The organism is Stenotrophomonas sp. YJH_SMC_17 (assembly GCF_059371655.1).
Map to the genome: position 1 here is coordinate 670515 of NZ_JCAFUU010000001.1, position 112810 is coordinate 783324.

The 112810-nt window shown below is 66.8% G+C and carries 107 protein-coding genes and 1 tRNA gene (2 of these 108 only partly in view); 57 read left to right on the forward strand and 51 right to left on the reverse strand.

Annotated features, from left to right (window positions below; all coding sequences use genetic code 11):
- The 14 genes from AC5P8Z_RS03150 to map all read left to right on the forward strand — a co-directional run.
- A protein-coding gene (locus AC5P8Z_RS03150; protein ID WP_495228056.1) for a metallophosphoesterase crosses the window boundary here: on the forward strand, nt 1-460 show its final stretch. 668 nt of this gene lie to the left of the window's left edge; the window shows 460 of its 1128 coding nt (coding positions 669-1128); the start codon falls outside the window, past its left edge; it ends in the stop codon at nt 458-460.
- 132 nt (nt 461-592) lie between these two features.
- Complete coding sequence (locus AC5P8Z_RS03155) at nt 593-1276, forward strand: response regulator (protein ID WP_005408670.1); 684 nt, start codon at nt 593-595, stop codon at nt 1274-1276.
- Nucleotides 1273-2652: a sensor histidine kinase gene (locus tag AC5P8Z_RS03160; protein WP_495228057.1), complete on the forward strand. Its 1380-nt coding sequence runs from the start codon at nt 1273-1275 to the stop codon at nt 2650-2652. The genes AC5P8Z_RS03155 and AC5P8Z_RS03160 overlap by 4 nt, the downstream gene beginning before the upstream one ends.
- Before the next feature lie 79 nt (nt 2653-2731).
- Nucleotides 2732-3568, forward strand: coding sequence for an alpha/beta hydrolase (locus tag AC5P8Z_RS03165; protein WP_295565614.1), 837 nt, complete (start codon nt 2732-2734; stop codon nt 3566-3568).
- Between the two features lies 1 nt (nt 3569).
- Complete coding sequence (locus AC5P8Z_RS03170; RefSeq protein WP_014646430.1) at nt 3570-3929, forward strand: EamA family transporter; 360 nt, start codon at nt 3570-3572, stop codon at nt 3927-3929.
- Nucleotides 3926-4324 carry a DMT family transporter gene (locus AC5P8Z_RS03175; RefSeq protein ID WP_049429588.1) on the forward strand — a complete coding sequence of 133 codons (399 nt, stop codon included), beginning with the start codon at nt 3926-3928 and terminating at the stop codon, nt 4322-4324. The genes AC5P8Z_RS03170 and AC5P8Z_RS03175 overlap by 4 nt, the downstream gene beginning before the upstream one ends.
- A 10-nt stretch (nt 4325-4334) precedes the next feature.
- Nucleotides 4335-5537 carry a DegT/DnrJ/EryC1/StrS family aminotransferase gene (locus tag AC5P8Z_RS03180; protein WP_495228059.1) on the forward strand — a complete coding sequence of 401 codons (1203 nt, stop codon included), beginning with the start codon at nt 4335-4337 and terminating at the stop codon, nt 5535-5537.
- Between the two features lie 174 nt (nt 5538-5711).
- The gene (locus tag AC5P8Z_RS03185) at nt 5712-6428 is read left to right on the forward strand and encodes an MtnX-like HAD-IB family phosphatase (RefSeq protein ID WP_295565612.1); all 717 of its coding nucleotides are present in this window, start codon (nt 5712-5714) and stop codon (nt 6426-6428) included.
- Nucleotides 6429-6493: 65 nt separating this feature from the next.
- Nucleotides 6494-7894 (forward strand): aspartate aminotransferase family protein, encoded by a 1401-nt coding sequence (locus AC5P8Z_RS03190; protein ID WP_495228061.1) that lies wholly within the window; start codon nt 6494-6496, stop codon nt 7892-7894.
- Between the two features lie 29 nt (nt 7895-7923).
- Nucleotides 7924-8988 (forward strand): GNAT family N-acetyltransferase, encoded by a 1065-nt coding sequence (locus AC5P8Z_RS03195; RefSeq protein WP_495228062.1) that lies wholly within the window; start codon nt 7924-7926, stop codon nt 8986-8988.
- Nucleotides 8989-8991: 3 nt separating this feature from the next.
- On the forward strand, nt 8992-9876 hold the full coding sequence (locus AC5P8Z_RS03200) for an arginase family protein (RefSeq protein WP_495228063.1): 885 nt from the start codon (nt 8992-8994) through the stop codon (nt 9874-9876).
- A 172-nt stretch (nt 9877-10048) separates the two neighbouring features.
- Nucleotides 10049-10408: a bleomycin resistance protein gene (locus AC5P8Z_RS03205; protein ID WP_295565609.1), complete on the forward strand. Its 360-nt coding sequence runs from the start codon at nt 10049-10051 to the stop codon at nt 10406-10408.
- 68 nt (nt 10409-10476) lie between these two features.
- Nucleotides 10477-10689, forward strand: a complete 213-nt coding sequence (locus AC5P8Z_RS03210; protein ID WP_006425741.1) for a ParD-like family protein — start codon at nt 10477-10479, stop codon at nt 10687-10689.
- Between the two features lie 7 nt (nt 10690-10696).
- Nucleotides 10697-11479 (forward strand): type I methionyl aminopeptidase, encoded by a 783-nt coding sequence (gene map / locus AC5P8Z_RS03215; RefSeq protein WP_495228316.1) that lies wholly within the window; start codon nt 10697-10699, stop codon nt 11477-11479.
- Here the strand turns inward: map and AC5P8Z_RS03220 are convergent.
- On the reverse strand, nt 11476-12090 hold the full coding sequence (locus AC5P8Z_RS03220) for a LysE/ArgO family amino acid transporter (protein ID WP_295565608.1): 615 nt from the start codon (nt 12088-12090) through the stop codon (nt 11476-11478). The two genes, map and AC5P8Z_RS03220, sit on opposite strands and share 4 nt — an antisense overlap.
- 104 nt (nt 12091-12194) lie before the next feature.
- On the opposite strand from AC5P8Z_RS03220, the gene AC5P8Z_RS03225 reads away from it, so the two are divergent.
- The 5 genes from AC5P8Z_RS03225 to AC5P8Z_RS03245 all read left to right on the forward strand — a co-directional run bounded on the left by AC5P8Z_RS03225 (nt 12195) and on the right by AC5P8Z_RS03245 (nt 17875).
- Entirely contained in the window at nt 12195-13088 is an 894-nt protein-coding gene (locus AC5P8Z_RS03225) for a LysR family transcriptional regulator ArgP (RefSeq protein WP_495228065.1), read from the forward strand.
- Between the two features lie 78 nt (nt 13089-13166).
- Nucleotides 13167-14573, forward strand: a complete 1407-nt coding sequence (locus AC5P8Z_RS03230) for a TolC family protein (protein ID WP_495228066.1) — start codon at nt 13167-13169, stop codon at nt 14571-14573.
- Nucleotides 14566-15579, forward strand: a complete 1014-nt coding sequence (locus tag AC5P8Z_RS03235; protein ID WP_495228068.1) for an HlyD family secretion protein — start codon at nt 14566-14568, stop codon at nt 15577-15579. The genes AC5P8Z_RS03230 and AC5P8Z_RS03235 overlap by 8 nt, the downstream gene beginning before the upstream one ends.
- On the forward strand, nt 15564-16751 hold the full coding sequence (locus AC5P8Z_RS03240) for an ABC transporter permease (protein ID WP_495228069.1): 1188 nt from the start codon (nt 15564-15566) through the stop codon (nt 16749-16751). Before AC5P8Z_RS03235 ends, AC5P8Z_RS03240 begins: the two co-directional genes overlap by 16 nt.
- Nucleotides 16748-17875, forward strand: coding sequence for an ABC transporter permease (locus AC5P8Z_RS03245; protein ID WP_495228070.1), 1128 nt, complete (start codon nt 16748-16750; stop codon nt 17873-17875). Before AC5P8Z_RS03240 ends, AC5P8Z_RS03245 begins: the two co-directional genes overlap by 4 nt.
- A 44-nt stretch (nt 17876-17919) precedes the next feature.
- On the opposite strand, the gene AC5P8Z_RS03250 is transcribed toward AC5P8Z_RS03245, so the two are convergent.
- The 3 genes from AC5P8Z_RS03250 to AC5P8Z_RS03260 all read right to left on the reverse strand — a co-directional run bounded on the left by AC5P8Z_RS03250 (nt 17920) and on the right by AC5P8Z_RS03260 (nt 22197).
- A complete protein-coding gene (locus AC5P8Z_RS03250; protein ID WP_495228072.1) occupies nt 17920-19296 on the reverse strand; it encodes a hypothetical protein in 1377 nt (458 codons plus the stop codon).
- A gap of 146 nt (nt 19297-19442) precedes the next feature.
- Nucleotides 19443-19811, reverse strand: coding sequence for a glycine zipper 2TM domain-containing protein (locus tag AC5P8Z_RS03255; protein WP_049426710.1), 369 nt, complete (start codon nt 19809-19811; stop codon nt 19443-19445).
- Between the two features lie 163 nt (nt 19812-19974).
- Nucleotides 19975-22197, reverse strand: coding sequence for a methyl-accepting chemotaxis protein (locus AC5P8Z_RS03260; RefSeq protein WP_495228073.1), 2223 nt, complete (start codon nt 22195-22197; stop codon nt 19975-19977).
- Between the two features lie 182 nt (nt 22198-22379).
- Here AC5P8Z_RS03260 and AC5P8Z_RS03265 point away from each other — a divergent pair, with 182 nt between their 5' ends.
- The 4 genes from AC5P8Z_RS03265 to AC5P8Z_RS03280 all read left to right on the forward strand — a co-directional run bounded on the left by AC5P8Z_RS03265 (nt 22380) and on the right by AC5P8Z_RS03280 (nt 28047).
- Complete coding sequence (locus tag AC5P8Z_RS03265; RefSeq protein ID WP_495228074.1) at nt 22380-22772, forward strand: barstar family protein; 393 nt, start codon at nt 22380-22382, stop codon at nt 22770-22772.
- Between the two features lie 135 nt (nt 22773-22907).
- Nucleotides 22908-25499: a DNA mismatch repair protein MutS gene (gene mutS / locus AC5P8Z_RS03270; protein ID WP_295565598.1), complete on the forward strand. Its 2592-nt coding sequence runs from the start codon at nt 22908-22910 to the stop codon at nt 25497-25499.
- Between the two features lie 193 nt (nt 25500-25692).
- Entirely contained in the window at nt 25693-27336 is a 1644-nt protein-coding gene (locus AC5P8Z_RS03275) for a catalase (protein WP_495228075.1), read from the forward strand.
- Nucleotides 27337-27444: 108 nt separating this feature from the next.
- Nucleotides 27445-28047, forward strand: coding sequence for a DUF937 domain-containing protein (locus tag AC5P8Z_RS03280; protein ID WP_049429956.1), 603 nt, complete (start codon nt 27445-27447; stop codon nt 28045-28047).
- 31 nt (nt 28048-28078) lie between these two features.
- Here the strand turns inward: AC5P8Z_RS03280 and AC5P8Z_RS03285 are convergent, their stop codons facing one another.
- From AC5P8Z_RS03285 to AC5P8Z_RS03295, 3 genes are all read right to left on the reverse strand, one after another.
- Complete coding sequence (locus AC5P8Z_RS03285) at nt 28079-29278, reverse strand: glycoside hydrolase family 5 protein (RefSeq protein WP_495228077.1); 1200 nt, start codon at nt 29276-29278, stop codon at nt 28079-28081.
- Between the two features lie 141 nt (nt 29279-29419).
- Nucleotides 29420-29827 (reverse strand): RNA-binding S4 domain-containing protein, encoded by a 408-nt coding sequence (locus AC5P8Z_RS03290; RefSeq protein WP_099552426.1) that lies wholly within the window; start codon nt 29825-29827, stop codon nt 29420-29422.
- A gap of 9 nt (nt 29828-29836) precedes the next feature.
- Nucleotides 29837-30076 carry a hypothetical protein gene (locus tag AC5P8Z_RS03295; RefSeq protein WP_111203361.1) on the reverse strand — a complete coding sequence of 80 codons (240 nt, stop codon included), beginning with the start codon at nt 30074-30076 and terminating at the stop codon, nt 29837-29839.
- A gap of 62 nt (nt 30077-30138) precedes the next feature.
- Here AC5P8Z_RS03295 and AC5P8Z_RS03300 point away from each other — a divergent pair, with 62 nt between their 5' ends.
- A complete protein-coding gene (locus tag AC5P8Z_RS03300) occupies nt 30139-31611 on the forward strand; it encodes an MATE family efflux transporter (protein ID WP_286071303.1) in 1473 nt (490 codons plus the stop codon).
- Between the two features lie 73 nt (nt 31612-31684).
- Here the strand turns inward: AC5P8Z_RS03300 and AC5P8Z_RS03305 are convergent, their stop codons facing one another.
- The 10 genes from AC5P8Z_RS03305 to ffh form a co-directional block, all read right to left on the reverse strand.
- Nucleotides 31685-32092 carry a DUF1801 domain-containing protein gene (locus AC5P8Z_RS03305; RefSeq protein WP_495228078.1) on the reverse strand — a complete coding sequence of 136 codons (408 nt, stop codon included), beginning with the start codon at nt 32090-32092 and terminating at the stop codon, nt 31685-31687.
- 38 nt (nt 32093-32130) lie between these two features.
- Nucleotides 32131-32565 (reverse strand): DUF1801 domain-containing protein, encoded by a 435-nt coding sequence (locus tag AC5P8Z_RS03310; RefSeq protein ID WP_495228080.1) that lies wholly within the window; start codon nt 32563-32565, stop codon nt 32131-32133.
- Nucleotides 32566-32645: 80 nt separating this feature from the next.
- The gene (locus AC5P8Z_RS03315) at nt 32646-33026 is read right to left on the reverse strand and encodes a DUF6404 family protein (protein WP_495228082.1); all 381 of its coding nucleotides are present in this window, start codon (nt 33024-33026) and stop codon (nt 32646-32648) included.
- Between the two features lie 82 nt (nt 33027-33108).
- The gene (rplS, locus tag AC5P8Z_RS03320) at nt 33109-33510 is read right to left on the reverse strand and encodes a 50S ribosomal protein L19 (protein WP_005408597.1); all 402 of its coding nucleotides are present in this window, start codon (nt 33508-33510) and stop codon (nt 33109-33111) included.
- Between the two features lie 154 nt (nt 33511-33664).
- Nucleotides 33665-34423 carry a tRNA (guanosine(37)-N1)-methyltransferase TrmD gene (gene trmD / locus AC5P8Z_RS03325; RefSeq protein ID WP_495228084.1) on the reverse strand — a complete coding sequence of 253 codons (759 nt, stop codon included), beginning with the start codon at nt 34421-34423 and terminating at the stop codon, nt 33665-33667.
- An 8-nt stretch (nt 34424-34431) separates the two neighbouring features.
- Nucleotides 34432-34944 carry a ribosome maturation factor RimM gene (gene rimM, locus AC5P8Z_RS03330; RefSeq protein ID WP_049431209.1) on the reverse strand — a complete coding sequence of 171 codons (513 nt, stop codon included), beginning with the start codon at nt 34942-34944 and terminating at the stop codon, nt 34432-34434.
- Nucleotides 34945-34988: 44 nt separating this feature from the next.
- Nucleotides 34989-35249: a 30S ribosomal protein S16 gene (gene rpsP, locus AC5P8Z_RS03335; protein ID WP_286071297.1), complete on the reverse strand. Its 261-nt coding sequence runs from the start codon at nt 35247-35249 to the stop codon at nt 34989-34991.
- Nucleotides 35250-35348: 99 nt separating this feature from the next.
- A complete protein-coding gene (locus AC5P8Z_RS03340; RefSeq protein WP_495228086.1) occupies nt 35349-36161 on the reverse strand; it encodes an aminotransferase class IV family protein in 813 nt (270 codons plus the stop codon).
- The gene (locus tag AC5P8Z_RS03345; RefSeq protein ID WP_495228087.1) at nt 36158-37234 is read right to left on the reverse strand and encodes an NAD(P)H-dependent flavin oxidoreductase; all 1077 of its coding nucleotides are present in this window, start codon (nt 37232-37234) and stop codon (nt 36158-36160) included. The genes AC5P8Z_RS03340 and AC5P8Z_RS03345 overlap by 4 nt, the downstream gene beginning before the upstream one ends.
- Nucleotides 37235-37380: 146 nt before the next feature.
- Nucleotides 37381-38757 (reverse strand): signal recognition particle protein, encoded by a 1377-nt coding sequence (gene ffh, locus AC5P8Z_RS03350; RefSeq protein ID WP_014036403.1) that lies wholly within the window; start codon nt 38755-38757, stop codon nt 37381-37383.
- Between the two features lie 121 nt (nt 38758-38878).
- On the opposite strand from ffh, the gene AC5P8Z_RS03355 reads away from it, so the two are divergent.
- Nucleotides 38879-39673 carry a cytochrome C assembly family protein gene (locus AC5P8Z_RS03355; RefSeq protein WP_286071294.1) on the forward strand — a complete coding sequence of 265 codons (795 nt, stop codon included), beginning with the start codon at nt 38879-38881 and terminating at the stop codon, nt 39671-39673.
- Between the two features lie 99 nt (nt 39674-39772).
- On the opposite strand, the gene AC5P8Z_RS03360 is transcribed toward AC5P8Z_RS03355, so the two are convergent.
- The 4 genes from AC5P8Z_RS03360 to radA form a co-directional block, all read right to left on the reverse strand.
- Nucleotides 39773-40237, reverse strand: a complete 465-nt coding sequence (locus AC5P8Z_RS03360; RefSeq protein ID WP_495228090.1) for a YqhG/Tai3 family protein — start codon at nt 40235-40237, stop codon at nt 39773-39775.
- Between the two features lie 94 nt (nt 40238-40331).
- On the reverse strand, nt 40332-42638 hold the full coding sequence (locus AC5P8Z_RS03365; protein ID WP_495228092.1) for a tetratricopeptide repeat protein: 2307 nt from the start codon (nt 42636-42638) through the stop codon (nt 40332-40334).
- Nucleotides 42639-42686: 48 nt separating this feature from the next.
- Nucleotides 42687-44543, reverse strand: a complete 1857-nt coding sequence (locus AC5P8Z_RS03370; RefSeq protein ID WP_495228093.1) for an ATP-binding protein — start codon at nt 44541-44543, stop codon at nt 42687-42689.
- Between the two features lie 156 nt (nt 44544-44699).
- The gene (gene radA, locus AC5P8Z_RS03375) at nt 44700-46076 is read right to left on the reverse strand and encodes a DNA repair protein RadA (protein WP_014646395.1); all 1377 of its coding nucleotides are present in this window, start codon (nt 46074-46076) and stop codon (nt 44700-44702) included.
- Between the two features lie 149 nt (nt 46077-46225).
- On the opposite strand from radA, the gene AC5P8Z_RS03380 reads away from it, so the two are divergent.
- Nucleotides 46226-48283 carry a putative bifunctional diguanylate cyclase/phosphodiesterase gene (locus tag AC5P8Z_RS03380; protein ID WP_495228095.1) on the forward strand — a complete coding sequence of 686 codons (2058 nt, stop codon included), beginning with the start codon at nt 46226-46228 and terminating at the stop codon, nt 48281-48283.
- 196 nt (nt 48284-48479) lie between these two features.
- Here the strand turns inward: AC5P8Z_RS03380 and cyoD are convergent, their stop codons facing one another.
- From cyoD to cyoA, 4 genes are read right to left on the reverse strand one after another with little or no spacing between them, the layout of a single operon-like run.
- Nucleotides 48480-48821, reverse strand: coding sequence for a cytochrome o ubiquinol oxidase subunit IV (gene cyoD / locus AC5P8Z_RS03385; protein WP_125427875.1), 342 nt, complete (start codon nt 48819-48821; stop codon nt 48480-48482).
- On the reverse strand, nt 48821-49459 hold the full coding sequence (gene cyoC / locus AC5P8Z_RS03390; protein ID WP_005408583.1) for a cytochrome o ubiquinol oxidase subunit III: 639 nt from the start codon (nt 49457-49459) through the stop codon (nt 48821-48823). Before cyoC ends, cyoD begins: the two co-directional genes overlap by 1 nt.
- On the reverse strand, nt 49456-51453 hold the full coding sequence (gene cyoB, locus AC5P8Z_RS03395) for a cytochrome o ubiquinol oxidase subunit I (protein ID WP_286071288.1): 1998 nt from the start codon (nt 51451-51453) through the stop codon (nt 49456-49458). Before cyoB ends, cyoC begins: the two co-directional genes overlap by 4 nt.
- 2 nt (nt 51454-51455) lie before the next feature.
- Nucleotides 51456-52496 (reverse strand): ubiquinol oxidase subunit II, encoded by a 1041-nt coding sequence (gene cyoA, locus AC5P8Z_RS03400; RefSeq protein WP_107230228.1) that lies wholly within the window; start codon nt 52494-52496, stop codon nt 51456-51458.
- 351 nt (nt 52497-52847) lie between these two features.
- On the opposite strand from cyoA, the gene AC5P8Z_RS03405 reads away from it, so the two are divergent.
- On the forward strand, nt 52848-53483 hold the full coding sequence (locus tag AC5P8Z_RS03405) for a GyrI-like domain-containing protein (RefSeq protein WP_495228096.1): 636 nt from the start codon (nt 52848-52850) through the stop codon (nt 53481-53483).
- A gap of 72 nt (nt 53484-53555) precedes the next feature.
- Here the strand turns inward: AC5P8Z_RS03405 and AC5P8Z_RS03410 are convergent.
- From AC5P8Z_RS03410 to AC5P8Z_RS03425, 4 genes are all read right to left on the reverse strand, one after another.
- Nucleotides 53556-53631, reverse strand: a tRNA-Thr gene (locus AC5P8Z_RS03410).
- 58 nt (nt 53632-53689) lie between these two features.
- The gene (locus tag AC5P8Z_RS03415) at nt 53690-53956 is read right to left on the reverse strand and encodes a hypothetical protein (RefSeq protein WP_286071269.1); all 267 of its coding nucleotides are present in this window, start codon (nt 53954-53956) and stop codon (nt 53690-53692) included.
- 194 nt (nt 53957-54150) lie between these two features.
- Nucleotides 54151-55155, reverse strand: a complete 1005-nt coding sequence (locus AC5P8Z_RS03420) for a 2-hydroxyacid dehydrogenase (protein WP_295565583.1) — start codon at nt 55153-55155, stop codon at nt 54151-54153.
- A 97-nt stretch (nt 55156-55252) separates the two neighbouring features.
- Nucleotides 55253-58120: an autotransporter domain-containing protein gene (locus AC5P8Z_RS03425; protein ID WP_495228099.1), complete on the reverse strand. Its 2868-nt coding sequence runs from the start codon at nt 58118-58120 to the stop codon at nt 55253-55255.
- A gap of 236 nt (nt 58121-58356) precedes the next feature.
- Here AC5P8Z_RS03425 and AC5P8Z_RS03430 point away from each other — a divergent pair, with 236 nt between their 5' ends.
- From AC5P8Z_RS03430 to AC5P8Z_RS03450, 5 genes are read left to right on the forward strand one after another with little or no spacing between them, the layout of a single operon-like run.
- Entirely contained in the window at nt 58357-58884 is a 528-nt protein-coding gene (locus AC5P8Z_RS03430) for an RNA polymerase sigma factor (RefSeq protein WP_286071266.1), read from the forward strand.
- Nucleotides 58881-59849 carry a FecR family protein gene (locus tag AC5P8Z_RS03435; protein ID WP_286071265.1) on the forward strand — a complete coding sequence of 323 codons (969 nt, stop codon included), beginning with the start codon at nt 58881-58883 and terminating at the stop codon, nt 59847-59849. The genes AC5P8Z_RS03430 and AC5P8Z_RS03435 overlap by 4 nt, the downstream gene beginning before the upstream one ends.
- 14 nt (nt 59850-59863) lie before the next feature.
- The gene (locus AC5P8Z_RS03440) at nt 59864-62650 is read left to right on the forward strand and encodes a TonB-dependent receptor plug domain-containing protein (RefSeq protein WP_495228317.1); all 2787 of its coding nucleotides are present in this window, start codon (nt 59864-59866) and stop codon (nt 62648-62650) included.
- A gap of 47 nt (nt 62651-62697) precedes the next feature.
- Nucleotides 62698-63654 carry a hypothetical protein gene (locus AC5P8Z_RS03445; RefSeq protein ID WP_286071264.1) on the forward strand — a complete coding sequence of 319 codons (957 nt, stop codon included), beginning with the start codon at nt 62698-62700 and terminating at the stop codon, nt 63652-63654.
- Nucleotides 63651-64370 carry a hypothetical protein gene (locus tag AC5P8Z_RS03450; protein ID WP_286071263.1) on the forward strand — a complete coding sequence of 240 codons (720 nt, stop codon included), beginning with the start codon at nt 63651-63653 and terminating at the stop codon, nt 64368-64370. Before AC5P8Z_RS03445 ends, AC5P8Z_RS03450 begins: the two co-directional genes overlap by 4 nt.
- Nucleotides 64371-64392: 22 nt before the next feature.
- Here AC5P8Z_RS03450 and AC5P8Z_RS03455 read toward each other — a convergent pair whose 3' ends face one another.
- The 7 genes from AC5P8Z_RS03455 to murJ form a co-directional block, all read right to left on the reverse strand.
- Nucleotides 64393-65088, reverse strand: coding sequence for a lysoplasmalogenase (locus tag AC5P8Z_RS03455; protein WP_286071262.1), 696 nt, complete (start codon nt 65086-65088; stop codon nt 64393-64395).
- A complete protein-coding gene (locus AC5P8Z_RS03460) occupies nt 65085-66968 on the reverse strand; it encodes a M61 family metallopeptidase (protein ID WP_495228101.1) in 1884 nt (627 codons plus the stop codon). Before AC5P8Z_RS03460 ends, AC5P8Z_RS03455 begins: the two co-directional genes overlap by 4 nt.
- A 207-nt stretch (nt 66969-67175) precedes the next feature.
- Nucleotides 67176-68126, reverse strand: a complete 951-nt coding sequence (gene ispH / locus AC5P8Z_RS03465; RefSeq protein ID WP_286071260.1) for a 4-hydroxy-3-methylbut-2-enyl diphosphate reductase — start codon at nt 68124-68126, stop codon at nt 67176-67178.
- A 27-nt stretch (nt 68127-68153) separates the two neighbouring features.
- Complete coding sequence (lspA, locus tag AC5P8Z_RS03470) at nt 68154-68678, reverse strand: signal peptidase II (RefSeq protein ID WP_495228102.1); 525 nt, start codon at nt 68676-68678, stop codon at nt 68154-68156.
- The gene (gene ileS, locus AC5P8Z_RS03475; RefSeq protein WP_495228104.1) at nt 68678-71509 is read right to left on the reverse strand and encodes an isoleucine--tRNA ligase; all 2832 of its coding nucleotides are present in this window, start codon (nt 71507-71509) and stop codon (nt 68678-68680) included. Before ileS ends, lspA begins: the two co-directional genes overlap by 1 nt.
- Nucleotides 71506-72453: a bifunctional riboflavin kinase/FAD synthetase gene (locus AC5P8Z_RS03480; RefSeq protein ID WP_478067213.1), complete on the reverse strand. Its 948-nt coding sequence runs from the start codon at nt 72451-72453 to the stop codon at nt 71506-71508. Before AC5P8Z_RS03480 ends, ileS begins: the two co-directional genes overlap by 4 nt.
- A gap of 75 nt (nt 72454-72528) precedes the next feature.
- Nucleotides 72529-74133, reverse strand: a complete 1605-nt coding sequence (murJ, locus tag AC5P8Z_RS03485; protein WP_286071993.1) for a murein biosynthesis integral membrane protein MurJ — start codon at nt 74131-74133, stop codon at nt 72529-72531.
- 117 nt (nt 74134-74250) lie between these two features.
- Between murJ and rpsT the strand changes: the two genes are divergently transcribed.
- Nucleotides 74251-74520, forward strand: a complete 270-nt coding sequence (gene rpsT, locus AC5P8Z_RS03490) for a 30S ribosomal protein S20 (RefSeq protein WP_005408560.1) — start codon at nt 74251-74253, stop codon at nt 74518-74520.
- Nucleotides 74521-74739: 219 nt separating this feature from the next.
- Here the strand turns inward: rpsT and cgtA are convergent, their stop codons facing one another.
- The 3 genes from cgtA to rplU all read right to left on the reverse strand — a co-directional run bounded on the left by cgtA (nt 74740) and on the right by rplU (nt 76576).
- The gene (gene cgtA / locus AC5P8Z_RS03495) at nt 74740-75792 is read right to left on the reverse strand and encodes an Obg family GTPase CgtA (RefSeq protein WP_295565572.1); all 1053 of its coding nucleotides are present in this window, start codon (nt 75790-75792) and stop codon (nt 74740-74742) included.
- 193 nt (nt 75793-75985) lie between these two features.
- The gene (rpmA, locus tag AC5P8Z_RS03500) at nt 75986-76249 is read right to left on the reverse strand and encodes a 50S ribosomal protein L27 (RefSeq protein WP_005415704.1); all 264 of its coding nucleotides are present in this window, start codon (nt 76247-76249) and stop codon (nt 75986-75988) included.
- Nucleotides 76250-76267: 18 nt separating this feature from the next.
- Nucleotides 76268-76576: a 50S ribosomal protein L21 gene (gene rplU / locus AC5P8Z_RS03505; RefSeq protein WP_005408557.1), complete on the reverse strand. Its 309-nt coding sequence runs from the start codon at nt 76574-76576 to the stop codon at nt 76268-76270.
- Between the two features lie 340 nt (nt 76577-76916).
- Here rplU and uvrA point away from each other — a divergent pair, with 340 nt between their 5' ends.
- From uvrA to AC5P8Z_RS03520, 3 genes are read left to right on the forward strand one after another with little or no spacing between them, the layout of a single operon-like run.
- Nucleotides 76917-79910, forward strand: a complete 2994-nt coding sequence (uvrA, locus tag AC5P8Z_RS03510) for an excinuclease ABC subunit UvrA (RefSeq protein WP_495228107.1) — start codon at nt 76917-76919, stop codon at nt 79908-79910.
- Nucleotides 79910-80317 (forward strand): acyl-CoA thioesterase, encoded by a 408-nt coding sequence (locus AC5P8Z_RS03515; protein ID WP_006424673.1) that lies wholly within the window; start codon nt 79910-79912, stop codon nt 80315-80317. The genes uvrA and AC5P8Z_RS03515 overlap by 1 nt, the downstream gene beginning before the upstream one ends.
- Before the next feature lie 59 nt (nt 80318-80376).
- Nucleotides 80377-81102, forward strand: coding sequence for an enolase (locus tag AC5P8Z_RS03520; protein WP_495228109.1), 726 nt, complete (start codon nt 80377-80379; stop codon nt 81100-81102).
- A 38-nt stretch (nt 81103-81140) separates the two neighbouring features.
- Here AC5P8Z_RS03520 and AC5P8Z_RS03525 read toward each other — a convergent pair whose 3' ends face one another.
- Nucleotides 81141-81587 (reverse strand): copper chaperone PCu(A)C, encoded by a 447-nt coding sequence (locus AC5P8Z_RS03525; RefSeq protein ID WP_286071254.1) that lies wholly within the window; start codon nt 81585-81587, stop codon nt 81141-81143.
- A 34-nt stretch (nt 81588-81621) separates the two neighbouring features.
- Between AC5P8Z_RS03525 and AC5P8Z_RS03530 the strand changes: the two genes are divergently transcribed.
- From AC5P8Z_RS03530 to AC5P8Z_RS03545, 4 genes are all read left to right on the forward strand, one after another.
- Nucleotides 81622-82398, forward strand: a complete 777-nt coding sequence (locus AC5P8Z_RS03530; RefSeq protein WP_295565568.1) for an enoyl-CoA hydratase/isomerase family protein — start codon at nt 81622-81624, stop codon at nt 82396-82398.
- 88 nt (nt 82399-82486) lie between these two features.
- Complete coding sequence (tesB, locus tag AC5P8Z_RS03535; protein WP_005408551.1) at nt 82487-83407, forward strand: acyl-CoA thioesterase II; 921 nt, start codon at nt 82487-82489, stop codon at nt 83405-83407.
- A gap of 4 nt (nt 83408-83411) precedes the next feature.
- Nucleotides 83412-83921, forward strand: coding sequence for a pathogenicity-like protein (locus tag AC5P8Z_RS03540; RefSeq protein WP_286071252.1), 510 nt, complete (start codon nt 83412-83414; stop codon nt 83919-83921).
- Nucleotides 83922-84027: 106 nt separating this feature from the next.
- Nucleotides 84028-85245, forward strand: a complete 1218-nt coding sequence (locus tag AC5P8Z_RS03545) for an RNA polymerase sigma factor (protein WP_495228111.1) — start codon at nt 84028-84030, stop codon at nt 85243-85245.
- Between the two features lie 51 nt (nt 85246-85296).
- Here AC5P8Z_RS03545 and AC5P8Z_RS03550 read toward each other — a convergent pair whose 3' ends face one another.
- Nucleotides 85297-85857, reverse strand: a complete 561-nt coding sequence (locus tag AC5P8Z_RS03550; protein WP_295565566.1) for an EF-hand domain-containing protein — start codon at nt 85855-85857, stop codon at nt 85297-85299.
- A gap of 156 nt (nt 85858-86013) precedes the next feature.
- Between AC5P8Z_RS03550 and AC5P8Z_RS03555 the strand changes: the two genes are divergently transcribed.
- From AC5P8Z_RS03555 to AC5P8Z_RS03565, 3 genes are all read left to right on the forward strand, one after another.
- Nucleotides 86014-86769, forward strand: coding sequence for an arginyltransferase (locus tag AC5P8Z_RS03555; RefSeq protein ID WP_061480378.1), 756 nt, complete (start codon nt 86014-86016; stop codon nt 86767-86769).
- Nucleotides 86770-86806: 37 nt separating this feature from the next.
- A complete protein-coding gene (locus AC5P8Z_RS03560; RefSeq protein ID WP_295565565.1) occupies nt 86807-88015 on the forward strand; it encodes an endonuclease/exonuclease/phosphatase family protein in 1209 nt (402 codons plus the stop codon).
- A 67-nt stretch (nt 88016-88082) separates the two neighbouring features.
- Nucleotides 88083-88319 carry a hypothetical protein gene (locus tag AC5P8Z_RS03565; RefSeq protein WP_049447054.1) on the forward strand — a complete coding sequence of 79 codons (237 nt, stop codon included), beginning with the start codon at nt 88083-88085 and terminating at the stop codon, nt 88317-88319.
- A 62-nt stretch (nt 88320-88381) separates the two neighbouring features.
- On the opposite strand, the gene purT is transcribed toward AC5P8Z_RS03565, so the two are convergent.
- A complete protein-coding gene (purT, locus tag AC5P8Z_RS03570; RefSeq protein WP_495228114.1) occupies nt 88382-89569 on the reverse strand; it encodes a formate-dependent phosphoribosylglycinamide formyltransferase in 1188 nt (395 codons plus the stop codon).
- A 137-nt stretch (nt 89570-89706) separates the two neighbouring features.
- Here purT and AC5P8Z_RS03575 point away from each other — a divergent pair, with 137 nt between their 5' ends.
- From AC5P8Z_RS03575 to AC5P8Z_RS03600, 6 genes are read left to right on the forward strand one after another with little or no spacing between them, the layout of a single operon-like run.
- Nucleotides 89707-90588: an SPFH domain-containing protein gene (locus tag AC5P8Z_RS03575; protein ID WP_286071247.1), complete on the forward strand. Its 882-nt coding sequence runs from the start codon at nt 89707-89709 to the stop codon at nt 90586-90588.
- Nucleotides 90589-90633: 45 nt separating this feature from the next.
- A complete protein-coding gene (locus AC5P8Z_RS03580) occupies nt 90634-90813 on the forward strand; it encodes a type II toxin-antitoxin system antitoxin (protein WP_286071246.1) in 180 nt (59 codons plus the stop codon).
- Nucleotides 90810-90989, forward strand: coding sequence for a DUF4177 domain-containing protein (locus AC5P8Z_RS03585; protein ID WP_197595361.1), 180 nt, complete (start codon nt 90810-90812; stop codon nt 90987-90989). Before AC5P8Z_RS03580 ends, AC5P8Z_RS03585 begins: the two co-directional genes overlap by 4 nt.
- Before the next feature lie 2 nt (nt 90990-90991).
- A complete protein-coding gene (locus tag AC5P8Z_RS03590; RefSeq protein WP_495228116.1) occupies nt 90992-92281 on the forward strand; it encodes an alpha/beta hydrolase family protein in 1290 nt (429 codons plus the stop codon).
- Entirely contained in the window at nt 92278-92871 is a 594-nt protein-coding gene (locus tag AC5P8Z_RS03595; protein ID WP_495228118.1) for a PH domain-containing protein, read from the forward strand. The genes AC5P8Z_RS03590 and AC5P8Z_RS03595 overlap by 4 nt, the downstream gene beginning before the upstream one ends.
- A 9-nt stretch (nt 92872-92880) precedes the next feature.
- Complete coding sequence (locus AC5P8Z_RS03600; RefSeq protein WP_495228120.1) at nt 92881-93690, forward strand: M15 family metallopeptidase; 810 nt, start codon at nt 92881-92883, stop codon at nt 93688-93690.
- A 394-nt stretch (nt 93691-94084) separates the two neighbouring features.
- Here AC5P8Z_RS03600 and AC5P8Z_RS03605 read toward each other — a convergent pair whose 3' ends face one another.
- From AC5P8Z_RS03605 to AC5P8Z_RS03620, 4 genes are all read right to left on the reverse strand, one after another.
- Nucleotides 94085-94456 (reverse strand): DUF423 domain-containing protein, encoded by a 372-nt coding sequence (locus AC5P8Z_RS03605; protein WP_180881002.1) that lies wholly within the window; start codon nt 94454-94456, stop codon nt 94085-94087.
- A gap of 106 nt (nt 94457-94562) precedes the next feature.
- Nucleotides 94563-95636 (reverse strand): polyketide cyclase, encoded by a 1074-nt coding sequence (locus tag AC5P8Z_RS03610; RefSeq protein ID WP_495228122.1) that lies wholly within the window; start codon nt 95634-95636, stop codon nt 94563-94565.
- A gap of 233 nt (nt 95637-95869) precedes the next feature.
- On the reverse strand, nt 95870-96511 hold the full coding sequence (locus AC5P8Z_RS03615) for a response regulator (RefSeq protein WP_005408537.1): 642 nt from the start codon (nt 96509-96511) through the stop codon (nt 95870-95872).
- Nucleotides 96511-97707 carry a sensor histidine kinase gene (locus AC5P8Z_RS03620; protein WP_495228124.1) on the reverse strand — a complete coding sequence of 399 codons (1197 nt, stop codon included), beginning with the start codon at nt 97705-97707 and terminating at the stop codon, nt 96511-96513. Before AC5P8Z_RS03620 ends, AC5P8Z_RS03615 begins: the two co-directional genes overlap by 1 nt.
- Before the next feature lie 150 nt (nt 97708-97857).
- Between AC5P8Z_RS03620 and AC5P8Z_RS03625 the strand changes: the two genes are divergently transcribed.
- Genes AC5P8Z_RS03625 through AC5P8Z_RS03645 form a run of 5 tightly spaced genes read left to right on the forward strand, consistent with a single transcriptional unit; the run spans nt 97858 to nt 100884 of the window.
- Nucleotides 97858-98454, forward strand: a complete 597-nt coding sequence (locus tag AC5P8Z_RS03625) for a GNAT family N-acetyltransferase (protein ID WP_005408535.1) — start codon at nt 97858-97860, stop codon at nt 98452-98454.
- Nucleotides 98400-99245, forward strand: a complete 846-nt coding sequence (minC, locus tag AC5P8Z_RS03630) for a septum site-determining protein MinC (RefSeq protein WP_286071238.1) — start codon at nt 98400-98402, stop codon at nt 99243-99245. Before AC5P8Z_RS03625 ends, minC begins: the two co-directional genes overlap by 55 nt.
- A 37-nt stretch (nt 99246-99282) precedes the next feature.
- Nucleotides 99283-100092 carry a septum site-determining protein MinD gene (gene minD / locus AC5P8Z_RS03635; protein ID WP_057496225.1) on the forward strand — a complete coding sequence of 270 codons (810 nt, stop codon included), beginning with the start codon at nt 99283-99285 and terminating at the stop codon, nt 100090-100092.
- Nucleotides 100093-100094: 2 nt separating this feature from the next.
- Nucleotides 100095-100355, forward strand: a complete 261-nt coding sequence (gene minE, locus AC5P8Z_RS03640) for a cell division topological specificity factor MinE (RefSeq protein ID WP_005408532.1) — start codon at nt 100095-100097, stop codon at nt 100353-100355.
- Nucleotides 100356-100401: 46 nt separating this feature from the next.
- Nucleotides 100402-100884, forward strand: coding sequence for a hypothetical protein (locus AC5P8Z_RS03645; RefSeq protein ID WP_286071237.1), 483 nt, complete (start codon nt 100402-100404; stop codon nt 100882-100884).
- 143 nt (nt 100885-101027) lie between these two features.
- Here AC5P8Z_RS03645 and AC5P8Z_RS03650 read toward each other — a convergent pair whose 3' ends face one another.
- The 3 genes from AC5P8Z_RS03650 to AC5P8Z_RS03660 all read right to left on the reverse strand — a co-directional run bounded on the left by AC5P8Z_RS03650 (nt 101028) and on the right by AC5P8Z_RS03660 (nt 106637).
- Entirely contained in the window at nt 101028-102272 is a 1245-nt protein-coding gene (locus tag AC5P8Z_RS03650) for a DUF819 family protein (RefSeq protein WP_286071236.1), read from the reverse strand.
- A 127-nt stretch (nt 102273-102399) separates the two neighbouring features.
- Complete coding sequence (locus tag AC5P8Z_RS03655; protein WP_286071235.1) at nt 102400-104478, reverse strand: alpha/beta hydrolase family protein; 2079 nt, start codon at nt 104476-104478, stop codon at nt 102400-102402.
- A 194-nt stretch (nt 104479-104672) separates the two neighbouring features.
- Nucleotides 104673-106637 (reverse strand): OPT family oligopeptide transporter, encoded by a 1965-nt coding sequence (locus AC5P8Z_RS03660; protein WP_099553005.1) that lies wholly within the window; start codon nt 106635-106637, stop codon nt 104673-104675.
- A 200-nt stretch (nt 106638-106837) separates the two neighbouring features.
- On the opposite strand from AC5P8Z_RS03660, the gene AC5P8Z_RS03665 reads away from it, so the two are divergent.
- Both AC5P8Z_RS03665 and AC5P8Z_RS03670 read left to right on the forward strand, forming a co-directional pair.
- Entirely contained in the window at nt 106838-107986 is a 1149-nt protein-coding gene (locus tag AC5P8Z_RS03665; protein ID WP_295565556.1) for an acetyltransferase domain-containing protein, read from the forward strand.
- Nucleotides 107987-108065: 79 nt separating this feature from the next.
- The gene (locus AC5P8Z_RS03670) at nt 108066-109820 is read left to right on the forward strand and encodes a peptide MFS transporter (RefSeq protein WP_286071233.1); all 1755 of its coding nucleotides are present in this window, start codon (nt 108066-108068) and stop codon (nt 109818-109820) included.
- Nucleotides 109821-109874: 54 nt separating this feature from the next.
- Here the strand turns inward: AC5P8Z_RS03670 and AC5P8Z_RS03675 are convergent, their stop codons facing one another.
- Nucleotides 109875-111836, reverse strand: a complete 1962-nt coding sequence (locus AC5P8Z_RS03675) for an alpha/beta hydrolase family protein (protein ID WP_495228127.1) — start codon at nt 111834-111836, stop codon at nt 109875-109877.
- 168 nt (nt 111837-112004) lie between these two features.
- Nucleotides 112005-112640, reverse strand: coding sequence for a LysE/ArgO family amino acid transporter (locus AC5P8Z_RS03680; protein ID WP_005408523.1), 636 nt, complete (start codon nt 112638-112640; stop codon nt 112005-112007).
- Between the two features lie 137 nt (nt 112641-112777).
- Between AC5P8Z_RS03680 and AC5P8Z_RS03685 the strand changes: the two genes are divergently transcribed.
- Nucleotides 112778-112810: the beginning of a LysR family transcriptional regulator ArgP gene (locus tag AC5P8Z_RS03685; RefSeq protein ID WP_286071231.1), read on the forward strand. It continues 873 nt past the right edge of the window; 33 of the gene's 906 nt are visible here — the first part of the coding sequence; it begins with the start codon at nt 112778-112780; its stop codon lies off the right edge, out of view.

The following is a 112810-nucleotide window of genomic DNA, read 5'->3' on the forward strand; positions in this document are numbered from 1 at the left end:
CCGCCCGGTACTGCTGAAGATCGGTGACACCCTGTTCCTGCACGGCGGCATCTCGCCCGAAGCCGTCCAGCTGGCGCTGGACCCGGCACGCACCAACGCGGCCTACCAGGCCTCGCTGGGCCTGCCCAAGGCCGAGGTGAAGGCCGACCCGGCCACCGCGCCGCTGTATGACGGCAAGACCAGCCCGATCTGGTACCGCGGCTATTTCGATGGCCGCCTCGACACCGCCGGGGTGCAGAGCGTGCTCGACCGCCTGCAGCTCACGCGCATCGTGGTCGGCCACACCTCGATGCCGCACGTCAGCAGCTTCCATGGCGACCGCGTGATCGCCATCGACAGCAGCATCAAGAACGGCGAGAACGGCGAACTGCTGTTCATCGAGCATGGCACGCTCAGCCGTGGCCTGCTGGACGGTTCGCGGGTACCGCTGGCGCAGGGCGAGCCCGGCCTGAAGGACTGAATGGAGGGACAGCGCGACCGCACCCGGCGACGCCGCCGCGCTCCACCTTCACCCGGTTTGCGGCTACCCTCGGCAGCCGAGAGGCCCACCGCGTCCATCCGGTGGGCCTGACCGTGACAGGAGACCCCGCGCATGCGCGTTCTGATTGCTGAAGACGACCCGGACATTGCCTCCGGCCTGTGCGCCTCGCTGCGCCGGCAGGGACACGTGGTCGACCACGTCGACAATGGCGCGCACGCCGACGCCGCGCTGGGCTCGACCCAGTACGCACTGCTGGTGCTGGACCTGGGCCTGCCGCAGCTGGATGGCCGCGACGTGCTGCAGCGCCTGCGCCAGCGCGGTGATGGCCTGGCCGTGCTGGTGGTGACCGCCCGCGACGGCCTGGCCGAACGCGTGCGCGTGCTCGACCTGGGGGCCGACGACTACCTGGTCAAGCCGTTCGCACTGGACGAATTCGAAGCGCGCGTGCGCGCCCAGCTGCGCCGGGTTACCAGCAATGGCAACCCGGACCTGCGCATCGGCCGCCTGCGCATCGACCTGGCCGGGCATCGGGTATGGATCGACGACCAGTCGCTGGAACTGACCGCGCGCGAGTTCGGCCTGCTGTCGGCGCTGGCGGTACGCGCCGAGCGCATCGTGTCGCGCGCGCAACTGGTGGAAGCACTGTGCGACTGGGGCCAGGACCTGACCGACAACGGCCTGGACATCGCCCTCCACCGCCTGCGCCGCAAGCTGCAGCCCGGCGGGATGGGCATCCGCACCGTGCGCGGGCTGGGCTACATGCTGGAAGACGCGCAGGACGACAGCACCCCGTGATCAGTGGACCGCCCAGCCTGCGCCGGCGCCTGCTCGCCTTCCTGGCGCTGCCGATGCTGGGCCTGCTCATCTTCAACACGATCCTGGCCTACTACGTTGCGTTGGACTATTCCAACCGCATCCACGACCGCAACCTGGTCGACGACACGCACTCGTTCGCGCAGATGCTCAGCACCATGCCGGTGACCAGCGACCTGTCTCCGCAAGCGCGCTTCCTCATTGAGTACGACCCCGACGGCCATCGTTATTTCAACGTCGACAGCAGCCGCAAGGGCACCCTCAGCGGCAATGCCGACTTCAGCCCCTACGCGCCCTCGCAGGACTGCACCGGCGTTCACCCTGCGCTGTACGACGGAACCCTCAACGGCCAGCAGGTCCGCATGGCCACGGTCTGCACCCAGGCGATGAACGATCCGCAGGACCAGCTGGCGGTGACCGTGGCCGAGAGCATGGCCGACCGCCGCCAGCGTGCGCGTGAGATCCTGATGATCATCATCCCGCTGATGACCATGCTGGCGCTGGGCACCGCCGCGCTGGTCTGGTTCGGCGTGACCTACGGCCTGCGCATCCTGACCCCGCTGAGGACCCGCCTGGCGCAGCGCCGCGGCGAACTGGCGCCGATCTCCGATGCCGACGTGCCGGAGGAGATCCAGCCGTTGATCAGCACCATCGACGATCTGTTCGCGCGCCAGGCGGAAATGATCACCCTGCAGAACCGCTTCATCGCCGATGCGGCGCACCAGCTGCGTTCGCCATTGGCGGGCATGGCCCTGCACGTGGACCAGGCGCTGGCGCACGGCGACCCGGACACGGTGCGCGAAGCGCTGCAGCATATCCGCCGGCTCAACCAGCGCACCGCGCGGGTCAGCACCCAGCTGCTGGCGCTGAGCCGGGCACAGACCGTGCCGGAAACGGTCGAGGCATTGGATCTGGGCGTTCTGGTACCGCAGTGGGTCGGCATGCGGGTACCGGAAGCGATCCGTGATGGCATCGATCTGGGCTACCGCGGCAGCCCCGATCCGCTGCGTGTACTCGGCAACGGCGCCATGCTGCAGGAGGCGCTGGACAACCTGATCGACAACGCCCTTCGTTATGCCGGCCGCAATGCGACTGTCACGGTGGGCGTGCATGCGCTGGACGACAATGATGTCGAACTGTATGTGGAAGACAACGGTCCCGGCGTGCCCGACGACGTGATGCCACGACTGGGCGAGCGCTTCTTCCGGGCGCCGGGCACCGCTGCCAGCGGCACCGGCCTCGGCCTGGCCATCGCTCATGAGGCAGTGGAGCACTTCGGCGGTCGCCTGAGCTTCCTCAACCGCCCCGGCGGTGGGCTGAAGGTCGCCATCACGCTGCCGCTGCTGAAGGGCCCCTGACCCGGCCCGGGGCGCTGAAAGGCTGGTGAAAATCGCGCTTGCGATCCTGCCATTCCCACTGCCGTCCCGGAGCCGCCAGGTGACCGAATCGCACGACTTCTTCCTCCCCGGTGGCCCGCAGGGCGTGCTGCTGGTCCATGGCCTGACCGGCACCCCGGCGGAAATGCGCATGCTGGGCAAGGGGTTGAACAACGCGGGTTTCACCGTGCACGGTGTGCAGCTGCCCGGCCACTGCGGCACCGTGGATGACCTGCTGGCGACCACCTGGGAACAGTGGTACCAGGGCGTGGAAGATGCGGCGGCCAGCCTGCGCGGCAAGGTCGACCAGCTGTTCGTGGGCGGCCTGTCGATGGGCGCGGTGCTGTCGCTGGCGTTGGCCGCACGACGCCCGGAATGGGTGTCCGGCGTCGGCGTGTATGGCGCCACGTTCCGCTACGACGGCTGGAACATCCCAGCCGTGGCCCGCCTGTCGTTCCTGCTGCCATGGTTCAAGCGCTTCAACATCGGCCGCGACCGCATGTTCATGGAAGAACCGCCGTACGGCCTGCGTGACGAGCGCCTGCGTGCGCAGGTCAGCGCCGCCATGCTCTCCGGCGACAGCGCCGCCGCTGGCCTGCCGGGCAACCCCTGGCACGCACTGGCCGAAATGCGTGCGCTGAGCCACTGGACCCGCCGCCACCTGCACCAGGTCACCGCGCCCTGCCTTGTGATGCACGCCCGCGAGGACGACGTGGCCAGCATCGGCAATGCCGAACTGGTGATGTCGCGGGTCAGCGGCCCGAAGGAACTGGTGGTGCTGGAAGACAGCTACCACATGATCACCATCGACCGCGAACGCCGCGACGTGATCCGCCGCAGCGCACGCTTCTTCACCGAGATCGGCGAACGCAACGGCGTGCTCAAGGCGGTGGCCTGAAATGGGGGCGCTCGCCACGCTGCTGTGGCTGGCCAATGTCGTGCTCGATACCGGTGGCCAGCTTGCTTTCAAGGCCGCGGCCAGCGACCCGCAGGACGGCGAAGGGCTGCAGCGCTGGAAACACATGCTCAGCCGGCCGTGGCTGTGGATCGGCATCGCCTGCTACGTGCTTGAGTTCGTCGCCTGGATCGCGTTCCTGTCGCTGGTGCCGCTGTCCAAGGGCGTGCTGCTGGGCTCGATCAACATCGTCGCGCTGATGATCGCCGGCCGCATTCTGTTCCGCGAAAAACTCACGCCGTTGCGGGTGACCGGCATGCTGCTGGTCACCGCAGGCGTGGCGGTGGTTGGGGCCGGCTCATGAGGCGCCTGTATGTGATCGGCTTCCCGCTGCTGATGGCCTTCGACACATTGGCGCAGCTGTGCTTCAAGTACGCCGGTGATGCCGCGTTGCCGGTCGAGGCCAACACCGCATGGCTGCTGCGCGTACTGTCGCAGCCGTGGGTGTACGGCGCCATCCTCGGCTACGTCGGTGCATTCTTCACCTGGATGAGCCTGCTGCGGCATGCGCCGATCGGCCCCGCGTTCGCGGCCTCGCACCTGGAAGTGATCAGCGTGCTGCTGCTGTCGGCCTGGCTGTTGAACGAACCGCTGACCCTGCATCACCTGGTCGGCGCGGTCCTGATCGTGGCCGGCATCGTCTGCCTGGGGCGCGCCGAAGCGGACGATCCGCACAGTCCTGCCGAAAGTACTGCATGAGCGCGTTGCGATGAACCTGTTCGCGCGCGAGCTGCCGCCCACCGCCGGCCTGCCGATGCAGGCCAGCGACTTCCTTCCCGGCGGTGGCGACCTGCGCGCGATCCTGGCCAGCCAGCTCGGCACGCCGCCGCTGCAGTTGACCTGTTCCGGCACGAACGCGCTGCTGATCGCCCTGCGCACCCTGCGCAAGCGCGCACCCAAGCGCGACACCGTGATCCTGCCGGCCTACACCTGCCCGCTGGTGCCAATCGCGGTCCACAGCCTGGGCTTGCGCGTGCAGTTGTGCGATACCCGCCCCGGCCACTTCGACTTCGATCCCGGTCAGCTCAGCCGCCTGGCCGATGCACGCACGCTGGCGATCCTGCCCACCCATCTGGGCGGTCGCATCGCCGATGTCGAGCGGGCCTGCGAGGTTGCACGCGGCGCCGGTGCCTGGGTGATCGAGGATGCCGCGCAGGCGCTCGGCGCACGGGTCGGCAACACCAGTGTCGGCCTGCGCGGCGATATCGGATTCTTCAGTCTGGCCGCCGGCAAGGGCCTGAGCCTGCACGAAGGCGGCCTGCTGGTCAGCCGCGATGACGAGCTGCGTGCCGCGCTGGCCGCACATGCCGCCGAACAGGTGCCCTTCAGCCTGCGCTGGGAACTGCTGCGCAGTGTGCAACTGCTCGGCCTGGCCGCCTGTTATCGGCCATCGCTCCTATCGCTGGTGTACGGAAATCCGCTGCGCGGTGCGTTGCAGCGTGGCGACCTGGAAGAAGCGGTCGGTGACATCTTCCCGCTGGAGATTCCGCAGCACCGGGTCAGCCAGTGGCGGCAGAACATCGGTGCCCATGCCGCGCGGCGGTTGCCTGCCTTCCTGCAGGCAGGTCGCCTGCGTGCATTGCAGCTGCGCGTGCAGCTGGCACAGCTGCCGGCGGTCGAGGTGGTCGACGGAATGCCGGGTACCGGCGGCACCTGGCCGATGCTGATGCTGCTGCTGCCCAGCCAAGAAGCCCGCGATGCCGTGCTGAAAGACCTTTGGCCACGCGGTCTCGGCGCCAGCCGCATGTTCATCCATGCCCTGCCCGACTACGCCTACCTTCGCGGCATCGTGCCGGCCGCCGAAGTGTCCAACGCGCGCGACTTCGCCGCACGCATGCTGACCCTTGGCAACAGCGCCTGGCAAACCCGTGAAGAGACGGCCGAAATACTGCAGGCCCTGGCCCGCGCCTGACCCGCACGCGCAGGCGTGGCCTGCCCTCCGCGCATTCATCCATGCACCTTCCTGAATGCTTTCCCAGCCCGTCAGAAGAGCCTTTCAACAGGAAAGGAACGAGAAAGGCGGCCTGCCTACATTGAGCCTGCCCCGGCATCGTGCCGGACGCTTCTTTCATCGACGGACCTGCCCATGCACTGGAGCATCCTGTGTGACTTCGACGGCACCATCAGCCTCGAAGATGTCATCGACTCGCTGCTGGAGAAGTACGGCCAGCCGGGCTGGCAGGCGCTGGAAGACCAGTGGAAGGCCGGAAAGATCGGCTCGCGCGAATGCATGCAGGGCCAGGTGCGGCTGCTGAAGCTGGACCCGGCCACGCTCGATGCGCACCTGGACCAGGTGCAGATCGATCCCGGCTTCATCGCCTTCGTCGCCCGCGCCGAGCAGCTGGGCCTGCCGCTGCGCATCGTCAGCGATGGCCTGGACTATGCGATCCACCGGATCCTCGCCAACCATGGCCTGTCGCGGCTGCCGGTGGTGGCCAACCACCTGCGCTGGTGCGAAGACCACTGGGAACTGGAATCACCCTACCAGGCCGAAGGCTGCCGCAGCGGTACCTGCAAGTGCACCTGCGCCGCGCAGGCACGCGCCAACGAAGCACCGCGCGTGCTGATGATCGGCGACGGCAGCTCGGATTTCTGCGTGTCCGAAGATGCCGACTTCGTATTCGCCAAGCGCCGCCTGATCACCCATTGCACGAATGCCGGCATCGAGCATGCCGCCATCGATACCTTCCACGATGCAGTCGCGCTGTTGCCGCGCCTGCTCGATGGCAGCCTGCTGCAGCCACGTCGCATCGACGCCAGCCCGCAGCCCGCCGCACTGCCCCTGCTGCTGGCCACCGCCTGAGCACTCCCTTCCAGCCGCGCTCCCCCGTTGCTCCCTTTCGAACGTCCTTCACGGAACCGAACTGCATGAACATTTTTGACAAGAACGCCGACGCAGCTGCCTCCGACGCGCAGCTGCTGGCCGACGAAGCCCGCTACAGCTCCTTCGGCGACACCGTCCACTACGTCGACCCGCCCAAGATTTTCCAGCGCGGCGAAGGCAGCTACATGTTCGACGGTGCGGGCGTGCCCTACCTCGACCTGCAGATGTGGTACTCGGCCTGCAACTTCGGCTACAGCAACAAGCGCCTGAACGATGCACTGAAGGACCAGATCGACACCCTGCCGCAGGTTGCCAGCCAGTACCTGCACCCGACCCGCGTGCAGCTGGCCAAGACCATTGCCGTGGACATGCACGAGAAGTTCGGCCTCGATGGCCGCGTGCACTTCAACGTCGGCGGCGCGCAGGCCATCGAGGATTCGCTGAAGATCGTGCGCAACGCGCGCGGCGGCAAGAGCCTGATGTTCGCCTTTGAAGGTGGCTACCACGGCCGTACCCTCGGTGCCTCGTCGATCACCTCCAGCTACCGCTACCGCCGCCGCTACGGCCACTTCGGCGAGCGTGCGATGTTCATCCCGTTCCCGTATCCCTTCCGTCGCCCGAAGGGCATGACCCCGGACGAGTATTCCGACCACTGCGTGTGGCAGTTCGAGCGCCTGTTCGAAAGCGAGTACAACGGCGTGTGGGATCCCAAGGTCGGCCAGGCCGAGTACGCCGCGTTCTACGTCGAGCCGATCCAGGGCACCGGCGGCTACGTCATTCCGCCGCGCAACTTCTTCACCGGCCTCAAGCGCGTGCTGGACAAGTACGGCATCCTGATGGTCGTCGATGAAATCCAGATGGGCTTCTGGCGCACCGGCAAGCTGTGGTCGATCGAGCACTTCGGTGTCACCCCGGACGTGCTGGTGTTCGGCAAGGCGCTGACCAACGGCCTGAACCCGCTGTCGGGCCTGTGGGCACGCGAAGAGCTGATCAACCCCACCGTGTTCCCGCCGGGCTCCACCCATTCCACCTTCAACTCCAACCCGCTGGGCACCCGCCTGGGCCTGGAAGTGCTGAAGCTGGGCAAGGAAATGGACTACGAGCGCACCGTGCCGGAGAAGGGCGCGTACTTCCTCGACGGCCTGCGTGGCCTGCAGAAGCGCCACCCGGAAATCGGCGACGTCGACGGCCTGGGCCTGGCCCTGCGCGCGGAAATCTGCCAGGCCGACGGCTACACCCCCAACAAGGAAATGCTGGACCGCATGGTCGACATCGGCCTGGCCGGTGACCTGCTGCATGACGGCAAGCGCATGGGCCTCGTGCTGGACGTGGGCGGCTGGTACAAGAACGTGATCACCTTCGCGCCGTCGCTGGACATCAGCTACGAAGAGATCGACCTGGCGATCACCCTGCTTGACCAGGCGCTGACCAAGGCCAAGGGCTGAGGTCGAATGCGCTGCCGGTTCCCGTGCCGATGGAAATGACGCCACGTGCATCCAGCACCGCGCTGGAACCGGCTGCGCTGCTGGAAGGCTTCCTGGTCCACCCGCCGCTCGGTTTCGAGGCAGGTCGCCTTCCCAGCGGCCTGCCGACCTTCCGTGCACCGCTCGACCTGACCACCACGATGGACGACGAACTGCGCGGCAGGCTGCTCGGCCTGCCGCTGTCGCGCCTGTGGCGGCCGTGGATCACCTGGAAGACGCGCTTCGTCGGTGCGACCAGCACCGAGTACACCCCGCTGCCGGCACACGTCGCGCCGGAGGCGCTGGCCGAGGACGTGACGCGTCACGCGATCGGCGATACCCGGCTGCTGGTGGTGAAGGATCTGGCCATCGATTCACCGTTGCTGGACGACGCGGCCAATGCGCACAGCGCTGCCTTCCTGCAGGCATTGCTGGCGCGCGGCTTCGTTGAACTGGAAGGCATGCCCCTGGCCTGGGTGGCGATCGATTTCGACTCGATCGACGGCTATCTCGGCCGCCTGTCGTCCTCGCGCCGCAAGAACATCCGGCGCAAGCTGCGCTCGCGCGATGAGCTGCAGATCGACTGCATCGCCACCGGTGATCCGGCCCTGGCCGACCCGCAGCTGCAGGCCGAGCTGTATGCGCTGTACCTGGGCGTGTATGCGCAGAGCGCGGTGCATTTCGACCAGCTCGACCTGCCCTACTTCCAGCACCTGCTGGCCGACAGCCTGGGCCAGGGACGCATGTTCCTGTACCGCCACCAGGGCCAGCTGATCGGCTGGAACCTGTGCTACGTGCATGCCGGCAAGCTCGTGGACAAGTACATCGGCCTGGCCTACCCGCAGTCGCGCGAGCACAACCTGTACGCCGTCAGCTGGATGCACAACCTCGAGTACGCCTTGCAGCACGGCCTGAGCCACTATGTGGCCGGCTGGACCGACTCGCGCATCAAGGCCGAGCTGGGCGCCCGCTTCACCTCCACCCGGCATGCGATCCACGCACGTTCCCCGCTGCTGCGTGCCGCCCTGCGCCGGCTGGCCCCCTACCTGCAGGGCGAACCTGATGGAGGCGGCTGAGCGATGCTGGTGCGTTCCCCGCTGATCCTCGACCTGGACGGTGGCGTGCTGCCACTGCCGCAGGCACAGACCCTGGCACTGCCGCAGTGGCACGACCCGCTGCGCTTCGCCTGCAGCAACGCCACCCTGGATCGCTTCGGCGCTGAAGTCCTGGCATCGCTGCCTGCGCAACACGGCACGGTGATGCTCGGCAGCGGCGACTTCCACCATCTCAGCCTGCCGCTGCTGCGCCGCATGCGCGGGCAAGCCCCGTTCCAGCTGGTGGTGCTGGACAACCATCCGGACAACATGCGTTTTCCGTTCGGCATGCACTGCGGTTCGTGGGTGAACGCCGCCAGCAAGCTGCCGCAGATCTCGCACATCCATGTCCTCGGCATCACCTCCAGCGACATCGGCCTCGGCCATGCCTGGGAGAACCACTGGCGCCCGCTGCTGGGTGGCCGCCTGACGTACTGGTGCATGGACGTGGATGTCGGCTGGGGCCATCGCCTCGGCATGGGCCACGCGTTCCGCCGCTTCGAGCACCCTGAAGCGCTGGTGGCCGCGTTCGCTGCCGAACAGGCCAAGTCGCCACAACCCACCTACCTGTCCATCGACAAGGACGTGTTTGCCGAGGACGTGGCGCGCAGCAACTGGGACCAGGGCCGGTTCCAGCTGGAGGACGCGCTGGTGGTGATCGAGGCACTGCGCGCCGGCGGCCTGGTCGGCAGTGACATCACCGGCGAAGTGTCGCTGGCCAACTACCAGAGCCGCTTCAAGCGCTGGCTGTCGTCGCTGGATGGCCAGCCGGACATCAGCGCCAATGATCTTCCTGCCTGGCAGGCCCGGCACCAGCAGGTGAACCGCGAACTGCTTGCGGCGATGGCTTCGGTGCCGATTGCCGGTTGACCGCTGGCCGGCAATGCCAACCGAGGTTGGCAACCACCAGAGCCGGGTAGAGCCGAGCCCCCGCTCGGCTGGCGCCTTCTGTAGAGTCGAGCCATGCTCGACTGAGGGGACCGCGAACAGCAGCCGAGCATGGCTCGGCTCTACACTGGGCTCCCACCCCGGAGCCACCGCCATGCCCCAGACCGTCATCCCGCAACTGCGCATGCGCCACGCCGACACCACCCTCCCCTTCTACGTGCAGGGGCTGGGCTTCGTGGTCGACTGGGAACACCGCTTCGAACCCGGCTTGCCGCTGTTCGCCCAGCTCACCCGCGATGGCCAGACGATCTTCCTCACCGAGCACAACGGCGACTGTGAGGTGGGCGGCGCGGTGTACTTCATCGTCGAGGATGTCGACGCCCTGCACCGTGCCTTCAGCGCCGCAAACGTGCCGATCGAACAGCCGCCGCATGACACCGAGTGGGGCAGCCGCGAGATGCTGCTGCGCGACCCCGACGGCAACCGGCTGCGCTTTGCCACCCACGTGGACTGAACGACACCGGCTTGAGAGGAATATACGAAACATATACGCTTCGTATAACAATTCCTCGAGGCTCCCCCATGGGCATCGTCAACATCGATGACACCCTGCACGACCAGCTGCGCCGTGCCTGCACTGTCTCCAGCCGCTCGATCAACGCCCAGGCCAACTTCTGGATCCGGGTCGGCATGCTGTGCGAGATGAACCCCACGCTGAGCTTCCAGGACATCGTCGCCAGCGAACTGCGCGCGGCCGGGGTACAACCGCAGGCGCTGGCGCCCGGGCGGGCCTGACATGGCGATGATCAAGCAGCCGCACGAGATCGCGCTGATGGCCGAATCCGGGCGCCTGCTGGCACAGGTATTCGCTGCGCTCGACCAGCTGCCGCTTCAGGGCCGCAGCACGATGCAGATCAACGACTTCGTCGAGCGAATGATCGTCGACGAGCTGCAGGCGCGGCCGGCCAGCAAGGGCCAGTACGGCTTCCCGTACGTGCTCAACACCTCGATCGACAACGTCATCTGCCACGGGGTGCCCAGCACCACCGACGTGCTGCGCAACGGCCAGATCGTCAACCTCGACATCACCCTGGAAAAGAACGGCTACATCGCTGATTCCAGTACCACCTACCTGGTGGGCGAGGTCGACTACGCCGCGCGCCGGCTGGTGCAGACCGCCTACCAGGCGATGTGGAAAGGCATCGCCACAGTGCGCCCCGGCGCGCGCCTGGGCGACATCGGCCACGCCATCGCCCGCCACGCGCGCATCCACGGCTACAGCGTGGTGAAGGAATACTGCGGGCACGGCATCGGCCAGGAGATGCACGAGGAACCGCAGATCCTGCACCACGGCCACCCCAATACCGGCATGGTGCTGGAGGAAGGCATGGTGTTCACCATCGAGCCGATGCTCAACCAGGGCAAGCCGGCCATCCGCCAGCAGCCGGACGCATGGCCGGTCTACACCCGCGACGGCAAGCTGTCGGCGCAGTTCGAACATACCGTCGCGGTCACCCGCAACGGCGTGCGCGTGCTGACCCTGCGTCCGGGGGAAACGCCGTTGTGCGCGGTGGAAACGGCCTAGAGCGGGCGCAACAGCAGCAGGGTGGCGAGGCAGAACATGAAGATCGCCACGCCAGCGTCCAGCACCCGCCACGCAGCCGGCCTGCGGAACACCGGCTGCAGCAGCCGCGCGCCATAGCCCAGCGCACAGAACCAGATCACGCTGGCTGCGCAGGCGCCGGCAGCAAACGCCCAGCGCAGATCGCCCGGATAGCGCGTGGACAGGCTGCCCAGCAGCACCACGGTATCCAGGTAGACGTGCGGATTGAGCAGGGTGAACGCCAGGCAGGTCAGCAGCACCTGCCGTCGATTGCCACCCTCCACCTCGCCCGCTGCCAGCGCACTGCCACCGCGCCACGCGCGCAGCCCGGCCTGCAGGCCATACCAGAGCAGGAACGCTGCACCACCGAAGCGCAGCACCTGCAGCAGCAACGGCCACTGCAGCACCAGCGCGCCCATGCCGCCCACGCCCGCCAGGATCAGCGCGATGTCGGCGCCGGCGCAGGCGGCCACCACCGTTCCCACATGACGTTGCTGCAGGCCCTGGCGCAGCACGAAGGCATTCTGTGCGCCGATGGCGATGATCAGGCCGGCGCCCGCGAACAGGCCGGCGACGGTAGCGGCGATCCACATCAGGACAGGCCAGTCAGCAAAGGGACGCGCAGGGTGCGGCCACCGGACGATTAAGACAATCTGGTTTTTCTTTATCCTGTGCAGAAAAACTGAAGAGGCCCCGCATGGACCTGGTACATCCACAACTGGCCGCGTTCGCTGCCGTGCTGGAGGAAGGCAGCTTCGAGGCCGCCGCACGCCGCCTGTCGATCAGCCCGTCGGCGCTGTCGCAGCGGATCAAGGCACTGGAGGACCGGCTCGGGCAGGTGCTGCTGGTACGCCAGGCGCCGTGCCGCCCTACCGCCGCCGGTGAGGCGCTGCTGCGTCGGGTACGGCCGATGCAGGCGCTCGAAGTCGAGGCATTGGCCGAGCTGCTGCCCGAACGTGGCCGTGACGCCGTGCGTACGCCGATCCCGCTGGCGGTCAATGATGATTCGCTCGATACGTGGTTCGTGCCGGCCATCGCCGACCTGCACCAGCGCCATGGCTACCTGTTCGACCTGCGCATGGATGACCAGGATCACACCCTGCAGCTGCTGCGCGATGGCAGCGTGCTGGGTGCGGTCACCGCCGAAAGCCAACCGGTGAAGGGCTGCAACGTGCATCCGCTGGGTGCCATGCGCTACCACGCCATCGCCTCACCGGGCTTCGCCCGCCAGTACTTCAGCGACGGCATGCAGGCCACGGCACTGGCACGCGCGCCGATGCTGGTGTTCAACCGCAAAGATGAACTGCAGTGGCGCTTCGTACGACGCCTGACCCGCGCACGCCTGCAGCCGCCGCTACACTACCTGCCCTCTTCCACCGGTTTCGTCGAAGCCGCCGCGTGCGGACTCGGCTGGGGCATGGCCCCGGAAACGCTGGCCGCACCCGCGGTGCGCGCCGGCCGCGTGGTGGTACTGGAACCCCGTCGCTGGCTCGATGTGCCGCTGTACTGGCAGCATGCCGCGGTGCGCTCAAGTACGCTGCAGCACATCACCCAGGCGCTGCGCACTGCGGCCAGCGGCACCCTTCGTTGAGGACAATCCGATGACCGCAGACCCGGGCTTCACGCCGCGCGCACTACCGTTTGCGCACTTCTTTACCACTGGGACGGCATGGGCGTGATCGGCCGACGTACAAGGATGCACCGCGCGAAGCCCGCGCTGGCGTTGGCGCTGGCGACCTGCCTGCCATTCGCTGCGTCCGCGCAGAACAGCACCGACGCACCTGCATTGGACTGGGAACAGGCGCGGCAACGCCTGGAGCAGGTCTCCGATGCACTGGCGGCCGCTGACGCAGCGGTACGCAACAAGCAGGACCTGCAGGACGCCACCCGCCTGCTGCGCCTGCCGGAGATCACCGGCGAAGTGCGCCGCCTGCAGTTCCAGAAGACCCTCACCCTGCCACTGGGCTCGCTGGCCCCCGTGGCTGAAGCCTTCGGCATCGATTCGCCGCTGTCGTTCACCGAGCGCGACTGGAGAACGCGCCCGGTGGTGACGGCTGTGCTCCCCCTGTACACGGGCGGCGTGATTCCGGCCGCACAACGTGCCGCCAGTGCCGCCCACGAACAGGCCAGTGCCGAACGCGAAGCACAGCGCCAATCGCTGACCGTGCAACTGGCCCAGGCCTACTTTGGCCAGCGCCTGGCCGAGCAGGCAGTGGACGTACGCCGCGACGTGCGCGATGGCCTCAACCAACATCTGTCCGATGCGGAAAAGCTGGAACGCGAGGGCTTCGCCACCCGTGCCCAGCGCCTGCAGGCCACCGTGGCCCGTGACAAGGCCGAGCGCGAGTACCAGAAGACGGTGAACGACTTGGCCACGCTGAAGGCCGCGCTGTCCACGCTGCTGCGCAGTGGCGGCGAGGTGCAGCCCGTATCGCCGTTGTTCGTGCAGCGCGTGCCACTGGAACCGGTGGCCAGCTTCGAGCGCACCGCGCAGGCGCGCCAGCCACAGATCGCACGCCTGCGGGCGATGGTGGCACAGGCCGAACAGGGCGTGCGCGTGCAGCAGGCCAAACTGAAACCGCAGATCTTCGCCTTCGGCCAGTACGACTTCCGCCGCCGCGACGAAATGCTGACCGACCCGGACTGGGCATTCGGCATCGGCCTGAAGTACACCTTCCTGTCGCCAAACTCGCGGCCGGCGCAGATCAGCGCTGCGCGCGCGCAGCAGGAGCAGGCCGAAGCCGGCCTGCGCGAGGCCGAGAACCAGGTCGCGCTGGGCGTGCGCAAGGCCTGGAACGAACTGGAAACCGCCCGGCAGCAGTTCGTACTGCTCGACAGCAGCATGGCCCAGGCACAGGAAAACCTGCGCCTGCAGGAGCTGGCGTTCCGCGAAGGCCAGGCGACGTCACTGGATGTGATCGACGCGCGGCTCGGCCTGGGTGGCGCCCGTGTCGAGCGCGCGCAGGCCGCCTACCAATACGATATTGCGCTGGCGCAGTTGCTGGAGGTCAGTGGACAGATGGACCGTTTTGAAGAATACCGGCGCCGTGCGGACGAGGTGATCGACCATGAGTGATGTGCTGCACGACGAAGCGAAAACGCCCCCCGGCAAACGCCGCCTGGGTCCGATCCTGATAGTGGTGCTGCTGGTCGTGGTGGTGCTGGGCCTATGGCTGGCCTGGCGCAGCCCCGCCGACCAGATCCAGGGCATGGCCGATGCGGACACGATCAACGTGGCCGCCAAGATCACCGCGCGCGTGGCCGAACTGAAGGTGCGCGAGGGGGACCGCGTGCAGCCCGGGCAGGTGCTGTTCCTGCTCGACAGCCCCGAAGTGGCCGCCAAGGAACAGCAGGCGCATGGCGCACTGGCGGCCGCGCAGGCGGTGGCCGACAAGGCCGACGAGGGCGCGCGCAGCGAGGACATCCGCGCCACCGAAGCGAACTGGAAGCGCGCCGAAGCCGGTGCGACGCTGGCCGAGGCCACCTACCAGCGCGTGCAGAACCTGTTCAACGAAGGGGTGATGACCCGGCAGAAGCGCGATGAAGCGCATGCCCAGGCCACCAGCTCGCGCGAACTGGCGCGTGCCGCCCGCGCGCAGTACGACATGGCATTGGCAGGCGCCCGCGAGCAGGACAAGCGCGCCGCTCAGGGCCAGGTGCAGCAGGCAAAGGGCGCCGTGGCCGAGGTCAACGCCGCGCGTGCCGAAGTGGAAGGGCGCGCGCCGGTAGCGGGCGAGATCAACAAGCGCATGGCTGACCCGGGTGAACTGGTGCCGGCCGGCTACCCGGTGTTCACCCTGGTCGACATCGATCGCATGTGGGTGGCGATGAACCTGCGCGAATCGCAGATGCAGGGCCTGAAGGTCGGCAGCAAGCTGAAGGGCAGCGTGCCAGCCCTCGGCCTGGACGGCGAATTCGAGGTCTATTTCATCAACCCGGCCGGCGACTACGCGACCTGGCGTACCACCCGCCAGTCGTCCGGCTACGACGTCCGCAGCTTCGAGGTGCGGGTGCGCCCGGTACGCCGCATCGAGGGCTTCCGCCCCGGCATGAGCGTGCTGTTCGCATGGCCCCAGCACTGAGCCCGGATACTGGCGGTTTCGGCGCCTCGTGGCGGCGCGAACTGCAGGCGCTGCGCGGCAACCGCGCCGACCTGATGCTGGTGACCCTGCTGCCGCTGCTGATGCTGGCGGTGATGGCGTGGATGTTCACCCCGTCGGTGATGCGCGATATCCCCATTGCTGTGGTCGACCTGGACCACAGCAGTGACAGCCGCCTGCTGCTGCGCATGCTCGATGCCAGCCCCGGCGTGCGCATCGCCAGCCAGCCTGCGGACATGGAAGAGGCACGTTCGCAGCTGCGCCGCCTGGATGTATTCGCCATCGTGCTGGTGCCGCGCGACGTCACCCGCCAGGCGCTGCGCGGCCGCCAGGGCACGGTGTTCGCCTATTACAACGCCACCTACATGACCACCGGCCAGTCGGCGGCACGCGATATCGGCGATGCGGTCGCGGCCTGGAACGCGCGCCTGCTGCGCGAACGCATCGGCCTGCAGGTCGGCCCGGGCAAGCTGCGCGCGGCGCCGATCGCAGTGCAGTCGGACATCCTCTACAACCCGGCGCGCAGCTACGAATTGTTCCTGCTGCCGCTGATCTTCCCGGCGGTGCTGTCGCTGGTACTGGCACTGGCCGCGGCTGGCAGCCTCGGCCGCGAGATCCGCGACGGCACCCTGCCCGCCTGGCTGGGCCGCACGCCGTGGGCTGCGATTGCCGGCAAGGTCGCGCCGTACATCCTGCTGTTCTCGCTGTATGGCGCGCTGGGTCTGGGCTACCTCGCCTGGCTGCGCGGTGATGGCGTGGCCGGCAGCGTACTTCTGCTGCTGCTCGCGCAGCCGTTGTTCTACCTGGCCACCGCCGCCTACGCGCTGTTCTTCGTTGGCGTCACCCGCGACATGGGCACCGCACTGTCCGCGGTGGGCCTCAGCATCGGCACCGCACTGGCGTTCTCCAGCGCCACATTCCCGGTGCTGGACGGGCCGTTGTTCACCCGTGTCTGGCACCAGCTGCTGCCGCTCAGCGCCTATATCAAGCTGCAGACCCAGCAGCAGTTCATCGGCTCGCCGCTGCTGGTCTCGCTGTGGCCACTGGCCACGCTGCTGCTGATGGCAGTGGTGGCTGGCGGCATCGGCGGCCTGCGCCTGATCGCCTTCGCGCGTACCCCAGAAGCCGCACAGCCGGCGGGGGGCGACGCATGAGCGCACTGTGGCGCAGCCTCCGGCAGACCCTGATGGCGGTCCTGTGCGACCGCTACGCGATCGTGGTGATGGTCGGCGCGGTGATCCTGTACTCGTTCTTCTACCCCGCCGCGTACCGCCACCAGGTAGCCGGCAACCTGCCGGTGCTGGTGGTGGACGAAGACCACAGCGCCACCAGCCGCGAACTGCTGCGCAAGCTCGATGCACTGCGGGTCGCACGCGTGGTCGGGCAACCAGCGGACACCGACAGCGCGCGCCAGCAGCTGGAAGCCGGCCATGCCGAGGGCGTCGTGCTGATTCCGGCCAACCTGGAGCGCGACATCCTGCGCGGGCACCCGGCCAAGCTGGTACTGCTCGGCAACGGCGCCTACCTGGGCCGCGCCAGCTGGGTGCTGGGCAGCGTGGCCGACGCGCTGGGCGCGTTCGGACGTGACGCGGTGGTCGGCCAGGCCGCCTTCATGGGCGCGCCGCAGGCGCCGCCCGTCACCCTGGTGCAGCGCCCGCTGTACAACACCCAGGAATGCTATGGCAGCGCCATCGTGCCCGGCGTGGCCGAGCTGATCGTTCACCAGACCCTGTTGATGGGCATCGGCGTGCTGCTCGGTGGCCGCCGGCTCGCGCTGGGCCGGCGCCTGCGCTTTGACCCGCCAACGCTGGCGGGCATGGCATTGGGCTTCAGCCTGATCGGCCTGTTCGGTCTGTTCTACTACGCCGGCTTCACCGCGTGGGTGCAGGACTATCCGCGCGGCGGCAATCCACTGGGCCAGTTGTTGGGCGGCACGCTGTTCATCGCCGCCACGGTGGCGTTCGGCCTGTTCGTCGGCAGCTTCTTCCGCACCCGCGAACGCGCCTTCCAGTACATCATCGCCACCTCGATCCCACTGTTCTTCCTGGCCAACCTGTCGTGGCCGGCGGTGATGACGCCGCAACCGCTGGTCTGGCTGGCGCAGCTGCTGCCGACCACCTCGGGCATCAACCTGATGGTGCGCCTGAACCAGATGGACGCCCGCCTGGCTGAAGTCGGCCACGAACTGATCACCCTCACTGTCCTGCTGCTGCTCTACGGCACCCTCGCCGCCTGGCGCCTCCTCGAAAAAAAGGGGACGAAGGGGATTGAGTCGTAAACGGCACGGTTGGGGGTTGCGGCTCAATCCCCTCCGCGCCCTTTTCAGGGGTCGGGCGCGTACCAGAACGGGATGCGGTACTCGCGGCGTCGCTCCGGGCCGCGTTCGCCCCCTTCGGCATTCCAGACCAGGCTCAGGTCATGGCGACCGGGTGCCAGCGTCGCCATGGGCAGATAGCCCACCAGTCCACGCATGTCGAGATCGCGGCGCTCCATCGGCATGAAGTCGTGCAGGTCAACCGGCGTGCCATCCAACTGCACCTGCCACAACCGGGACAGGCACTCCACCGCTGCGCTGGCAGCCTTTGCGCCAGTCGCTTCATTGTGTGCGGCGGGCAAGGCGGTGCAGTGCTGGCGCGCCAGCGGGTTGTCGCGCTGGGGGCGGTGTGGAATGAACACACGCAGGCGTGAACCACTGATAGTGTCCGACGGGATCATCGGGTACGGCAGCAGCTGATCGTGCGCCGAACGCATCGATTCGTAATGCGCGCTCAACATGCCGTGTTCGACGGCCTCGTCGGTCATCACCTGGTAGCGGTTGAACAGCGAGAACTTCACTGAACCCAGCACCTGCACCCCGCCCAGCACCATGGCCACCATCACCGCCAGCAGATAGACCGCCATGAACGAACGCGAGCGCAGGTTGCTCTGCAGGGTCAACTGCATGGTCTGCATCAGGCGCAGCAGGGGAATCCGTTGCAGGCCCGCCAGGAAGCGCTGCAGCCACCGCTGCAGGCCGTCACAGGGCCGGTCGCGCCGCTGCCGGCGCGCAATGACACGCTCCAGCAGTGCAGGAACCAGTGCGAGTACAAGCAGGCTGGCCAGCACGGTACCGACCACGATCATGGCCACACGATCGGAACCGCCGGCAAGCGCACTGATCGCCATCGCCGCGCACAACGTCAGCACGGCCACCACCAGAGTACCGGCCAGCGTCTGTACCGCCAGCAGCGTGGTGGAGAAGAGCATGGTGGCCAAACGATCAGCGCGTTCGATGCTGCCGTCCAGGCCACCGTCGCGCGCCTTGAGGAAAGCGCGCGATACCGGGCCCATCTGCGGCAGCCGTTCCCAGTCGATGCCCTTGGGAAAGTGCGATTTCAGCCCGATCAGGCCTATCCAGTACCCGCGCACGGTCAGATGCGCGATCAGCGCTACCGCCAGCACGTAACACATGCCCACGCTGATGCTGAAACCAAACCACAGCACCTGGAAGTACATGCCTTCCGTGTGCAGGCTGCTGCGCGCCCACGCATCGAACAGGTAGCCAGGCACCGCCAACAGGGCGAACGCCAGCAGGCCGGAAATGAACAGTTCCAACTCATCGGTACGCTCGCGCAGCCGACCGAAGCGCGTGCTCGCCTCGGGTCCGGGCTCGCGGTCGGCAACCGGAACGTGCGACTCTGCGACGGGCAATTCGTTCACAGGGCATTCATCCTTGGAGGTCGGCGCAGTATAGGCGCGACACACCGGCCGGCGATACGGGGCCCCACAACGAGGAACGCCGGCACGAGGCCGGCGTTCCGAGATACTGCGTTGCGGAAGGGGGACTACGCAGTTGGCACCATCGGTCAGCGGTAAACGCGCTCGCAGCGGCGCTCGACCACGCGGTCGCCGTTCTTCTGCTGGCTGTTGCCCTGGATCTGGCGGCCGGCAGCGCCGCCCGCTACGGCACCGGCCACGGTGGCCAGCTTCTTGCCGTTGCCACCGCCCACCTGGTTGCCCAGCAGGCCACCAATGACGGCGCCAGTGGCGGTACCGGCGATGCGGTTGGGATCGCGCGAATTACGCTGTACTTCCACGTTCTTGCAGACCACGCGGCTGCCGTCATTGAACTTGCGTCCTTCGTCGCGCGGCCCGTAGGTCTGCGCACCGGCAACAGAGGTTGCCGCCAGCAGGGTGCCCAGCACAAGCAGTCGGGTCGAGGTCTTCATGGCCATCTCCTGAGGTCCGGTATGGCGCCAGTGTCCTCCCGCGGTTGGCAACCGGAAGTGAAATACGCGTGCCGGGCGCCTCAATGGCCATCGCGCGTTCAGGAAAAATCGCGCCCATCGCGACCAGCCATCGCGATGGGCGCCGTCTCCCTGCCGGCATGCTCACCTGTTAGAACTCTTCCCACCCACCTGCATTGGCGGCCAGCGTCGGCTCGATGCGCGGTGACAGCACCGCCGGACGCCTCACCGCGGTGACCGACGCCGCGACTGCCGCAAGCGCCCGCGGAACCGACGCGGCCGCCGCGGCCGCGCCGGTGCGGAACACCGACACCGCTTCGGTCAACAGGTTGGCCTGCTCTTCCATGGAACGGGCCGCGGCACTCGCCTCTTCCACCAGTGCGGCGTTCTGCTGGGTGGTCTCGTCCATCTGCACGACCGCCTGGTTGACCTGCTCGATGCCGGAACTCTGTTCCTGCGAGGCTGCGGAGATGTCGGCCATGATGTCGGTCACGCGCTGCACCGAGGCGACGATCTCGCCCATGGTCGTGCCTGCCTGGCGGACCAGCGCCGAGCCATCGGCCACCTTGCCGACCGAATCCTCGATCAGGCCCTTGATCTCCTTGGCCGCGCCTGCCGAACGCTGCGCCAGCGTGCGCACTTCGCTGGCCACCACCGCAAAGCCCCTGCCCTGCTCGCCGGCACGCGCGGCTTCCACTGCGGCATTCAACGCCAGGATGTTGGTCTGGAAGGCGATACCGTCGATGACCGAGATGATCTCGGCAATCTTCCTCGACGACGCTTCGATCGCCGACATGGTGGTCACCACCTGCCCGACCACCTCACCGCCGTGCGATGCAACGCCATGCGCGCCGATGGCGAGCTGGTTGGCCTGCCGGGCGTGCTCCGCGTTCTGCTTCACCGTGGACGTCAGCTCCTCCATCGATGCGGCCGTTTCTTCAAGGTTGGCCGCCTGCTGCTCGGTGCGCCGGGACAGATCAGTGTTGCCCGACGCGATCTCGCCTGCCGCCAGAGTGATGCTGGAGGCACTGGCCTGGATACGACCCACGATCTGCTTGAGCTGATCGACCGTGGCGTTGCAGTCATCGCGCATGCGGGCGAAGACCCCGTGGAAGTCACCCTGCATGCGTACGGTCAGGTCACCGCGCGAGATCGCCTGCAACAGGGTCGATACCTGTACCAGATTCTCGTCGGTGGTCTGCATCAACCGGTTGAGCCCGGCCACCATGTCGCGGAAATCGTAGGCGAAGCGATCTTCGTCACCGCGCAGGCTGAAGTCCCCTGCGGCGGCCGCGGTCGCCAGCCGGCGGATCTCGCTGTTGATCGCCGCCAGGCTGGCCTTGGTCTCGTCCATCGCCTGGGTGATCGCCGCCTTCTCACCCGGCAGCGGGTCCATGTCCACCGACAGGTCGCCGCGCGCATAGTGCTTCATCACCTCGATCAGGCGATTCTGCACCTGCACATGCGAGCCAACCAGCGCATTGGTGTCATGCACCATGCGGCCGTAGTCCCCCGGGAAGGCGCTCTCGTCCATGCGGTAGCTGAGGCTGCCGGCATCGTGCTGGCGGGCCAGTTCGCCCTGTGCCGCCATCACCGACTGCAACTGTGCCTGCATGCGCTGCATCGATCGGAGCAACTGGGTGACCTCATCGTTGCCCGACGCGTCGATGCTGCTGTCCAGGCGCCCACCGGCAATACCATCGGCCAGCTTCACCGCCCCTGCCAGCGGACGGGTCAGGCTGCGGGTGATCGCCCATGCCGCCAGCGAGCCGAGCAGAAGACTCATCACACCGAACACGATCGACAACGTGCCGGTCCACGATTCGGTCGAGCGGTATTCCTCGCGGCTGCGCGCGGTCAGTGCCTCCTGATGCCGCAGCAGGGTCGAGATTGCCTCGTTCCAGGCCGTCGCCAGACCATGTTCGGCCAGCAGTTCCTTGGCCGCGCCGTCGAAATCGCCGGCCTTCATGCGCTCATGCAGGTGCTCGGTGGAAGCGTCGGTGGCCTTGCGCGCCGCCTCGATCTTCGCCACCAGGGTATCGCCGGTGGCATCGCGTGGAATCTTGATGTACTTGGCCCAGATACGATCGTAGGTCTGGGACAGCTCCTGCGCCTTCTGATAATCCTTGTCGAAATCCTCGCCGCGCTTGATCACCATCAGCCGGCGATGCATCAGCACCGCGTTGTTGGTATCCACCATGTCGTTCAACAGCCGCATCTTCACCATGTTGACGTCCACCACTTTCTCGAACTGGGCGGACTTCAGGTGGTTTCCATACAGCACGAGGCCAACGATGGCCACGATGAACAGCAGCAGCAGACCGAACCCGGCACCCAGCCGGGATCCCACTCGGAGGTTGCGTAAGGCGAGCATCTCAATTCCCTTGATCGTGGCCGTACGATCGGTGGCGGCTCGACCGGAAGAATCTTTAAGAGCTTTTCCGCATATACCTTCGTGAATATCTTCAACTGTGCGGGAAAGCGTGAAAAATACCCCTCAACCCGAATTCATGTTCAAGATTATTATCTTTCACTTCGCACGCCAGGAATTCTTTCATGCCCCTTACCCTGCAGATTGAAGGCGACGCGATCCAGGACATCGACAGCCTCTATGCCGAACTCAACCGCGTGTTCATGGCCTGCGAGGACTGGCAGCTCGGGCCGAGCCTGGATGCCCTGGACGATCTGTTGCATGGCGGTTATGGCGCGTTGGCTGGCCACGATCAGGCCACCCTCGTCTGGCGCGACATCGCACACAGCCGCGCAGCCTTGGGCGTGGATGCCACCCGCCGCTGGCTGCAGGCAAAACTCGACGGGCCGGGTCACTTCAATGCGCAGGCCATCACCCACCAGCTGGAGGCCCTGCAACGGGGCGATGGCCAGACCTACTTCGAGATCGTCATGGAGATATTCGCCAGCCATCGGCAGATCACGCTCATCCCGGCCTGATTGCGTGCCCCGCACGTACCTCGCTCATCATCGGCAGCGGCGTCCCCCAGCCCCAGCAGTTACCATGGACGGCCCTGTACCTGCTCCGCCGTCGCCGCCTTCCGGCGCGACCGGATGCCCTGATCCACGAGTCCCATGTCCAAAGACAAGTCCGCCGAACACACCCCGCTGATGAAGCAGTTCTTCGCAGCCAAGTCCGACTATCCGGACCTGCTGCTGTTCTTCCGCATGGGCGACTTCTACGAGCTGTTCTACGACGACGCCCGCAAGGCCGCACGCCTGCTCGACATCACCCTGACCCAGCGCGGCAGCTCCGGCGGCGCGCCGATCCCGATGGCGGGCGTGCCGGTGCATGCCTACGAAGGCTACCTGGCGCGGCTGGTGGCGCTGGGCGAATCGGTGGCCATCTGTGAACAGATCGGTGACCCGGCGCTGGCCAAGGGCCTGGTCGAGCGCAAGGTCGTGCGCATCGTCACCCCTGGCACGGTCACTGACGAGGCGCTGCTGGACGAGCGCCGCGACACCCTGCTGATGGCCCTGTCGCGCAGCAAGCAGGGCTACGGCCTGGCCTGGGCCGACCTGGCCGGTGGCCGCTTCCTGGTCAACGAAGTGGAAACCGACGACGCGCTGGAAGCCGAACTGGCCCGCCTGGAACCCGCCGAGCTGCTGGTACCCGACGAGGAGAACTGGCCGGAGTTCCTGCGCCAGCGCACCGGCGTGCGCCGGCGTGCACCGTGGCTGTTCGATGCGGACAGCGGCCGCCGCCAGCTGCTGGCCTTCTTCAAGCTGCATGACCTCAGCGGTTTCGGCATCGACGACAAGCCGCGCGCCACCGCCGCGGCCGGCGCCCTGCTCGGCTATGTCGAGGAAACCCAGAAGCAGCGCCTGCCGCACCTGACCTCGATCGCGATGGAAACTGCAGGCGAGGCGATCGCGATGAACGCCGCCACCCGCCGCCATCTGGAACTGGACACGCGTGTTGACGGCGATACCCGCAATACCCTGCTGGGCGTGCTCGACAGCACGGTGACGCCGATGGGCGGCCGCCTGCTGCGACGCTGGCTGCACCGCCCGCTGCGCCTGCGCGAGGTGCTGGTGCAGCGCCACCACGCGGTGGAGACCCTGATCGACCGCGGCAGCGACGCCGACATCCGCGAACAGTTCCGCCGCCTGGGCGATCTGGAGCGCATTCTCACCCGCGTGGCGCTGCGCTCGGCGCGCCCGCGCGATTTTTCCACCCTGCGCGATGGCCTGGGCCTGCTGCCGGCGGTGCGCGAGGTGCTGGCGCCGCTGGATTCGCCACGCCTGCAGGCGCTGCACGCCGCATTGGGTGAGCACGACGAGTGTGCGCACCTGCTGGCCAGTGCCATCGCCGACATGCCACCGCTGAAGCTCAGCGATGGCGGCGTGCTGGCCGATGGCTTCGATGAAGAGCTGGACGAGCTGCGCCGCCTGTCCACCCATGCCGACCAGTTCCTGGTCGACCTGGAACAGCGCGAGCGCGAAAGCAGCGGCATCGCCAGCCTCAAGGTCGGCTACAACCGCGTGCACGGCTACTACATTGAAATCAGCAAGGGCCAGTCCGACCGCGCGCCGGTGCACTACACCCGCCGCCAGACGCTGACCAATGCCGAGCGCTACATCACCGAAGAACTGAAGGCGTTCGAGGACAAGGTCCTGTCCGCGCGCGACCGTTCGCTGTCGCGCGAGAAGTACCTGTACGAGCAGCTGCTGGATACGCTGGGCGGGCAGCTGGAACCGTTGAAGCAGTGCGCCGCTGCGCTGAGCGAACTGGACGTGCTGGCCGCCTTCGCCGAACGTGCTCAGGCGCTGGACTGGGCGCGTCCGGAGCTGCAGGCCGAGCCCTGCCTGAAGATCGAACGCGGCCGCCATCCGGTGGTCGAGGCGGTGCGCGAACAGCCGTTCGAACCGAATGACCTGGACCTGCATCCGGACCGTCGCATGCTGGTGATCACCGGCCCGAACATGGGCGGTAAATCGACCTACATGCGGCAGAACGCGCTGATCGTGCTGCTGGCCCACATCGGCAGCTTCGTGCCGGCCAGCCGTGCGCTGATCGGCCCGATCGACCGCATCCTGACCCGCATCGGTGCCGGCGACGACCTCGCGCGCGGGCAGTCGACCTTCATGGTCGAGATGGCCGAGACCAGCTACATCCTGCATCACGCCACCGCGCATTCGCTGGTGCTGATGGACGAGATCGGCCGCGGCACCTCCACCTACGACGGCCTGGCACTGGCCGATGCGGTGGCCCGCCACCTGGCCTACCAGAACCGCTGCTACACGCTGTTCGCCACCCACTACTTCGAGCTGACCGCGCTGGCCGACGAACAACACGAGGGCGGCCGCAGCGGCATCGCCAACGTGCACCTGGACGCGGTCGAGCATGGCGAAGCGCTGGTGTTCATGCACGCGGTGAAGGACGGCCCGGCCAACCGCAGCTTCGGCCTGCAGGTGGCCGCGCTGGCTGGCCTGCCACGAGCGACCGTGGCGCAGGCCCGTCGCCGCCTGGCCGAGCTGGAGCAGCGTGGCGGTGAAAGCCACGCCGCCGAGTTGGCGCCGCAGGCGCTGGATGCCCCGCAGCAGTTCGGCCTGTTCACCGCACCGACCAGCAAGGCACAGGAAGCGCTGGCCACGATCGATCCGGACGAGCTGACCCCGAAGCAGGCGCTGGAAGCCCTGTACCGGCTGAAGGCGCTGCTGTAAGCGCAGCGCTGCGGGAGGCCTTGGGCCCGGGGAGTTTCCCCGGGCTGATGAAAGACTCCGCGAATCCGATTCTGCATTTCAATTGACAGAATCTATCAACCTGAACGGATCATTCGATTATTCATTTCATCTGGCCCTAGCTACAGTCGAGTGAAGATGTTTCCAAGTCTTCACCGCCACCAGGAGCCAGCCGATGAGCCAGTCCGACAACAACAACGCCAAGTGCCCGTACCACACCGCCCCGTCGCCGGAGCAGGGCGCCGAGCAGCAGCGCGAGCTGAGCACCACGCCCAGGCAGAAGCATGGCGATGACCCGGTCACGCCGATGACCACGGCCTTCGGCGCACCGGTGGTGGACAACCAGAACAGCAAGACCGCCGGCCCGCGCGGCCCGCTGCTGATGGAAGACGTGTGGCTGCTGGAGAAGCTGGCCAACCTCAACCGCGAGATCATTCCCGAGCGCCGCATGCACGCCAAGGGCTCGGGCGCATTCGGTACCTTCACCGTCACCCACGACATCAGCAAGTACACCCGCGCCAAGCTGTTCGAGAAGGTCGGCAAGCAGACCGAGATGTTCGCCCGATTCACCACCGTGGCCGGTGAGCGTGGCGCCGCCGACGCCGAGCGCGACATCCGCGGCTTCGCGCTGAAGTTCTACACCGAAGAAGGCAACTGGGACCTGGTCGGCAACAACACGCCGGTGTTCTTCCTGCGCGACCCGCGCAAGTTCGCCGACCTCAACAAGGCGGTCAAGCGCGATCCGCACACCAACCTGCGCAGCGCACGCAACAACTGGGATTTCTGGACGCTGCTGCCCGAAGCCCTGCTGCAGGTGACCGTGGTGATGAGCGACCGCGGCATCCCGCGCAGCTTCCGCCACATGCACGGTTTCGGCTCGCATACCTACAGCTTCACCAACGCCGACGGCGAGCGCTTCTGGGTGAAGTTCCACTTCGTCAGCCAGCAGGGCATCGAATCGCTGACCGACGCGCAGGCACAGATCCTGGTCGGCCATGACCGCGAAAGCCACGGCCGCGACCTGTTCGCCGCGATCGAGAAGGGCGACTTCCCGAAGTGGAAGCTGTTCATCCAGGTCATGCCGGAACTGGAGGCGGAAACCTACCGCGTGCACCCCTTCGACCTGACCAAGGTGTGGCCGAAGAGCGACTACCCGCTGATCGAAGTGGGCCAGTTCGAACTGAACCGCAACCCGGTCAACTGGTACCAGGACGTGGAGCAGTCGGCATTCGCACCGAGCAACCTGGTGCCGGGCATCGGCCCGTCGCCGGACAAGATGCTGCAGGCACGCCTGTTCGCCTATTCCGATGCGCAGCGCTACCGCCTGGGCGTGAACCACCACCAGATTCCGGTGAACGCCGCACGTTGCCCGGTGCACAGCAACCACCGTGACGGTGCGATGCGCATGGACGGCAACTACGGTGGCCTGCCGCACTACGAGCCGAACAGCTACGGCCAGTGGCAGGAGCAGCCGGAGTACCGCGAGCCGCCGATGAAGATCCGCGGTGACGCCGACTTCTGGAACTTCCGCGAAGACGACGCCGACTACTTCAGCCAGCCCGGTGCGCTGTTCCGCAGCTACAACCAGGCGCAGAAGGACCGCCTGTTCGCCAACACCGCCCGTGCCCTCGGCGATGCGCCGGACTTCATCAAGCAGCGCCACATCGACAACTGCAGCAAGGCCGACCCGGCCTATGGTGCCGGTGTCGCGGCCGCGCTGAAGGCGCTGGCCAGCCAGCCGTCGGATCCGTTCAAGCCGGCGCAGCCGGAAGCCGACTTCCCCACCGCGACCCCGGGCGCCGAAGACATCGAGCTCTGATCGCCCTGCCCCGTATACGGCACGCCGCCTCCCCGTGAGGCGGCGTCGCCGTTTTAACGGTCCGCGTCGTATCGTCTGCACGCCCAACCCCAATCAAGGAGCCCCCTGATGAGCCTGACCGATGAACTTCTCTCAAAGTTGCAGGGCGCCCCGCTTCAGCAGGTGTCGCAGCAGCTCGGCATCAGCGATACCCAGGCGTCCGGTGCGATCAGCGCCGCGCTGCCGGTGTTGATGGGAGCACTGGGCAACAACGCCTCGCAGCCGCAGGGCGCACAGGCCCTGCTCGGGGCATTGCAGAACAACCACAGCGGCCTGGACCTGGGCAGCGTGCTCGGTTCGGTGCTGGGCGGCGGTGGCGGTGGTGCCGCCAGCGACGGCGCTGGCATCCTCGGCCACATCTTCGGCGGCAGCCAGCAGAAGGTGGAAACCGGCCTGGCCCAGGCCACCCAGCTCGACAGCGGCCGCACCAGCCAGCTGCTGCAGATCCTCGCCCCGATCGTGATGGCCTTCCTCGCCCAGCGCCTCGGCGGTGGCCAGGCCGATGCCGGCTCGCTCAGCCAGGCGCTGGGCCAGGAAAAGCAGCAGGTGCAGCAGCAGGGCGGTCTCGCGGGCGGTCTGCTTGGCAGCCTGCTGGACCAGGACGGCGATGGCCAGTTGGGTGTGGGCGACCTGCTGAAGCTGGGCGGCAACCTGCTCGGTGGCAAGCGCTGACCGGAGGTGTCGCCGGGCATGGCCCGGCGTCTTACCGGTTGCCCGCCTTCAGCCGCTCCAGGATCGGTGCGAACACCGGAGCTTTCATTGAACGCGGCGGCGCTACGGTCTTCCCCTTCTCCTGCGCCTGCCAGTACGACCACGGCAGCGGACTGTCGCCCAGCTCGTAGTCCATGCCATCCCAGCCATCCTCACGGAAGGCGTAGAAGGCCCAATGCACCTTCTCCTGCTCCAACACCTGCAGCACGTCCTGCAGGTAGCGGCGGCAGTCGGGCCAGCGCCGCATGCAGCCGAACTCGCCAACCACCATGCGGTTGGCGCCCACTCCATGCGTCTTCGCCCAGTCCATCGGCTGCTGCAGGTAGCTGCGGACACGCGTGGCGTCCCAGCGTTCGCTGCGTTCGCTGCGTTCGCCAAATGGCACCACGCCCGGGTAGCGATACGGCGTGGTGCGCTTCTGGTTCGGCGCGCTGGTGGCGACGTACGGCTCATACATGTGCACGCTGTACAGCAGTTTCGAGTCCGCCAGCGGCGCCGGCCAGTAGTTGAAACCGTCCGCAGCGGCGTACCAGCCGGCATCCAGCATCAACGGCATGTCCGCATCGACCTCGCGGATGCTGGCGATCAGTTCCGAATAGAAACGACGCAGATCGCGCGGCCCATCCTGTACACCGGTGTACCACCGGCGCATGGCCTCTGCCGAAGCATGCTCGGCCAGGCCAGCACCGTATTCGGGAACCGGTTCGTTGATCAGGTTGTAGGCGGCCAGCGCGGGATGGCCCTTCAATGCCGTGGCGAGGTCGCTCCAGAAGCGCCGGGCCGGCACGTGATTGTCGAAGGACTGCCACAGGCGCGGGTCGACCTTGTCGCCGTTGTGCTGCTTCCAGCGCAGCAACGGCAACGACAACGGAGTCAGCACCACGTTCAGCCCTGCCGCGTCGGCATCATCCAGCACCCGGCGCAGCGTGGCCAGGTCGGCCGGAACCAGGCCGCGGTAGTCATCGGCATTGCCGATCAGGAAATCACGACCGCCCTGCCCCTTCCACTTGTCTGGTACCAGGCGCACCCAGGTCGCGCCGGTCGCGCGCAGGGCATCGAAGTAGGCCCGATCGGGCGGCGACATGTTCATGCTGTTGCCGCCGCGTTGCGGAGTATCCCAGAAGGTGATGTCGGCGGCGTACACCGGGGCGGCGGCGAGGGTCAGGCACAGCAGGCTGTGGCGCAGGCGCATTGCGATCTTCCATGACAGGATGTTCCGACCCTGCCGGAGGCCTGCCCAACAACGGCTGACCGGAACCTTGCCCGCCGGGCATGGCCCCGCGCTACCGACGGAATCCCGCGCACATGGCATCCGCCATGCATGGCGGATGCGTCACAGCGCGTCGATGTCTCCCAACGCACGGATCAACCGCCGCGCACGCTTGTCCGGCTTGTGCTCCGGCGGCTGGAAGCCGTCGCGCGCGGCGATGCGCAGCGCACGCTGCTCGGCACGGCGCGCCTTCGAGGCCTCGCTCTCCGCATACAGCTGCTGCGCCGCCGGTGCCGGCCCGCGCTGATCGCTCAGGCCCAACACCTGGATCTCGAAATGCTCCTCGCCACGATCCACCTGCAGCTGTTCGCCCACCCGTACCGCGCGCGAGGATTTCGGGCGCTGCCCCGCGACGCTGACCTTGCCGGTTTCGATGGCCTGCTTGGCCAGGCTGCGGGTCTTGAAGAAACGGGCCGCCCACAGCCAGATGTCCAGGCGGACGCTGGGCGACAGCGGGGGAAGTTCATGCATCGATCTGGACTACTCCGGTGGCTTGTTCAGGGGACGTGGATGATCAGGGTCGGTACGGCAGCCGGTGCCGCCGATCAGGGTCGGCACACCCGCAGACAGATCCTGGCGCTGGCTGCCGACCAGGCATTCAGGCCGGTCGGTCGGCCGCACCTGGGTATCGCCCAGCCGGTCACCTGTCGAACATGCGGCCAGTGTGGCGCCGATCAAGGCCAACGCCAGAGCCCGTGTCACCTGCAGTCGTTGATGCATTGCCACATCCCGCAAACCGGCTTGGTGCTAGTGTGCGCCTCCCGGGATTCGATCACCACTCCATGGCCAAAGCGCCGCTTGACCTGACCTCCGGCCCGATCGGCCGCAACCTCCTGTTGTTTTCGCTGCCGATCCTGGCAGGCAACATCGCGCAGTCGCTGAACGGGTCGGTGAATGCGGTCTGGGTCGGACGCTTCCTCGGCGAGGCGGCACTGACCGCCACCGCGAATGCCAACAACATCATGTTCTTCCTGATCGGCTCGGTGTTCGGCTTCGGCATGGCCTCGACCATCCTGATCGGCCAGGCCATCGGCGCACGCGACATCGCGCAGGCGCGGCGCGTGGTCGGCACCAGCGCCACCTTCTTCATCGGCCTGTCGGTGATCATCGCCATCGCCGGTTGGTTCACGGCGCACCCGCTGCTGGCGGCGATGGGCACCCCGGCCGCCTCGCTGCCGCTGGCCGAGGCCTACCTGCGGATCATCTTCCTGGCGATGCCCACGCTGTATGCGTTCGCCTTCCTCACCGCCGCGCTGCGCGGTGCGGGCGATTCGCGCACGCCGTTCCGCTTCCTGCTGGTGTCGGTGGCGCTGGACATCGTGCTGAACCCGGTGCTGATCTTCGGTATGGGGCCGTTCCCCGCGCTGGGTATCGCCGGTTCGGCCTGGGCCACCCTGGTGGCGCAGACGCTCTCGCTGGCCGGCCTGCTGCTGTACATGCGGCACAAGCGCCACACGCTGTGGCTGGGCCGCGCCGACATGCGCCTGTTCAAGCTCGACCTGACCATCCTGAAGGCACTGGTGCTCAAGGGCGTGCCGATGGGCCTGCAGATGGTGCTGATCTCGCTGTCGGTGATCCTGCTGATGACCATGGTCAACCAGTACGGCACCGATACCGGCGCCGGTTATGGCGCCGCGCTGCAGCTGTGGAATTACCTGCAGATGCCGGCGATGGCGATCGGTGCAGCGTGTTCGTCAATGGCCGCGCAGAACGTCGGTGCGCAGCGCTGGGATCGTGTGCGCGGCACCGCGCGCCAGGGCGTGCTGTTCAACTTCCTGCTGACCGGCGCACTGATCCTGCCACTGGTGGTGTTCGACCGGCAGCTGCTGGCCCTGTTCCTGCCACCGGCCAGCCAGGCGCTGGATATCGCCCGCCACCTCAATCACGTGGTGATCGGCTCGTTCCTGTTCTTCGGTGTCAGCTTCGTCATCTCCGGCGTGGTGCGCTCCACCGGCGCGGTGATCCCGCCGCTGCTGATCCTGGCCGGCTCGCTGTGGGGCGTGCGCGTGCCGTTTGCCGAACTGCTGCAGCCGTACTGGGGCGCCAATGCGATCTGGTGGAGCTTCCCGGTCAGCTCGTTCGTGTCGATGCTGCTGTCGCTGGCGTATTACCGCTGGGGCGGCTGGCGCAAGGCGAAGATGATCGGCAAGCCCTCGCACGCCGAGGAACTGGCCACGCCGTCGGAGATTCCGGCCTGCCCGCCATCACCGGTGGCCGATCCGGATGCGGCGCTGGATGTCACTCCGCCGCGATGAGGTGGGTGCGAACCGTTGGCCCGCACAGGCATAGCCTCCCAGCCGAGCGTGGGCTCGGCGCTACAGGAAGCGGTCAGCGTTTCTTCTTTGCGGCGTTGAACTTCGCGGCTTCCCGCAACAACGCCTTCAACGCCGCGGCATTGGGCATCGCACCTTCATGGATGTCGATCGCACGCCGCGTGTTGCCGTCCAGGCTGGCGTTGAACAGGACCTTCGGATCGGCCAGCGCCGCACCGTTGGCGAAGGTGAGCTTCACCGCCTGCCTGTAGGTCTCGCCGGTGCACAGGATGCCGTTGTGCTCCCACACCGGCGTGCCACGCCACTTCCAGGTTTCCTGCACGTCAGGCAACGCCTCATGGATCAATGCACGCACGCGGGCCAGGGTTTCGCCGCGCCAGTCGCCCAGCTCGGCGATGCGGGCGTCGATCAGGGTGGAGGCAGGAGTGCCCGCGTCGGCGGGATCAGGCGAATGGGGAGCCATCAGCGGTTCTCGTCGGCAAGGAGATCATAACGGTGGACTTACATGCGTTCGCCAGGCAATGCAGCCGCCTGGCGCACCCAGTCGGGGAACTGTGCCTCATCCCGCACGCCATCCTGCTCGATGTGCAGGTAACGCGTATCGGCACTTCTGGACGGCTCCGGCGGCACCGGCGTCAGTGCGGCGCCTCGAAAGAACGCCACCTTGATATAGCCGGTGAAGCAATGGACGCTGAGGAACCAGCCTTCGCCCGGGGCCACCGCGTACATCGGCGAATTCCACTCCACGGCCTTGTGCACGCCCGGGACGGCCTGTTCGATCAACGCATCCAGCTGTTCGCCGATCGGACGTTTCCAGCCAGGCATGGCGGCAATGTACGCCTGCACCGGGGCATTGCCCTCGCCCTTGGCGATCTGCGGGTTGCCGCCGGACAGCAGCGTGGGTGCGGCGGAGGGTGCGGTTCGCTTGGCAGGCATCGCACGGCACCTCCATCGGGATGATGCCGGCAGCCTAGCGCGACGCGCGCCTGTCGGTCACGGCGCGGTGCGCCATCGGTTCAGTCCGCCTGCCCCGCGCGGAACTGGCGCCACTCCGGCAGCTTGCGGTGTCGACGCAGCGAGCGCATCAGCGCCGCCATCACCACGCCGAACAGCGCACCGGCCAACAGCCCGGCCACCAGCAGCAACGCCAGCGGGCGTTCGCTGCCCTGCCACAGCATCAGCCACATCAGCGCGGTCCAGAACAGGCCGAACAGCAGGCCCTGCACCAGCGCATTGATGCCGAAGCCGGCGAGGATCGGTGGCGGCAGGGCAATGCCCAGGCGCCACAGCAGGCGGTGCAGCAGCGGCGCCGACTGCACGCGCGCCAGCCCCCTGTCGTCGAGAAAGCGCAGCGCCGACTGGATCGCAACCGGATAGCGCGGGTTGACGTCGTTCATCCGCTGATCGTGGCCGATGTGATGCCGGAAACGCAAACGGCCACCCGAAGGTGGCCGTCGCGGCAACAACCGAAGTTGTTTATCAGGCCTTTTCGGCCAGACGGGCAGCCTTGGCGGCAGCAGCGGCAGCCAGGTCTTCCTTGATGCGGGCAGCCTTGCCTTCCAGGCCACGCAGGTAGTACAGCTTGCCGGCGCGGACCTTACCACGACGCTTCACTTCGACCGAGTCGATGATGGCGCTGTGGGTCTGGAAAACGCGCTCGACGCCGTAGCCGTGCGAGATCTTGCGGACGGTGAACGAGGAGTTCAGGCCGGCGTTCTTGGTGGCGATGACGACGCCTTCGTAGGCCTGCACGCGCTCGCGGCTGCCTTCCTTCACCTTCACGTTGACGACAACGGTGTCGCCCTGGCTGAACTTCGGCAGTTCACGGGTGATCTGGGCGGATTCGAATTCCGCGACGATGGACTTGTTCAGCTTGCTCATGGGTTACACCGATTCTTGTTCGGGTGGGCGTGTCGTGTCGACAACGTAGGCTCATGCAGTCACTGGACTGTGCTGCACGTTTGTTGTGGGTACTGCGCGCGCCTGCCGGGGCTGGCGGTAATTGGCCATGATAGCCGATAAAGCCAGCCCTGCGCTAGGGGTTGGCCTTCTGTTTCCGGGCCTGGCGGCCCTGTTCCAGCAGTTTGCGGTCGGCCTTGCCCAGCGCCGGTTCATCCAGCAGGTCCGGGCGCCTCTCGGCGGTACGGACCAGCGACTGCTGACGGCGCCAGGCAGCGATGGCCGCGTGGTTGCCCGAGCGCAGCACATCCGGCACGTCACCCAGCGGATGCTGGGCCGGCTGGCTGTAATGCGGGCAGTCGAGCAGGCCAAGGTCACCCTCGAAGCTGTCCTGCGCCGCCGATTCAGCGTCATTCAGGGCACCGTCCTGCAGCCGGGCCACGGCGTCGATGATCACCGCCGCACCCAGTTCGCCGCCGGACAGCACGTAGTCGCCGAGGGAAATCTCCTCGTCGACGTTGGCCTCCAGGAAACGCTCGTCGATGCCTTCATAACGGCCGCAGAGCAGGACCAGGCGCGGCAATGCCGCCAGTTCCCGCACCTTGGCCTGGGTCAACGGCGCACCCTGTGGGCTGAGGTAAATCACCCGCGCCGGGGTCGGATCAGCATCGCGGATCGCCTGCAGGCAGGCCTGCAGCGGCTCGATCAGCATCACCATGCCCGGGCCACCGCCGAACGGACGGTCGTCCACCCGGCGGTAGTTGCCTTCGGCGTAATCACGGGGGTTCCAGCCATGCAGGCTGAACAACCCCTTCTCCTGCGCGCGCCCGACCACGCCCAATCCAGCGGACTGGGCGAGGAACTCGGGAAACAGGGTGATGACGTCGAAACGCATGCTCACACTCAGAACTCGGGATCCCAGTCGACCACGACCAGGTTGGCCTCGAAGTCGACCGATTTGACGAAGTCCGGCTGCACGAACGGAATCATCCGCTCACGGTCACCCCGGACCACCACCACGTCATTGGCGCCGGTGCTGAACAGGTGTGAGACCTGGCCCAGGGCAACGCCCTCGGTGGTCTTCACATCCAGGCCTTCCAGGTCCACCCAGTAATACTCATCGGGCTTCGGCGGCGGCAAGGCACTGCGGGCCACGTAGATCTCGGTGCCGCGCATCGCTTCGACCGCATCACGGTCCTCGACGCCGGGGAAACGGGCGACCAGGTGCTTGCCGCTGTCGCGGCCACGCACACCTTCAATCGTGGTTTCCACGCCTGACGGGCTGCGCACGATCCACGGCTGGTAACGGAAAATGGCGGAACGTGGCTCGGTCCAGGACTCGAGCTTGATCTCGCCGCGCACACCAAAAGCGCCGACAACCCTGCCCAGCAGGATGCGGCGCTCGATATCTTTCATCTGCTTCAACCAAGAGGGCCACGCCGAAGCGTGGCCCGTCAGGATCAGGCCGCAGCGGCCTGGGACTTGGCCGCTTCCTTGATCAGGTTGCGGACCTTGTCGGTCGGCTGGGCGCCGTTCTTGACCCAATGGTCAACGCGGGCCAGGTCCAGCTCGATGCGCTTCTCGCCGCCCTGGGCGACCGGGTTGTAGAAACCAACGCGCTCGATGTTGCGGCCGTCGCGCGCGCTGCGCACGTCGGTGACGATGATGTGGTAGAACGGACGCTTCTTGGCGCCGCCGCGGGTCAGTCGAATCTTGACCATGGTGTTTTTCCTATTGCCCAGTCGCCAGGATGGCGAGGTAAGCGGGCGATTATAGCGGCAGAGCCCGGCCGAGCCAACCCCGGGGGTGAACTTCCGGGGTCAGGTTCCTTTTGCGGCGCAGAAGGGATCTGACCCGAATCTGTCCCAAGACACCGCCGCCAGCACTGCCCTTCCCTGTTCAGCCAAGGCCTGCGAGCCGGGCAGGACATGCCCGTCGATGGCCTCCAGCGCCCACAGGCCGCTGGCATTGCAGGCAAAAGCCGCCTTCACGCCGGCCAGACCGGCCAGCCGCAGCGGCTGCGTCAACTGCGCGCCGGGCCAATGCTGCTTCAGCAGCGTCTCGGCGGTCCCGCGCAGCGCCGGCGCCTGCGGCCAGAGCAGCCGCTCACCATCGTGCACGGCCAGATTCCAGGTGCTGCCCTCGCTCACGTCGCCATCGGCGGTCACGAACAGCACATCGTCGAATCCTTCCGCCATCGCCGCACGTCGCTCGGCAAACAGGCCGAACGTGCCCACGTGCTTGATCTGCGGCAATTCACGCTGCCAGACCACGCTGCGTACACGCTTGGCCGCCGTCAGCGTCACCGGCGCCGACGCCGCCACCAGCACGTCCACCGGCACCGCCGCCAGCGGATTGCGGAAATCGAAGTGGCGCGAATACACCGTCACCCGCAGCGAGGCATCGCCCTGCCCCGCTTGCCGCAGCGCCTGCACCATCCAAGCCCGCACCTGCGCCATATCCAGCTCGCTGCCGAACAGCTCGCGCGTGGCATGCGACAGCCGCGCCAGATGCAGGTCCAGACCCTGCACGGCGTGGTTACGCACCTGCAACGAGGTGAAATGGCCGTAATTCACCAGCGCGGGCAACACATCCTCCACCTGCGCCGGCTGGCCGTTGCAGGTCAGCGTCATCGCAGCAGTGCCTGCGCCTGTTGCCACATGTCGCGCAGCACGTCGGCGGCGGGTGCTGCCGGCGCCATCCACGCCGACTGCCCGGCCCAGGCCTGCATCGCCGCCAGGCGGTTTTCCTGCGCCGCCTGCCTGCGCATCGGCGCGGTCAGGCCACGCTGCACCGGGTACGGACGTGGCGCCGGGGCACCTTCTGCGACGGCGGCGCGCACATACGGCGTGGCCAGGCCACGCCCCAGCCGACCACTGAAGGCGCGGGTCGGCCAGGTGTCTTCCGGTTCGCTGGCGGCCAGCCCGTCGGCCCATGCCGAGGCGATCGCTGCTTCGGGCGTGCGCAGGAAGGCCGTACCGATCTGCACGGCACTGGCACCCAACGTAAGCGCTGCAGCGATGCCGCGGCCATCGGCGATGCCACCGGCGGCGATCACCGGAATCTGCAGGTGATCGGCCAAACGCGGCAGCAGCGCGAACAGGCCCACCAGCTGGCGCTCGGCCATCGCCGGATCGAATGAACCACGATGCCCCCCCGCTTCCACGCCCTGCGCCACCACCGCGTCGGCGCCGGCATCCTGGGCCGCACGTGCCTCAGACAACGTGGTCGCGCACGCGATCCAGGCGATGCCGGCGTCCTTCAACTGCTGCACGTGGTGCGGCAGCAACACGCCCATGATGGTCGAGGCCACCGCCGGGCGCGCGGCCAGCAGCGCGGCGAACTGTTCTTCGAAATCGGCCGGCGTGGTGTCGGCAGCGCTGGCCGGTACGTCCGGGCCCCATTGCGCGAGGAATGCGCGGCTGGCAGCTTCGGCGGCGACATCACGGGTCGGTGCCGGATCCGGCACCCACAGGTTCACCTGCGCCGGGCCGGTCGAAGCGGCGCGGAAATCGTCCATCCAACGACCGATATCCGCCGATGACGACAGCACCGCGCCCATCGCCCCCATGCTGCCGGCGTTGGCCAGCGCAGCCGACAACGGCACCGGGCAGGCACCGGCCATCGGGGCCAGCAGGATTGGAACGGAAACGCCAAAGCGCCGGCAGAACGCCTCGACGCGGGAAGCTACGGCGGAACTCTGCATGACGGCCCATCGTTTCTGACAGGCCCCCATGGTGCGCGCAGGACGGGGGTGGCGTCGAGCCCGTTGCCCGACCGCCTGCTGCGGCGCTTGCGCCGCCGCCCGAGCGTGGGCTCGGGCGCTACATCACACTGCGACCGGGGCCGTCATCAACGGAACGGCATGCCACGGCCGCCCATGGCGCCCATCATGCCCTTCATGCTGCGCAACATGCCCTTCATGCCGCCGCCGGCCATCTTGCTCATCATTTTTTCCATCTGCATGTACTGCTTCATCAGCTTGTTGACGTCGGCCGGGGTCACGCCCGAGCCCTTGGCGATGCGCGCGCGGCGCGAGCCGTTGAGCAGGTTCGGGTTGCGCCGTTCCTTCTTGGTCATCGAGCCGATGATGGCGATCATGCGCGGCACTTCCTTGCCCTGGCTGACCTGCTGCTTCAGGTGGTCGGGGATGTTGCCCAGGCCCGGCAGCTTGTCCATCAGGCCGCCGATGCCGCCCATGTTCTGCATCTGCTCAAGCTGGTCACGCATGTCGTTCAGGTCGAACTTCTTGCCCTTGGCGACCTTCTCGGCCAGCTTGGCGGCCTTGTCCTTGTCGACCTGCTGCTCGACCTGCTCGACCAGCGACAGCACATCGCCCATGTCGAGGATGCGGCTGGCGATACGGTCCGGATGGAACACATCCAGGCCTTCCGGCTTTTCGCTGACACCGACGAACTTGATTGGCTTGCCGGTGATGTAGCGCACGCTCAGCGCGGCACCACCACGGGCGTCACCGTCGGTCTTGGTCAGCACCACGCCGGTCAGCGGCAGGGCATCGCCGAAGGCCTTGGCGGTGTTGGCCGCGTCCTGGCCGGTCATGGCGTCGACCACGAACAGGGTTTCGGCCGGGTTCACCGCCGCGTGCAGGGCCTTGATCTCGGCCATCATCGCTTCGTCGATGGCCAGGCGGCCGGCGGTATCGACCAGCAGCACGTCGACGAACGACTTGCGTGCATCGTCGATGGCGGCGCGGACGATGGCCTCCGGCTTCTGGTCGGCGCTGGACGGGAAGAACAGCACGCCGACCTGCTCGGCCAGGGTCTTCAGCTGCTCGATCGCGGCCGGACGGTAGACGTCGGCCGAGACCACCATCACCTTCTTCTTGCGCTTTTCCTTCAGGTGCTTGGCCAGCTTGCCCACCGTGGTGGTCTTGCCGGCACCCTGCAGGCCTGCCATCAGGATGATGGCCGGGGCCGGAACATTCAGGTTCAGGTCGCTGGCTTCGGCACCCATCACCGCGGTCAGCTCGTCGCGCACGACCTTGATCAGGGCCTGGCCCGGGGTCAGCGACTTCAGCACCTCCTGGCCGACCGCACGCACCTTGATGCGCTCGATCAGCGCCTGCACCACCGGCAGCGCGACGTCCGCTTCGAGCAGCGCGATGCGGACCTCACGGGTCGCCTCGCGGATGTTCTCCTCGGTCAGGCGGCCACGGCCACGCAGGCGCTCGATGGTGCCGGAAAGGCGCTGGGTCAGGGACTCGAACATGCGGCGCAACCTGTCTGAAAGCGGGGGACAATAAGGCACACAGTATAACGGGTCCGACCCTCCCCCCGGCTGCGACGCTGCGGCCATCGCCACCATCGCGGGGGTATGCGAAACTGCAACGATGACAATCGTTCTCATCGCCGTCCTGCTGTACCTGGCTGCCAGCGCCCTGCTGGTGCGCGCGCTCGGCCGCGATGGGACCGCTGGTGCGCCTGCCTGGCTGTGGCCGGCCCTGCCGGCGATGGTGCTGCATGGCGGCTACCACGTGATGGTGGCGATGCGCACCAACGGCGGGCCGGACATGCACTTCTTCGCCGCGCTGTCGCTGGTCGGCCTGGGCATGGCCTGGCTGACTTCGCTGGTCGGTGCGCGCGGGCGGATGTCGGCGCTGGGCGTGGTGGTGTTTCCGCTGGCCGCGGTACTGCTGCTGGCCTACCACGGCTACGGCCACGAACCGAGCAAGGTGCTGGGCTGGCGCCTGGCCACTCATGCCTGGCTGGCGCTGCTGGCCTACGCGACGCTGAGCATCGCCGCGCTGCTGGCGATCATGCTGTGGCTGCAGGAGCGTGCATTGCGCCGTCGTGAGTTCCGCCCGTGGCTGCGCGCACTGCCGCCGCTGGCCGACCTGGAATCGCTGCTGTTCCGGGTCATCACCGTCGGCTTCGCGCTGCTGACCCTCACCCTGGTCACCGGGGTGCTGTTCGTCGACGACCTGCTGGCGCAGAAGCTGGTGCACAAGACCGTACTGAGCGTGCTGTCGTGGCTCGTGTTCGGCGTGCTGCTGGTCGGCCGCCGTCGCTACGGCTGGCGCGGGGTGAAGGCGGTGCACTGGACGCTATCGGCGATGCTGTTGCTGCTGCTGGCCTTCTTCGGCAGCCAGTTCGTGATCGAACTGGTGTTCGGGCATTCGCGATGAAGGCGTGCCGACCGACGGTCGGCACACGCCCAACATCACCAGGTAATGCGGGCCGCTGGCCGGCAACGGGACCGCATCATGCGTGGATGCCGCACGCGCTCAAGGCAGCGGCTGGGCCAGGATCTTCCGCACCGAACGACCACTGTTGGTGACGATGTCATCAACCTGCCAGCACCCCTGCCCGTGGCGCACCATTGGCAGGCGGGTCAGGTAGGCCTTCTTCCACACCGAATAGCGCATCTCGACCTGGCCGGCGGAGGCCGAAGCTTCCTTCCAGCTGTAGCGCACCGGGGTTTCGATGTCACCGTCCTGCGCATCCAGCCACGGATCCGAATCGATTGTGCAGATGCCCTCTTCGCGCTGCTGGCAGGCGCGCTCTCCACGCAGTGCCTTGCCGAAGGCAGGGCTGACCAGCGCCGGCGGCGGCTCCAGCAGATCACCGTTGCCCGTCGTTGCCTGGTAGAAGGCACGGGCCACCGCCTCTGGTTCCTGGCAGGCGGGCGCGGCCTGTGCGGCTGGCGCCAACAGCAGGCCGGCAATCAGCAACATCCCTGTCTTTCGCATGTCCAATTCCTTTGGTCGTGATGGCGATCTGTTGTAGAGCCGAGCCCATGCTCGGCTGCGTTCCAGCATAAGCCGAGCGCAGGCTCGGCTCTACTTACAGCCCGTAACGCTCGATCACGTCCAGGTGCGGCTGGCGATCCTGGTCGCAGGCTTCTGCCAGGCGCAGCCAGCAATGCGGATGCGGCCACGCTGCGGTGTGCTGCTGCAGGAAACGGTGCAGCGCCAGCGGCGCATGGTCCTGCGGCTGGGCCACGGTGAACAGCAGGCCGGGCAGCGTACCCTCTTCCACATCGGGGTCGGTGACGGTGTAGTCCGGTCGACTGTGCGACCACACCTTCCAGCCCTGTGCTTCGGCCGCCTCGACGAAGGCATTCCAGGCCTCTTCGCCCGGGTGCGCGCCATCGATCATCCAGCTGCGGGCGAAGCCGCCGCGCTCCAGGACATGCACCTGCGCATAGGTCGGGATGAAATGCTCGCGCGCTTCTTCTTCCTCCGGGGCCGGATGCACCAGCGCCGCATCGAACACCACCCAGTCACCCACCTGCTGGGCGCGGTTGGACGGCGCGTTCTCGACGATGCGCGCGGTCACCGGACCGCTGCGACGGGCGTAGTACTCCATCGGTTCGCCGTTCTCTTCGCTGCGGATGATCACCCATCCCCACGGCTCTTCGACCACGCCGTCCTGGCTGGACAATTCCATGCCGATCGCTGCCGCCGAACGGCGCACCGCGTCCCAGTCACGCGCCGCGCTGGCGGCGCTCATGTGGTCCCAATGCGCGGCGTTGGGTTCGTCCAGCAGCTCCACCAGCTGCGCATAGCAGGCCTGGGCCTCGCTGAAACGGCCGGTTTCCATGTACATGCGCGCCAGCGTGCCGCGCGCGCCGTGCGAGCCCGGAGACAGCTCCAGAAGCGATCGGGCCGCCTGCTCCAGCGCCGGCCAGTCGGACACGCGGCGTGCACGCTGCACCTCGCACCAGTGCGCGAACACCGGCACGCTGCCGCGATAGAGATCGGCCAGCTGGCGTAGTCCGTCGTCGTCGCCCTGTTCGGCCAGCCAGCGCATCAGCGTGTAGGCGGCCGGGCCATCGTGCTGCGTATGGCCGCGCACGAATCGCCACAGCAGCGACCGCGCCTCGGCCTGCGCGCCGCAGGCATTCAGTGCCGAGGCGGCCATGTCGGCCAGCGCCTCGTCATCGGGCAGCTCGGCATGCGCCTGCAGCAACCACTGCGCTTCGCGCTCGGGATCGCGCGACTGGTTCTGCTCGCCCTGCGCGTCCAGCCATGCCAGCAGCTCGCCCGCCGGCACCGGCAGTGGCGCGACGTCCGGCAATGCGTCGATGCGCGCGGCCAGGCCTGCCACCAGCGCCGCAGCACCCCGATCCTGGCGCAGCTGCGCCAGATGGGTGCGGGCCAGTTCCAGCTGCCGCAGTGCGACCCAGCGCGCGCCACGCTGCAGCGCCAGCTCCAGGCTCAGTGCCGCCACCTCGATCAGCAGGCGGTGCGAACCTACCCGTGCGAAGTGCTCGATGATGGTGTTGAAGCGCGTGCCCAGATCCCAGGTATTGCGTTCAGGGGCGCGCTGGCACAACGCAGCGGCGGTGTTTGCCCACAGCCGCCAGTAGTTCGGGGTCAGCTCGCTCCACGGCACCAGCTGCTGCAGCGCCTCTTCGTCGCGGCCCAGCTGGGCCAGCGCCCAGGCCTTGGACAAGCGACGCGGCACCGTGCAGTTGGCCGGTTCGTACTCCCCGGAGGCTGCCACTTCGGCTTCGCGCTTCTCGATCAGCGCCAACGCTTCTTCGGCACGGCCCATGCCAAGCAGGATCTTGATCTGCATCTCGGGGAAGCTGTCGAACACTTCCTTGCCACAGGCTTCCACGGCATCGGCCTGCACCTGCAGATAGTCCAGCGCCTCCTGGCCACGGCCATCATCGAGCAGGGCATCGGCCTTCTCGCAGCTCAGGCACTGGAAACAGGCCCAGCTCGGATCGATGCGGCCAAGGGTTTCGTCGCATACCTCGACGCGCTCGGGCACCCAGCCCGGGCCATCGATGTTGCCGTAGCAGGCGGCCAGATCCTGGGTCACGCAGATCGACTGCGGGCATTCCAGGGTGTCTTCGCGGTGCGCACGCTCGAACAGCGCGACCGCCTCGCCCAGCGCACTCTCGCCTTCAACGCGGTTGCCGACGCGGTTGCGCAGCGCCCAGTGGCCGACGTAGACGTCGACCCACGGATTGTCCAGCGCCTTGCCCAGCGCACGTGCTTCGGGCAGCAGTGCATCGACGCGGTCGACGCGAAGTTCGCTCACCTCGTCGGCGAGCCGGTTGAGCAGGTGCGCGTTCTGCGCCTGGCCTGCCTGGCGCAGGTCGCCCTGCAGTTTTTCGACCCAGTTCCAGATGTCCATGGGGTAAGTGCTCCTGTCTAGCGAAGGCTGGATGAGAGGGGGCGGTGCTCAGCGCAGCATCTGCTGCAGGGCACCGGCGATATCGGTAAAGGCACCGTTGAGGTCCGGGCCGGACGTGGCAGTCGCACGGGCCAGCGGACGGCCCTGCGCGGCGACGATGATCTTGAGCGAACGCAGCAGGCGTGCTGCGGCTTCGGCCTGCGGGTGGCCGTCCCGCTGGGCACGCAACAGTGCCTGCACAGCCGGATTGTCGAGGTTGAGGTACAGCCGCGACGGCGCGCGCGATTCGATGCGCGCGGTGAACTGCCGGGCCAGGCGCAGCGCCGCCATTGAAACGCGCTTGTCGTTCTCGTCGTCTTCCAGGCGCTGCTTCAGTTCGGCCTCACGGTCGGGCACCACCACCACCGGCAGCGCCTCCGGGCTGAAGCGTGCCGGCAACAGCTGTTCGCCGTCACCGAGCTGCTCGTGCAGCCATGCCAGCTGCGTCTCGTCGAGGCTGTCGTCGCTGCGGAACAACGCACGGTTGCCCTGCTCGGTGCCCAGTTCAACCAGGCGCAGGCCCTTAGCCTGGGCCCAGCGGCGCAGGAACGGCACCACCGCATAGCGATGGCCGTGCGCCACCGGCACGCCCATCGCACGGAACAGCATTTCCTCGAAGCCGCCGCCATTGTCGAGGATCACATGCACGGCGCCGCGCGCCGGCAACGCGCTGGCCGGCAGGTCACCCTGTGAGGTCGGCACGCGCACGTGTTCCAGCAGCAGGTCGAACAGGCGGTCATCGCACAGCGCTGCGCCGAGCAAGGCCTCATTGTGCCGCGTGAGAACGCGTCGCCACGCCTCCGGCTGCTGCCGCGCGACGTCGGCCAGGCCGTCGATCAGCGCTTCCAGCAGTGCGTGCTGCACGGCGCGGTACTGGTCGTCGCGCTGCAGGTCCTCGCGGCTGGCGGTGGGCGTCAGCCGCGAGGATTCGATCACCCCGCCAATGAACCCCGCCCAGGGCGGCAACAGGTCGCGGGCGTCATCGTCCAGCAGCATGCCACGCACGAACACCGACAGGTTGCGGTTGTCGCTGGTGCCATAGGTCGCCCCGTCCTGCACCCACAGCAGGCCGGTGGCATCACTGTTGCCATCGGCACGCAGCGGCACGGTGACGATCGGCTCGAAATCATGCTCGAAGCGCGCGGCGAACTGCAGCGCCTGGCGCCGCGCCTGCACCGGATGCAGGGCAACATCGCCCTGGCTACGCCACGGCGGCGGCTCGGGATTGAGCGCCTCGGCCGCGCCACCGATGAAGATCGGTTCGGACAGCAGCGCGCAGTAGCGGCCCAGCACCTCGTGCAGGCGCGCCTCGTTGGCCAGCGGCAGGAAGTCCGGATGCAGCTCCAGCTCCACCTCGGTACCGACCGCGCGTGCCGGCACTTCACTGACGGTGTACTGCTCGGCGTTGCTGGACACATACAGGTGCCCCAGATCCGGCGTCTGGTACGAGGTGGTACGCACGCTGACCTTGCGCGCCAGTACGAAGGCGGACAGGAAGCCGAGGCCGAACATGCCGATCAGGCCTTCGTCGTCCTCGCCGCCCTGGCGCAGGCCACGGGTGTAGCCGACGCCGACGGTGGCCAGGTAGTCGTGGATTTCCTGGCGGGTCAGGCCGGCACCGGTGTCGGTGATGCGCAGCACGCCGGCGGCGGCATCCACCTGCACCGAAATGCGCGACGGCACCTCGACCCCGGGTTGCTCGATGCGACGGCGGATGATCGAGTCGTGCGCGTTCTGCACCAGCTCACGCAGCGCCACCACCGGGGTGGAATACAGGTGCTTGCCCAGCACCGTCATCAGTCCATTGAGATCGACCCCGGCACGACGGATCTCGGCGTTGGGGGCGGTGAGCGCGGTGTCCTGCATGTAATCGTTTACTCCTGGGCACGGAAAGGCGCCAGAGGGCGCCTTCGTCGAGCGGGAAAAGCTAGCACAGGGAAGCTGACCGTTGCCGTGCACACCGCCGCATTCCGCACGCGCGAAGGCAACGCCGGGCCATGCCCGGCGGGTGCGCGGCAGGCATCACGCCGCGTCGATGGCCTCGGACAGGCGCTCCACCGCAATCACTTCCATGCCTTTCACCGATCCGCCCTTGGGCGCATTGGCCTTGGGCACGATGGCGCGCTTGAAGCCGTGGGTGGCCGCCTCGCGCAGGCGGTCTTCGCCATTGGGCACCGGGCGGATCTCGCCGGACAGGCCAACCTCGCCAAAGGCGATCGTTTTTTCCGCCAGCGGCCGGTCCTGCAGCGAGGACAGCACCGCCAGCAGCACCGGCAGATCGGCGGCGGTCTCCTGCACACGGATGCCGCCCACCACGTTGACAAATACGTCCTGGTCGCCGACCAGCACACCGCCGTGGCGATGCAGCACGGCCAGCAGCATGGCCAGGCGGTTCTGCTCCAGGCCGACCGCGACACGGCGCGGGTTCGACAGCGGCGAGGCATCCACCAGCGCCTGCACCTCCACCAGCAGCGGACGGGTGCCCTCGCGGGTGACCATCACGCAGCTGCCCGGCTGATGGGTGCTGCCGCCGGACAGGAAGATCGCCGAAGGGTTGGAGACCTCCTTCAGGCCCTTGTCGCCCATCGCGAACACGCCCAGTTCGTTGACCGCGCCGAAGCGGTTCTTGAACGCACGCAACAGGCGGAAACGGCTGCCGCTCTCACCCTCGAAGTACAACACCGCATCGACCATGTGCTCGAGCACGCGCGGGCCGGCGATGCCGCCCTCCTTGGTGACGTGACCGACCAGGAACACCGCGGTGCCGGTCTCCTTGGCGAAGCGCACCAGCCGCGCAGCGCTCTCGCGCACCTGGCTGACCGAACCCGGCGCGGCGGTCAGGCTCTCGGTCCACAGGGTCTGCACCGAGTCAGCCACGATCAGCCGCGGGCCAGCCTTGGAAGCGTGCTGCAGGATCGACTCGACCCCGGTCTCGGCCAGGGCGTTGACGCCATCCAGCGGCAGTTCCAGCCGGTGCGCGCGGCCGGCCACCTGGGCCAGCGATTCCTCACCGGTGACATACAGCACCGGCAGCTCGGCGGCCATCTTCGCCACCGCCTGCAGCAGCAGGGTCGACTTGCCGATGCCCGGATCGCCACCGACCAGCACTACCGCACCTTCGACCAGGCCACCGCCGAGCACGCGATCAAACTCACCGATACCGGTACTGACCCGGCGGTGCTCGGTCTGCTCCACGTCCTTCAGCGCGGTGATCTTCGGCGGATCGATCTTGCCGGCCCAGCCGGCCCGGCGCGACGCCGGCGCCTTGGCCGCCGCCGCGCTCTCCAACACGATTTCCGACAGCGAGTTCCAGGCGTTGCACTCGGTGCACTGGCCCTGCCACTTGCTGAATTCGGCGCCGCATTCATTGCAGACGTAGGCGGTGCGGGCTTTTGCCATCGGATGATTTCCAGCAACGGGAACAGGCGTGGCAGGATAGCCGAGCCGGGTCGCAGGTGCTGCGACCGCTCAAGTCCTGCCCACCCGCGCCGATAGGGGTCGCGGGCGTGCGCCTTGCGGGCGCCCCTTCCTCCCCCACTGGATTCAACATGACTGGCAGTTACAGTCAGAGCTTGGTCATCATCTCCTTGCTGGTGGCCATTCTTGCTTCGTACACGGCGCTGGACATGGCCGGCCGCCTGGCCACGGCCGAGGGACGCGTGGCCCGCTGGTGGCTGGCTGGCGGCGCGGCGGCGATGGGCCTGGGCATCTGGTCGATGCACTTCATCGGCATGCTGGCCTTCGACCTGCCGATCCCGGTCGGCTACGACCTCGGCATCACCCTGTACTCGCTGGCAGTCTCGATCGGCGCATCGGCCTATGCGCTGTGGCTGGTGTCACGGCCCAGCCTGCCCTGGCGTCGGCTGCTGGCCGGCGCCGTACTGATGGGGCTGGGCATCGCGGCCATGCACTACCTGGGCATGGCCGCGATGCGCATGCAGCCGGGCATCGACTACCACCCCGGCTGGTTCGCCGCCTCGATCGCGGTAGCCATCGGTGCCGCTGGCGCCGCGCTGTGGATCGCGTTCCGCCTGCGCACCGAACAGCACCACACCCTCCTCCTGCGTGCGCTCGCATCGCTGGTGATGGGCCTGGCCATCGTCGGCATGCACTACACCGGCATGGCCGCGGCGGGTTTCCCCGAAGGCAGCATCTGCGGCGCCGTCGGCAGTGGCGGCATCGATACCCGCTGGCTGGCGGTGCTGGTGATCGTGACCACCGTGGCCACGCTGGGTATCGCCCTGGTCGCCTCGCTCTTCGACCGGCAGATGCGCGTGCGCACCGGCCTGTTGGCCGATTCGCTGGCGCATGCCAACGACAGGCTGATCCAGGCCGCCCTGCATGACCCGCTGACCCAGCTGCCCAACCGCATGCTGCTGCAGGATCGCATCGAGCAGGCCATCGAGAAGGCGCGGCGCCGCAACCACGCCGTGGCGGTAATGTTCTGCGACCTGGACGGCTTCAAGGCGGTCAACGATGCCTATGGCCACCAGCTCGGTGACCGCCTGCTGGTGGCAGTGGCGCAGCGCATCGGCGGGCTGCTGCGCCCGCAGGACACCTTCGCCCGCCTCGGCGGCGACGAGTTCGTGATCGTGCTGGCCATCGACATTCCCGACGATGCCGTGGTCGTGGCCGAGCGCATCATCGCTGCCGCGGGCGAGCCGTTCACCCTGGACGCGGCCGAACTGCAGGTCAGCGCCAGCCTGGGCATCGCCCTGTATCCGGATGATGCCCGCAACGAACGCGAGCTGATGGCGCATGCCGATGCGGCGATGTACCACACCAAGGAAACCGGCCGGAACGGCTATACCTTTTTCACGCCGTCGATGCAGCTGAGTGCCAACCGCCAGCTGCGCCTGCTGCAGGATCTGCGCAAGGCGATCACGCGCAACGAGCTGGTGCTGCATTACCAGCCCAAGTTCCCGGCAGCCGGTGCACCGGCCACCGGCGCCGAGGCCCTGCTGCGCTGGCAGCACCCGGAGCTGGGCCTGCTGGCACCGGATGTGTTCATTCCCATTGCCGAACGCAGTGGCCTGATCCTGCCGATCGGCGACTGGGTACTGGACCAGGCCTGCGCGCAGCTGCGGGCATGGCACGATGCCGGGCATGCGGAATGGACAATGGCGGTGAACCTGTCGCCGCTGCAGTTCGCCTCGCCGGCGCTGCTGCACAGCGTACGCGAGGTGCTGCGTCGGCACCGGATCGAACCGGCGCGGCTGACCCTGGAGATCACCGAGACCACGGCGATGAAGGACGTCGATGCCAGCCTCGCGATCCTCAACGACCTGACCGCGATGGGCGTGCACATCGCCATCGACGATTTCGGCACCGGCTATTCGAGCCTGTTGTACCTGAAGCGGATGCCGGCGACCGAACTGAAGATCGACCGCGCGTTCGTGCGCGATCTGGAATGCAATGACGAGGACGCCGCCATCGTGTCGTCGATCATTGCTTTGGGCCGCACCCTGCAGCTGCAGGTGGTGGCCGAAGGCGTGGAGACGCAGGCGCAGCGCGAGTACCTGAGCGAACTGGGGTGTGACCAGCTGCAGGGCTACCACCTGGGCCGGCCAATGGAAGCCGGAGAGTTCCTGCGCCGGGTGGGATGAGGTTTGCGTTGAGGCCGGATCCCTTGCCCCAAGGCAAGGGCTCTGACCCCATCCATGCATGGCGTGGAACTACCGGTAGAGCCGGCCGCTGGCCGGCTTCCCGCAATTACCGGCCAACGGCCGGCACCGCCCGTCCGCAGGAAAACAGAAAGGCCGCCCGAAGGCGGCCTTTCTGCGTGGCAACGTCGCGAGGACGTCAGTGCATCATGTGCACGTTCATGTTGTGCATGACCCACAGGGTACCGATCACGATGATGCCGATCACCACCACGGTGAAGGCCGCAGCGTTGACGTTCCAGCGGCTTTCCGAAGAGCGGTCCAGGTGCAGGAAGAACACCAGGTGGACCAGCATCTGCAGCACCGCGGTGATGGCGATGACGACACCGTTGACGGTGCGCGAGAAATCGCCCGACATCACCATCCAGAACGGGATGACGGTCAGCACCACCGCCAGCACGAAGCCGATCAGGTACGACTTCACGGTGCCATGGCTTTCGCCGCCGGTGCCGTGGTCGTGTGCATGGTTGTCATGTGCCATTACAGGGCTCCATTGAGGTAGACGACGGAGAACACACCGATCCAGATCAGGTCCAGGAAGTGCCAGAACAGGCTCAGGCACGCCATGCGGGTCTTGTTGGTCGGGGTCAGGCCGTACTTCTTCAGCTGCACGAACATCACCAGCAGCCACAGCAGGCCGGCGCTGACGTGCAGGCCGTGGGTACCGACCAGGGCGAAGAACGCCGACAGGAAGGCACTGCGGTCCGGACCGTAGCCTTGGTGGATCAGGTGCTGGAACTCCCACACTTCCATGCACATGAAGCCGAAGCCCAGCAGCCAGGTGATGCCCAGCCACAGGTACATCTGGCCCATCTGCTTGCGGTGCATGGCGATCATGCCCAGGCCGAAGGTCAGCGACGAGGTCAGCAGCAGCGCGGTTTCCCATGCCACGAACGGCAGTTCGAACAGGTCCTTCGCGGTGGGGCCACCATCGGTGCCGCCTGCCAGCACCACGTAGGTGGCGAACAGCGAGGCGAAGATGAGGCAGTCGCTCATCAGGTACACCCAGAAACCGAAGACGGTGTTGCCGCCGGTGTCGTGGTGCTCGTGGTCGTCATGGCCATGGGCCGCCGCGTGCGCGGCGTGCCCGTGGCTCAGGGTCGAGGTATTGGTGCTCATGCCTTCAGCTCCGACTTCACCAGGCCCTGGGCTTCCAGGTGCTTGCGGTGTTCGTTCTCGATGCGTTCCACCTCGGCGGCCGGGACCCAGTAGTCCACGTCCTGGTCGAAGGTGCGGTAGATGAACGTGGCGATCATGCCGACGAAGCCGACGATGGCCAGCCACCAGATGTGCCAGATCATCGCGAAGCCGAACACCAGGCTGAAGGCACCGATGACAACGCCCGTGCCGGTGTTGCGCGGCATGTGGATGTCGGTGTACTTGGCCGGCTTCGGCCAGGCTTCACCACGCTGCTTGCGCTCCCAGAAATCGTCCAGTTCGGTGACTTCCGGCAGGGTGCCGAAGTTGTAGAAGGCCGGCGGCGAAGAGGTTTCCCACTCCAGCGTACGGGCATCCCACGGGTCGCCGGTCAGGTCGACGGTCTTCTTGCGGTCGCGGATCGACACGGCCACCTGGATGATCTGGCACAGGATGCCGGCGCCGACAATGAAGGCACCGCAGGCAGCCACCAGCAGCAGCGGCTCGTAGGCCGGGTTGACGGTGCTCTGCAGGCGACGGGTCATGCCCATGAAGCCCAGCACGTACATCGGCATGAAGGTCACATAGAAGCCGATGAACCAGCACCAGAACGCGCACTTGCCCCAGAACTCGTTGAGGCGGAAGCCGAACATCTTCGGCCACCAGTAGGTGATGCCGGCGAACATGCCGAACACCACGCCGCCGATGATGACGTTGTGGAAGTGGGCGATCAGGAACAGGCTGTTGTGCAGCACGAAGTCAATGGCCGGGATCGCCAGCATCACGCCGGTCATGCCGCCGATGACGAAGGTGACCATGAAGCCGATGGTCCACAGCACCGGGGTGGTGAAGTGCACGCGGCCACGGAACATGGTGAACAGCCAGTTGAAGATCTTCACGCCGGTCGGGATCGAGATAATCATCGTCGTGATGCCGAAGAAGGCATTGACGTTGGCACCCGAGCCCATGGTGAAGAAGTGGTGCAGCCACACGATGAACGACAGCACGCCGATGCAGGCGGTGGCGTAGACCATGCCCTTGTAGCCGAACAGCGCCTTGCGCGAGAAGGTCGCGATGACTTCGGAGAACACACCGAACGCCGGCAGGACCAGGATGTACACCTCCGGGTGACCCCAGATCCAGATCAGGTTGATGTACAGCATGGCGTTGCCGCCACCGTCATTGGTGAAGAAGTGGGTGCCCAGGTAACGGTCCAGGGTCAGCAGCACCAGGGTGATGGTCAGCACCGGGAAGGCGGCGACGATCAGCACGTTGGTCACCAGGGCGGTCCAGGTGAACACCGGCATCTGCATCAGCTTCATGCTGGGGGTACGCATCTTCAGGATGGTGATGAAGAAGTTGATACCGCTCAGCGTGGTACCCAGGCCTGCGACCTGTAGACCCCAGATGTAGTAGTCCATGCCGACGCTTGGACTGTATTCGATGCCCGACAACGGCGGGAACGCCAGCCAGCCGGTAGCAGCGAACTCACCGATCCACAGCGACAGCATGATCAGCACAGCGCCCGACACGAACAGCCAGAAGCTGAGCGAGTTGACGAACGGGAACGCGACGTCGCGCGCACCGATCTGCAGCGGCACGGCCAGGTTCATCAGGCCGGTGATCAGCGGCATCGCCACGAAGAAGATCATGATCACGCCGTGGGCGGTGAAGATCTGGTCGTAGTGGTGCGGCGGCAGGTAACCCTCGGACCCGCCGACGGCGAGCGCCTGCTGGGTACGCATCATGATGGCGTCGGAGAAGCCGCGCAGCAGCATGACGAAGGCGACGATGAGGTACATCACGCCGATCTTCTTGTGGTCCACCGAGGTGAACCACTCCTTCCACAGATAGCCCCACAGCTTGAACTTGGTGATCAGGGCCATGACGCCCAGGCCACCCAGCACCGCGCCGACCAGGGTGGTCAGCACGATCGGATCGTGGGGGATCGACTCAAGAGAGAGTTTTCCCAACATGTTCATTCTCCCGAACCCGCGTGGCCAGCATGGCCAGCGTGTTCGTGTTCGGTGGCATCCAGGTTTTCACCCGATTCCTTGGAATCATGCGCGTCACTGGGGGCGTGGCCCTCGTGCGCTTCATGGCTGGCGGCATCGGCAGCGGCGGCACCGGCATGTTCATGCTTCATGCCGTAGTGCTTGTTGTCGCCCATGTGCTTGGCGATGACCCAGTTGAACAGGCCTTCTTCGGTCTTGCCGAAGTAGGTCACCGGGTACCACTCGGCGTTGCGTGCTTCACCCAGGGCCTTGAACGAAGCCTTGTCCAGCGTCTGCTCGCCGGCGCGGACCTGGTCCAGCCACTGGCGGTATTCGGCATCGGTGACCGAGTAGGCGGTGAAGTGCATCTTGGCGAAGCCCGCGCCGCTGTAGTGCGAGGACATGCCCGGGAATTCACCGGTCTCGTTGGCGATCAGATGGAGCTTGGTCTCCATCGCGGCCATCGAGTAGATCATGCTGCCCAGGTGCGGGATGAAGAAGGCATTCATCACTGTGTCGGACGTGATCTTGAAGTTCAGCGGCGTGTTGACCGGGAACTTGATTTCGTTGACGACCGCCACCTTCTCTTCCGGATAGATGAACAGCCACTTCCAGTCCAGCGAGATCGCCTCGATGGTGACCGGCTTGACGTCCGATTCCAGCGGCTTGTACGGGTCCAGCGCGTGCGACGAACGCCAGGTCAGGACCGCCAGCACCAGCACGATCATGCAGGGAATGGACCACACCACCACCTCGATCGCCGTCGAGTGGGACCACTTCGGCTCGTAGCGGGCCTTGGTGTTGGAGGCGCGATACTTCCACGCGAAGGTCAGGGTCATGATGATGACCGGGATGACGACCAGCAGCATGAGCACGGTAGCCGTGATCAGCAGGGTCTTCTCATCCTGGCCGATCTGGCCCTTCGGACTGAGGATGGCCACGGCATCGCAGCCGGTGAGCATCACCAGCAACGAGAGCAGCAGGCCCGGGCGCAACCAGCGCCCAAGGGTTTTCAACGGAATCATCGGTCGATCCAATTGCGAGGGAATGCCGTTCCCCGTCCTGCCTGTCCCGGCAAACGCCGGTCCCGCCGGTCCGGAAGACAGGCAGGGAGGTGGGGTCGAGTCAGCCTTTCAATTTTAGGCCGTCACCCACCATTTAAGAAAGGCATTGACAATGATCGGGCGCAGGAAAGGCCCGTTTCAGGCTGCGACACGTTGTCGCAGTGCGCAACTGCGGCGGGCAGAACGCGCGGGGGAGCATCGTGGAATCGGGCGATGCCGCCTGCTCCGCCCGTGTTCGGCAAAGTGACCTGAACATGTTCAGACACGCGCGCGCAGGCGATGCATGGGATGCTCGGCGTCGGAGGAAGCCCCATGGACAAGATCGACTTCAAGAAGCGCGATCGCGCGTTGTACCAGCCCCCGGCGGGCCGGTTCGTGACGGTGGACGTCCCGCCCCTGCCCTACCTGATGGTCGACGGTCGCGGCGATCCGAATACCGCCCCCGCGTATGTGCAGGCGGTGCAGCGGCTGTATTCGGTGACCTATGCACTGAAGTTCGCGCTGAAGGCCAGGGGCCAGGACTACGTGGTGCCACCGCTGGAAGCGCTTTGGACCGCCGAGGATCCGTCGAGCTTTGTGGCACGCCGCAAGGATGAGTGGAGGTGGACGGTGATGATCCGTACGCCGGACGGGATCCGTCCAGCGCAGTTGGAGGCTGCCATCGCCAAGGCGGCGAAGAAGCTGGGCGACGTTCCTGCCAGCTTTCGCCATGAGATTCTTGAAGAGGGCCTCTGCCTGCAGACCCTGCATGTAGGCGCCTACGATGACGAGGGCCCGGCGCTGGCCCATCTGCACGACGAACTGATGCCTTCGCTGGGTTACACCTTCGCCGGCGCCCATCACGAGATCTACCTGAGCGACCCGCGCGGGACCGACGCTGCGCGGTTGAAGACCGTGCTGCGGCAGCCGGTGCGGGCGCTTGAACCTGACAAGTATTCGCGCTCATGACACAAGGCCTGCGACTGCTTCAAATCGCCCAAACAAAAAGCCCCGGCCAAGGCCGGGGCTTTTCATCAAACATGGTGCCGGAAACAGGAGTCGAACCTGCGACCTACGCATTACGAATGCGCCGCTCTACCAACTGAGCTATTCCGGCTTAGCAGGTAATTCTAGAGGGTGCCGGTCAGCAGGTCAATTGAAGCCTCCCCCAGGGTCTACCGCTGCCCCGCCCTGCCGCGGCGGATCGACTGAACGGCCAGGAAGACAAAGAACAGGCAGAAGAACACCAAGCCAGTCAGGGCAATATCGTGCATACCGCCCAGCTGCCCGCTCGTGGTCCGGCTCCACAGGTAGCGGACCGCCAGGATGATGATCAGCAGCACTACCATGAGGTTGACCCACTTCAGGGCACCTCGGAACGTCGTCTTATTCATAGGTACAGGCATCGTCGGCGGCCCCTTCGCCGCCTTGATGGTACGCATCACATTTCGAGCCGTCGCGCCGCGCCACAGCACGGGCGCTCGACGCCATCGCATGCGATCCGGACGCCATTGGAGCCGCCATCGAAGCTGGCATCGCCGTCCGCCACCAGCCCCCTTCGACTACGCCTCGCGTTCGTGTGGATCCGGGGATATGGCGCGCGACGAAGCAGGCGTCGCAGTCACGATGTGCCGGATCAGCCAGCCCCCACTGCATTGGCGCACACCCGTCCGGCCGCAAAATCCTTCAGGTTCCCCAGCGTAATCGCCGAGATCTCCTGCAGCGCCTCCACGGTGAAGAAGCCTTGGTGGCCGGTCACCAGCACGTTGGGGAAGGTCATCAGGCGCTGGAAGGCCTCGTCGTCGATGATCTCGCCGGACAGGTCCTGGAAGAACAGCGCGCTTTCCTGTTCGTACACGTCGATGGCCAGGTGGCCGAGCCGGCGCGACTTCAGCGCGCGGATCACCGCATGGGTGTCCACCAGTGCGCCGCGCGAGGTATTGACCAGCATCGCACCCGGCTTCATCCGCGCCAGCGAGGCGTCGTTGATCAGGTGCTGGGTTTCGGGTGTCAGCGGGCAGTGCAGCGAGACGATGTCGGCGCGCGCCAGCAGTTCGTCCAACCCCACCATGTCGCCCACGCCGACGAAGGCTGGCGACGGATACGGGTCATGCCCCAGTACCGTGCAACCCATGCCCTTGAAGATGCGCGCAGTGGCCAGGCCGATCTTGCCGGTACCCACAATGCCGACGGTGCGGCCATGCAGGGTACGCCCCAGCAGGCCATCGAGCATGAAGTTGCCTTCGCGCACGCGGTTGTAGGCGCGGTGTGTCTGCCGGTTTAGGGTCATCACCAGCGCCAGCGCATGCTCGGCCACGGCTTCGGGCGAGTACGCAGGCACCCGCGCAACGAACAGGTCCAGCGCTTTCGCGGCGGCCAGGTCCACATTGTTGAAGCCCGCACAGCGCAGCAGCACCGCGCGCACACCCAACGCATGCAGCGCATGCAGCACCGGTGCATCCAGCCGGTCGTTGACGAACACGCAGACCGCTGCGCAGTCCTGTGCCAGCGCCGCCGTATGCACGTCCAGCGCCACATCGAAGTACACGAAGGCAAAGCCGTCCCCAGACGCATCGCGCTGGTTGGCCTCATCAAGGAAACGACGGTCGTAGGGACGGGCACTGAAGACGGCGATCTGCATGGTCGGGCCTGGGTGGAATGCCCTGCCGACCATACCGCAGCTGCGCCCGCGTTGGGATGGCACCGGCGATGCAGGCATCGCCGGTGCCACGTGCCACTCAGAACCGGTAGCCCAGGCCCAGCATCACGCCGTTCTGGATCTGCCCGTCCCGGCGCTCGCCCACATAGTCGGCCATGATCGACAACCGTTCGCTGGCGCGGCTGGTCACGCCCAGGTTCCAGGCCAGCACCTGCTCGCCCACCGCCTGGCTGCTGGCGCCGAACACCAGGTCCGGTGCTGCCGCAAAACCGGTGCTGTAACGGGCCTGCGAATCGCCCAGCTCCTTCTGCCAGACCACCCGGGCGCGCGGGGTGATGCGCTCGCCGTTGTTGCCTTCGAACGTCTTGAACAGCTGCAGGCCCGCACCCACGCGGATGCTTTCCAGGCTCCCGCTGCGACCGATCAGTGCTCCGGCGCCCTGCCCTTCATTGAAGCGCGTGGCCGAAGTGCGCGCGTAATCCACCACCGGCAGCAGCGGCTGGATCACCAGGCCCTTGCCGGTGGTGAAGGAGAACGCGTGCTCGACCCGCGCGGAAACTGCATCGTTGTTGTACTTGGCACGCAGCGGCTGCTGCAGGCCGTCGATACCACTCACGCTGCGTCGGGTGTCGTGACGCAGATCGGTATAGCGCACCGCTGCCGACAGATAGCCGCGCGAATAGGTCGCATCCAGATACCCGCCGATATCCAGCGCGCGCACGTCACCGCTGAAGTCGGAACCGTCGCTGCCCTTGGTCGACATGTCGGCCGCCGCCACGCTGACACCCAGGGTGACGCGGTCATCGGCCACGCGGGTGTCAGCACCGACCACGATGCCGCCGACGGTGTGGCTCAGGCCAGCCACGCCGCCATCGGCATCGATGCGGCCATGGCTGGCGAACCCGCGCGCCCACAGGCCATGGCTGGCATCAGCGCTGCCACCGCTACCACCCGCCGCCGGCTCGACCAGGTGCATGGCCAGCTGGTTGAACAGGCTGCCGTGGCGCATGCCCGGCTGCGCCGACACCGACTGCGCGGCCTGCGAAGCCAACCCGTCTGCATCGCCGCCACTGCGCATCGCCGCCTGGTGCTGTTGCACGACGTTGCCGATGCTGCCGACCAGTGCATTGTCTGCCAGTCGAAGGCTGGCGTGCGCGTCACCGCGCAGAACACCGGCCTGCTGGGCAATCACGTCACGGTCGGCGAACTGCAGTGCGCCCAGCAACAACTTCAGACCATCGTCCTGGCGATTGCTGGCCGTCGCCAGCGCGCGTCCCAGACCGTCGCCCGATGTGCCGTTGGCAAACAGTCCCAACTGGTCGAATCCGGGATTGGCCGTCAGCCACAGGCCTTCTGCCGTCTGCTTCACATTGAAGCTCAGCAGCGAGTTGTGGCGTGGGCGGAACACCTCACCGCCTTTGATGCTGGCGCTGTAGCCGGTATCGCCCAGGCGCACGGCCTCTTCGAACCCGCCCTGGTAGATCGGGCCCTGCACGAGATCGCGACGGAAATCCTGGCCGTAGTAGCCCTGCGCCACGTTCAGTTCGAGGAAGGCGCCCTTGGAGATCACCAGTGCGCCGTCGGTCTGCTGGCTGTCGAAGAAGCTGCCCACGCGGATGCGGCCACTACCGGCGCCGCCGTTCTCGGTGACGTCGAACAAGACCTTGCCGCCCGGCATGATGTTGACGTAGCCGTGGGTGACCAGATCGCCACCGCGCGGCATCAGCGTGCCGTAGACACGCAGGCGGTTGAAGCCATCCTCGCGCCAGGACGGTCGCGTCCCGCTGGCCAGTGCACTGAGATCCATCGCGGTACCTGCCACGTCACCGTGGCCAACCAGCGTGCCGGCGCTCATCACGCGCACCTCCGAAGCACGCAGCGCGCCCCCCTCCAGGGCGATGGTGCCGTTGTCGACCAGCATGAAGTCGGCACCGGTGGTCGCGGAGGTCCGCCATGTGGCGCCATTGGTCACGCGGATCACGCCCATGGAGTCGTCCAGCGTGGATATATCCAGGTCGCCCAGGCGCAGCTTGGACAACAGCAGGGCCTTGTAGGTGGGATCGTTCTGGTAGTCCTGTACCGAATTCGCGCCGATGCCCTGCGGACCGTTGCTGGAAGCGTTGTAGATGCTCTGCGCCAGGTTGATGTAGGTGGACTGCCAGTTGGTGTTCCAGCGCGCGAAATCGTCATCGACGAAGGTCTGCAGCTGGCGACCGGTGCGCAGGTAGCCGGGATTGATGTCGCCGCTCACGTTCGCACTCACGTTCAACGTATCGTCTGGATCGCGATAGCCGTTCGCAGTGATGATCCTGTTGCTGTAGATGTCCTGCCCGGGGAACGACTCCAGCCTGCTGCCGCTGCCGTCGGGGTCGAAGGTGACCGAGGGGCCGGTACCGCGTGCCGGATCGCGGAACACCAGCAATCCGTTCGGCTGCACCACCTCGTACATGGCCTTGTGCAGCAGACCGGCATCCATGCCTCCACCGTAGTTGCCGGTATAGATCTGGGTCATGCGCGGCGACGGCGTGTAGATCACCTTGCCGCCGCTGCTGGCCGCGTGGATCTGCACCGAGTCGATGATCGGCAGGTCGCCGGCCAGATACCGTTCTACGCCACCGGACTGCATGATCGAGCAGGACGAGATGCAGTGGCCGGAGACGATGGTGTTCAGTCCGGAAGTGCGGATGATGCCCTGCAGCCACTCGCCGGCGATCAACGCGCCACCATTGGACGTGCGCAGCACTACCTCACGGATCGGGCGGCCCTCGGCCTGCGCCTTGGCCAGCAATGCGGGCAGCGACACCACGTCGGCATAGGTCACCCCGCCACTCAGGAAGATGCGATCGCCCTGCACGTGATAACTCATTGCCATGACGTCATCAGTCGCCGCGAGGGTGCCAACGCCCATCAGCCCGGCCAGGGCCAGGCTCAACTTCGAATACTTCATGTGTTCTCTCTCCACCCGCAACACGCGGGTCCAGAGCCAAACGGCCGAGCGTCGGGATCTCCCCCAGCGCATCTGGTGTAGAAAAATGAATGCATTCACAATGTGACAGCGCGTGCTGCACACTCTTCCCCATCCGGTCATCGTCGCGTAAAACTCGATGACGCATCCGCCAATGTCCGCCGAGGCCTGTCCTGTCCGCCCCGTCCCCCCTTCTCCACCGCGCGCCGGAGCCGCCTGTGCCAACGGACGCCTTCATCGCGTTCGTACGCGAGGAACGCACGCCGCTGTGCGCGTTCCTGCGCACGCGCGGCGTCGGCCCGGAGGATGCGGAGGACATCGCGCAGGACTGCATGGAACGGCTGATCCGTTATCGCGCACACGGGACCGACGAACTGCGCCTGCTGCTGTATCGTATCGCCCGCAACCGCCTGGCGGATCGCGGCCGTTCGCCACAGACGCGACCGCATCTGTCACTGGCCGAGCATGATGGCCACGATGAGCCCACCAGCCCATCGCCGGACCCATTGCGCCAGGCAGAGTCCGGGCAGATGCTGACCCTGCTGCGGCAGGCCCTTTTCAAACTGCCCGAGCGCGCGCGCGAGGTGTACCTGCTCAACAGGATCACCGGCATGAGCTATACACAGATCGCGCGACACTGCGGAATTACAGCCAAGACCGTGGAAAAACATATCGCCCGCGCCCTGCAGGGCCTGCGCCAGGAGTTGGGACCGGATCCGCTGCACAACGACAGGGATATCGAATGAGCAGCCACCGGCACACGGAAGACGCCTCGCTGTTCGAACGCGCCAGCACCTGGGTGGCGCGGCTGGAAGCCCCGGACTGCACCCCTGCCGAACGCGAGTCATTCGAAGACTGGCTGGCGGAGGATCCTGCCCACGTCAAAGCCTGGGTGCAGGCCGAAGACCTTTTCCAGCAGGGCCAGGGCTTGGCCGCGGATCCGTGGCTGCGTACTGCTGCGGCACGCGCGGCGCGGCCACCGCGTCGCCGCTGGCTGCCTGCGTTGGCTGCGGCCGCCGGTATCTGCCTGGCCATCGGCGTGGGCTGGATGGTGGCGGTGGATGGCAACCCTGCCGCGCAGCGCTACGCCAATGACACCCATCAGACGCAGCAGCTGACCCTGCCCGATGGCAGCGTGGCCACGCTCGATGCCGGCACGACGCTGCACGCCCGCTTCGGCTGGCGCCATCGCGAGCTGGACCTCGAACGGGGCCGCCTGCAGCTGCAGGTCGCGCCCTCGAGCAAGGCGTTGCAGCTGCGCGCCGGCAACAGCACGATCCGCGATATCGGCACGACCTTCCAGGTCGAGCGCCTGCACGATGGCCTGGTGGAAGTTGCGCTGCTGGAAGGCGCGGTGGAAGTCAGCAACGGCGCGGCCCAGCACACGCTGTCGCCCGGCCAGCAGTTGCAGGTGCTGCCGTCCGGGCGCATCCAGCCCGGTCCGGCGCTGTCTTCCACGGCGGCAGCCGAGGGGTGGCTGCACGGAAAGCTGGTGTTCGATGCCACACCGCTGTCGATCGTGGTCGAGCGCATGAACCGCTATGGCCGTACACCACTGGTGATCGCTGATCCGGAGATCACCGATCTGGCGGTGAGTGGCACGTTCCGCGCAGGCGACGCACAGGAGTTGCTGTCGGCGCTGGAACTGGGCTGGTCCGTTGCTGGCCAGACGCGCCCGGATGGCGCGCTGGAACTGCGCCGCACGTACTGAGGAGGCGCGCAGTGATGGCAGGACCGGGCACGCTGCAGTGGGGGCTGCTCCGCTCCCTGCTGTGCCTGGCGTTGCTGGTGCAGGTGCTGCCTGCGGCCACCGCCGGTGAATCCACGGCCGTCCGTGACTACCGGATCAGCGCGGGCCCGTTGCCATCGGCATTGCAGCAATGGGCACGGCAAAGTGGCATCGCCCTGGTGTTCGATGCCCGTGAGCTTGCCGAGCTCCACGCCAACGGCACCCACGGCATGGCCGATCCCGCATCGGCCCTGAAGCAGCTGGTTGCCGGCATGCCCGTGACCATCCTGCGTACGCCCTCCGGTGGCTTCGTGGTCCGCCGCATCCGCACCGCCCCCGCCGCCGTGCCGCCGGTTCCCGCTGTCGTGGTGCGCCGCCCGCGCACGCCCCCGCAATCGCCACCCGAGATAGACCTGGCGCCGATCCATGTCACCGGCAGCAGGCTGCCACGCACCTCGGTGCAGACCACCCTGCCGGTAACCACGATCGATCGCGCCGACATCCTGCGCAGTGGCTACGGCAGCCTGTTCGATCTGCTGCGGCACCTGCCGGGCATGAACGGACTGCCCGCGATGAGCAGCGCCCGCAGCGGTGATTCGCAGTACCTGCCGGTCGGGGCTGCCGCCACCACCAGCCTCGATGGCATGGGACCGCGCGCCACCCTGTTCCTGGTCAATGGCCGGCGCCTGCCCCGCTACCCGATGGTGTCCCTGGAACAGGGCGGACTTACCGACCTGGGCGGCATTCCACTCAGCTTTGTCGAACGCATCGAACTGGTGCGCGGCGGTGCCTCGGCCATCTATGGCGCCGATGCGATGTCCGGCGTGGTCAACATCATCCTGCGCGACCAGGCCGACGGCCCCGAAGCCACCTTGCAGACCGGCCTGAGCAGCCGTGGTGACGCCGGCCAGTACCGCGTGCAGGCCGCCACCGGTGGCCTGCGCGGGAACGGTGACCGCTGGTTCGCAGGCATCGACCTGCATCGCATCGAGCATCTGGCGGGAGACCAGCGTGACTGGCACGCGGAGACGTCGCAGTATCTGATCGGCGCCTTCCGCGATGGCTATTACTGGCCGGCGAAGCGTTGCGATGGCCCCCTGCAGCGACGCGATGGCGCGTGCTGGTTCGACAGCGCGCGCCCGCGCTCGCTGCAGCCTGCCTCGGATACCGCAGCGGGCTACCTGCGCTACCGGCACGAGCGCGGCGAAGGGCGCTATGCCTATGCCGAGGCCCGCGCCAGCCATAACCGGCAACGCTTTGACCTGGGCCCCACCGCGGTTGCACTCGGCCTGTATGGCTTCACCTTCAACAGTGTCCTGCGCGAGGCCGGCAACGTGCGCCCGCGCGTGCGTGCCACCGACGCCGACCTCACCTTCGGCATCGGCCACGACCAGGGCCGTCGCAGCTGGGATGCCGGCCTCAGTGCACAGCGCAGCGACGTCACCCTGACCACGTCGGGCACCGTGCGCGCCGTCCCCCTGATCGAGGCCGCGCAGTCGCTCCGGTTCCTGCCCGGATTCGACGTGCTGCCCGCGGATGAAGCGGCGACGTTGTTTCCATCGATCCGCAACCGGGGCCTGACCGAACAACTGCAGGGATGGTGGGGCATGCAGCGCCAGCTGGTGGCCCTACCGGGCGGAAACGCACAGCTGGCGACCGGTATCGACCTGCGCCATGAGCGCTGGACCTCGCACCCGGACACGTTGCTGAGCCAGGGCGACCTGGCGCTGGGATTGCCGCAGCAACAGCGCCGCCTGTCGCGGCAGAGCGGCGGCGCCTACGCCGAGCTGGGCCTGCCGCTTGCACCACAACTGCGCATGGACCTGGCCGCACGCTGGGACCGCGACGGCGACTACACGGCGTTCTCGCCCCGCGCCGGCCTGCGCTGGACGCCCTCGCCGCAGTGGTCGTTCCTGCTGGCCAGTGGGCGTGGTTACCGCGCCCCCAGCCTGTTCGAGCAGCGCCGCCCGCCGGGACAGTTCGGCACCCTCACCCTGCCCGCGTCCACGGCGCTGCCACCGTGCGCGCAACGCACACCCGACGGCCGCTGCGTGGTGACCGCGGACGTGGAAGAAAACACCACGCTGAAAGCGGAAAGCTCGCGCAGCCATTCGCTCGCAGCGAGCTGGTCGCCCAATGATGCGTTCTCATTGTCGCTGACCCACAACATCGTCGATCTGCGCAACGAAATCCTCGCGCTGCAGCCTTCCGATGCGGTCTGGAACCGCAATACGTGGCAACTGGATGACGAAGGCAACCTGAGCAGCCTTCGCCTGTCGTTCGACAACATCGGCCGCACCACGTCCCGCAACTGGGTGCTGCGCGGGGAGTACCGCATCGATGCAGGCAGCGATGGTCAATGGCTGTTCTCGCTGGATGCACTGAAGCAGCAGGAACTGCGCCGCCGGCGCGACCACGAGCCGGCGATCGACCTGCGCGGCCACGTCACGCCCGGCATGGCCGCTGTGTTGAACGTGCAGTGGCAGAACAGCAACTGGGACATTGCCCTGCGCGGCAACCAGGTGGGCCGCACGCGCGCATGGCTGCCCGGCGCCGAGTGCCCGCAGGATCAGATCGAACAGAACCACTGCATGAATCCCCGCCAGCTGCGCTGGAACCTGCACCTGGCACGACGGCTCGGTCCGCGCGTCGTTGCAGCGCTGGACGTGCACAACGTACTCGACACGCAGCCGGTGAACTATCTGGTCGGCAATGGCGGGCAGATGCCGGGCCTGGATGATCCACTGGGCCGCTACTACCTGCTCACCCTGCAGTTCCGCTGAGCGTAGTACGCTAAGCGGCCTGCTCCACCAGCCTGCCACCTCCCCCCATGAAAGCCTATCTCTGGTTCTGGGGCGCGTTCCTGCTGTTCTTCGCGTTGCCCTTCCCCTGCATCCTTTATTTCGGCACCTCCTGGCCGGTGGCGCTGGCTGATCGCAGCATGCCATGGCTGTCCCTGCTGCTGCTTGTGCTGTCGCTGGCTGCATGGCTGTCTCTGCTGTTCGCCTTCCTGCATTTCCTGCTGCTCGGCCCGCCGCGCGCCCTCCATCGCGTGCGGTCGATCCTTGCCGATGGCGAACCACGCGATGCGCTGATCGAACACGCCGAGCAGACCGGTGTGCACGTGCGCGGATTCGCACAATGGAAGCTGCAGCTGTCCTTCCGGAACCTGTCGGGCACGCCGATCAGCGAACAGCTGCTGGTGGTCGACAGCAAGCCGCAGCTGCAGCGCTACGGCGTCGGAAGGCACGTCGATGCACGCCTGAGCCGGATGCCGGGCGCGTTCCCGAACGTGGTGCTGGAGGGTGCCCAGCCCGAACTGGATATCGCCAGCCTGTGGCGGCGGAGCATCGGCGCTGCGATCGGCATCGTCCTGGTAGCTGCGGCCTATGTGGCGGCCTACCGGCTGCAGAGCGAGGGCCTTGGCTGGACCTTCCTGTCCTTCGGCCACCCGCTGCTCGTGTGCCCACTGGTGCTGTGTGGCTACATGCTGGGGCTGCGCCTGCTTGGCCGCATGCTGCACGCCGATGCCCGCGGTGATGCGCTGAAGTATCGCGGCATCGGTGTGGAGGCCCGGGTACTGAAGGTGCGCCAGACCGGCACCTACCTCAACGAGCAGCCGCAGGTGGAGTTCCAGCTGGAATACATCGACCGCGAAGGCAACCTGCAGCAGGCCCGCGTGCGCCGCTTCATCCCGCTGATTGAACTGGCCAACATTCCGCGCGAACACGTGCGGCTGCTGTACGACCCGGATGACCGCAGCAACGTGCGCCTGGAGGGGGTATGAAGCAGCCCCCTTCCACCCGGCGGGTGTTTTCGCTGGTGCTGCTGGTGCTGGCCGGGGCTGCCGTGGCCGGCGGCGCCCTCGGCACGATCGGCGAGACACTGAGGCCGTCGGTACCGCCACCGCGCGCGGCCGATCCACGTGCCTCGCAGCCGCCGCGCGAGCGGGCCACATCACTGGCACCCGCACCCGGGCCGCAGCCCACCCTGGTGTCAGACCGCAGCAACCGGCTGTTCGATGCCCAATACCTGCAGGGTGCGCGCCAGGCGCTGGAGCAGCTGCCTGCCTTGTCCGGGCATCGGCTGACGGTGTTCCACAGCATCCACTTCCATGACGATGGCCGCATCAACCTGGACCTGGTCGATCCGCAGCAGCCGGACCACGTCGACAGCTACCACTTCGAACGCGGGCAGTGGCGCAAGGGCAACCCGGTGAACCCGCAGCAGTTCGCGCCCACCATCAGCCTGCAGCGCAGCAGCACGCCGCTGGCCAACATCGATTTCGATGCCGTACCACGTGTGGCGCGGGCACTGCAGGAACAGCGCAACGCACTGCAGCATCCTGCTTCAGAGGTCGGCCACGTCTACGTGATCGTGCGCAAGGCCGGCAAGCTGGTATGGCTGCCGGACGAGGTTGCAGGCGACCGCGAATCGGCACGCCTGCAGTTCGATGCACAGGGCATCGCGCGCAGCGTCAAGAGAGTGGACGGAAGGAATTAAGTCGCCATGGGCTTCAAGGCAATCACGGCTTGATCCCCTGCGTCCCCATTTTCTGCTCTACGGAGCGGGCGATGGCGTACTGCGCAGCGTAGTAAGTGGACAGCACCAGCAGGCTGGCCAGCGGCAGACCGCCGGCGAAGCGGTCCCAGGCCAGCAGTGAATCGCTGGCGACGAACAGCAATGCACCTGCCGCGGCCCAGCGGGCGCTTCGAGCTTCCACGGCATCGGGCTGCGGGCTGCGCCACTGCCGTGCCAGGGCCAGCACCGCCATCGAGGCCAGCACCACCACATACGCCAGCACCGGAATGCGCATCGGTGCGGGCAGGTGCGGCCACAGGCCAAGTACGTTGAGCACGGCAAACGTCGCCAGCAGGACGCTGGCCGCCAACAGCCCACGCCCCGCACGCAGGCCATCGCGGAAGGCCACGATGTAGCAGAGGTGGGCCAGCAGGAACGCGACCAGCCCCGGCACGAACGCATCCATCGGCAGCATCAAAGCGATGTCACCCACGCACGACAGCAGCATGCCGGCCAGCACCGCGCGTCGATAGAACGGCTGCGTGGGATCATGCACGCGCCAGACGATGGCAGCGATCAGCAGCGTGGTGGTCGGCTTGGCCAGCCAGTGCAGCCAGCGCCCGTCACCGTGCAGGAACGCACCGACGATGGCCAGGATCGCCATCAGCAGGATCACGCCATCGCGGGCGCGCGGCTTCATCGCGCCTTCCACAATTCTGCGAGGCGGTCAGGCTTGCCGGCGATACGCTCCAGCACCGGGTACTGCAGGCCACCGTGGTAGACGATGCTCATCGTTTCGATGCGGTCGAACTGCTTCACCAGCAGCACGATCGGCGCCTTGTCCTTCGCTGCCGCAGCCACCGCGTCCTTCAAGCGCTGGCTGCTGTACTCACGGCCGCCAACCGCGATCACCTTCATGCCCGGTGCAAGACCGGCGTTGAACGCCGGGCTGTCCCAGATCACATCGCCGACCGTACCGCTGTCGAGTACGGTCGCGCCCAGCGAATAGGCGAGCAGTGCCGCCTTGGCGCGTTTTTCCTGTGCCTTGTAGGCGTCGTTCGGCGTATCGCGGTAGACCAGCTTCCAGCCCGCCAGCTCCAGGCCGCCGGTCAACGAACCGTGGCCGTCCAGGCGCCCGCGCAGGAACGTCGCCCAGTCGTACGGCGCGATGCCGTTCAAGGTCGCCACCACATCATCGAAGGTGTACGGGTTGACGTCCCAGTCGCCATTGCCGACGCCGAAGAACGCACGCGCGAAGTCGTCCAGGCTGCGGCGGTTGCCGCTCAGTTCGCGCAGCTTGCCCTCCACTTCCAGCCACAGCATCTGGCCGCCGGAGTAATAGTCCTCGCTCATCTGGTAGTTGCGGTACGGCAACGTGCGGCGCTGGGCGATGGTCGGGTCGTTGGTGGTGTCCTGCAGTGGGCGCCAGGCCAGCCCCGGGCGGCCACGGTCATAGGTCGCGGCCACATTGGCCAGCATGTCGCGCGCCTGCGCGCTCGACCACAGCCCCGAACGCGCCGCCAGCACCTGGCCCCAGAACTGGGTCTGCCCCTCGTACACCCACAGCAGGCTGTCGCCCATCGGCACGTTGAAGTTGGCGGTGGCCAGGTCGGCGCCACGGCGGTACTTGCCGTTCCAGGAATGGGTGTATTCGTGCGGCAACAGGTCACGCATCCAGGCGTTGCTGTCCCATTCGGTGAAATAGCCCGGATCGGCACTGTTCTCGCTGGAGCGGTGATGCTCCAGGCCGATGCCGCCGAGGCGGTCGGTCAACGCCAGCAGGAATTCATAGTGGTTGTAGTGACGCGCGCCATAGAGCTTGTCGGCCTGCTGCACCAGCGCGCGGTGCAGGCTGATCTGCGCATCGGTCGGCTTCAGCGACTTGGCCTCGTCGGCGAACACATTGAGGTGCACCGGCACCTTCGCGCCGGGATCAAGATCGATGCGCTGGTAATGCTCGCCGGCGAACAGCGGCGAGTCGACCAGATGGTCGTAGGAAATCGGCTTGAACACCACCGTGTCGCCGTCGCGATGCGCGGTTTCCAGTGCGGTGGCGAACGACCAGCCCTTGGGCAGGATCACGCTGGCCTGCGCCTGCAGCTGGCGCGCATCGACACCGGCCGGGTACAGCGAGTTGGCGTTCCACTGCAGGTTGAGCATTTCCGGGCTCATCACCACCCGCCCCTGGCTGCCGCCCTGCGAGGACAGGAAGTCGAAGTGCGCGACGATCTCGCTGACGCCCTCGGGCACGTCCACCTTGAACGCATAGACGTTGAACTGGTCACGCTGCCAGGCCAGCGGCTTGCCGTTGGCGGTGACGCGCAGGCCCGCCAGTTTGTCGATCGGGCCGGTGGGCGAATGGTTGCCGGGAATCCACTGCGGGTACAGCAGGGTCATCGGACCCGGCTTGGCCGGCACGGTGGCGGTGACCTTGAAGATGCGGCGCGCGAGGTCGCGTGCATCCACGTCGATGCGCAGCAGGCCGGGCGCCGCCGCGTTGGCCGGTGGCGAGGTCTGCGCCAGTGCAGGCGTGGCCGCCAGCGCGAACAGCAGGGACATCACCAGGGCACGGGTCTTCATCGGGCAGCATCCAACAACGGAGAATCCTCCGATGCTAGGCCTGTAAAGTGCCCTGCCCCATGGCCAAAGGTCATGGGGCGCCCAAACCCCACCAGAAGCGGCAAACCCGGCAACAAGGCCGTGAGCGGCAGATCCACGCCATGCGTGGACGGGCTGCATCCAAAAGCAGTGCGAACCAAGGTTCGCCCCCGCCCGAGTCAGCTCCGGTCAGTCGACCAGGCGCAGGCGCAGTTCCTTCGGCAGCGCGAACACCATCGATTCCGGTTCGCCATCCAGCTCGCCGACGCCGGTCGCGCCCAGTTCGGTCAGGCGTGCCAGCACGCCATCGACCAGTACCTGCGGCGCCGAGGCACCGGCAGTGACGCCGATGTGCTGCTTGCCTTCCACCCAGCGCGGGTCGATCTCGTGCGCACCGTCGATCAGGTACGACTCCACACCTTCGCGGCGGGCCAGTTCGCTCAGACGGTTGGAATTGGAGCTGTTCGGCGAGCCCACCACCAGCACCAGGTCGCAGCGCTTGGCCAGGTCGCGCACGGCGTCCTGGCGGTTCTGCGTGGCGTAGCAGATGTCGTCGTTCTTCGGGCCCTGCATCGCCGGGAAGCGCTCGCGCAGCGCATCGATGATGCCGCGCGTGTCGTCCACCGACAGCGTGGTCTGGGTGGTGTAAGCGAAGTTTTCCGGCTGGTTGATGTGCAGCGTCGCAACCTGCTCCACATCCTCGACCAGGTAGATCTGGCCGGTACCGGCTTCGCGGTTCCACTGGCCCATGGTGCCTTCCACTTCCGGGTGACCGGCGTGGCCGATCAGCACCACGTCACGGCCGGCACGGCAGTGGCGGGCCACTTCGAAGTGGACCTTGGTCACCAGTGGGCAGGTGGCGTCGAACACCTTCAGGCCACGGCGCTCGGCTTCCTGGCGCACCGCCTGGGACACGCCATGTGCGCTGAAGATCACCGTGTTGTTGTCCGGCACTTCGTCCAGTTCCTCGACGAAGATCGCGCCGCGCTGCTTCAGGTCGTCGACCACGAAGCGGTTGTGCACCACTTCATGGCGGACGTAGATGGGCGCGCCCAGCGTTTCGATCGCGCGCTTGACGATCTCGATCGCACGATCGACACCGGCACAGAAACCACGCGGGTTGGCGAGCAGCACATCCATCAGTTCAGTCTCCCGGCGGCGGCCGGCTTACGGTTTCGGGTTGGCATTATCCGCCTTTTTGGCGGACTTGCCGTCGAACAGGCCAAACAGGGCGATGCCGATGGCACCGACCACGATGGCCGAATCGGCGATGTTGAACGAGGGCCAGGTATAGCTGCCCACGTACCACTGGATGAAATCGACCACGTGACCGTGCACCTGGCGGTCGATCACGTTGCCGATGGCACCACCGATGATCAGCGCATACGGCACCGCGGCCTTCCAGTTGCCACGGGCAGTGCCGCGCAGCCACCAGGCCATCAGGCCGCTGATGGCGATCGCCAGCGCGGTGAAGAAGTACTTCTGCCAGCCACCGGCGTCGCTCAGGAAACTGAATGCCGCACCGGTGTTGTAGGTGCGGTACCAGTTCCAGAAGCCGTCGATGACCACCACCGGCTGGAATTCCGGCAGGGCCGACAGGACCCAGGCCTTGGACCACTGGTCCAGGCCGATGATGACCACCGACAGCAGCAGCCAGACCAGGGCGTTCGGATGCGGGCGCGCAGTGCTCATCAGAACCAGCTCCGCAGTTCGCCGGCGCCGGTGACGTTGCTCACGCAGCGGCCGCACAGTTCGGGGTGATCGGCATTGCTGCCGACATCGGCGCGGTGGTGCCAGCAGCGCACGCACTTGGCCTTGCTGGTCGGCTGGGCGCTGACGAACACCTCGTCGGTGGTCGCCGGGCGCACCTGCACGTCACCACTGATGAACAGGAAGCGCAGCTCTTCGGCCAGCGGCTGCCACTTCGCGGCCTGCTCCTCGTTGGCGGCAATGGTGATTTCCGCTTCCAGCGCGGCACCGATGGCACCGTTGGCGCGCATCGGTTCCAGCACCTTGGCCACCTGCTCGCGCACAGCCAGCAGCTGGTCGAAATCGGCCGCGTTGAGCTGCGCATCGGCCGGCAGCGGCGCCAGGCCGTCGTACCAGGTGGTGAACAGCACGTGCCCGGCATGCTCGCCCGGCAGGTAGCCCCACAGTTCGTCGGCGGTGAAGGTCAGGATCGGTGCGACCCAGCGGGTGAACGCTTCGGCGATGTGGTACATCGCGCTCTGCGCCGAGCGGCGACCGTGCGAATCGGTCGGCATCGTGTACAGGCGGTCCTTGGTCACATCCAGGTACAGCGAGCCCAGGTCCACGCTGCAGAAGTTCAGCAGCAGCTGCACGATCTCGGCCATGTTGTAGCCGTCGTAGGCCGCCTTGATCTTCTCCTGAAGCTCCCACGCGCGATGCACGATCCAGCGGTCCAGAGCGACCATCTGGTCGAGCGGTTGCAGGTGCTGGGCCGGATCGAAGCCGTCCAGGTTGCCGAGCAGGAAGCGTGCGGTGTTGCGCAGGCGACGGTAGGCGTCGGCGTTGCGCTTGAGGATCTCCTGCGACAGCGACATCTCGTTGCTGTAGTCGGCCGAGGCGATCCACAGGCGCAGGATGTCCGCGCCCAGCTTGTTCATGATGTCCTGCGGCTCGATGCCGTTGCCCAGCGACTTGGACATCTTGCGGCCGTGCTCGTCCACGGTGAAACCGTGGGTGAGGCACTGCTTGTAGGGCGCGCGCTTGTCGATCGCCACGCCGGTCAGCAGCGAGGACTGGAACCAGCCGCGATGCTGGTCCGAACCTTCCAGGTACAGGTCGGCCGGCTTGCCGAAGCCACGCGCGGCGAGCACGCCTTCATGGGTCACACCCGAATCGAACCAGACGTCGAGGATGTCGGTGACCTTCTCGTAGTCGGCCGCTTCAGCGCCCAGCAGTTCGACGGCGTCAAGCGAGTACCAGACGTCGATGCCCTCGGCTTCGACGCGGTCGGCGACCTGCTGCATCAGCTCCACCGAGCGCGGATGGATCTCGCCCGTCTGGCGATGCGTGAACAGTGCGATCGGCACGCCCCAGGTGCGCTGGCGCGAGATGGTCCAGTCGGGGCGACCGTCGACCATGCTCTGGATGCGCGCCTTGCCCCAGGTCGGGAACCAGCCGACGGTGTCGATGGCGGCCAGCGCATCGTTGCGCAGGTTGGCCTTGTCCATCGAAATGAACCACTGCGGGGTGGCGCGGAACACCACCGGCGTCTTGTGGCGCCAGCAGTGCGGGTAGCTGTGACGGATCGGATGGAAGGCCAGCAGCGAACCGTTGTCGCGCAGCACGCCGACGATGGCCTCCTGCGCCTTCCACAGGTGCTGGCCCGCCAGCACCACGTCACCGGCCGGCGGGGTCGATTCCAGGTACACGCCACGGCCGTCGATCGGAGTGACCTGCCCGGCGTTGTACTTGTCCAGCAGGCCGTACTTCTGGCTCACCACGAAGTCTTCCTGGCCGTGGCCGGGGGCAGTGTGCACCGCACCGGTACCGTCCTCGTCGGACACATGGTCGCCGTTGAGCACCAGGATCCCGCGTTCCGGGTAGAACGGATGCGCCAGCAGCTGGTTCTCCAGCGCCGCGCCGGTGGTTTCACCGTGCAGCACCACGTCGCCCACGCCATAGCGCTGGAGCGCGCGCTCGGCCAGCGCGGCGGCCAGCACCAGCCAACGGCGCTTGCCGTTGTGGGCCGGGCCTTCGGCCAGGACGTAGTTGATTTCCGCACCCAGCGACACCGCCAGCGAGGCCGGCAGCGTCCACGGCGTGGTGGTCCAGATCGGCACCGCCACTTCCACGTCGGCCGGCACGCTTACGCCGAACGCCTGGCCGATGGCCTGCGCATCGCGTGCGGCGTAGGCCACGTCGATCGCGGGCGATTCCTTTTCCTGGTATTCGATCTCGGCTTCGGCCAGCGCCGAGCCACAGTCGAAGCACCAGTACACCGGCTTGGCGCCGCGGACCAGGTGGCCGTTGGCCACGACCTTGGCCAGCGCACGGATCTCGTTGGCTTCGAAATCGAAGCTGAGGGTCTTGTACGGGTTGTCCCAGTCGCCGGTCACGCCCAGACGCTTGAAATCGGCGCGCTGGATGTTGATCTGCTCTTCGGCGAATTCACGGCACTTCTGCCGGAATGCAACGGCGTCGAGCTTGGTGCCGACCTTGCCCCACTTCTTTTCCACCGCGATTTCGATCGGCAGGCCGTGGCAGTCCCAGCCCGGCACGTAGGGCGCATCGAAGCCGGCCAGGTAGCGCGACTTGACGATGATGTCCTTCAGGATCTTGTTGACCGCGTGGCCCAGGTGGATGCGGCCGTTGGCATACGGCGGGCCGTCATGCAGCACGAACAGTGGGCGGCCGGCGGCGTTGTCGCGCAGCTGCTGGTAGAGCCCCTGCGCTTCCCACCGCGCCAGAATGCCCGGCTCGCGCTTGGGCAGGTCGCCGCGCATCGGGAATTCGGTGGCTGGCAGGTTCAGGGTGGTCTTGTAGTCCTGGCTCACGCAGTGGCTCGCAATCTATGTTCGGAAAGAAGGGCGCGCGCCTGCTCGGCGTCGCGGTGCATCTGGTCGGTCAGCGCCGCCAGATCGTTGAATTTCTCTTCGTCGCGCAGCTTGGCGACGAATTCGACTTCGATATGACGACCGTACAGGTCGCCCTGGAAATCGAACAGGTGGGCTTCCAGCAACGGCTCCACGCCTTCCACGGTGGGCCGGGTGCCGAAGCTGGACACCGACGGCCATGGCTGGTCGAACACCCCGTGCACCCAGGTGGCGTAGATGCCCGACAGCGCCGGGGTCTTGGGGAAGCGCAGGTTGGCGGTGGGGAAGCCCAGGGTGCGGCCGAGCTGGCGCCCGCGCACCACCCGCCCGCTGATCGAATACGGGCGACCCAGCAGATCGCCGGCGCGGGTGAAGTCGCCGGCCTGCAGCAACTGGCGGATGCGCGTGCTGGAAATGCGTTCGCCGTGCAGGTCCACCGCTTCGATTTCGCCGGCGCTGAAGCCCAGCTCGCGGCCCATGGCCTGCAGCAGGGCCAAGTCGCCGCGGCGGCGGTTGCCGAAGCAGAACTCGGGGCCGATCCAGACTTCGCGCGCGCCCAGGCGATGGGCCAGCAGCTGGCGCACGAAGGTTTCGGCCGGCATGGCCGCCATGGCCGCGTCGAAGCGCAGCAGGCCCACGGCATCCACGCCCAGTTCCTGCAGCATCTCGACCTTGCTGCGGGCCAGGGTCAGCCGCGGCGGCGGCGTGCCCTGTGCAAAGAATTCACGCGGCAGCGGCTCGAAGGCCACGGCCACAGCGGGTACGCCCACGGCGCGCGCGCGGGCGACCGCGTGGCGGACCAGCGCACGATGGCCCAGATGGAGGCCGTCGAATGCGCCGATACAGACCACGCTTCCGTTGGGGAACAGCTCCCCGCCCTCGACGCTTCTGAACAGCCTGCTCATCAACTCTCGTTCCGGCCCACCCGGGGCCGTCGCTTCAATGGTGTAACCCTGAAGTATAGCCGCCATGGGCGGCGATCAATGGCCGCGCAGGTCGCGCGGGCGGAAGCCCATGGCCACCATGGCCACCGCGTAGGTGGCGGCGCCGCCGCCGACCAGCAGCGACAGGCTGCCGATCCGCTCCCATACGCCCATCGCCGAGAACGCCGGCAGCCAGTGCAGCAGGGCCAGCAGCGCGGCGACCATGGCCACGCAGGCCAGCAGCAGGCGCAGCAGATAGCCTCCCCAGCCCGGTCGGCGCCGGTAGACATCGGTCTTGCCCAGCCAGTACCACAGCAGGCCCAGGTTCAGGTAACTGGACAATGCGCTGGCGATGCCCAGCGCCAGGTGCAGGCCCGGCTGCTTGCCGATGGCCGCCATCACGCCCTGCGCCTTGAGCGCCTCCGGCACCATCACTTGGTACAGCACGGCCAGCAGGGCGAAGTTGAACACCATGTTGGCCACCAGCGCGGCCACACCGGCGCGCACCGGGGTCTTGGTGTCCTGGCGGGCGTAGAACGCCGGCAGCACAACTTTCAGCAGGGCGAACGCCGGCAGGCCGAAGCTCAGCCCGTACACCGACAGCGCGGTCATGCGGGTATCGAAGGCACTGAACTGGCCGTGCTGGAAGATCGTCGCGATCAGCGGCTCGGCCAGCAGCAGCAGGCCCAGCATGGCCGGCACCGAGATCAGCAGGGTCATGCGCAGGCCCCAGTCCAGCGAGCGCGAAAAGCCCTCGCGGTCGGTGCTGACGTGATGGCGGGCCAGCGCCGGCAGGATCACCGTGCCCAGCGCCACGCCGAACACGCCCAGCGGCAGTTCCAGGAAACGATCGGCCAGCGACAGCCAGGACTGCGAACCATCGGTCAGCTTGGCGGCGATGACCGTGTCCAGCAGCAGGTTGATCTGCGCCACCGACGAACCGAACAGGGTCGGCACCATCAGCGTCATCACCTTGCGTACGCCCGGGTGGCTCCAGCCCCAGCGCGGCAGCGTCAGCAGGTTGATCCCCTTCAGCGACGGCAGCTGGAACAGCAGCTGCAGGATGCCGGCGGCGAGCACCGCCCAGCCCAGCGCCAAAATCTGCTTCTCTGGAGTACCGCCCAGCCGCGGCGCCAGCCACAGCGCACCGGCGATCATGCACAGGTTGAGGATGACCGGGGTCAGCGCCGGCATCGCGAAGCGCTGGAAGCTGTTCAGCGCGCCACCGGCCAGGGCCGTCAGCGAGACGAACAGCAGGAACGGGAAGGTCAGGCGGAACAGGTCGACCAGCAGGCCCTGCTTCACCGGGTCGGTATCAACGCCACTTGAGAAGACCGAGGCCAGCTGCGGCGCGAAGATCAGCGCCACCGCGGTCACCAGCATCAGCACCCCACCCAGGGTGCCGGCGGTGCGGGCCATCAGTTCACGCAGCTCGGCGTGGCTGCGGGTTTCCTTCACTTCCGTGAACACGGGCACGAAAGCGGTGGCGAACGAGCCTTCGGCGAACAAACGCCGCAGGAAATTGGGTACCCTGAAGGCGACCCAGAAAGCATCAGTGATGGCGTTGGTGCCGAACGTGGTGGTCACCACGAAGTCCCGGACAAGTCCGAGAACGCGCGAGACCATGGTCATGCTGCTGAACGACAGCAGGCCCCGCAACAACTTGGGTGAACTCACTCAGCGTCCCTCTTGACAATCGACTTGACGTGCATTTCTTACGCCATCATACTAGCTAGCTTGCTGTTCCCATAACACCGATTTTTTCAGGAAACCACCACCGTGGCCAATATCAAGTCCGCCAAGAAGCGCGCCAAGCAGACCGTCGTGCGCAACGCGCGCAACGTGGCTCAGCGCTCGATGCTGCGCACCGCTGTCAAGAAAGTGATCAAGGCGCTGGACGCCAACGATGCCGCCGGCGCCGAAGCCGCCTTCGCCGTTGCCCAGCCGATCCTGGATCGCTTCAGCGCGCGTGGCCTGATCCACAAGAACAAGGCTGCTCGTCACAAGAGCCGCCTGAACGACCGCATCAAGGCCCTCAAGGCCGCCTGATCCGGCGTTGCCGCCCCGCCCTTCGGGGTTGGGGCAGCAGACAAAAGCCCGGCCTTGGCCGGGTTTTTTGTTGCCTGCAGTTTCCGCCCTGTAGAGCCGAGCCCATGCTCGGCTGCCGCGCGAACAGCAGCCGAGCATGGGCTCAGCCCTACAGAAGAGCGGCAGCCAACAAAAAAAACCCGGCCGAAGCCGGGTTTTTCGAGCGGAAGCACAACGCCGTCATTGCGCGTCGCGGGCTTCCTGCTCCTCTTCCTTCTGGCGATCGAAGAAGGCCATGATCCGGCTCATGATCGGGAAGGTACCTTCACGACCCAGCGCCGAGACCAGGAACCACGGCTCCTTCCAGCCCAGCTCGGCGACGATCTGCTCGGCCGCGGCCTTGGCTTCGTCCTCGAACATCAGGTCAGCCTTGTTCAGCACCAGCCAGCGCGGCTTCTGCAGCAGCTCCGGATCGTGCTTTTCCAGCTCGCGCTCGATCGCACGCACCTGCTCAACCGGGGAAATACCCTCAACACCACCTTCCATCGGCGAGATGTCCACCAGGTGCAGCAGCAGGCGGGTGCGCTGCAGGTGGCGCAGGAACTGCGCGCCCAGGCCGGCACCATCCGCCGCGCCTTCGATCAGGCCCGGAATATCGGCAATCACGAAGCTGCGGTGGTTCTCCACCTTCACCACACCCAGGTTCGGGTACAACGTGGTGAACGGGTAATCGGCCACCTTCGGCGTTGCCGCCGAAACGGCACGGATCAGCGTGCTCTTGCCCGCGTTGGGGAAGCCCAGCAGGCCGACATCGGCCAGCAGCTTCAGCTCCAGCTTCAGCGTGCGCTCTTCGCCCGGCTCGCCCGGCAGCGCCTGGCGCGGCGAGCGGTTGGTCGAGCTCTTGAAGTGCATGTTGCCCAGGCCACCGCGACCGCCCTTGGCCACCAGCAGGCGGTCGCCGTGCTGGGTCAGGTCGCCGATGACTTCATCGGTGGCAACGTTGATCACCACGGTGCCGACCGGCACGGTGATGGTCAGGTCTTCGCCGCCCTTGCCATAGGCCTGGCGGCCCATGCCGTTCTCGCCGCGCTGCGCCTTGAAGATGCGCTCATGGCGGAAGTCGACCAGGGTGTTCAGGTTTTCGTCGGCGCGGATGTACACGCTGCCGCCCGCACCGCCGTCGCCGCCGTCCGGGCCGCCGAGCGGAATGAACTTCTCGCGACGGAAGCCAATGCAGCCGTTGCCGCCGTTGCCGGCGAACACTTCGATTTCTGCTTCGTCTACCAGTTTCATTGTTTCGATGCCTGCGATGGGCGCGGCCTGACTGCCGTCGCCTTGAATGTCATGCCGGCCGCGGGCCGGCAACCCGGCATGGCCGGTCTTGCGTTCACTCTAACGAAAAGCCCCGCCGAAGCGGGGCTCTCCATGCAACGTGCTCTTCATCCAGCACAGCCATGCCGGGGCATGGGTGCCGGCGATGCCTGGATCAGGCGTCGGCCGAGACGATGCTGACGGTACGACGCTTCTTGGCGCCCTTGACCGAGAACTCCACCTTGCCGTCCACGAGGGCGAACAGGGTGTGGTCACGGCCCAGGCCAACGCCCGAACCCGGGTGGAACTGGGTGCCGCGCTGACGCACGATGATGTTGCCGGCTTCGATGGCCTGGCCGCCGAAGATCTTGACGCCCAGGTACTTCGGGTTGGAGTCGCGACCGTTGCGCGAGGAGCCTACGCCCTTTTTATGTGCCATGACTGCTTCTCCTGATGCTTAGCCGGCGATGCCGGTGATCTCGATTTCGGTGTAGTACTGACGGTGACCCTGACGCTTCATGTGGTGCTTGCGGCGACGGAACTTGATGATCCGGACCTTGTCAGCACGACCCTGGGACAGGACCTTGGCGGTGACGGCAGCGCCCTTCAGCGCATCGCCCAGCTTCACGCCGTCGCTGTCACCCAGCATCAGGATGTTGTCAAACTTGATCTCGCTGCCGACTTCGACTTCGAGCTTTTCAATGCGGAGCTTTTCGCCCTGCGCCACGCGGTATTGCTTACCGCCGGTGACCAGTACTGCGTACATGACCAGGCCTTCCTCTGTAGTTATTGTGGTCTGAGCTGCCGCCATCGAGGGCGGACAGGAGCGGGATTGTACGCAGATCAATGGGCGCCGGTCAAGTCAACCGCTGGGCGGCCCTACCGCCTGTCCCAGTAGAGTCGAGCCATGCTCGGCTGAACGGTTCGGGGTCCAGGCAGCCGAGCGTGGGCTCGGCTCTACACAAAGCTGTCGCAGTGTCTCACAAGGTGAGACACGGGGCTGGCATTGTCGCCCATTGCCCCCATCTGGTCACCTCGGTAGGCTGACCGATTGCCGTTCCCTGCTGGCCCGGCACCCAGCCAACGCCCCCACAACCGGATCCCCCATGGCGATGGATTTCATCCGCATCCGCGGCGCGCGGACGCACAACCTGAAGAACCTCGACCTCGACCTGCCTCGCGACAAGCTGATCGTGATCACCGGCCTGTCCGGCTCGGGCAAGTCTTCGCTGGCGTTCGACACCATCTATGCAGAAGGCCAGCGCCGCTACGTCGAGTCGCTGTCGGCCTATGCGCGCCAGTTCCTGAGCGTGATGGAAAAGCCGGACCTGGACCACATCGAAGGCCTGTCACCGGCGATCTCGATCGAGCAGAAGTCGACCTCGCACAACCCGCGTTCGACGGTCGGCACGATCACCGAGATCTACGACTACCTGCGCCTGCTGTACGCCCGCGTCGGCACCCCGCGCTGCCCGGATCATGGCTACCCGCTGGAGGCGCAGACGGTCAGCCAGATGGTCGACCAGGTGCTGACCCTGGACCCGGAACAGCGCTACATGCTGCTGGCCCCGGTCATCCGCGACCGCAAGGGCGAACACGCGCAGGTGTTCGACCAGCTGCGCGCGCAGGGCTTCGTGCGTGTGCGCGTGGACGGCGAGCTGCATGAAATCGATGCGGTGCCGCCGCTGGCACTGCGCCAGAAGCACACCATCGAAGCAGTGATCGACCGCTTCCGCCCGCGCGAGGACATCAAGCAGCGCCTGGCCGAGAGCTTCGAGACCGCGCTCAAGCTGGGCGACGGCATGGCCTCGGTGCAGAGCCTGGACAACGCCGAAACCGCGCCGACGCTGTTCTCGTCCAAGTATTCCTGCCCGGTCTGCGACTACTCGCTGCCGGAGCTGGAACCACGCCTGTTCTCGTTCAACGCACCGATGGGCGCCTGCCCCGGCTGCGATGGCCTGGGCATTGCCGAATTCTTCGATCCCTCGCGCGTGGTGGTGCATCCGGAGCTGTCGCTGGCCGCTGGTGCGGTGCGCGGCTGGGATCGTCGCAACGCCTACTACTTCCAGCTGATCGCCTCGCTGGCCAAGCACTACAAGTTCGACGTGGACGCCGCGTGGAACTCGCTGCCGGCCAAGGTGCAGCAGGCCGTGCTTTACGGCAGCGGCGACGAAGCGATCACCTTCACCTACTTCACCGAAGCCGGTGGCCGCACCCAGCGCAAGCACCGCTTCGAAGGCATCATTCCCAACCTCGAGCGCCGCTACAAGGAAACCGAGTCGCCGGCGGTGCGCGAGGAACTGTCCAAGTACATCAGCGAGCAACCGTGCCCGGAATGCCATGGCGCGCGCCTCAACAAGGCGGCGCGCAACGTGTTCGTGGCCGACCGACCGCTGCCGGAGCTGGTGGTGCTGCCGATCGACGAGGCGCTGAAGTTCTTCAGTGAACTGAGCCTGCCGGGCTGGCGTGGCGAGATCGCCGCGAAGATCGTCAAGGAAATCGGCGAACGCCTCGGCTTCCTGGTCGACGTCGGCCTGGATTACCTGACCCTGGAGCGCAAGGCCGACACCCTGTCCGGTGGCGAGGCGCAGCGCATCCGCCTGGCCAGCCAGATCGGTGCCGGCCTGGTCGGCGTGATGTACGTGCTCGACGAGCCGTCGATCGGCCTGCACCAGCGCGACAACGAACGCCTGCTGGGTACCCTCACCCGCCTGCGCGATCTCGGCAACACGGTGATCGTGGTCGAGCACGACGAGGATGCCATCCGCCTGGCCGACTACGTGCTGGACATCGGCCCGGGCGCGGGCGTGCATGGCGGCGAGATCGTCGGCCAGGGCACCCTGCAGGACATCCTGGAAGCCCCACGCTCGCTGACCGGCCAGTACCTGTCGGGCAAGCGTGCGATCGAGATCCCGGCGCGCCGGCACACGCCGAACCCGAAGATGACCCTGCACCTGCGCGGTGCCAGCGGCAACAACCTGAAGGGCGTTGACCTGGCGATTCCGTCGGGCCTGCTGACCTGCGTGACCGGTGTGTCCGGCTCGGGCAAGTCGACCCTGATCAACGACACCCTGTTCTCGCTGGCCGCCAACGAGATCAACGGCGCCTCGCACCCGATCGCCCCGTACAGGGAGATCGATGGCCTGGACCTGTTCGACAAGGTGGTGGACATCGACCAGTCGCCGATCGGCCGCACCCCGCGTTCGAACCCGGCCACCTACACCGGCCTGTTCACTCCCCTGCGCGAACTGTTCGCACAGGTGCCCGAAGCGCGTGCGCGTGGCTATTCGCCGGGCCGCTTCAGCTTCAACGTGCGCGGCGGCCGCTGCGAAGCCTGCCAGGGTGATGGCCTGATCAAGGTCGAAATGCACTTCCTGCCGGACGTGTACGTGCCGTGCGATGTCTGCCATGGCAAGCGCTACAACCGCGAGACGCTGGAGATCCTGTACAAGGGCTTCAACATCAACGACGTGCTGGAAATGACCGTCGAGGATGCGCTGAAGCTGTTCGAGCCGGTGCCGTCGATCGCACGCAAGCTGGAAACGCTGGTCGACGTGGGCCTGAGCTACATCAAGCTGGGCCAGAGCGCGACCACGCTGTCCGGTGGTGAAGCGCAGCGCGTGAAGCTGTCCAAGGAACTGTCGCGCCGCGATACCGGCCGTACCCTGTACATCCTCGACGAGCCGACCACCGGCCTGCACTTCCACGACATCGAAGCGCTGCTGGGCGTGCTGCACAAGCTGCGCGACGAAGGCAACACGGTGGTGGTGATCGAGCACAACCTGGATGTGATCAAGACCGCCGACTGGATCGTCGACCTGGGCCCGGAAGGCGGCCATCGCGGTGGCACCATCCTGGTCACCGGCACGCCGGAAGACGTCGCGGCCTGCCCGCAGTCGTACACAGGCCAGTTCCTGGCACGCATGCTGCCCTCCACCAGCGCGCGCCCGGCGCAGCCCGCCGCCGTGGCCAACAAGCCCGATGCCCGCCCGCCGCGCAAGGTGAAGCCGGAGAAGCCGGCAAAGAAGGCGGTGGCTGCCAAGAGCACCGGCAAGTCCAGCAAGACCGCTACTGCCAGCAAGAAGAAGAAGGACGCCTGATGAGCAGCGAACACAAGATCCTGGCCCGCATCCCGATCAGCGTGCGCTGGCGTGACATGGACAGCATGGGCCACGTCAACAACGCCAAGTACATTTCCTACCTGGAAGAAGCGCGCGTGCGCTGGATGCTGGGCGTGGACGGCGTATCGATGACCGACCGCATCGCCCCGGTGGTGGCCGCGACCAACGTCAACTACCGGCTGCCGATCGTGTGGCCCAACGACATCCTGGTCGAGCTGTTCGTCGAGCGCCTGGGCAACAGCAGCGTGACCATCGGCCACCGCATCGTCGACCAGCAGGACGAGTCGAAGCTGTATTCGGACGGCAACGTGGTGGTGGTCTGGATGGATACGCAGACCGGCAAGAGCGCACCGCTGCCGGAGGCGATCCGCAGCGCGTCCACCTGACGCGCATCGGGGAGTGCGGGCCGCTGGCCGGCATTACCGACACTGATCAAAGGACTGACATGATCCACCAGACTGAACTGCGCGACCTGCTGCCCGGCATGGTCCCCTTCCCCGCCGAGGTCTTCCCTGCCGATCAGGCGTGGCTCGCGCAGCACCTGCTGCCGCTGCTGAAGATCGACCTTGGCGTACTGCGCCCGGAACTGGCTGGCCAGGTGGCGACGATGCTGTGCCCGATCGAGCCCTATGACGGCTGCATCGGCGAGACCACCGAAGCGCACCACAACGACTTTACCGGCACCAACTGGATCGCCTTCGAACTGACCGACGGCAACGAGATGCGCTTCCTCGGCAACGAGGGCTATTTCATCGGCGACCAGGTGGATGACAAGTACGCGCGTGAGCACATCGCACAGATGCGCGAGAGCTATGCCAGGGCGCGCGACTACCATGCCACGCACGGGCGCCTGGCCTGCTACTCGCGCTTCGGCAAGGGCGAACCCAGCGAGCGCGATTATCTGGATACGTTGGGCGGCCCGATCGGTTTCGGAAACTGGACCGAGACCGCAGAGATTCCCGCGGCATTCGAGCTGGGCTTCACCGAGGCTGCCGATGACCCCGACGCCCCGGATGACGCCGAAACGGTGATCATCACCCGCAACGGCAACAAGTTCTTTGCCGTGGCAGATGTCGCTGGCTACAACTGGTGCGCAACTGGTGCCGATGCCATCGTGATGTTGTACGAACCGGTGAGCCGCACGGTGCTGTTCTCGTACGACTGGACGTAGCATCCCGCCGGGCATGACCCGGCGAAACGGGCGACGCGTTACGGCGCGACCTTGCGCACCGTCAACGCCGCACTGGCTTCACCACCGCCCTCCAACTGCAGCCGCAGCGGCAACGCCTGCCCCTCCTTCAGCGCGCCCCGGCCCTGCATCAGCATCAGGTGCAGGCCGCCCGGCTTGAGTTCGGCACGCGCGCCGGCTGCCAGCGGCAGGCGCTCGATCGCGCGCATCCGGCTGACGCCATCGACGATCGTGGTCTCGTGCAGCGACACGTCGCCAAACACCGCGCTGCTTGCACCGGTGATCACCACCGCCTTGCCGCAGCCGTTGTGGATGACGCCGTAGCCAGCGGTCATCGGCATCGCGGGATTCGGTGGCAACCGCGCCCAGCCCTGCTCCACCGTGACGCAGGCCGTTTCTGCGGCCGAGGCCGATGCTGCAGCCGCACACAGAACCAACAGTACGCCAACGAATGGTTTGGTTATCATCGCCCAGGTTCCTTCTTCGCAACGAGACCGCAGCATGACGACGCTCATCGAGGTGATCAACCATGGCCCCATCCGCGAACTGCGGCTGGCGCGGCCGCCGGTCAACGCACTGGACACCGAACTGTGCCGGCAGTTGATCCACGCCATCGAGCTGGCGATGGCCGAAGACGCGCACGGCATCGTGCTGTCGGGCAGCGAGCGCATCTTCACCGGCGGCATGGACGTGCCGCATCTGCTCTCGCATGGCGATGACAAGCACAAGTTGCTGGACACCTGGAACGCCTTCTTTGGCGCCGTGCGCACGCTGGCGGAGAGCCGCATCCCGGTGGTCGCGGCGATCACCGGCCACGCCCCGGCCGGCGGCTGCGTGCTGGCCCTGTGCTGCGACTACCGGGTGATGGCGCGCAGCGCCGATCCATCGAAGCCGTATGCCATCGGCCTGAACGAAGTGCAGGTCGGCCTGATCGCACCGGAGGGCATCCAACGCCTGCTGCGCCGTGCGGTAGGCGTGCACCGTGCCGGCGTGCTGCTGACCACCGGCTCGCTGGTGCCGGCCGAACAGGCGCTGCAGATCGGCCTGGTCGATGAACTGGCCGAAGGCGATCTGGTGGTGGCACGCGCCATCGCCTGGCTGCAGGACCTGCTCAAGCAGCCGCGCCAGCCGATGCTGCTGACCCGCGCCATCGCCCGCGCCGACCTGCACGAAGCGCTGCACCCGGACCTGATCCAGCTGGACCGCTTCGTCGAGGCCTGGTTCGCCCCGGACGCGCAGAATGCCCTGCAGGCCCTGGTCGCCCGGCTGGGCAGATAACGTTCGCCCGCGCCCGGGGTCAGATCCCGTTCGCAATGCGAAAGGGATCTGACCCTTGACCGGTATAATCAGGCCCTCTTTCACTGCTGTGGCCGCCCCCTTGAACGACACGCCCGAACCCGTCGTCTCCGAGCTGATCGACCTGCTCACGCTGGAGCGGCTGGAGGACAACCTGTTCCGCGGGCAGAGCCGCGACATCGGCACCAAGTACGTGTTCGGCGGGCAGGTGCTGGGCCAGGCGCTGGCCGCCGCGCAGGCCACGGTCGACAACGGCCGCCACGTGCATTCGCTGCACGCCTATTTCCTGCGCGCCGGCAACATCGACCACCCGATCGTCTACGACGTGGACCGCACCCGTGATGGCGGCAGCTTCTCGGTGCGCCGGGTCACCGCGATCCAGCACGGCAAGGTGATCTTCTTCTGCGCGGCTTCGTTCCAGCAGGCCGAAACCGGTGCCGAGCACCAGCACAAGATGCCCGAAGTGCCGCAACCGGAAGACATCGAGCCGAACCGGCCGCTGCCGGCCGAAGTGCTGGAACGGTTGCCGATCAAGGTGCAGCGCTGGCTGTCACGCGGCGGCCCGTTCGAGTTCCGCCACGTCTACCCACGTGATGAACTGAATCCGCCCAAGCGCCCGCCCTATCACCAGGTATGGCTGCGCCTGAGCGAGCCGGTCGGCGATGCACCGGAACTGCATCAGGCGCTGCTGGCCTATGCCTCCGATTTCCACCTGCTGGGCACGGCGACCTTCCCGCACGGCATCAGCTATTACCACCCACACGTGCAGATGGCCTCGCTCGACCACGCGATCTGGTTCCATCGCCCGTTCCGCGCCGACGACTGGCTGCTGTACTCGCTGGACAGCCCCAGCGCGCAGGATTCGCGCGGCCTGGCCCGCGGCCAGTTCTTCACCCGCAATGGCGTGCTGGTGGCCAGTACCGCGCAGGAAGGGCTTATCCGCGTGGTTCCCGACCAGGCCGCGGCCGCCGCCGTGCCGGCCAAGGAGTAAACCGATGCGCCAGATCTTCAGCAGCCAGCGCGTGGAAACCGTCGAAGGCGTGGCCGAGCTGCTGCGCGGGCACGGCATCGACGTCAAGGTGACCAACGGGCGCTCGTACAAGACCCGCCGCCGTGGTCAGTTCAGCTATACCGACCTGGGCAACGCCAACGCCTACCCGGCCGTGTGGATCGTGCGCGCCGACGATCAGCCGCGCGCGCGCGAAATCCTGCGCGAGGCCCGCCTGCTCGACACCACCCGCCGCGATCATCCCACCGCCGAGTTCGCTTTCCGCGACGCACCGGAAGCGGGCAGCGGCGGCCGCAGTTGGGCCTGGCGCATCCGCATCGCCCTGCTGGTAGTGATTGCCGGCGTGGCGCTGGTGATCGGCCTGCGCCATCGTGGTGCTCCGGCTCCGGCGGCACCGGCCCCTGCCCCGCAGGCCCAGCCTCAGCAGGCCCAGCCGGCCCCGCAGGCCGCGCCGGAAGAGGAAGAAGTGCGGGTCCGCATCCAGCCCTCGAAATGACGAACGGGTAGTGCCGGCCGCTGGCCGGCACTACCGTGCAGAAGGCCGGTCACACTTCGCACGCGGCTCCGTCATGGGACACAATCCCAGCAGGAGAGCCGCCGCCATGACGACGTTCGCCGTATCGATCGACCAGACCCTGGACCGCGAGCTGCCGGCGGCCGCCGGCGGCTGCCAGCACGCCTATGGCCGTATCGTGCTCGCCTGCCAGAACACCGTCACCGCCATTGCCCTGGCCATCACCCGCGACCGCCAGGCCAGCGAGGACATCGCCCAGGAAGCCTTCGTGAAGGGCTGGCAGCAGCTGCACCAGCTGCGCAGCTCGACCAGCTTCCTGCCGTGGCTGCGGCAGATCACCCGCAACCTGGCCCGCGACTGGTTGCGTGCGCAACGTGGCCGGCCCCTGACCGGCGAGGCGGCCGAGGTGGCACTGGGCATGGCCGCCGATCCGTCGCCGAGCACGGCCGACCGGTTGCAGCGCGTGGAAGAGGAGATCGCCGCCGAGGACATCATCTCCGCCCTGCCCGCCGACAGCCGCGAAGTACTGCTGCTGTACTACCGCGAGGGCCAGCGCTCGCAGCAGGTGGCCGACCTGCTCGGGCTCAGCGACGCGGCGGTACGCAAGCGCCTGTCGCGTGCCCGCGGCCTGGTCCGCGAAGGACTGCTGCAGCGTTTCGGCGAGTTCGCCCGCAGCAGCGCGCCCAGTGCGGCGTTCGCCACCACGGTGGTGTCGATGGTGCTGGTGGCCGCGCCCGGCACCGCCAGTGCCGCAATCCTGCTCGGCACCGGTGTCGGCATCGGTGGCAGCAAGCTCAGCCTCGGTGGCGCCAGTGCCGCCGGCGGTACCGCGATGGGCTCGCTGACCGCCGCACTGGGGCAACTGCACGTGATGCCGGCTGAAAGCTGGGGAGCGGTCATCGGTGGCGTGGTCGGCGGCACGGTCGGCAGCTACTTCGGTGGACGCTTCCTGATGTCGTACGCCCGCAGCGAGGCCGAGCGCGCCGACGTCCGCCATTTCCTCTATCTCAATATCGGCACCTGCATGCTCTGGTGCCTGACGATCCTGATGGCAGTGCTGCTGCAGGCGCCGCTCTGGGCCGTCCTGCTGGTGCAGGTCGCGGGCCTGGCCGTAGTCAACTACCAGTGCCTGGTACCGCTGCAGCGGCTGATGGCGCCGATGATCGCGCGTGACTCGCTGCAGCGCGGGCTCACCGGGACCAACTGGAAGTACGAGGCCATGTACGGCCGCACCGGCATCATTGCCATGAACCTGATGGTCATCGCGCTTGTGCTGTATTCGCTGGTGCGGAGCGGCCGGCTGTAACGGACAACGCCGGCGATGCGCCGGCGTTGTCGTCAATCACTGCATTGAAACTCAGCGCTGCGGCTTCGGCGCGCTGCCATCACGCGGGCCACCGTGGCGCGGGCCGCCGTGCATCGGGCCCTTGGCCGCGTCGAACTCGGCCTTGCTCAGCTGGCCGTCCTTGTTGGTGTCGGCGGCGGCGAACCAGGCATCACGCATCTGCTTCATGCGCAGCTCGCGATCGGCCTTGTCCAGGTAACCGTCCTTGTTGACATCGAGCTGATCGAAACGGGCAGCCAGGCGCGGATCGGCCTTGGCTTCCTCGCGGCTGATGCGACCGTCCTTGTTGACGTCCAGCTTGGCCCAGCGTTCACCGCCATGGCCACGGCGGCCGTGCTTCCAGCGCGGCATCTCGTCGCGCGAGAGCTTGCCGTCCTTGTTCTTGTCCAGTTCGTCGAACTTCGCAGCCAGGCGCGGGTTTGCAGCCGCCTCGCTACGGTCGATGACGCCGTCGCCGTTGGTGTCCAGCTTGGCCGGGCGCTGCGCCGGTGCGGTCGGGGTGTCGGCCGCCAGCGCGATACCGGAAGCGGAGGTGCCGAGCAGCAGGGCCAGCAGCAGGGGGGTACGGATCATGAGGTCACTCCTGGAGATGGGAATTGCGTCGGGGTGGTCACTTCACCCTCGGGGAACAACAACGCCCGGGCGTGGCATCGGTTGACGCCGCGGCCGGTTCCATTCATCCGGCGGACAGTCGCCGCCACTGCGACGGGCTGGGGCTATGCTGTGCCCATGGCGATACACGGCGACAGAGACGACGAACTGCGGCTTTTCCAGACCGGCGAGCACCCCTGCGGGTACTGGTCGGACCGGGTGGCGCGCGACCTGGTGCTGGACCCGCACGACCGTCGCCTCGGCGGCCTGTATCCGCTGGCCCTGAGCTGGGGCTTCCGACGCAGCGGCGATCTGGTCTACCGCCCGCATTGCGCGCACTGCCAGGCCTGCGTGGCAGTACGCATCCCCGTGGCCCGCTTCGCCCCGGACCGCAGCCAGCGCCGTTGCGCCGCCCGCAATGACGACCTGGAGGTGCGGATCACCGCCGCCACCGCCCGCGACGACCTGTTCGCGCTGTATCACCGCTACCTCACCCACCGCCACGCCAATGGCGGCATGGACGACCATGGGCCGCACGAGTTCGAGCAGTTCCTGATCGGCAGCTGGTCGCACACCCGCTTCATGGAAATGCGCCTGCCCGGGCACGACGGCCAGCCCAGCCAGCTGCTGGGGGTGGCGGTGACCGACGTGACCGAGCATGGCCTGTCGGCGGTCTACACCTTCTTCGACCCGGACCACGCCGCACGCGGGCTGGGCACCTTCGCGATCCTGCAGCAGATCGAGTGGGCCCGCCGCGAAGGGCTGCCGCACGTGTACCTGGGCTACTGGATCCGCGGCCACCAGAAGATGGACTACAAGCGCCGCTTCCATCCGCTGGAGGCCTACGACGGCCGCCGCTGGCACGATTTCGACAACGAACTGGACGGGCGCTGACAAACCGCTGACACCAGGCCGGGTGCAGAATAGGGGGATGAACGCCAAACCCCTGATCCTCGCCCTGGCCCTGCTCTGCGGCGCCACCGCCCCCGCCTTCGCCACGTCCCCCGCGATGACCGAAAAGCCGTCCACTGCGCTGCGCCTGGCCACCTACAACACTTCGCTGTACTCCGACGACGCCGGCGGCCTGATCAAGGAGCTGGAAGGCGACAGCGAGCACGCGCGCAAGATTGCCGCCGTGCTGCAGCAGGTGCGCCCGGACCTGGTGCTGCTGAACGAGTTCGACTTCGACGATGCCCACCGCGCCGCCGACCTGTTCCAGAAGCGCTACCTGGAAGTGGCCCAGCCCGGCGGCGGCAAGCCGCTGCACTTCGCCTACCGCTACCTGGCCCCGGTCAACACCGGCGTGCCCAGCGGCCTGGACCTGGACAACAACGGCGTGGTCGGCGGCGAAGGCCGCAGCCGCGGCAACGATGCGTGGGGTTACGGCCTGCACCCGGGCCAGTACGGCATGCTGGTGCTGTCGCGTTACCCGATCGATGAAGCCAAGGTGCGCAGTTTCCAGCTGCTGAAGTGGAGCGCGATGCCCGGCGCGATCCGCCCGGTCGATCCGCGCACCGGAAAGAGCTTCTACAACGACCACGTGTGGTCGCAGCTGCGCCTGTCGTCGAAATCGCATTGGGACGTGCCGGTGAAGACCCCCGCCGGTGTGGTCCACGCGCTGGTCTCGCACCCGACCCCGCCGGTGTTCGACGGCCCGGAGAAGCGCAACGCGGCGCGCAACCACGACGAACTGCGCCTGTGGCAGGAGTACCTCTCCAAGGGTAACAAGCCGTGGTTGTGCGACGACAAGGGCCAATGCGGTGGCCTGGCGCAGGACGCACGCTTTGTGATCCTGGGCGACCTGAACAACGACCCCGTCGACGGCGATGGCCGCCATGAAGCGATCGTCGAGCTGATCGAGAACGCCCGCGTGCTGCGCTACCCCACCCCGCGCAGCATCGGCGGCGAGCAGACCAGCCTGGCCTATGCGGCCAAGGGCATCGAGCGCAAGGGCGCACCGTTCCACGCCACCGGCGATTTCGGCCCGAAGTCCGGCACCATGCGCCTGGACTACGTGCTGCCCTCGACCGGTTTCGACTACGTGGGCAGCGGCATCTTCTGGCCGGCCAATGAAAGCCCGGAAGCGAAGATCGCCGACGGCAGCGACCACCACCTGGTGTGGGTGGACGTGAAGCCGTAAGGCGTCCTTACAGAAGGCGGCGTCCCTTTGTTAGAGTCCAGCAACGGAACGGCAAGGGGAGCCACACGTGAAGAAGAATCTGCTGATCATTGCCGGCGTTGCTGCGGTGATCGCGTTGCTGATGGCCATGCGCCAAAGATGGGTATTCACCCTGCTGCCGCTGGTGCTGATCGGCCTGATTCCGGCCGCAGTTGCCTGCTGGAAGGGCTACGCCGATCGCTTCGGTACCTGGTGGCTCTATGGTTCGACGCTGGGCATCGTCGCAATCATTCATGTGACCGTGCTGCCATGGCGTAGGCGCTAGTACTTGCAACGGCGATTGCAGAGCCGAACCTGTGCTCGGCTCTGCAAAAAGCTGATGCAGGTTCAGGGGCGCAGTTCGACACCGATGGCGTCGGCTGCATCACGCGCGATGGCTCGCGCTTCGTCGATGGTTTCAGCGCGCGCCAGGGTCACGCCCACGCGGCGATGGCCGTGCACGCTCGGCTTGCCGAACAGGCGCACGGCGGTGTCCGGCACCTGCAGCGCGGCGGCGACGTTGTTGAAGTACGGCACGCCCTCGCCATGCGCCAGCAGCGCGCACGACGCCGACGGGCCGCTCTGGCGGATCACGGGGATCGGCAGGCCGAGGATGGCGCGCGCATGCAGCGCGAACTCGCTCAACTCCTGCGATACCAGCGTCACCAGGCCGGTGTCGTGCGGGCGCGGCGACACTTCGCTGAACCACACTTCGTCGCCCTTCACGAACAGCTCCACGCCGAACAGGCCCCAGCCGCCAAGGTCGTCGGTGATCGCATGTGAGATCTCCTCGGCACGTGCCAGTGCCGCGCTCGACATCGGCTGCGGCTGCCAGCTTTCGCGGTAGTCGCCGTCCTTCTGCAGGTGGCCGATCGGCGCGCAGAACGACGTCCCGCCAGCGTGGCGCACGGTCAGCAGGGTGATCTCGTAATCGAAATCGATGAAACCTTCGACGATGCAGCGGCCAGCACCGGCACGGCCGCCGGTCTGCGCATACTCCCAGGCCGGGGCGATGTCCGCCTCGCTGCGCAGGGTGCTCTGGCCCTTGCCCGAGGACGACATCACCGGCTTGACCACGCACGGCAGGCCAATGGCGGCCACCGCGGCGCGGTACTCGGCCTCGGTATCGACGAAGCGGTACGGCGAGGTCGGCAGGCCCAGGGTCTCGGCGGCCAGGCGGCGGATGCCTTCGCGGTCCATCGTCAGGCGCGCGGCGCGCGCGGTCGGGATCACCCGCAGGCCCTGCTCCTGCTCCAGCTGGACCAGGGTCTCGGTGTGGATCGCCTCGATCTCCGGCACTACCAGGTGCGGCTGTTCCTGGGCAATCAGCGCGCGCAGCGCCATCGCGTCCAGCATGTCGATCACATGCGCGCGGTGCGCAACCTGCATGGCCGGCGCATCGGCGTAGCGGTCGGCCGCGATCACTTCCACGCCCAGCCGCTGCAGTTCGATGGCCACCTCCTTGCCGAGTTCGCCCGAGCCCAGCAGCAGCACGCGGGTGGCGGAGGGAGACAACGGGGTTCCAAGCTTGGCCATGGCGGTTCCAGCAGCGATGTGAAGGCGGGTGGGCATTCTAGCTGGCCGGGCACCCCGGCCATGGCATCCGACGAACGGTAGTCGACAAGTGATATCACTTTGATATCTTCAATTCGAACCCTCAAGGACGTACCGCCATGAAAGAGAAGTCGCTTGCCTCCCTCAACGGCCTCGGCACCCTGGCCGGATCCCTGCTGGCCGCGCTGGCCGGCGGCGCGCTGTTCGTACTGGGGGTGGCGGCCAAGGCCAGCACCGGCTCGCCCAACCTGCTGCTGATGCTGGCCGGCGTGCTGGTCATCGTCGCTGCGGTGTTCATCCTGGCCGGCCTGTACACCATCCAGCCCAACCAGGCCGCCGTGCTGAGCCTGTTCGGCAAGTACGTGGGCACGGTCAAGGACAATGGCCTGCGCTGGAACAACCCCTTCTATGCCAAGCGCCGGGTCAGCCAGCGCGTGCGCAACTTCGAAAGTGGCAAGCTGAAGGTGAACGAGCTGGACGGCAGCCCGATCGAGATCGCCGCAGTGATCGTCTGGCAGGTGGTCGACGCCTCCGAAGCGGTCTACAACGTGGACGACTACGAGAGCTTCGTGCACATCCAGTCCGAATCGGCACTGCGCGCGATGGCCACCAGCTATCCCTACGACCAGCACGAGGATGGCCAGCTGGCACTGCGCAGCCACGCCAGCGAGATCTCCCAGCACCTGAAGAACGAGCTGGCCGAACGCCTGGCCGATGCCGGCGTGCAGGTGATCGACGCGCGCATCAGCCACCTTGCCTACGCCGCCGAGATCGCCCAGGCCATGCTGCAGCGCCAACAGGCCAACGCCGTGATCGCCGCGCGCACGCGCATCGTGGCCGGTGCGGTCGGCATGGTCGAAATGGCCCTGGCCGAACTGCAGAAGAACGGCGTGGTGGAGCTGGACGAGGAACGCAAGGCGCACATGGTCAGCAACCTGCTGACCGTGCTGTGCTCGGACCGCGGCACCCAGCCGATCGTCAACGCCGGTTCGCTGTACTGAACCACCCTCGCAACGGGGCGCCCCACCGCCCCGCCAGGAGTTTTCATGAGTGAGAAGAAAGCCTATCCGCTGCGCATCAACGCCGAGGTCCTGGCCGCGGCACAGCGCTGGGCTGACGACGAACTGCGCAGCCTCAACGCGCAGATCGAATACGTGCTGCGCGACGCACTGCGCAAGGCAGGACGCCTGCCAAAACCCACGCCATCGCCGGAGAACAAGGAATGAGCACGCGCTGGAGTTACCAGACAATTGAAGTGAAGACCTCGATGATGGGCGTCCTCAAGGCCGAGGACATCCAGAGTGAACTGACCCGCCAGGGCCTGCTGGGCTGGGAACTGGTCAACATCATCATTCCGGCGCCGATGCGCCCGGCCATGCTGGTCTTCAAGAAGGAGCAGTAGCCATGTCCCGTCATCGCAGACTGCTCATGTTGTCACTGGCTCTGCTGACTGCCCCGGCCGTCGCTGCTGAACCACAACAGGTAGCCAATCGGCTGCTGGACCACCTGCAGGCCGGCCAGATCGCCGACGCGGAGGCGATGCTGACCACGCAGATGGCCGAGGCCGTTCCAGCCGACAAGCTGGGCGCGCTGTGGAAGTCACTGGGTGACCTGCAGCAGCGAGGTGCCCCCGAAGTCAGTACGCAGCAGGGCATGCACCTGGTGGTGGTGCCGCTGCAGTTCGCCAGCGGTCGCGTCGTTGCGCAGGTGGTGGTGGATGCACAGGACAAGGTGGCCGGCCTGATGCTGCGGCCCGCTGCAGCCGACAAGGCACCACCGCCACCGGCCGATGCCCACTACAGCGAAGTGGATTTCAGCGTGCCGCAGGCACGCGGCGCCTTGCCCGGCACCCTGGCGCTGCCGAAGGGGAAAGGCCCGTTCCCGGCGGTCGTGCTTGTGCATGGCTCGGGTCCGCAGGATCGCGATGAGACGATCGGTGGCAGCCGCCCGTTCCTCGATGTTGCCCGCGGCCTGGCGGCCCAGGGCATCGCCGTGCTGCGCTATGACAAGCGCACCTTCGCCCGTCCGCAGGATTTCGCCAACGACCGCTTCACCGTCGATGACGAAACCACGCTGGATGCGGAGGCTGCACTGGCCAGCCTGGCCGCCGACCCGCGCATCGACCGCAAGCGCGTGTTCGTGATGGGCCACAGCCAGGGCGGCATGCTCGCCCCGCGCATCGCCAGCCGCTGGCCGCAGGCGCGCGGCGCGATCCTCTGGGCCGCGCCTGCACGCACCCTGCTGGAACTGCTGCCGGAACAGAACCGCTACCTGATGGCACTGGACGGCAGCATCAGTGCGCCCGAGCAGGCCTTCCTCGACCGCCTTGACGCCCAGATCGCCGCAGCACGCAGTGATACACAGGCGCCAGCGAGCGAACTGCCACTGGGCGTTCCTCAATCGTTCTGGAAGAGCGTGGAGGCGGTCAACGCACGGGCCGATGCACAGGCCCTGCACAAACCACTGCTGATGCTGCACGGCGGCCGCGATTTCCAGGTACCCGATGCCGACTGGGTGCTGTGGCAGAAGGCGCTGGCCGGCCGCAGCGACGTGCAGTGGCAGGCCTATCCGGCGCTCAACCACATCGGCATTGCCGGCAGCGGCCCCAGCTCGCTGCAGGAATACGCGCAACCGGGCCATGTCGATGCGACGCTGATCGATGACGTGGCCAGCTGGATCAAGGTGCAGCGATGAACGGCAGCGATCCGAAGCGCTTCGACGTGGCGGAGAGCTCGCCGTTCCGCGTGCTGTGGGTAGTCCTGCCGCTGCTGCTGGCCTTCGCCATCAGCGTCTACGCGCAGCTGCACACCGCCCGCGACAACGCGCCGTGGATGGAAGTGACCCTGTCGCCGCCGTGGTTCCGCATGGGCGGCAGCGCGGCATGGAGCCTGGTGATGATCGCCGCGCTCGGTGTCGGGCTGGGCCTGGCCTTCTTCCGGCGCCGGGTGGAGTTCGATGGCGACGTGCTGGACGTCCGTTCAACGATGTACCGACGGCGCGTGCCGGTGGCGCAGCTGCGACTGGACCAGGCCGAGGTGGTCGACCTCGGCCGCGACCGGCGCTATGGCATCCGCTTCAAGACCAACGGTTATTCGATGCCCGGCTTCCATTCCGGCCACTTCCGCCTGCTGGGCGGCGACAAGGGCTTTGCCCTGGTCACCGACCGCAGCCGCGTCCTGGTGCTGCCGGTACGCGATGGCAGCGCGCTGCTGCTCAGCCTGGACCGGCCACAGGCGCTGCTGGAGGCACTGCGCAAGGTGGCCGCACTGGCACCACAGCAGTAAGCTGAAGCGATGCAACGACGCCCGCCCCTGCTGATCAATACCGAAGCCATCGAGCTGTGGCCCGCTGGTCTGCTGCGCGCACGCAGCACTACCGATGCGCGCCTGCTGGCACAGGCGCAATGGGTGCTGCGGCGCAAGCGTGATGGCCGCTACCTGGCAGCGGTGCTGGCGCGCGGCGTGCATTCGCTGGTGCCGCGCCTGCCGCGCGAGCCCGGCGTCGAGGACGCTCTGGCGCTGCTGGATGCGCGGAATGTACGGCCGTTCACCGCGTCGCTGGAAGATCGATGGCTGCCATTGGCCGGGCTGCAGCAGCGCCTGCAGCAGCTCGGCCTGGACCCGCAGCGTTACGCCGACGACAGTGGCCTGCCGCTCGAACCCGAACCTTGCCTGCTGCACTTCGCCGGCCGTGATCGTTTCGCCCGCCCCCTTTGGCTGCGCCGCGACGCCGCACAGGGCTGGCGACGCATGCGCCTGCACGCAGCGCGGGATGGCATCGCACTGGATGCCATCTCCGGCTTCCGCAGCCACGCCTACCAACTGGGCATTTTCGAACGGAAGCACGCGCGCGGCCTGAGCGTGGCGGAGATCCTGAAGGTCAATGCGGCGCCGGGCTTCAGTGAACATCACAGCGGCTACGCGCTGGACATCGGAACACCGGGCGATGCGCCGGCCGAGGAATCGTTCGAAGCCACCGACGCGTTCGCGTGGCTGCAGGCGAATGCCAGCGGGCATGGCTTCCATCTGAGCTACCCCCGCGAGAATCCGCACGGGATCGTCTACGAACCGTGGCACTGGTGCTGGAAGCCGGCCACCAGCTGAGCCCCTCGTGGCAGCCGCAAGGCGAACTTCATGGAGCTCTCCGGGCGGATTGCGCGCGCGCCCACCACGAGATGGAACAAGAAGGCAAAGACAGAAGCCGGTCGCTTCGCTCGAAGCCTCTATAACGGATCAGCGCGCGGCTGTTGGGTTCGCCTTCAAGCGAGCCGAGCACCGCAGGTCCGGCGAGGGCGAAGCGGTGCGGGTGTCTGAGCGCAGCGAGTTCCCGCACCGTCCCTCGAGGGGCCGAGAAGCGCAGGGGACCGGTGCGCAGCACCGGCTCGCGGCCGGCGGCGCGTTTCTTTTGGTTACTTTTCTTTTCGCGCGAAAGGAAAAGTAACGCCCATGAACGGTGCAGATCGCATCAGCATGGATCGAAGCAACAGCGTCGACTCAGTCACCGCCTCAATGCATTGATCGCCAGCAGCACCCATCCGGCCATCATGCTGGTGCCACCAATCGGCGCCATCCGCGTCGGCCACTGCCACAACGCGCCGCCCACCAGGCTGCCGGAAAACAGCAGCACGCCCAGCAGCAGCACGTACAGCGCCAGATGCGCGATCGCGCCCTGCGCGCGCGGTCCGAGTGCCACCAGCACCGCGCCATGCGCGAACGCATACAGCGCGGCCATGTTCAGATGCTGCTGTGCCAGCGGATCGGCCACCCCGTGCGAGGCGTAGGCGGACAGGCCGATCGAGGCGGCCGCCAGCAGCGCGCCAACACAGGCCAGCAGGGAAGGCTTACGTGCGCGACGTTCCAGATTGAACATGAGGGCTCCTTGCGCAGCGCCCTTGCCCGGGGCGCCAGATGAAAAAAAAACGCGCCGCAATGAGCGGCGCGTTTTCGTGTCCAACATCACATGGGTCAGCCGAGGCTTACTTGACGGCCCAGTAGATGTCGTAGGTACCTTCCGGGGTGAACGACTTGTCGATGCCGTCCTTCCAGGATTCGTACGGACGGTCGATCACTTCGTTGCCCGAGGTCACGGCCCAGGCGCGCAGGCCGTTGCGGGCCACGTCCAGACCCGCCATGTGGCCGGTGTAGGCCGCATGTGCCGAACGGTGCGGAGCAACGTGCAGGTACTTCACCGGAGCGCCGCCGTCGATCTTGACGGTCAGGGCTTCAGCGGTGGCACCTTCGGTACCCTTCTTCTTCACCGGCTGGGCGACGTCGAAGGCGTACTTCTCCTGGCCGAAGTCGGTGGTGATGATGCGGAACGGACCGGCGGCTTCAAGGCCATTGGCCTCCATCACGCGCTTGATCCACTCCTGGTTGTCCTTGATGGACTTGGTGATCGTGTCCTGACCGCGGTCCACGTTACCGGCGTTGACGACCAGCAGGTCTTCCGCCGGCACATCGACGATGGCCAGATCGGTCAGCGGGGCTTCCGGGGTGCGGTAGTCGACGTTCGGCACGGTCGCCAGCATGTTGGCCATGCGCGACAGACCCATCTTGATGTCGTCGCCGATCTGGCGGCTGACATACAGGCCTGCGTAACGGCCGAACAGGTCGAAGCCGTACTTCACCGAGTAGTCCTGGGTGATCTTGACGTTGCGGCCGCCCTTGCCGGTCGGCTCCAGGGTGAAGGTGGTGACCTTGTCGTGACCCTTGGTGCCATCTTCGATGGCGATCGCAACGCGCTTGTTCTCTTCGGCGTCGGTGATCTTCCAGGAACCGGTGCCCAGGTCCTTGGAGGTGAAGTCGAGGGTGGCGCCCTTGCCGGAGGCCGGGCCGGACAGCTTCAGTTCAACGGCGGGATCGCGCAGTACCAGCGGGTTCCAGTCCTTGAAGCGGCGCAGGCTGCTGACCGTGTCGTACACGATCGTCATCTTGCGGTTGGTCTCGATGCTTTCGGTGATGTGACGCTCGCCCGGCAGACAGACGCCAATAATGACGAACAGGCCAGCCACGATCCCCAAGGCGATCAGGAACTCGATAATACGGGTCATTCAGAGAGTCTCCGGGGCCGATCCCACGGCCGGGTTGATTGAAGCGAAGCGCCAATCCTAGCAGGCTTCGCGGGCATTGTTTATCGGGATTGGCGCACCGGTTTCCCTGCCGGCTGCGTATTTGTATGGACAAAGAGTTCGAAGGGTAACGCATACGCCACCCGGCAAGTAGGGGGCAACCTTGGCCGCAACCCCCTGCCACCACCCAAGCCTTTGTACCAGAACGGTTTTTCTCAGACCAACTGGAGTTCGAACGCCTTCAGCACGGCACGCGTACGGTCGCGCACGCCCAGCTTGGAGAGGATGTTGGACACGTGGTTCTTGATCGTGCCCTCGGCCACGCCCAGCGAGTTGGCGATCTCCTTGTTGGAGAAGCCGCTGGCCATCAGCCGCAGGATCTCGGTCTCACGGTCGGTCAGCGGGTCCGGGCGGTCCAGGCTGACGAACTCGTTGCGCATGTGCTCCAGGCCCGACAGCAGGCGCTGGGTCACGGCCGGCTGCACCAGCGAGCCGCCCTCGGCCACGGTGCGGATGGCACCGACCAGCTGCGCCAGGGTGACATCCTTGAGCAGGTAGCCTTTGGCACCGGCCTTGAGCCCGGCCAGCACCAGCTGGTCGTCGTCGAAGGTGGTGAGGATGATGGTCGGCGGCAGCTGTTCCTGCCGCGACAGCACCTGCAGCGCTTCCAGTCCGGACATCACCGGCATGCGCATGTCCATCAGGACCACGTCGGGACGTACCTGCGGTATCAGCTCGACCGCCTGCCGGCCGTCGCCAGCTTCGGCCACCACCTCGATGCCGTCGTCGAGCGCCAGCAGGGAGCGGATTCCCTGCCGCACCAGGGTTTGGTCGTCGACCAGGCAGACGCGAATCATCAACGTACTCCTTCAGGAACCTTGGTAAGGGCGGCCACCAGCACCGTTGCAGGTACGGTCGCGCGCACCCGGAAGCCTTCGCCGGGACGGGTCTCGATCTGCAGCTGGCCACCACATTGTTGCAGGCGCTCGCGCATGCCGCGCAAGCCATTGCCCACGTTGACCATATCCGCGCCGACGCCGTCGTCGCGGGCTTCCACCACCACCCGGTCGGGGGCTTCACGGTACACCTTGATCCAAAGGTGGCGGGCACCGGCATGGCGCACCGCGTTGGTGATGATCTCCTGCGTGCAGCGCAGCAGCACGTGGGCCCGCTGCGGGTCCTCCACGTTCAGTGGGTCCTCGATATCCAGCTGGATGTCCAGCGAGGGGACGTTATCGGTAAGCGGGCGCAGCGCCGCGCCCAGCTCGATCGCGCCGGTCTCGCGCAGCTGGCTGACCACCTCGCGCACGTTGCCCAGCAGCAGTTTGGCCAATGCATGGGAGCGCTTCACATGCTCCAGCGCCTGCCCTTCGGCCAGGTGCCCAGCCACTTCCAGGTTCAGGGTCAGCGCGGTCAGCTGGTGGCCCAGAAGGTCATGCAGTTCGCGCGAGATGCGGGTGCGCTCATTGACGCGGGCACTCTCGGCCAGCAGGGCGCGGGTGGCACGCAGCTCTGAATTGAGCCGGCGCTGTTCGTCGCGCGCCTCGGTCTGTTGGCGGGCAACCAGGCTTGTCACGAAGATGAACATGGAGAAGCCGCCATACAGCAGCGACTGCATCACCGCTTCGAACAGCGGGAAGCGCAGCAGCATGTAGTAGACCGGGGCCACCGCCAGCTGGCTGACCAGCAGCCACAGCACGCCCAGCCGCACCGACAGCATCCACGGGATGACCCCGGCGGCCACCATCATCAGGATGCTGCCCAGGCCCGAACCGCTGAGGAAGCTGACCCCCAGCGCCGAGATCGTCAGCAGCAACAGCAGCCCGCGGTCCAGCCAGCTGGTGTGGCTGTCGCTGCGCAGGATGCGGGTCAGCCAGTAATAGGAGGTACCGAAGGACAGATAGGCGACGAACAGCAGGACCGCCCAGCCCCCCATGTCGCCGCGGCTGTGCAGGTTCTCGAACTGCGAGTACGCCAAGGGCAGACCGACCATGACCCAGGTGAACAGGCCGGCCAGGCGGAGGACGCGGGTATGGCTGAGGACTCCCAACATGCCAGCACTCTACGGGCCCGGCCTGCACACCGCACCCCACGGAAGTCATGCCTGCCCGGTCGCCTGTTCATGCCGCAGCCCACCCCGGGCATGCAATAATCGTGCGCAGGGTCCCTTGATGGACCAACCGCGTTACCCCACGGAGTCACAATGTCGATTGTCATCCGCGACGTGCGCGAGCACGAGCTCGATTCCGTCCTGGCTTTGAACAACAACGCTGGCCTGGCCATCCTTCCCCTGGATGCGGCCCGCCTGCGCCTGTTCTACGAAACCGCTGAGTATTTCCGCGTCGCCGAGCGCGACGGCAACCTGGCCGGCTTCCTGATCGGCTTCGGCAGCGACAGCCAGCACGACAGCAGCAACTTCGCCTGGTTCAAGCAGCAGCTGGACACCCCGTTCTTCTACATCGACCGCATCGTGGTCGCCAGCCGCCGTCGTGGCGGTGGCGTCGGCCGTGCCTTCTATGCCGACGCGCAGAGCTTTGCCGAGCTGCGCTACCCGCAGATGACCTGCGAAGTGTTCCTTGACCACGGCGCCGATGCCGCCCTGCTCTTCCACGGCAGCTTCGGCTTCCGCGAGCTGGGCCAGAACACCATGGCCCAGGTCGATGTGCGTGCCAGCATGCTGGCCAAGGAACTGTGCAGCTACCCGTGGGTCCAGGAGACCTACGGCGGCAAGCTGCCGGATGTGGCATGGACACGCGCCCGGCAGCTGCCGGCGCAGGCACAGCGGCCGACGGGGACCTGAGCGTGGCGGTGAATTTCGATTACGAACAGGCCGGTGAACTGAAGATCGGCCAGGTGGGCATCGCCAACCTGCGCATCCGTACCCTTGATGTCGAGCGCCTTGTGCAGGAAATGCGCGAGCGCGTGACCCGTGCGCCGAAGCTGTTCGGCCGCGCGGCGGTGATCCTCGATTTCGGCGGCCTGAGCCAGGTGCCGGACGTGGCCACCGCGCAGGCACTGGTCGATGGCCTGCGCAGCGCCGGCGTGCTGCCGGTGGCGCTGGCCTATGGCACCAGCGCGGTCGACCTGCTCTCGCAGCAGCTCGGCCTGCCGCTGCTGGCCAAGTTCCGTGCCCAGTACGAACGTGCCGAGGCCGAAGCGGCCCCGCCGCCGCCCGCGCCGGAACCGCGTCGCGCCGTGCGCGCCGAACCGAAGCCAGCCCCGGCCGCACCGGTGGCCAAGGTCGCCGATGCGGCCGCACCGCAGCCGGGCCGCATGCAGCTGGGCAACGTGCGTTCGGGCCAGCAGCTGTACGCGGAGAACTGCGACCTGACCGTGATGGCCACCGTCGGCGCCGGCGCCGAGGTCATCGCCGATGGCAGCATCCATATCTACGGCACCCTGCGCGGCCGCGCGCTGGCAGGGGCCCAGGGCAACACCGCGGCACGCATCTTCTGCCGTGATTTCCATGCGGAACTGGTGGCCATTGCAGGCCACTACAAGGTACTGGACGATGTTCCGGACAACCTGCGCGGCAAGGCCGTGCAGGTGTGGCTGGAGCAGGACCAGATCAAGATCGCTGCGCTGGACTGACGCAGCCCCAAACTAATGCAGAACCAGGAGAAGTCCTTTGGCTGAAATCATCGTAGTCACCTCCGGCAAGGGCGGCGTGGGCAAGACCACTTCCAGCGCGAGCCTGGCCTGTGGCCTGGCGCGGCGCGGCAAGAAGGTGGCGGTGATCGACTTCGACGTCGGCCTGCGCAACCTCGACCTGATCATGGGCTGCGAACGCCGCGTGGTGTACGACTTCGTCAACGTCGTGCACGGCGAAGCCACCCTCAAGCAGGCCCTGATCAAGGACAAGCGCTTTGACAACCTGTACGTGCTGGCCGCCTCGCAGACCCGCGACAAGGATGCACTGACCCAGGAAGGCGTGGGCAAGGTGCTGAAGGACCTGGCCGCCGACGGCTTCGACTACATCATCTGCGACTCGCCGGCCGGCATCGAGAAGGGTGCGTTCCTGGCGATGTACTTCGCCGACCGTGCGGTGGTAGTGGTGAACCCGGAAGTGTCCTCGGTGCGCGACTCCGACCGCATCATCGGCCTGCTGGACTCGAAGACCCACAAGGCCGAATCCGGCCAGAACGTGCCCGCCTTCCTGCTGCTGACCCGCTACACCCCGCTGCGCGTGGAAACCGGTGAAATGCTGAGCATCGCCGACGTCGAGGAAGTGCTGGGCCTGAAGGCCATCGGCGTGATCCCCGAATCGGGCGACGTGCTCAATGCCTCCAACAAGGGCGAACCGGTGATCCTGGATGTCGAATCCGCAGCCGGCCAGGCCTATGACGACGCCGTCGCGCGCATCCTCGGCGAAGATCGCCCGATGCGCTTCACCAACGTCGAGAAGAAGGGCTTCTTCAGCAAGCTGTTCGGAGGGTAAGCATGGGCCTGTTCGATTTCCTCAAAGCGAAGAAGACCACCGCCGAAACCGCGAAGAACCGCCTGCAGATCATCATCGCGCAGGAACGCAGCCACCGCGGTGGCCCGGACTACCTGCCGCTGCTGCAGCGCGAGCTGCTGGAAGTGATCAAGAAGTACGTGAACATCGACGTCGACGCGGTGAAGGTCGACCTGGTGAAGGATGGCCAGCACGATGTGCTGGACATCTCCGTGGCGCTGCCTGAAGGCCCGGACAAACCCTGATGCCCTGCCCCGCCCGTGCCTGCATGGGCGGGGCTGCGTGAGCTGCATGACCGATACGACAACCGCCGCGGACATCACCTGCGTGGGCGACATCGCCTTCGCCGACGCCCAGTGCCTGCTCGCCGCGCATGGCCTGCTGCTGCACCATGTGGCCGCAGGCGAACCGATTCCCGGCAGCTACTGGGGAGAGCCCGAGGCGGGCATCATCGCCAGCAATGTCTATGTGCGCGATGACACCCCCGTGCATTCGATGCTGCACGAAGCCTGCCACCTGATCGTATTGCCACCGGAACGGCGCGCGCAGGTGCATACCGACGCCACCGATTCGGTGGCCGAGGAAGATGCGACCTGCTACCTGCAGATCGTGCTGGCCGGGCGGTTGCCGGGTGTGGGAAGTGCGCGGTTGATGGCCGACATGGATGCCTGGGGGTACACGTATCGGCTGGGGTCTACGAAAGCGTGGTTCGAGCAGGACGCCGAAGACGCAAAGGCGTGGCTGGTCGAACGCGGATTGCTGCAGGCGGCGTAACCGCCGCTGGTGGGTGCGGACCTTGGTCCGCACCATTCGCGCATGGCGTGGCTCTACTGTAGCGCCGAGCCCATGCTCGGCTGCTTTTGCATTCGTGCAGGTGACGACGAGGAGCAGCCGAGCATGGGCTCGGCTCTACAGGATCACCCCTGCCCGGCCAGCGCGCGCAGGGTGATGCCAACGATGTAGGCCAGGTACGTGCCGGTCGCATAGCCCATCGTGCCCAGCAGCACGCCCACCGGTGCCAGCGCCGGATGGAACGCCGCAGCCACCACCGGTGCCGAGGCCGGGCCACCGATGTTCGACTGCGAGCCGATGGCGAAGTAGAAGAACGGCACTTTCAGCAGCTTGCCCAGGCACCACAGCAGCACGATGTGCACGCTGATCCAGATGATGCCCAGCAGGAACAACCATGGGCGATCCAGCAGCGCCAGCAGATCCATCTGCATGCCGATGCAGGCGATGAGGAAATACAGCAGCAGCGAACCCAGCCGCGACGCGCCCGCCCCTTCCAGGTTGCGCGCACGGGTGAAACTGAGACTGAGGCCGAACGTGGTCGACAGCACCACCACCCACACGAACGGCGCATCCAGGCTGAACTGCGCAGCCCAGCCGACATTCGCCTTGAACCATGCCGCCAGGGGCGCCCCGATCGCGTGTGCAAGGCCGACGCCACCGAAGGCCACCGCCACGATCAGCATCAGGTCGGTGAGGCTGGGAATGCGCTCGTGCTCGGCCTGGAAGCGCGCAATGCGCTCCTTCAGCTCATCGATGGCCGAGGTATCAGCACCACTGCGTGCGTCGATCTTCGCCGCGCGCCCGGCCAGGAAGATCAGCGCGGCCATCCACACGTAACCGACACCCACGTCGACCACCGCGAACTGGCCGAACGTGGTCGCGTTGACGTCGAACACTTCACGCATGGCCAGCATGTTGGCGCCGCCACCGATCCAGCTGCCCGCCAACGCGGCCATGCCGGCCCAGGTGTCACCGGCCACGGTTTCCGGATGCACCGCGCGCATCAGCAGGAAGGCCACCACCGCACCGAGCATGATGCTGGCCGAAGCGCCCAGGTACATCAGCACCAGCTTCGGGCCGAGCCGCAGGATGCCCTTGATGTCGACCGCCAGGGTGAGCAGGATCAGCGCCGCCGGCAGCAGGATGTCGCGCGCGATCGGGTTGTAGAGCTTGGTGTTCTGCCCGTCGATCAGGCCGACGGTGTTGTAGATGCCGGGAATCAGGTAGCACAGCAGCAGCGCCGGCACGAACGTGTAGAAGCGCTTCCACAGGCCCTGCTCGCGCGAGGCGGTCCAGAACACGGCGCCGAGGGTGGCGGCGATCAAACCGAAGACGACGATGTCGTTCTGGATCAGAGCAGTCGAAGGCATGCATGCGCTCATGTAGAGCCGAGCCATGCTCGGCTGCTGTTGGCGGGAAAGGAGGCACAGAGCAGCCGAGCATGGCTCGGCTCTACAACAAGCAGAGCGCCGCCCCGGGGGTCGGCGCTGGACCGGCTTATTCGCCGATGTGCTGCTTCAGCCAGGCGTTGACGGTGTCATGCCACAGGATGCTGTTGTTCGGCTTCAGCACCCAGTGGTTTTCATCCGGGAAGTACAGGAACTTCGATTCGATGCCCTGGCGCTGTGCAGCGGTGAACGCAGCCAGGCCCTGCTCGACCGGAATGCGGAAGTCCTGCTGGCCGTGGATCACCAGGATCGGCTTCTTCCAGTCCGCCACGTGGTTGACCGGGTTGAACTTCTCGTAGTTCGCCGCCTTCTGGTACGGGGTACCGCCCTGCTCCCACTCGGTGAACCACAGTTCTTCGGTGGCGTAACCCATCATGCGCTGGTCGAACACGCCGTCATGGTTGACCAGGCACTTGAACGGGCTGTTCCAGTTACCGGCGATCCAGTTGACCATGAAGCCGCCGTAGCTGGCGCCCAGCGCACAGGCCTTGTCACCGTTGAGGAAGGAATACTTCTTCAGCGCTGCGTCCCAGCCCTTCTGCAGGTCTTCCAGGGGGCGGTCGCCCCAGTGCTGGCTGATTGCATCGGTGAAGGCCTGGCCGTAGCCGGTGGAGCCGTGGAAGTCGATCATCACCACCGCATAGCCCTGCCCAGCGTAGGTCTGCGGGTTCCAGCGGTAGCTCCAGCCGTTGCCGAAGCTGCCCTGCGGGCCGCCGTGGATCAGGAACGCGACCGGGTAGGACTTGCCTTCCTGGTAGTTGTGCGGCTTGACCACGTAGCCGTGCACCGTGTCGTTGTTCCAGCCCTTGAACTCGAACTGCTCGTAGTCGCCGAAGGACACGTCCTTCAGCACGTCGCCAGCGGCCGGGGTCAGCGCGCGCAGCTCGCCGATCGGCTGGCCCGCGGCCGGGAGCAGGCCGACCAGCACCTGGTCGTTGCTCTTCAGGCTGTTGCGGGTGATGGCCACGCTGTTGCCGGCCACGTCCACGGCAGTAACGCTGCCATCGCCGATCAGCTTGGTGGCCTTGCCGCTGGCCACGTCGATCTGGAACAGCGGGTGCTCGCCGAGGTCATCGGCGGTGGTGTAGATGCTGGCGCCGTCAGCGGACAGGGCGATGCCACCGGCCGAACGGTCCCACTGCGGGGCAATCTCGCGGGTCTTGCCGCTGGCCAGGTCCATCGCCATCAGGCCGAAGCGGTCGGCCTCGAAGCCCGGGCGCTTCATCGCACGGTAGAACAGGGTCTTGCCGTCGGCACTGAACACCGGGCCGGCATCCCAGGCGGGATTGGACGCGGTCAGGTTCACCGGCGCCTGCTTGCCGGCAGCGTCGAAGCGGTACAGGTCGAAATTGGTCGACCACGGCTCCTGCTTGCCGGCCACGCGGATGCTGGCCACCACGCTGGCGCCATCCGGCGACCACACGAAATCGTCATTGCCACCGAACGGCTTGGACGGTGCATCACCATCGATGGTGGCGCTCAGCGCCGAAGCGCCCTTGACCGGACCGGCCTTGGCGGCCGGTAGCGGCGCCACGAACAGGGTGTTGCGGCGGCCGTCGTTCCAGGCATCCCAGTGGCGCACGAACAGCGAATCGAAGACCTTGCCGCTGGCCTTGGCGCCGGCGATGTCCTTCAGCTTCTTCTCGGTGCAGGCCAGGTCCGAGGCGCAGGCCTGGAACACGCCGGCGCTGAACAGCACGCGGTCGTCCTGCGGCGACACGTGGTAGCTGTCCACGTCGACCGCGAAATCGGTCAGCTGGCGCGGGGTGCCACCGCTGAGCGGCTGGGCGTACAGCTGCTGGCTGCCGTTCTTGGCGCTGAGGAAATACACGGTCTGGCCATCGGCCGACAGCGAGGCGGAATTGACGTTCCAGCCGGCCGGGGTGATCTGCTTCGGCGGTGCCGCGTCGCGGGTGCGCAGGTTGCGCGCGAACAGCGCGGTGGAGGCCTTCAGGTTGGCGTCCACGCTGCGCTTGGCGAACACCACGGTGCCACCGTCCGCGGTCAGTACCGGCGCGGAAACGCGGTCCATGGCCACCATGTCGCGGACTTCCAGGCCACGGGCAGCGGCAACGCTGGGCAGGGCGGCCAGCAGGCTCAGTGGCAGCAGGGCATGACGCAGTTTCATCGGGGTCTCCGCAGGACGGCAAAAAACCGATGGTAGGCCCGTGCGGCCGGGGCTGCCAAGGCCATCGGTCATGGCTGCCCGCGGGGGCTCGTCCCACCGCCAGAAAAAGCAAACCGCGCCGTAGCGCGGTTTGCGGGGGGACTGCGTCGGGGTCAGAGCCCTTCCCGTTGGGCAGGTATCCGCCCCCCTTGGCATTACGCCACGGCGCGCTTGCCGGTGCGGTAGATCAGCCAGCCGACCAGGAACAGCACGGCCAGGCCGATCCACTGTGCGCCCGGCAGGTGGAACGGCACGGCCAGCACGTCGGCGCGGCTGCTGACCACGATCGGAATCGCGATGGCGATGCCCATCAGCGCCTCGCCGGTGATCAGGCCGGCGGCGAACAGCACGCCCGGCTTGTGCACGCGGTCGCGGCCTTCTTCGTCATCGGCGCGCACCTTGTGGAAGCGCTCGACCAGGTAGGCGATCAGGCCACCGAGGAAGATCGGCACCATCAGCTCCAGCGGCAGGTAGATGCCGATGGCCGCGGCCAGCACCGGCACGCGGAAGCGGGCGTTGCGCGACTTCAGCCAACTGTCGAAGGCGATGATGGCGGCACCGACCACGGCACCGATGCCGATGAAGGTCCACGGCAGTTCACCACCGAACAGGCCCTTGGCCACCGAGGCCATCAGGTTGGCCTGCGGCGCGGCCAGTGCGTTCGGGTGCAGCTCGGACTTCACGCCGATGCCGTAGGCGGTGGCCAGCAGGTTCAGCACCGGGGCCATGATCAGCGCGCACGAGAACGCACCGATGCCCAGCATCAGCTGCTGCTTCCACGGCGTGGCACCGACGATGTAGCCGGCCTTGAGGTCCTGCAGGTTGTCACCACCGACCGCGGCGGCGCAGCACACCACCGCGCCGATCATGATCGCGGCCACCGCACCCAGCGGCGCACCACCGGCACCGACCGGCTTGAGGCCGTCGGCGCCCAGCAGCACGACCAGTACGGCCGAGGCGAACAGGATGGTGGAGATGGTGATGCCCGAGACCGGGTTGTTGGACGAACCGATCAGGCCGGCCAGGTAGGCCGAGACCGACACGAACAGGAAGCCGGCGACGATCATGATGAGGGTCATCGGGATCGACACGTGCCACTGGCCGACGATGGCCTGGTACAGGGCCAGCAGCGGCAGCACGAAGGCCACCAGGGCGACCAGCATCCACTTCATCGGCAGGTCGCGCTCGGTGTGCGCCAGCACCGGGCCGCCACTCTTGCGGGCAGCCGCGAAGCCGCTCTTGACGCCGTTCAGCAGCGACTTGCGCAGCGAGATCAGGGTCCAGATGCCACCGATCAGCATCGCGCCGACGCCCAGGTAACGCATCTTCGCGCCCCAGATGGCGAACGCGGCTTCGGTGGACGAAGCGGTGGCGACCGACGCGGCCAGGGCCGGATCGGTGTTCATGAAGAACGCCTGGTAGATCGGGATGGCGATGTGCCAGGTCAGGATCGAACCGGACACCACCACGATGCCGACGTTGAGGCCGACGATGTAGCCCACGCCCAGCAGCGCCGGCGACAGGTTGGTGCCGATGAAGGCGGTGACCTTGGAGCTGCCGACATAGGCCGAGGTGGCCCAGGCGTCCGGGATCAGGCGCATGCCGCTTTCCGCGGCCAGCTTCACGAACGCGCCGATCACCGCCGACAGGCCGAGGATCTTCAGGCCCGGGCCCGGGTTCTCACCGGCCTTGAGCACTTCGGCCGCGGCCTTGCCTTCCGGGAACGGCAGCGGATCTTCAACGATCATCGAACGGCGCAGCGGCACCGAGAACAGCACGCCCAGCAGGCCGCCCAGACCGGCGATGCCCAGTACCCACCAGTACTTGAAGTCCGGCCAGTAGCCCATGATCACCAGCGCGGGGATGGTGAAGATGACGCCGGCGGCGATCGACGAGCCGGCCGAGGCGCCGGTCTGCACGATGTTGTTTTCAAGGATGGAGCCACCGCCCAGCAGGCGCAGCACGCCCATGGAAATCACCGCGGCGGGAATGGCGGTGGCGATGGTCAGGCCTGCGAACAGACCGAGGTAGGCGTTTGCGGCCGACAGCACCACCGCCAGCACGATGGCCAGGGCCACTGCGCGGAAGGTGAGCTGCTTGGGCGCAGCGTCGTGGTTCATGGAAGCCCCTGCTGGCAAAAAATCCCTGCCACGCTAGCGTTCAGGACAGATCAAGTCCAGCGTGCCAAAGGATGGGGGCCTGTGCTGCAGCGCAATGGGCCAGTACGTGGACCGGCAATCGACCGACCCGGCAAAGTCCGGTTGGGCACGCCGCAAATGATATGTTATATCTTAATGCTACCTTGTTGTTCCTGCGTCGCATGCCCCCTTCCCCCTCCCCCCGCCTGGCCTCCATCGACCAGCTGCGCGGCACCGTGATGCTGCTGATGTTGCTGGACCACGTGCGCGAGACCTTTTTCCTGCAGTACCAGGTGAGCGACCCGATGGATGCCTCCACGGTCTCGCCGGCCCTGTTCGCCTGCCGCCTGCTGGCCCATCTGTGCGCCCCGGTATTCGTGTTGCTGACCGGCCTTTCGGCCTGGCTGTACGGCCAACGCCAGGCGGATCCGCGCCGGGCCACCGCAGCCTTCCTGCTCAAGCGCGGGCTGTTCCTGGTCGTGCTGGAACTGACCCTGGTGAATTTCGCCTGGACCTTCCAGCTGCCGCCGGACACGCTGTACCTGCAGGTGATCTGGGCCATCGGGCTGAGCATGATCGCGCTGGCCGGCCTGTTGTGGCTGCCGCGCCCGGCCCTGCTGGTGCTGGGCGTGCTGCTGGTGGCCGGCCACAATCTGTTCGATGGGGTGCGGGTGGAAGGGAATGGCGTACTGGCCGTGCTGTGGAAGGTGCTGCACCAGCGCGACTGGATCGACGCAGGGGTGATGCGCCTGCGCACCTCCTATCCGGTGCTGCCGTGGATCGGGGTGATCGCACTGGGTTATCTGATGGGGCCGTGGTTCACCCGCGAGCGCGCACCGGAGCAGCGCCAGCGCGGGCTGCTGTGGACAGGCGTCGGCGCGCTGGCCCTGTTCGCATTGCTGCGGTTCGCCAACCAGTACGGGGATGCCCCCTGGCAATACCAGGCCACGACGCTGCGCACCTGGCTGAGCATCCTCAACATCACCAAGTACCCGCCGTCGCTGCAGTTCCTGCTGCTGACCCTGGGCGTGGGACTGCTGTTGCTGCGCCTGTACGAATGGCCACCCCTGGCGCGTGCGCTGCGCCCGCTGGCCGATATCGGCGCCGCGCCGATGTTCTTCTACCTGCTGCACCTGTATGTGCTGAAGGGGCTGTACCTGGCCGCGCTGGCTATCTGGGGACCGACGCACGGTGACCTGTACGCACTGGATTCGGTGGCCGGCCTGCTGCTGGTGGCCTGTGCGCTGGCGGTGGTGCTGTACCCGCCGACGCGGGCCTTCGCGCGGTTCAAAGCGCGAAGGCGCGATCTGGCGTGGTTGCGATACCTGTGATCGCCCAGACCAGTCCGGCAATCCACGCATGGCGTGGATCCACTGAAAGCGGATCGGGCCACAGTCCTATAATTCCGCGATGAATTCCACCGCTATCGCTTCCGACGATTTCCTGGGCCACCCCAAGGGCGTCTACGTATGCTTCTTCACTGAAATGTGGGAGCGCTTCTCCTTCTACGGCATGAAGGCACTGCTGCTGCTGTACCTCACCAAATACCACCTGTTCGGCGACAAGGCCGGCCTGGACCTGCTCGGTGCCTACGGTGGCCTGGTGTACTGCATCCCGGTATTCGGCGGCATGCTGGCCGACCGCTGGCTGGGCATGCGCCGGGCGGTGCTGTTCGGCGGCATCCTGCTGGTGCTTGGCCACCTCGGCATGGCCTTCGAGGGCCACCCGGCGTACCGGGTCAACGGTGAGGTGGTGCGCGACACCTCGGCGCTGGCGGTGACCTACCTGTCGCTGGCACTGATCATCATGGGCGTGGGCTTCCTGAAGCCGAACATCTCCACCATCGTCGGCAAGCTCTACGCCAAGGACGATCCGCGCCGCGATTCGGGTTTCTCGCTGTTCTACGCCGGCATCAATCTGGGCGCGCTGTTCTCGTCCCTGGTGTGCGGTTTCCTCGGCGAAGCCTACGGCTGGAAATACGGCTTCGGTGCCGCGGGTATCGGCATGCTGGCCGGCCTGGCGATGTTCCTGTGGGGACAGAAGTACCTGCAGGGCCACGCCGAACCGCCACAGCCGGCCGCGCTGAAGCAGAAGGTGCTGGGCCTGCCCCGCGAATGGCTCATCTATCTGTGCGCGGTGCTCGGTGTGCTGCCGGTGGCGTGGCTGATGTGGGCGGCTGGCAATGGCGCGTTCGCGCTCGGCGGTGAAATCAGCCTGGCGTTGATGCTCATGCTGGTGGTGCTGGGCGGCGTGCTGGTCTGGTTCGCCTGGTTCACCGGCACGCAGTGCACGCCGGTGCAGCGCCAGCAGATGATCGCGCTGATGGTGCTGATCTTCATGGCGCTGGTGTTCTTCACGATGTACGAGCAGTCCTACGGCTCGTGGGTGACCTTCACCGACCGCCTGTTGACCAAGGATATCGTGCCGTCGCTGGTGATCACCGGCGGCACTCCACTGCCATGGTCGATCATCTCGCTGCTGCTGGCACCGCTCGGCTTCGTGGTCAGCGCACGGTTGTCCGAGCGCCGTCCGGGCTCGTCGGCACCTCGCATCTTCTTCGCCGCCATCGTGGTGCTGATGCTGGTGCTGCTGGTACGCGACTGTCTGGTGATTCCGCAGACCGCCGGCTCGCTGACCTACCTGGGCGGCCTGTTCCTGGTGCTGCTGGCACCGGCCTTCGCCGCACTGTGGACGTGGATGGACCGTCGCGGCTGGGAGCCGGGCAAGCCGGTGAAATCCGCCTGGGGTCTGGTGATCGGCGCGCTGTCGTTCGTGCCGCTGGCACTGGCCGCACAGCAGGTCGGCGCTACCGGCGAGATGGCCAGTGTGTGGTGGCTGGTGCTGGCCTACTTCCTGCTGGCCAGTGGCGAGATGTGCCTGTCGCCGGTCGGCCTGTCGGCGGTCACCCAGTTGGCCGTGCCGCGGGTGATGAGCCTGATGATGGGCACCTGGTTCCTGGCCACCGCATTCTCGGAGACGCTGGCCGCGCTGTTCGGCAAGCTGGCCGCGATCGAGGTACCCGAAGGCGAATCGCTGGACATGGTGGCTGCGGCCGGTGCCTACGCGCACCTGTTCTGGCTGCTGATGTGGATCGGCCTGGGGTGTGCGCTGGCCGCCTTCATCGCCGCGCCGTTGCTGAAGCGGATGATGCACGGGGTCAAATAGGCCCAGCGCAGGCAGGAACCGGGGCGGCGGATGAGTCATCGGCCGCCCTTTGCGTTACGGCGCCTTGCCCTTGCTGTCCGGTGCCGTGGCGGTCTTGCCGCCGAGGCTGCGCGACAGGAAGGCCAGCAGCCTGCAGTAGTACTCGCTGCGATGGGCCTCGGTGTAGAAGCCGTGGCCCTCGGTCCGGTAGTAGAGGCTTTCCACCGGCGTGCCGGCACGCTTGAGGGCCGCTTCCATGCGCTCGGTATGCTGGATCGGGGCGCGCTTGTCTTCACCGCCTGCCGCCAGGAACACCGGCACCTTGATCCGATCCGCCAGGTTCACCGGCGAGAGCGCACCCAGCGTTGCCGGATCACCCAGCCACTCGCGCAGATAGCCCGTTGTCGAATCGCTGCCTTTGGCGTCGCCGCTGGTAAACATCAGCGGCAGGTCGTAGACGCCCACATAGCCGGCCGCGCACTGGTACAACCCTGGCTCGCGGGCAGCGCCCATCATCGCCGAGTAGGCACCGTAGCTGGCACCGTAGATGCAGATGCGCCGGGCATCGGCGATGCCTTCGCTGATCGCCCAGCGTGTGGCGTCAGTCACGTCGTCCTGCATCGTGCCGCCCCATTGCTTCAGTGCGGCCCGGCTGTGGGCACGGCCGTAGTTGCCCGAGCCACGGAAATTGATCTGCAGCACGGCGTATCCGGCAGCGGCCAGCAACTGGTTCTCGCGATCGAAACGACCGTCGTCGAATATTCCGATCGGCCCGCCATGCGGCACCACCACCATCGGCAGGTCACGGCCGGAACTGCCATGGGGCACGGTCAGGAACCCATGGAGGTCCATTCCGTCGCGCGCCTTCAGCAGGACCGGCCGCACCGAAGCGGTGGTCTCCGGGTCAAACCACTCGCTGCGGGCCAACAGGAAGCGCGCTTGGTTGCGGTCACGGTCGTAGAGATAGAACTCGCCCGGATTGGAACCGGATCCGGTTTCCACCAGCAGGCGGCGACCGTCGCGGGTACTGGAGGTGATGAACACTGCACGCCCGGGGAAGGCCGCTTCCAGGCTGCGGTACAACCGCGCCTCCTCGGAGCTCTCGTCGAAGAACCGGGTATGCGGTGTGTTTCCCAGGAACACCGCGCCGACCGGCACAGTGCTGCCCGGGCGGTGGATCAGTCGCGCCGGATCGACGACCTCGTCGCGCAGCACGACCTTGCGCTCCTGCGTCGCCGGGTTCCAGCTGACGATGGCATCGGGGCCGCTCGGCTGCTCACTGAGCAGGTAGGCCAGCTGACCGTCGGCGGAAAAGCCCAGCGCCGCCTCGCCGCGACCACTGCGTTTCTCATCATTGACCAGCACCCAGTCGCCACCGTTGCGGTGGTAGAGCCGTCGGACGTTATCGGTACCGACGCCCTGGACGAAACGCACGTCGCCTCGGGCATCCACCACATAGGAGGCACCCGGCATCGGCGCGCGGGCCAGCAGGCGCTGCTTGCCGCTTGCCAGTTCAAGCTGGGCCGCATAGCCATTGGCGTCCAGCCGCGATCCACCCACCGCGATGACCACATGGGCATCGTCGCCCGGCAAGGCGTCACTGAGGAACGCCGCAGCCGACGTCCGGTACTTGGGCCGCACGCGCAGGCCAAGATCGCGGTAGCCCACCAGTAGTTCCGGTCGCCCGGTGCGCGCATCAAGGGTGAGCAGCTCGCCGGTGGCCCAGGGCGCATCGCGGGTGCCGAACTTCTGCGCCAACCCGAACATCACCTGATCGTTGTTGACCCAGTGCATGTCGAAGACATGCGAATTGAGTGGCGGCCGCAGGTTGCCCACCGGCGTGTTGTCGTCCGTGCGCAGGATGATCACGGCGGTGAATCCGTCGCCGGGCACGGTTGCCGCCAAGTATTCGCCCCCGGGGGACAGCAGGACATCGCCGAACTTGTCCGCCCGCACGTAGGCGCCCAGATCGACCGCAGCAGCGGTTCCACACCATAGTCCCGCCACGATGAGGGCGGCCAGCCAGCGCTTGTGCATCCATCTCTCCCCTGCCTGGACCCCTTGTCCCGGCTGGCCGATTCTAGGCAGGCCAGTGCCCCGCCCGCCAGTGGCGCGCAAAAAACGACGGCACCGTTGCCGGTGCCGTCGTTACCACTACCTTGGAGAGAGAGAGTCAGGACGTGGGTTCGGGGGGCGTGCGCCGGGTCAATGGACCCCGCGCACCGCCAACGTGAGGGCCAGGATGCTGAGGATCACCGCGATGGTGCCGTCGAGCACGCGCCAGGTGCTGGGCTTGGTGAACAGCGGCGCCAGCAGGCGCGCGCCCAGGCCCTGCGCGGTCAGCCACAGGCAGCTGGCGGTGACCACGCCGGCGGCGAAGGCCATGCGGGCGTTGCCGAAGTTCTCGGCAATCGAACCGATCACCATCATGTCCAGCCAGAAGTGCGGGTTGATCAGCGAGAAACCGACCGCGGCCATCAGCACCGCGCGGCGGCTGCCGTCGTCGCTGTCGGCCTCGCCCATGCCGCCCCCACCGGCGATCGCACGGCGCGCCGACTTCATCGCGTACCACGCCAGGAACGCCACGCCGGTCCACAGCACGGCGGTGGTCAGCCACGGCAGCGCCGAAGTGAGCGTGCGCAGGCCGGCCACACTGGCAAAGATGAAGATCGCATCGATGGCCGCACAGGTGGCGACCACCGGCACGATGTGCTTGCGCAGGATGCCCTGGCGCAGGATGAAGGCGCTCTGGGCGCCGACCACGGCGAACAGGCCGATGCCGGTGGCTGCACCAGAGAACCAGGCACCGAGGCCGGTGCTGGCGGAGATGACCGAGAACATGGGATTCACTGCCTTTGCTTGCTTGGGGGACGGTGCCTCGCGAAGGCGGACAGCACCGGAACGAGCGCCATTGTCGCGCCGCAACATGAGAAAGACGAGCTAAACTTCCTAAACCAACATTAGCGGAGCTTAATTCGATGCGTATCGATCATGCCCAGCTGCGTGCCCTG

Coding starts and splice junctions, on each gene's coding strand:
- AC5P8Z_RS03155 (WP_005408670.1), top strand. CDS start 593: ATGCGCGTTCTGATTGCTGAAGACGACCCGGACATTGCCTCCGGCCTG.
- AC5P8Z_RS03170 (WP_014646430.1), top strand. CDS start 3,570: ATGGGGGCGCTCGCCACGCTGCTGTGGCTGGCCAATGTCGTGCTCGAT.
- AC5P8Z_RS03175 (WP_049429588.1), top strand. CDS start 3,926: ATGAGGCGCCTGTATGTGATCGGCTTCCCGCTGCTGATGGCCTTCGAC.
- AC5P8Z_RS03180 (WP_495228059.1), top strand. CDS start 4,335: ATGAACCTGTTCGCGCGCGAGCTGCCGCCCACCGCCGGCCTGCCGATG.
- AC5P8Z_RS03185 (WP_295565612.1), top strand. CDS start 5,712: ATGCACTGGAGCATCCTGTGTGACTTCGACGGCACCATCAGCCTCGAA.
- AC5P8Z_RS03190 (WP_495228061.1), top strand. CDS start 6,494: ATGAACATTTTTGACAAGAACGCCGACGCAGCTGCCTCCGACGCGCAG.
- AC5P8Z_RS03195 (WP_495228062.1), top strand. CDS start 7,924: ATGGAAATGACGCCACGTGCATCCAGCACCGCGCTGGAACCGGCTGCG.
- AC5P8Z_RS03200 (WP_495228063.1), top strand. CDS start 8,992: ATGCTGGTGCGTTCCCCGCTGATCCTCGACCTGGACGGTGGCGTGCTG.
- AC5P8Z_RS03205 (WP_295565609.1), top strand. CDS start 10,049: ATGCCCCAGACCGTCATCCCGCAACTGCGCATGCGCCACGCCGACACC.
- AC5P8Z_RS03210 (WP_006425741.1), top strand. CDS start 10,477: ATGGGCATCGTCAACATCGATGACACCCTGCACGACCAGCTGCGCCGT.
- map (WP_495228316.1), top strand. CDS start 10,697: ATGATCAAGCAGCCGCACGAGATCGCGCTGATGGCCGAATCCGGGCGC.
- AC5P8Z_RS03220 (WP_295565608.1), bottom strand. CDS start 12,090: ATGTGGATCGCCGCTACCGTCGCCGGCCTGTTCGCGGGCGCCGGCCTG.
- AC5P8Z_RS03225 (WP_495228065.1), top strand. CDS start 12,195: ATGGACCTGGTACATCCACAACTGGCCGCGTTCGCTGCCGTGCTGGAG.
- AC5P8Z_RS03230 (WP_495228066.1), top strand. CDS start 13,167: ATGGGCGTGATCGGCCGACGTACAAGGATGCACCGCGCGAAGCCCGCG.
- AC5P8Z_RS03235 (WP_495228068.1), top strand. CDS start 14,566: ATGAGTGATGTGCTGCACGACGAAGCGAAAACGCCCCCCGGCAAACGC.
- AC5P8Z_RS03240 (WP_495228069.1), top strand. CDS start 15,564: ATGGCCCCAGCACTGAGCCCGGATACTGGCGGTTTCGGCGCCTCGTGG.
- AC5P8Z_RS03245 (WP_495228070.1), top strand. CDS start 16,748: ATGAGCGCACTGTGGCGCAGCCTCCGGCAGACCCTGATGGCGGTCCTG.
- AC5P8Z_RS03255 (WP_049426710.1), bottom strand. CDS start 19,811: ATGGCCATGAAGACCTCGACCCGACTGCTTGTGCTGGGCACCCTGCTG.
- AC5P8Z_RS03260 (WP_495228073.1), bottom strand. CDS start 22,197: ATGCTCGCCTTACGCAACCTCCGAGTGGGATCCCGGCTGGGTGCCGGG.
- AC5P8Z_RS03265 (WP_495228074.1), top strand. CDS start 22,380: ATGCCCCTTACCCTGCAGATTGAAGGCGACGCGATCCAGGACATCGAC.
- mutS (WP_295565598.1), top strand. CDS start 22,908: ATGTCCAAAGACAAGTCCGCCGAACACACCCCGCTGATGAAGCAGTTC.
- AC5P8Z_RS03275 (WP_495228075.1), top strand. CDS start 25,693: ATGAGCCAGTCCGACAACAACAACGCCAAGTGCCCGTACCACACCGCC.
- AC5P8Z_RS03280 (WP_049429956.1), top strand. CDS start 27,445: ATGAGCCTGACCGATGAACTTCTCTCAAAGTTGCAGGGCGCCCCGCTT.
- AC5P8Z_RS03285 (WP_495228077.1), bottom strand. CDS start 29,278: ATGCGCCTGCGCCACAGCCTGCTGTGCCTGACCCTCGCCGCCGCCCCG.
- AC5P8Z_RS03290 (WP_099552426.1), bottom strand. CDS start 29,827: ATGCATGAACTTCCCCCGCTGTCGCCCAGCGTCCGCCTGGACATCTGG.
- AC5P8Z_RS03295 (WP_111203361.1), bottom strand. CDS start 30,076: ATGCATCAACGACTGCAGGTGACACGGGCTCTGGCGTTGGCCTTGATC.
- AC5P8Z_RS03300 (WP_286071303.1), top strand. CDS start 30,139: ATGGCCAAAGCGCCGCTTGACCTGACCTCCGGCCCGATCGGCCGCAAC.
- AC5P8Z_RS03305 (WP_495228078.1), bottom strand. CDS start 32,092: ATGGCTCCCCATTCGCCTGATCCCGCCGACGCGGGCACTCCTGCCTCC.
- AC5P8Z_RS03310 (WP_495228080.1), bottom strand. CDS start 32,565: ATGCCTGCCAAGCGAACCGCACCCTCCGCCGCACCCACGCTGCTGTCC.
- AC5P8Z_RS03315 (WP_495228082.1), bottom strand. CDS start 33,026: ATGAACGACGTCAACCCGCGCTATCCGGTTGCGATCCAGTCGGCGCTG.
- rplS (WP_005408597.1), bottom strand. CDS start 33,510: ATGAGCAAGCTGAACAAGTCCATCGTCGCGGAATTCGAATCCGCCCAG.
- trmD (WP_495228084.1), bottom strand. CDS start 34,423: ATGCGTTTCGACGTCATCACCCTGTTTCCCGAGTTCCTCGCCCAGTCC.
- rimM (WP_049431209.1), bottom strand. CDS start 34,944: ATGAAAGATATCGAGCGCCGCATCCTGCTGGGCAGGGTTGTCGGCGCT.
- rpsP (WP_286071297.1), bottom strand. CDS start 35,249: ATGGTCAAGATTCGACTGACCCGCGGCGGCGCCAAGAAGCGTCCGTTC.
- AC5P8Z_RS03340 (WP_495228086.1), bottom strand. CDS start 36,161: ATGACGCTGACCTGCAACGGCCAGCCGGCGCAGGTGGAGGATGTGTTG.
- AC5P8Z_RS03345 (WP_495228087.1), bottom strand. CDS start 37,234: ATGCAGAGTTCCGCCGTAGCTTCCCGCGTCGAGGCGTTCTGCCGGCGC.
- ffh (WP_014036403.1), bottom strand. CDS start 38,757: ATGTTCGAGTCCCTGACCCAGCGCCTTTCCGGCACCATCGAGCGCCTG.
- AC5P8Z_RS03355 (WP_286071294.1), top strand. CDS start 38,879: ATGACAATCGTTCTCATCGCCGTCCTGCTGTACCTGGCTGCCAGCGCC.
- AC5P8Z_RS03360 (WP_495228090.1), bottom strand. CDS start 40,237: ATGCGAAAGACAGGGATGTTGCTGATTGCCGGCCTGCTGTTGGCGCCA.
- AC5P8Z_RS03365 (WP_495228092.1), bottom strand. CDS start 42,638: ATGGACATCTGGAACTGGGTCGAAAAACTGCAGGGCGACCTGCGCCAG.
- AC5P8Z_RS03370 (WP_495228093.1), bottom strand. CDS start 44,543: ATGCAGGACACCGCGCTCACCGCCCCCAACGCCGAGATCCGTCGTGCC.
- radA (WP_014646395.1), bottom strand. CDS start 46,076: ATGGCAAAAGCCCGCACCGCCTACGTCTGCAATGAATGCGGCGCCGAA.
- AC5P8Z_RS03380 (WP_495228095.1), top strand. CDS start 46,226: ATGACTGGCAGTTACAGTCAGAGCTTGGTCATCATCTCCTTGCTGGTG.
- cyoD (WP_125427875.1), bottom strand. CDS start 48,821: ATGGCACATGACAACCATGCACACGACCACGGCACCGGCGGCGAAAGC.
- cyoC (WP_005408583.1), bottom strand. CDS start 49,459: ATGAGCACCAATACCTCGACCCTGAGCCACGGGCACGCCGCGCACGCG.
- cyoB (WP_286071288.1), bottom strand. CDS start 51,453: ATGTTGGGAAAACTCTCTCTTGAGTCGATCCCCCACGATCCGATCGTG.
- cyoA (WP_107230228.1), bottom strand. CDS start 52,496: ATGATTCCGTTGAAAACCCTTGGGCGCTGGTTGCGCCCGGGCCTGCTG.
- AC5P8Z_RS03405 (WP_495228096.1), top strand. CDS start 52,848: ATGGACAAGATCGACTTCAAGAAGCGCGATCGCGCGTTGTACCAGCCC.
- AC5P8Z_RS03415 (WP_286071269.1), bottom strand. CDS start 53,956: ATGCGTACCATCAAGGCGGCGAAGGGGCCGCCGACGATGCCTGTACCT.
- AC5P8Z_RS03420 (WP_295565583.1), bottom strand. CDS start 55,155: ATGCAGATCGCCGTCTTCAGTGCCCGTCCCTACGACCGTCGTTTCCTT.
- AC5P8Z_RS03425 (WP_495228099.1), bottom strand. CDS start 58,120: ATGAAGTATTCGAAGTTGAGCCTGGCCCTGGCCGGGCTGATGGGCGTT.
- AC5P8Z_RS03435 (WP_286071265.1), top strand. CDS start 58,881: ATGAGCAGCCACCGGCACACGGAAGACGCCTCGCTGTTCGAACGCGCC.
- AC5P8Z_RS03440 (WP_495228317.1), top strand. CDS start 59,864: ATGGCAGGACCGGGCACGCTGCAGTGGGGGCTGCTCCGCTCCCTGCTG.
- AC5P8Z_RS03445 (WP_286071264.1), top strand. CDS start 62,698: ATGAAAGCCTATCTCTGGTTCTGGGGCGCGTTCCTGCTGTTCTTCGCG.
- AC5P8Z_RS03450 (WP_286071263.1), top strand. CDS start 63,651: ATGAAGCAGCCCCCTTCCACCCGGCGGGTGTTTTCGCTGGTGCTGCTG.
- AC5P8Z_RS03455 (WP_286071262.1), bottom strand. CDS start 65,088: ATGAAGCCGCGCGCCCGCGATGGCGTGATCCTGCTGATGGCGATCCTG.
- AC5P8Z_RS03460 (WP_495228101.1), bottom strand. CDS start 66,968: ATGAAGACCCGTGCCCTGGTGATGTCCCTGCTGTTCGCGCTGGCGGCC.
- ispH (WP_286071260.1), bottom strand. CDS start 68,126: ATGGATGTGCTGCTCGCCAACCCGCGTGGTTTCTGTGCCGGTGTCGAT.
- lspA (WP_495228102.1), bottom strand. CDS start 68,678: ATGAGCACTGCGCGCCCGCATCCGAACGCCCTGGTCTGGCTGCTGCTG.
- AC5P8Z_RS03480 (WP_478067213.1), bottom strand. CDS start 72,453: ATGAGCAGGCTGTTCAGAAGCGTCGAGGGCGGGGAGCTGTTCCCCAAC.
- cgtA (WP_295565572.1), bottom strand. CDS start 75,792: ATGAAACTGGTAGACGAAGCAGAAATCGAAGTGTTCGCCGGCAACGGC.
- rpmA (WP_005415704.1), bottom strand. CDS start 76,249: ATGGCACATAAAAAGGGCGTAGGCTCCTCGCGCAACGGTCGCGACTCC.
- rplU (WP_005408557.1), bottom strand. CDS start 76,576: ATGTACGCAGTACTGGTCACCGGCGGTAAGCAATACCGCGTGGCGCAG.
- uvrA (WP_495228107.1), top strand. CDS start 76,917: ATGGCGATGGATTTCATCCGCATCCGCGGCGCGCGGACGCACAACCTG.
- AC5P8Z_RS03515 (WP_006424673.1), top strand. CDS start 79,910: ATGAGCAGCGAACACAAGATCCTGGCCCGCATCCCGATCAGCGTGCGC.
- AC5P8Z_RS03520 (WP_495228109.1), top strand. CDS start 80,377: ATGATCCACCAGACTGAACTGCGCGACCTGCTGCCCGGCATGGTCCCC.
- AC5P8Z_RS03525 (WP_286071254.1), bottom strand. CDS start 81,587: ATGATAACCAAACCATTCGTTGGCGTACTGTTGGTTCTGTGTGCGGCT.
- AC5P8Z_RS03530 (WP_295565568.1), top strand. CDS start 81,622: ATGACGACGCTCATCGAGGTGATCAACCATGGCCCCATCCGCGAACTG.
- AC5P8Z_RS03540 (WP_286071252.1), top strand. CDS start 83,412: ATGCGCCAGATCTTCAGCAGCCAGCGCGTGGAAACCGTCGAAGGCGTG.
- AC5P8Z_RS03545 (WP_495228111.1), top strand. CDS start 84,028: ATGACGACGTTCGCCGTATCGATCGACCAGACCCTGGACCGCGAGCTG.
- AC5P8Z_RS03550 (WP_295565566.1), bottom strand. CDS start 85,857: ATGATCCGTACCCCCCTGCTGCTGGCCCTGCTGCTCGGCACCTCCGCT.
- AC5P8Z_RS03555 (WP_061480378.1), top strand. CDS start 86,014: ATGGCGATACACGGCGACAGAGACGACGAACTGCGGCTTTTCCAGACC.
- AC5P8Z_RS03560 (WP_295565565.1), top strand. CDS start 86,807: ATGAACGCCAAACCCCTGATCCTCGCCCTGGCCCTGCTCTGCGGCGCC.
- purT (WP_495228114.1), bottom strand. CDS start 89,569: ATGGCCAAGCTTGGAACCCCGTTGTCTCCCTCCGCCACCCGCGTGCTG.
- AC5P8Z_RS03575 (WP_286071247.1), top strand. CDS start 89,707: ATGAAAGAGAAGTCGCTTGCCTCCCTCAACGGCCTCGGCACCCTGGCC.
- AC5P8Z_RS03580 (WP_286071246.1), top strand. CDS start 90,634: ATGAGTGAGAAGAAAGCCTATCCGCTGCGCATCAACGCCGAGGTCCTG.
- AC5P8Z_RS03585 (WP_197595361.1), top strand. CDS start 90,810: ATGAGCACGCGCTGGAGTTACCAGACAATTGAAGTGAAGACCTCGATG.
- AC5P8Z_RS03590 (WP_495228116.1), top strand. CDS start 90,992: ATGTCCCGTCATCGCAGACTGCTCATGTTGTCACTGGCTCTGCTGACT.
- AC5P8Z_RS03595 (WP_495228118.1), top strand. CDS start 92,278: ATGAACGGCAGCGATCCGAAGCGCTTCGACGTGGCGGAGAGCTCGCCG.
- AC5P8Z_RS03600 (WP_495228120.1), top strand. CDS start 92,881: ATGCAACGACGCCCGCCCCTGCTGATCAATACCGAAGCCATCGAGCTG.
- AC5P8Z_RS03605 (WP_180881002.1), bottom strand. CDS start 94,456: ATGTTCAATCTGGAACGTCGCGCACGTAAGCCTTCCCTGCTGGCCTGT.
- AC5P8Z_RS03610 (WP_495228122.1), bottom strand. CDS start 95,636: ATGACCCGTATTATCGAGTTCCTGATCGCCTTGGGGATCGTGGCTGGC.
- AC5P8Z_RS03615 (WP_005408537.1), bottom strand. CDS start 96,511: ATGATTCGCGTCTGCCTGGTCGACGACCAAACCCTGGTGCGGCAGGGA.
- AC5P8Z_RS03620 (WP_495228124.1), bottom strand. CDS start 97,707: ATGTTGGGAGTCCTCAGCCATACCCGCGTCCTCCGCCTGGCCGGCCTG.
- AC5P8Z_RS03625 (WP_005408535.1), top strand. CDS start 97,858: ATGTCGATTGTCATCCGCGACGTGCGCGAGCACGAGCTCGATTCCGTC.
- minC (WP_286071238.1), top strand. CDS start 98,400: ATGGACACGCGCCCGGCAGCTGCCGGCGCAGGCACAGCGGCCGACGGG.
- minE (WP_005408532.1), top strand. CDS start 100,095: ATGGGCCTGTTCGATTTCCTCAAAGCGAAGAAGACCACCGCCGAAACC.
- AC5P8Z_RS03645 (WP_286071237.1), top strand. CDS start 100,402: ATGACCGATACGACAACCGCCGCGGACATCACCTGCGTGGGCGACATC.
- AC5P8Z_RS03650 (WP_286071236.1), bottom strand. CDS start 102,272: ATGCCTTCGACTGCTCTGATCCAGAACGACATCGTCGTCTTCGGTTTG.
- AC5P8Z_RS03655 (WP_286071235.1), bottom strand. CDS start 104,478: ATGAAACTGCGTCATGCCCTGCTGCCACTGAGCCTGCTGGCCGCCCTG.
- AC5P8Z_RS03660 (WP_099553005.1), bottom strand. CDS start 106,637: ATGAACCACGACGCTGCGCCCAAGCAGCTCACCTTCCGCGCAGTGGCC.
- AC5P8Z_RS03665 (WP_295565556.1), top strand. CDS start 106,838: ATGCCCCCTTCCCCCTCCCCCCGCCTGGCCTCCATCGACCAGCTGCGC.
- AC5P8Z_RS03670 (WP_286071233.1), top strand. CDS start 108,066: ATGAATTCCACCGCTATCGCTTCCGACGATTTCCTGGGCCACCCCAAG.
- AC5P8Z_RS03675 (WP_495228127.1), bottom strand. CDS start 111,836: ATGCACAAGCGCTGGCTGGCCGCCCTCATCGTGGCGGGACTATGGTGT.
- AC5P8Z_RS03680 (WP_005408523.1), bottom strand. CDS start 112,640: ATGTTCTCGGTCATCTCCGCCAGCACCGGCCTCGGTGCCTGGTTCTCT.